This window comes from Flammeovirgaceae bacterium (assembly GCA_015180985.1).
Classification (GTDB): Bacteria; Bacteroidota; Bacteroidia; order Cytophagales; family Cyclobacteriaceae; genus UBA2336.
On the sequence record CP054185.1, the window covers coordinates 692,058 to 807,400 of the forward strand.

Consider the following 115,343-nt stretch of genomic DNA (forward strand, 5'->3'; position numbering starts at 1 on the left):
ACCAAACATCCATCTCAGCGATGATGCTCTCCACCACCTGGTCGCCCGTCATGAGTGAATACGCCTCCGCTTTCGGCCCGTTAACGGTAATGCTCAGCGCTTTATTTAAGGTGCTTCGCCCAACACCGGCATTCAGCATCATCGGGGCCTCCGTGCTGCCGATAACCGCGGCCACATCTTCGCCCCAGAAGTTGCGTTTAAACTCAATAAGGATCCGCATACTGGCTTCCATGCCGATGCGGCTCAGGGCGGTTAATTTTGAAGCCGGCAAGCCGGGTGAAAAAGCAATATCGCCCGCTTTGAGGATCGATACGGGTACAGTTACAATCAGTTTATTTACGGTCTCGCTTCCGCCACTGTGCGTTATTTCAATTACATCGCCAGCATAGTTTACCGACTGCACAATTGTATTGAATTTAATACCGGACACCACCCGGCTGTAAACCGAAAGGAGTGTATCCTGCATTGGGTTGTTTCGTAAGGTCAACTCAACACCATCATGCTCAACTAATGAAAGGCCATTAGCCAGCGCATGGGCACCAATACGACCATGGGATGAGCCATACGGTATTCCAAGCCATGAATTAACAAGTCCTTGCATACTGGCAACAACACCAGCGTTGGTTGCTGCCTGCTCCACACTAAGCCCCGCCCCTCCGGTAAAAGTTGAGAAGTTATCTCTGAAGGTCTTTGCCGTGACGAAATCAGAATTTAATAAAGCCTCCGCTTCAGTTTTAACAACATTATCCAGCACATACCGGTCGGCACTCAGGGTTCTGAAATTAACCGTGGGTACCTTCCGGATTTTCAGAATCTCTCCCCATTTTGAATTGGATCCATTAACCCGATCGGCACCCAGTTCAAACGGAAAATCTGAATACGGGTAATTGTTCGGAAAGAAAATCAGTGAATCGCTGGGTGCATCGGTGCGGTGCAAAGAGCACACCCTGCCGCCTACCCTGCCGGTGGCTTCAAAAATTTTTACTTTAACACCCTTCGATATCAGGATGTCGGCCGCAATCAGTCCGGCAGCACCGGCACCAATTATACCTACTACGCCATCGTAGTTTATCTCCGGGCCGGGGCTTTCCTTATCGCACGAACTAAGCCATGCCGGCAAAGTAAGGCCGGCTGTTACACCTAAACCAATCTGCTTCAGTGCTTTTCTGCGCTTCACGAGTACCTGATTTTCTGAAAGATAATAAAATATGCCATTTTGGGCCTTATGGATACGGTAAAGCGCGCTTTGGTAAAACGGGTTGCCCTTGTTGGCCCCGAATGCACCGGTAAAACTGCCCTTTCAAAAGCACTGGCCCGTCACTATCAAACCGTGTGGGTGCCGGAGTTTGCCCGTACCTATATTGAGGGGTTAACCAGGCCCTATCATCAGGGTGATTTATTTGTTATTGCACAAGCTCAACTTCAATCAGAAGAAAACCTGGCAAAGCAGGCCAACCGCGTATTGATTTGTGATACCAACCTTATTGTGATTAAAGTTTGGAGTGAGTTCAAGTATGGCGCATGTGATAATCGCATAACGCAATGGCTAACCAACCAGTATTACCACCACCATTTTCTTACCGATATTGATGTGCCCTGGGAGGCTGATCCGCAGCGCGAACACCCCGACAAACGCGAATATTTTCTTGAAGTTTACCGCAAGGAGTTGTTAAAACTGAATGTTCCGTTTACCAAACTTAGCGGAACCCTGAAGGAACGACTGCACACGGCAACCATGATCATTGATTCCCTCCTTTCAGATAAAGATTAGTGCTTTGGCAAAATCGGGGAAGCAGATTATCAGAAAAAATTCTACTTTCCATTCAAATACCTGAACCCATGAGTAACCGCAGAAACTTCCTGCAAAAAGCCCTCGGCTTTGCCGGGGCCTTTTCGCTGGCTCCACTGGCCGCAAAAGCTGTTGCCGAAGATGTAACGGATGCCTTGCAGTCGCTTAATAAACTTAGTCCGCTTGATGCGGCTTCGGATGAGGACCTGTGGGCGCGGATGGCACAAGCCTACACGGTATCGCCCAACATTATGAACCTGAACAATGGCGGAGTGAGCCCGCAGCCGAAAGTTGTGCAGGATGCCGTTGACCGTTACTACCACCTGAGCAACGAAGCCCCTACCTATTATATGTGGCAGATACTGGACAAAGGCCGTGAGCCACTGCGCAGAAAGTTAGCTGACCTGGCCGGCACATCACCCGAAGAACTGGCCATTAACCGCAATGCCACCGAGGCACTGGATACAGTAACCTGGGGTTTGACTTTAAATAAGGGTGATGAGATTGTGATGACCAAACAGGACTACCCCAACATGGTACAGGCTTGGAAACAAAAGGAAATGCGCGATGGCATTAAAATCAAATGGATCAGCTTTAACCTGCCAGTAGAAAATGACGAAACCTTCGTTAAGGAGTTTATTAACGCCACCACCGCCAAAACAAAAATCTGGCACATCACCCACATGATTAACTGGACAGGCCAGATCCTGCCCGTAAAAAAATTATGTGAAGAAGCGCGCAAACGTAACATCATTTCCATTGTAGATGGCGCCCATACCTTTGCCCACATGGATTTTAAACTACCCGACTTCAGTCCGGATTATTATGGCACCAGCCTGCATAAGTGGCTGAGCGCACCCTTCGGCACCGGCATGCTGTATGTAAAGAAGGAAAACATTGCAGGATTGTGGCCGCTCTTCCCCAACGATAAACCCACCGACAGCAACATCCGCAAATTTGAAACACTCGGTACCCGGTCGTTCGCACCCGAACAGGCCATCGGCCAGGCCATTGATTTTCATAACGCCATTGGCAGCAAACGCAAAGAAGAACGCCTGCGCTATTTAAAAAACTACTGGTGCGAAAAGGTAGTGAAAAACCCACGCGTTAAACTGCACATCTCTATGAAACCCGAATATGCCTGCGCGCTGGGCACCTTTTCGATTGACGGCATGGACCCGAATGATGTGGTGAGCAAACTCTTCAATGAGCACCAGATTCACACCACCGGTATTAAATGGGAAAACATCAGCTGTGTACGCGTTACACCCCACGTGTACACCACCACCCGCGATTTGGATCGGTTTGTTGACGCAGTGCTTAAGATTGCCTCCTCATGAAAATTTGGTTTGCCGCTTTGCTTTTTGTTTTTGCCTGCCAAACAGAAAAGCAAAAAGCAACTGAACTGGTGGTGCCGGGCCTGCTAAAACCCGTTGAACTATTTCGCGACTCGGCAGGCATCAACCATATTTTTGCTCAAAATGAACACGACCTTTTTTTTGCACAGGGCTATTGTGCGGCCAAAGACCGGCTCTTTCAGTTTGAGGTGTGGCGCAGGCAGGCTTCCGGAACGCTTTCCGAAATACTGGGTGAAGATGAGGCGCAGCGCGATATCGGTGCGCGCCTGTTTAAATACCGCGGTGATTTAGAGAAGGAGTTCAATCATTATCATCCTCGCGGAAAAGAAATTATTACCGCCTTTACCAACGGCATCAATGCATTCATAGCCGAAACTGAAAAAAATCCGGAGTTGCTGCCGACCGAATTCGGTTTGCTGGGAATTAAGCCCGGTTACTGGACGCCCGAGCTGGTAGTGTCGCGTCACCAGGGTTTGTTGGGAAATTTAACAGATGAACTGAATATTGCGAGGGCTGTGGCCCTGCTGGGGGTCGAAAAAGTAAAAGACCTGAAGGCCTTTGAGCCCGGTACGCCCCGGTTAACACTCGACCCGTCCATTGATGCATCCGGTTTGTTTGAACCTGTTATCGGGTTGTACGAAGCCTTTCGTAAACCTGTTTTATTTACACCAAACCATCTGGCCGAAGGTGCCTCATCCCACAATAAACAATTTCAACAAGTTGCAGGTACCGACAGACCCACTTTCACAGAACTTTTCACTGATCCTGACCGAACCATCGGCAGCAATAACTGGATTGTAAGCGGCAGCAAAACCACGACAGGCTTGCCCATGCTGGCCAACGACCCGCACCGGGCCGTTACCGTACCCTCGCTTCGCTACATCGTTCACTTAAACGCCCCAGGCTGGAATGTAGTGGGAGGCGGAGAGCCTACTATCCCCGGAGTTTCCATCGGCCACAATGCGTATGGCGCATGGGGTTTAACCGTGTTTAATATTGATGTTGAAGATTTGATGGTGTACGAACTTAATCCGAAAAACGAACTACAGTACCGGTATAAAGGCAACTGGGAAAATATGAAAGTGGTGCACGATACCATCCGTGTTAAAAATGCAAGCGATGTTTACGTTGCACACAAATACACCCGCCACGGTCCTGTTACCTTCATCGATAAAAAACGTAACAAAGCATACGCTGTACGATGTGCGTGGCTTGAGCCGGGAGGTGCACCGTACCTGGCCAGCCTGCGGATGAACACCGCCCAAACGTGGGAAGAATTTCGTGAAGCCTGTTCGTACAGCCACGTACCGGGCGAAAACATGATTTGGGCCGATAAAGCCGGCAACATCGGGTGGCAGGTGGTGGGCATCGCACCGGTGCGTAAAAACTGGGATGGCCTGGTGCCCGTACCGGGCGATGGCCGTTATGAGTGGGAAGGATTTTTGCCTATAAGAGAACTTCCTCATCTGTATAATCCGGAAAAAGGTTACTGGGCAACCGCTAATGAAAATTTAGTTCCGGCTGATTACCCTCACCGCCATGCAGTGGGCTGGGAATGGGCCGACAGCAGCCGCGCAAAACGCATTGAAGCCGTGTTATCGGAAAATAAAAAATTCAGCCAGGCTGATTTAGCACAATTGCAATTCGATTACTATTCCCTTCCGGCTAGCCGACTCACACCTTATTTGAAAGACATTTCATTTTCTGGTGCAAAAACCGACAGTTTAAAAAATCTGTTGTTGCGATGGAACTACATGCTGGACAAAAATTCAGTTGAAGCCGCAGTGTATATGGCCTGGGAAAAGAGGTTGATAGAAAAGGCGTATCCGCTTTTTGTGCCTGAAAAAGCCCGCCCGGTAATACGGGGCGTTTCACTTCGAAAAGTAATCCACTGGATAGCCGTTAACCGGCCGGAGTTGGGCACCAGAAGCACCTTTTTAAAAACTTGCTTTGAGGATGCCGTTCAACAGCTTACTGTAAAACTTGGCTCCAATACTAAAAACTGGCAGTACGGCCAGCCGGCCTACCATCACATACATATTAAACATCCGCTGAGCAATGCCCTGAGCGATTCGCTGCAGAAGATTTTCAACTGCGGGCCCTTACCGCGTGGCGGATCAGCCTCTACACCTAATGTAACCAGCAACAACGATAACCAAAGCCATGGGGCTACCTTCAGGATGGTGGCCGATGTTTCCGACTGGGATAATACAACATTTACGAATTCGCCCGGGCAAAGCGGTGATGTGCGCAGTGTATTTTATCGAAATCTTTTTGAAGGCTGGGCTAAGGATACGCATTTTAAGGTTTATTTTTCACGTGCTAAAATTGAGAGTAATGCACACGAAAAAAACCTGTTAACCCCCCATGCCCGTTGATCTTTGGCTTTTGAAAAAAACGCTGCCCCAACTCAGCGAAGCGTTACAAAAACAGTTTGCCTCCGAAGGAACCGCAACCGAACTGGAAAGCGGTGCCGAAATCCTGAAAGAAGGTCAGTTGGTTAAAATGATACCCATTGTACTTGATGGGCTGGTGAAAGTTTTTACCCGTTACGAAGACAAGGAGTTACTATTGTACTACATCAGGCCCCGCGAAAGTTGTGTGATGTCGTTTCTGGCCGGCATCAAAAATCAGCCCAGCCGGATTTTTGCGCTTGCCGAAGAGCGTACCACGTTACTACTCCTTCCTTCACAAAAGCTGGAGCGATGGATAAACGAATACCCGCAACTGAATAACCTGTTTTATGATCTATACAACAATCGCTACTCTGAATTAATAGACACACTGCACCAACTCATTTTTCAAAAGCTGGATGCCCGGTTGTATGACTACCTGGTTGAAAAAAGCCGGCTTAAGGACACGGCCTTCCTGGATATACGCCACCGCGAAATTGCCCAGGATTTGGGCACTTCGCGCGAGGTTATTACCCGCGTGCTTAAAAAACTCGAAAAAGAAGGAAAAATCAGGCAAACTCATCTGGGCATCCACCTGCTATGATTTTTATCAGCCGGTGACCAACGTCACCGGTTTTGCCAACATGCAAACCTAATTTTGATTTATCATTTCAGTTATGAAAAACAAGGCCCTGAAACTCATCGTGGTTTGTTTGATGTGCGTGGGCATTGTTTACCTGCTGGTTTGGATTTTTAAATAGAAAAACTAAAACCTCAATCGTTATGAAAAAGAACATGGGAAACGTTGATCGGATCATCCGGGTAATCCTGGCTGTGATTTTTGGCGTGCTGTATTTTACCGGAACGGTAAGCGGCACCCTGGGCCTGGTGTTGATTATTCTTGGCGCGGTATTCTTGCTGACCAGCTTGGTTAGCTTTTGCCCGCTCTACGCCATCGTGGGCCTGAGTACCTGCCCGACAAAAACAGCTTAAGTAGTTAGCGGGTTCTGGCTTGGTTAACGGTCAGAGTCCGCTTATCCTTTACTTTAATAGTCTTCGAACCACTGAAATGTTCGCAGCACGATGTGGTTTTTTTCCCTTCGGAGGTAATCCAGAAATGCCTGCGCCACCGGAGAATGTTTTTTACCCTTCAGCCAGATAAGACTCCAGGTGGTTTTGATAGGCAGCCCCTTTACCGGTATTATCTGGAGTTGGTGTTCATGCAGTTCATTTTTAATACCAATCAGGGGCATGATGGAATAACCCAGCCCGGCCAGCACCGCCTGTTTAACAGCTTCATTGGAAGTTAACTCCATTTTACGCACAACCGGAATATTGTTTCTGTTAATAAACGCTTCCATCGTTTGGCGCGTACCCGAGCCCTTTTCCCTGAAAATAAGCGGCAATTCGCGAAGCAGGTTTTTTGAATACGGTTCCTTCTTAAAAGCCCGCTCCATGTTACCGATCAGGTAAAGCTTGTTTTGCATCAGATCAATCCGATCAACCCGCAAAGATGTTGGCAGGATCGAAACCAATGAAAAGTCAACCTCGTTGTTTTCCAGGCTTTGAATCACCTGGCTTTTATTGGTTACATCGATGACTACTTCAACACCTCCGTGCTGCCGGGCAAATCCAGCAATGAAATGAGGCATTACGTATTTGCCGGTAGATACTACTGATATCCTCAGTTTACCGAATAACTGCCCCCGGTGTTCATACAACTTACCTTTGAGCAGGTTTACTTCTTCAAGAATGCGCGCTGCCGATTGAGCTACCTCCCGCCCGAAGTCGGTAACGTAAAGTTTACGCCCCACTACTTCGATCAGCGGCAAATCAAATTGATCCTGAAAATTTTTCAACTGGATGGATACAGCCGGCTGGGTAAGATGCAGGTCTTCTGAAGCCTTCGTTACGCTGCCGGCCTCAACCACTTTCAGAAAAATCTGAAGCTGATGCAATGTATAGTTCATAAGTATTATTTATGATTTTCATTTTAAAGTTAAATAAAAATATATGATTCTGATCTGCGATTTTCGCCCCGGATTTAACAAACAAACCAATGAACCGGATTACAATTGCCCGAGGTGATGGTATTGGACCTGAAATAATGGACGCTACGCTGGAGGTACTTATAGCCGCAGGTGCTCAACTGAAAATTGACGAGATTGAAGTGGGTGAAAAAGTTTACCTCTCAGGAAACTCCTCAGGCATTGCCCCCGAAGCCTGGGACATCATCCGTAAAAACAAAATTTTCCTTAAAGCGCCTATTACCACCCCACAGGGTGGAGGCTACAAAAGCCTGAACGTAACAACCCGGAAGTTTCTGGGGCTGTATGCCAACATCAGGCCATGCCGGAGTTTTCATCCCTTTATATCAACCAAGCACCCGGTAATGGATGTGGTTATTGTACGCGAAAACGAAGAAGATCTATACGCGGGCATTGAGCACCAGCAAACTGATGAAGTTGTACAGTGCCTGAAGCTCATCAGCCGGCCTGGTTGTGAGAAAATCATCCGGTATGCTTTTGAATTTGCCCTTCAGCAGGGAAGGAAAAAGGTAACCTGTTTTACCAAAGACAACATCATGAAGCAAACCGATGGCATGTTTCACAAAGTCTTTGATGAAATCGCCAAAGAATATCCTTCACTTGAAAACGAACATTGGATTGTAGACATAGGGGCAGCCAAGCTAGCCGATACACCGGAAGCCTTCGATGTGGTGGTTATGCCTAACCTTTACGGTGATGTGCTTTCTGATGTAGCCGCCCAGATTTCCGGTTCTGTCGGACTGGCCGGCTCAGCCAACATTGGGGAAGAATGCGCCATGTTCGAAGCCATTCATGGTTCAGCTCCACGCAGAGCCGGCCAGAATGTGGCCAACCCTTCAGGCCTGTTGCAGGGAGCCGTGATGATGCTCAATCACATCGGCCAGACGGATGTGGCAGAACAGGTGCAAAACGCCTGGCTCAAAACCATCGAAGATGGTATCCATACTTACGACATCTATTCGGAAGGAAGGAGTCGTAAAAAAGTTGGAACAAAAGAGTTTGCCCAGGCCATTATCAGCAACCTGGGTGAAAAGCCAAAAAGCCTGATGCCCGTTACATATGCCGGTAAAAAGGCGCTTCAGTTACCAAAGTACCAGCGGAAGGAACCGGCAAAGAAAGAATTGGTGGGTGTCGATTTGTTTGTTCACTGGGGCGGAACGGACCCAAATGAACTTGCCCGGAAATTACAAACCGTAAAATCTCAATCGGCTACACTTCAGCTAATAACAAATCGGGGAATAAAAGTGTACCCGAATGGATTTCCGGAGACATTCTGTACAGACCATTGGCGATGCCGGTTCATGCCTGCTGGCGGAAACGCCATTAAACCAACCGAAATAATTGAGCTGCTTCAAAGAGCGGTGCAAACAGGCGTTGATGTTGTGAAAACCGAAAACCTATACCACTTCGATGGAAAACCTGCATTCTCACTCGGCCAGGGACAATAAAAATTTAAATGATAGAACCATGATAAAATCAAGCATACTTCCGGCATTAGTAGTTGTTATAAGTGCAGTAATCTATTACTCCGATAATCCTATTATCTCACACCTGACATCCGCCCTGGTAATCATTGCTTCTGCCTTAATCATTCGCCACAAAACCAATTTCAAATCATGAAAAATACAGTTACACCAACCATTGCTTCGGTAAAACTTATTGATGGATTATTCAGCTCTCATGAAGCACAGGAAGTGCTGCTTGATTTAGTTAACAGTAAAATACATTTTCATGAGTTAAAAAACTTCAGCTCGCTAGAGCGCATTGGAAGGCCCGACCCTGTAGCGATTCAACGACTTCCGGAACTACGTGAAGAACGCAAAAGCATTATGGCGCTTACCGAGTATGCTGAAAAAAACAAGTGTACCCTGAAAATAACATCAGCGATAAGAATTGAACTTATTGAAGAGGGACGTTAGTCCGTTTATGGGCCAGACTTTTTGGATTGCTACCAAACACCAAAAAGAAGCCGTTATTGAACCCGTGCTGGCCAAAGAGCTTAACGTTACATGCAAAAAAATTTCCGGCTTTGATACCGATGCATTCGGTACTTTTTGTGGTACCGTTGCGCGAACAAAAACGCCTCTGGAAACAGCCCGGCTAAAAGCCAACGAAGGAGCACGATGTGTAAATGCACGTTACGTGATTTCCAGCGAAGGTTCATTCGGTCCTCATCCGCTTTACCCGATGATTGCCTGTGATGTTGAACTGCTTCTGCTATTGGATCGTGCAGAGGGGCATGAGTGGCACGTTACCCGAAGCAGTGTTAACACCAATTTTGGCAGTCAGCAGGTTGAAAATGAAAATCAGCTGGTTGCATTTGCCCGGTTAGCCCAATTTCCCGGGCATGGTTTAATGCTTCGCACCAAAAGTGAAATCAATAACACAATAGTAAAAGGGATAAGCACCTGGGCTCAGCTCAAACTTACTTATCGCAGGCTAAAATCAACCGGTGAAAACATCTTTGTCGAAACTGACATGCGGGCCATGTTTAACCCTACTCGTATGCGTTTAATCGGCCATGCCGCACGCGACCTGGCGTCTTTACTGCTTCGGGCTTGTCCTGCTTGTAGTTTTCCTGGTTTCGGTGTAACCGATATGATACCTGGCCTGGCCTGCAGGCAGTGTGGCTTAGCAACCCGGTCTGTAAAATCGCATATATACACATGCCAATCCTGCGGCTTCCTTCAGGAAGACAAATTTCCTTATGGCAAACAAAATGAAGAACCCCTGTATTGCTTTTTCTGCAATCCTTAACCCATGAATGTTCAACTACTCCTCGAAAACCTTACCAATCCGGCCCTTCTTTTTTTTGTGTTGGGCATCCTGGCGGTAACCTTTCGCAGCGACCTGCAAATTCCTCCAAACTCTTCCAAGTTTATCTCGCTTTACCTGCTCTTTTCCATTGGCTTTAAAGGAGGACAGGAATTGGCCCATGAGTCGTTTTCGTTTGAAATTGTCTGGTCAATTCTGTTCGGCTTAGCGGCCTCCTTTTTAATACCGGTGTACACTTATTTTATCTTGCGTAACCGGTTTTCAGTTTATGATTCGGGAGCAATTGCGGCCGCTTATGGTTCAATAAGCGCAGTTACTTTTGTTACCGCAACAACGTACCTGGAAGCACACCAATTAACCTTACAAGGTCACATGGTTGCTGTTATGGCGCTGATGGAAGCGCCTGCAATCATTAGCGGGCTTTTATTAATTAATTTCTTTTCCGGTAACGGGTATCAGCAATTCAGCAAACGAAAAGCAGTTTGCCATTCACTCACCAATGGCAGCGTGTTCTTAATTATTGGCAGCCTGGTCATCGGATTGCTGGCTAGCGAAGAGCAGGCACAGGGAATCAAGCCCTTCACAACGGATATCTTCAAAGGATTTCTAGCCATCTTCCTGCTGGACATGGGTATTGAAAGCGGGCGAAATCTTAAATCGCTCTTTTCTTTTGGCTGGTTTCCGATACTCTTTTCGGTGTTCATCCCCCTCATTAACGGTTGTTTATTTGCCTACCTGAGCGGCTTTATAACCCCCGATGTATCCAACCGGTTTATTTTCGCCATACTTACGGCAAGTGCATCTTACATAGCTGTTCCTGCCGCCATGAAAGTGAGTGTACCACAGGCCAACCCCGGACTTTATCTGCCTATGGCGCTGGCGATAACTTTCCCTATCAACATCACCATCGGTATGCCGCTTTATTATGCCATCGTCAACCAATGAATTACTTATCGCGGTAATCCAATGCAGGCTTTCGATCACCAATCAGCGCTGAGTATTTAAAATCAGGGCCTATGCGCTTTTGATAATCTTCCTTCGCTTTTTGGATTTGCGTACCGTCATTCAATAAATCAATACCGGTCAGGGCCAGTGTTTTTGCGGCCACCATCATTCCTTTAATCCCGATATCGACACCACCGCAAGCCACCGCCTGCCAGCTGTGGGCCGGCACACCGGGTACCCAGGTGGCTGTTACCAGGCCAACGGTAGGCACCACGTAACTTACATCGCCTACATCGGTAGAGCCGCCACTACCTTGCGCGTCTGTTTTAAAAGGATCAACCGTTGAAGCTGTTGATAATGCCGGGCTGGTGCCGATAAGTGATTGCTGAATTTTTTTTCCAAACTCCAATTCTTCGGGCGTATAGGTAACACCGCCCACCGTTGTAAGGTTAGCATGCATCAGGCGAGCCAGTGGTTCGTTGGGGAGTAAATCATAAACGCCTCCGATAATTTCGTACTCCACACGTGTTTCAGTGCCCATGGCTGCTGCATCAGCAATTTTTTTAATCCGATCAAAAATGCCGGCCAGTACATCGCGTTTAGGATGACGGGCATAGTAATACACTTCGGCAAAATCGGGTACTACGTTGGGCGCTTCGCCACCGGCTGTAATGATGTAGTGGATTCGGGTATCAGAAGGGATATGTTCTCTCATCATGTTAACCATGTAATTCATGGCTTCTACCGCATCAAGTGCAGACCGGCCGCGCTCAGGGGCACCGGCCGCATGAGCGGAGGTACCATGAAACCTGAACTTGGCCGAAACATTGGCCAGCGAAGTTGACGGGTTGGCGGCATTGCGGTTGCCCGGATGCCAGTGCATCACAACATCCACGCCATCAAAGAATTTTTCGCGTACCATGTACACTTTACCGGCACCGCCTTCTTCGGCCGGGGTGCCATACACTTTAATGGTTCCTTTTAACCCGGTTTGCATCATAGTTTCTTTCATCTCAATGGCAGCCGCAACCGAAGCAACACCAAACAGGTGATGGCCGCAGGCATGCCCGGCTGCGCGTGAGGGATCGGCCTTTTTTTCAGGAACTGCTTCCTGCGAAAGGCCCGGCAGCGCATCAAATTCAGCAAGAATACCAATTACCGGTTTACCTGATCCATAAGTAGCAACAAAAGCTGTTGGTATGCCAGCCACACCGGCTTCAACGGTAAAACCGTTTTTAGTCAACAACTCCTGCAACTGGGCTGTGCTTTTGTATTCTTTATACCCCACTTCTGAATACTTCCAGATGTTTAATGCAGCCTGCTTATAGGTATCATATTGTTTGTCGATACGGGCCATGGCCAACTTTTTAACCGCAGGCAAATCCTTTGACTTTATTGCGGTTTGGGCCCAGGTATAAACTGAAACAAAAGAAACTAAAAGAAGAAGTACTTGCTTTTTCATGACAATGGGGTTTAGGGTAACGTCAGGTGCCTTCTATTTAATACAGGAATAGAAAATAGTCAAGCTCTTTGAGGTAAGTAAATCAGGCTGAAAACCAGTTTGGAAACGACCAAACCATGTACCCATAGGCGGCAAACCGAACCACCCGCGAAATGCTAATGAGCAAAAACTGCTTAAACGGAAGGTTTACGCTGCCGGCCAGCATGCAGGTTGCTGAATAGGGTATCGGTGTTATGGCGGCCACTATTACCAGAAAGGCGCCATAGCGTTTTAGTTGGGCATCATATTGCATCAGATACCGGACGTGCAATTTTTTATAAGCGGTTGTTTTCGAAAAGTTGCTTCCTATCAGGTAGCCAATTACTCCGGCTAAATAGGAAATAACGGTAAGGATAATAAGATTAATTACAAACTGTAACAACGAAACTTTGTGTAGTATCCACACCAACATAAAAAATTCCGGAGGCACCAGGCCAAACAACACTTCAGAAGCAAAAAATACCAGAAAAAGAATAATTGGCTTATCCTGCAGTGCGTCAATATCTTTATGAAAAGTGGTTTGAATATATTCTTCAGCCAGAATGAAGACAGTAATAATTACAGCAAACCAGAGTAACCCGCGCAACAGGTTTTTTAATAAAAAGCCCGATTTGGTTTCTTCCTGTTGCATGCCGGCTGTTTAACTGATTATTGGAAAGCGTTTAAACGGTTTGCTCTCATCAAACAATTTACGGTAGGTAGCATGCCGTTTAACCACATGAGGGGTAACTTGTTCAGCCACGCGTATCATTTTGGGGTTAAAATCGCCAATCCAGTTCATTTCGTATTGTTCATACGGAAACGACCCGGAGTGAGCCATCCGCCTGAACGATTCAATAATGGCACCATCAACACCTTTACCCTGGTGTTCGGGCACAACGCCAAACAAAATTCCAAATGCTTTTTTATTTATGCCTGTTTTTTGATACCAAAGAAATTTAAGCTTAGCCGGTAGATTAAATTTTCCATTCAGGTATTTAAATATCTGGTTAAGTTCTGGTAGTGAAATAAAAAATACTACAGGTTCCTTACGGTAATAACCAAACCAAATCAATCGCTTATCCAAAACCGGTTTCATTTGCTTTACCAGGGCCAGGGCCTGCGTTTCAGTCAACTCGGGTATTTCGCCCCGCTTTGCCCATGCGCGGTTGTACACATGTCTGATCTCCACGGCAAGTTTCGTAACATCAATTTTATCCGGATGACCAAAGGTATACTCCTTGTCCTGAAATATACGCTCAGCCTTTTCAAGGAGTCGTGAATCCAGCGGGCCTTGTATGGGGCGTCCAAACGTAAGTTGGTAAAAATATACCCGGAAGCCATAGCGTTCAAACAACTCCCGGTAATATGGAAAATTGTAGTTGCACTGGTAATTAGGCTCCCGATCAAACCCCTCAACCAACAAGCCCCACCACCTGTCGCGGCTGCCGAAGTTAATGGGCCCATCCATGGCTTCCATGCCACGCGAGGCCAGCCAGTTTTTACAGGCATCGAATAATGTATTGGCGGCCTGCTGATTGTTAACGCACTCAAAAAAACCCATTCCGCCCGTTGGCTGGTCATTTCCTTTATGAACAGTTTTGTTATTCACAAAAGCGGCTACCCGGCCGATAGTTTGGTTTCCTTCGCGTAAAATCCATCGGATACACTCGCCATGCTGAAAAGTTTTGTTTACAGATTTATTGAATACACCTTCCACATCTTTATCCAACGGCCTAATCCAGCGGGGCTCATTTTTGTATATGCTTACCGGAAGAAGCAAAAACTCCCTGGCCAGTTCAGGTGTATTTACCTCAAGGAGATTCATGATTTCTTGTTTGCAAATTGAAAGAAGGAGCCTGCCCCCTGGTCGGCCCGGGCGTTGGGCAACTTAATGGTAAATGTAGTGCCAAATCCTACTTTACTGGAAACAGCAATTTTACCGCCCAGTTTTTCAACGGCATTTTTAACAATATACAATCCGATACCGGAGCCATCCGACCGCTCGGTTGCCCGGTAAAACATATCAAATATTTTATCCTGGTCTTCCTCGCTGATACCAATTCCATTATCAGCAAAAACAATGGTTGCCTCGGCCGGTGTAATTTCAACAGCAACATGCACCATCGCTTTAGCGGTTTGCGGCTGCCTGTATTTTATTGCGTTGGAAATGAGGTTACGGAAGATTTCTGATATTCGCCATGGGTCGCTGTAAAATTCCTGCTCCGACACACGGGTGGTTAATTCAACTTCGTTGGCCCCGGGCAGGTAACTCAAATCAGCAAAGGTCTTTGCGATGATTGATTTGAGATCGATTTTGCTGATACTCACCACCATTTTCAGGTTTTTGCTGTGGCTCAGCACATCGCTGATGAAATGATCCAGATCGTGTACTTTCTTTTCAATAACCTGAAAATAGGTCCGGAGATCATCGGTATTGCCGGGTAATTTTGAAAGGTTTATCAATCCCAGAATTGACGATAACGGAGCCCGCAAATCGTGCGAAACTTTATACACAAAATTATCCAGTTCGGTATTTCGGGTTTTTAGTTCTTCTTCGATCTTCTTTCGCTCGGAGATATCCACATAAACGCCATAAATACCGATAGCCTTATCGTCAAGTGTAACCGGAACACCATACAGGATAACATCCACCAGCCTGCCGGATTTATGCTTGCGGGTGGTTTCAACACTTATCAGGTTATTCGATGCAATCAGGTTGTTCAGATCAATGCCTTCGTTTTGAAGTTTTTCAGGAACAATAAAATCGTTCAGGTTCTTGCCCCGCAACTCGATTAGTTCATAACCAAACATTTCGTTAAAGCCGCGGTTCACCAACAGTACTTTGCCGTTAACATCCAGCATCACTACGGCCAGTGGCACGGTATTGAATAACTTCGTAAACAGGGCCTCATTTTTTTTCAACCGCTCTTCTTCCTGCCACTTACGCTCAGTTATATCAAGGATGAAGCCCTGATACTGTAACTCATCCAATGGGGCAGGGAGGCCTGTACGGATTTCTATCCAGCGAATGGTATTCTTTACCTGAATTCGTCCTATCCAACTCCATGGGCTTTTGTTTTGAAGCGCATCTGCAATGGTTGATTTAAAATTTTCGAGGTCGCCTGAAAAGATCACGCTTTCGCATGATGAATAGGTATCAAGCAATTCACCAGGCTTTACACCCAAAACTGCCTCGCAGTTATCCGTTAGCGACAACAATCTTGCCGAACCATCCGCACAGACGGCACATGTAAAAAATACAGCCGGAAAACCGGGAGAAAGTTCCTGCATGAAGAACCTGTGGTTAGGTTTAGTTAAACGTTATCAGGAGAGGGCAGATTAATTTTTTCAGGGGTGCAATATAGATTTTACCGTTTATTCTGCAAGTAAAAGCCAACGGCAAGCGAATAAAATTCTGAAAGTTTTACCCCAACAAGTCAAAAACTTCAAACCGATAATGTTCTTAAAATAGAGCCCGGCTTGGTCAGGAGGCCTTCAACGCTTCGGCACCGCCAACAATTTCGAGGATTTCTTTTGTAATAGCAGCCTGGCGGGTACGGTTGTAGCTTAGCCGAAGTTCTTTCAGAATCTCACCGGCATTTTCTGTGGCCTTATCCATGGCCGTCATGCGCGCACCGTTTTCAGCCGCGTTAGAGTCCAGTACGGATTTAAACAACTGGACCTTCAGTGATTTGGGTATAAGGCCTTCAAGTACTTGGGTGTTGTTGGGCTGGTAAATATAATCCGTTGTTTGGGTTGATGTTGAAGCCTGCTGAACCACCGGAAGGTACTGCTCGGTACGGAGAATTTGTGTAGCTACATTCTTGAATTCGTTGTACACAATTTCAATCTTATCGTATTTACCCGAACGAAAAGTGGCCATCAGGTAATCGGCAATACCCGAAACCGATTCGAACGACAGATGGCTAAACAGTCCGGCATAGTCATTCACCACACGGTATTTGCGCTTGGTGAAATATTCATTGGCCTTTTTACCTATAGGCAATATGCTTACCCCGCCTTGCTTAAACTGTGCAGCATACTTTTCTTCAATTACACGCTGAACGCCCTTGTAAACATTGGTATTAAAGGAACCGCACAGCCCGCGATCAGAACTGATGGCAACTATGAGCACATTGCTTTCAGGCCGTGCCTTGCTATACCAGTTATCGGTTGGTTCATTGGTTTGGGCAGCAGAAAGATTTTGAAGAATAACCGAAAGCTTCTGAGCAAACGGGCGCATCTGTAAAATGCGATCCTGCGACTTGCGGAGTTTCGCAGCAGCCACCATTTTCATGGCTTTGGTGATCTGCTGGGTAGAGACCACCGAACTGATGCGTGTTTTAACTTCTTTTAAGCTGGGCATGTTCTTTCTGAAATCAAAAAAGCCTGATTAATATTTAGCAGCCAGTTCCAGGGCGGTTTTTTTAATCGTTTCCAAATCCGAATCCTCCAGCTTACCGGCACGCAGGTTATTCAGTACACTGCGGTAACTGGAGCGCATCAGATCAAGGAATTCCTTTTCAAACTGGCGCACCTTATTTACCGGCACCTTGTCCAGATAGCCGCGGGTGGAGGCTGCAATAATAGCTACCTGCTCTTCAACCGGAACAGGCGCATACTGATCCTGCTTCAGGACTTCGGTGTTTCGTCTTCCGCGCTCGATGGTCAACTTCGTGGCGGCATCTAAATCAGAACCGAATTTTGCGAAGGCTTCCAGCTCGCGGAACTGCGCCTGGTCAAGCTTAAGCGTACCGGCTACTTTTTTCATGGATTTGATCTGGGCAGCACCCCCTACGCGCGACACCGAAATACCTACGTTAATAGCCGGACGGATACCCGAGTTGAACAAGTTGGTTTCCAGGAATATCTGCCCATCGGTAATGGAAATCACGTTGGTGGGAATGTAAGCCGAAACGTCACCCGCCTGGGTTTCGATAATGGGCAAAGCGGTTAACGATCCTCCTCCTTTTACCTTTGATTTCAGAGACGGGGGCAGGTCATTCATATTTTTGGCTACACTGTCGTCATTAATGATTTTGGCAGCACGCTCAAGCAGGCGTGAGTGCAGGTAAAAAATATCGCCCGGGTATGCTTCGCGTCCCGGTGGTCGTCTTAACAGCAACGACACTTCGCGGTAAGCAACTGCCTGCTTGGAGAGGTCATCGTAAATTACCAATGCGGGGCGGCCCGTATCGCGGAAATATTCACCAATTGCCGCACCGGTAAATGGTGCAAAGAACTGCATCGGTGCCGGATCGGAAGCTGTGGCTGATACAATAATGGTGTACGGAAGTGCACCGGCTTTTTCCAGAGCAGCAGCCACCTGGGCAACCGTTGAGCCCTTTTGACCGATGGCAACATAAATGCAATACACCGGTTTACCCTGTTCATAAAATTCTTTCTGATTAATAATGGTGTCAATCGCTACAGCGGTTTTGCCGGTTTGCCGATCTCCGATGATAAGCTCGCGTTGGCCACGGCCAATCGGAATCATAGAGTCGATGGCTTTAATACCGGTTTGCAGCGGTTCATTTACCGGCTGACGGTAAATTACACCGGGGGCTTTTCGCTCCATGGGCATTTCGAACAATTCGCCTTTCAGCGGGCCTTTGCCATCTACGGGCTCACCAAGGGTATCCACTACGCGGCTCAGCATGCCATCGCCAACCAGTACCGAAGCAATTTTTCCGGTTCGCTTAACCGTATCGCCTTCGTGTACGCCTTTCGAATCGCCAAACAATACGGCTCCTACATTGTCTTCTTCCAGGTTGAGCACCATGGCGCGGAGGCCATTTTCAAATTCGAGCAATTCACCTGACTGGGCCTGAGTTAGCCCATAAATGCGGGCCACGCCATCACCCACGGTAAGTACCGTGCCCACTTCTTCCAGTTGCGCATCGGTGCGTGCCTGTGCGAGTTGTTCGCGTAATATTGCTGATACTTCTTCAGGTCTGATTTCTGCCATATCAATTAGCTTATTCGTTCAACTTTCAATAACTAAAATTCCTTTATATAGGGATTCTGACTAAACTCTCTTTGCAATGCCTTTAACTGGTTATGGATAGAGGCATCAATCTGCTTATCGTCAACCGTAAGCACAAATCCTCCAATCATTTCCTTGTCCACCTTCTCAACCACTTCAACTTTTTTCTTGTCGCTTATTTTCTTTACGATGGCTTCAAATTCTTCGCGTAACTTTTTATCAAGAGGTACAGCAGTGGCTACCGTTGCCTGCACAATGCCCCTGTATTCGTTGTAGGCATTATGGAATTGTCGGGCAATTTCAGGCAGCAAAGGTTCGCGGTTTTTACGGGTAATAATGTCAAAAATCGCGAGGGTTAATTTGTGTACTTTACCTTTAAAAACCGTGTCCAGAATTTCTTTCTTTTTATCGTGCTTAATAACCGGGTTGCGCAGCATTAGGGTAAAAGCCCGGTTGCGTTCGCATACCTGGTTGAACAGTATCATGTCGTTATGTACTTCATCCAATGCATGCTGGTCAACGGCCAGGTGGAGCAGTGATTTTACGTAGCGATATGCAACCCGTGAGTCGGCCATGGTTAGTTAATCTTCAAATCTTTCAGGTAACTTTCTACCAGTTCCTTTTGCGTTTTATCATCGGCCAGGTTTTTCTTCATCAGCTTTTCGGCTATTTGAAGCGAGAACAGGGCCACCTGGATCTTCACGTCTTTTAATGCAGCCTGTTTTTCAATCTGGATGGCCTGTCGGGCATCATCAATAATTTTGTCGGCCGACTTTTTGGCTTCCATTTGTGCCTCTTCTTTCAGTCGGTTTGATGCTTCGCGGGCTTCTTTTAAAATCTTATCGCGTTCTTCGCGGGCTTCTTTTAATAACTTTTCGTTATCTGCCTTAAGCTGGCTCATTTCTGCCCGTGCTTTATCAGCCGTGTCGAGGGCGTTTTGAATTGAAGTTTCCCGCTCTTTTAATGAATTAAGAATGGGCTTCCACGCCAGTTTAGACAAGAGAATGAACAGCAGAATGAATACAATGGCCTGCCACAGTATTAATCCGGTTCCGGGAGTTAAAAGATCCATAGTATTGGTTATGCGTTGTTTTAAATTAAAAACGAAGAGGAGTTCCCGGCCTATTGCCGGATAAACTCCTCAACGGTTAGCCTAATGCCACCATCAGGCAAATAACCAGTGCAAACAGGGCAGCCACTTCAATGAGGGCGGCAATTACCAGCATTGCACCTTGAATTTTGCCGGAAGCTTCCGGCTGGCGGGCCATACCTTCCATCGCTGAGCCACCAATGCGGCCGATACCAATGCCAGCGCCAATCGCTGCCAGCCCGGCACCAATGCCAGCGCCCATGATTGCAAAACTCATGTCTAACAAAAGTGATAATAACATAGTGTTAAGTATTTATGTGAAACAACCCCGGCATTTTGCCGGGGATACCTTTAAATCTGTTAATGATGTTCATGCTCGGCTGTGGCCATTCCGATGTACAGCGAGGTGAACAGGGTAAATACATACGCCTGAATTCCCGCCACCAGCAATTCAATCAGGTTAATAAACAACACCATCAGTGTGGATGCCAGTCCAACGTAAATGCTGCCGAAGATGAACGTTAAACATATTAAACTCAAAATAACAATGTGCCCGGCCGTAATCGCCACGAATAAACGAATGGTGAGTGAAAACGGCTTGGTAAATAAGCCGATGATCTCAACGGGCAGAATAACAATACGAAGCGGAAGCGGTACACCGGGGGTCCAGAAAATGTGTCCCCAATAACTTTTGTTTCCGCTAACATTGGTGATGATGAACGTAAACACGGCAAGCGTAAGCGTAACCGCAATGTTGCCGGTCATGTTTCCTGCTCCGGGTAAAAGTCCCAACAGGTTGCCAAATAAGATGAAGAAGAAAAGCGTTAACAGATAAGGCAGGTACTTTTCGTAATGATGCCCGATGTTGGGCTTAACTATCTCATCCCGAACAAATACAATAATGGGTTCAAAAAACGACTGGATGCCGGACGGAGCTTTGCCTGAATTTTTTTGATACCGACCAGCCACCGTTAAAAAGACCAGCACCAGGAGCGCAGCATTGATAAACAACATGGCCACATTCTTGGTAATGGAGATGTCAAACACTGCTTTTCCTGTATCAGCCCGGTAAATGTGGTTATGCTCAAGCTTATACCCATTATATTCTACCACGTTGTGATGTTCATCATAAAAATTCCGCGATGAAAAAATATCCAAACCTTTCTCCTGCGAATACACAATTATTGGCAAATAAAGTGTGCCGTAGTGCCCGTCCCAGAAATGCCAGATGTGATCATCCATAACGTGATGGAGTATTACTTCACTGGCATTAAAAGCTTTTGTGCTGTCGGCCGGTTCAGCAGCCCGTGCTTCCCGCAAAAAGCCAAAAATCACAAGAGCTAAGAGTGTTGAAAATCGGGTGCTTTTTAAGAGAAAAACGCTCATTGGAAGGTGCTGACGGGGTTTTAAAATCCGACCGCAAAGGTAAAAATTAACGCTTCAGAATGAAATTTTTTATAGGTTTTTTGGCCTCGTAGCGGAGGTTCTTATTGATTCACTTTCCGGTACAGAAATGCTACCTCAGCAATCGTAAAAAGCAGGTAAACAATCATAAAAAAAACAACATTGGGGGTTGCACCATCCCGGTTTCGGGATATGACAAAAATCATGAATACGGCATAGGCCACCAGTTTAATGGCCATCGTAAGTAAATAAAACTGAACGAAGGATTCGGGACGCTCCTCTTTTGTATGAACCAGGTAATAAAACAAGCCAGCCGTACTGATGAACAGGAAGAACATAATATGGTAAAGGTGCGATGGCCAAACAGCTACTATTTGACTGTACACCAGGATGACGCCCGAGGAAATCAATACCAGCGTCAGTAAAAAGGAAGCCACCAATCTCACGAATTCAGGGATCGATACACCTGGTATAACATACCGGCCAGTGCCAGCACTCCGAATAACAACATAAAAACCGGAAAAGAAAATCTAAGATAGCTATCAAGCTTATAACCGAGCCACCCAAATACACCAATTGTTAAAAGCAACTGAAGGGCCAGCCCGCTGTATCGCAGGTAGGCGTTAAACGGATTTGGCTTCTTCGGTTCGGGTAAAGGTTCGTGTTGTCCCGATTCCATTCGTATCACCAATCTTAATTTCCTTTATGGTCGCACCCATTTTGCAAGAGCCGTTAAAGACTGCTCCGGGTTCAACAACCAATTTGCCTGTAATAATATCGCCATTAATTACTGCGGTTGCTTTCAATACAAGCAATTCGGCAATTTCAATTCTTCCTTTTACCTCACCCTCAATGTCGGCATTCTGGGCAGTAATGTTACCATGCACCTGCGAGGAATTTCCCAGGGCAACTTTTGATTTTGATTTAATGTGGCCGTTTACTTTGCCTTCGATACGAATATTGCCGTAGGTTTCAATGTTCCCTTCCAGATAGGTGCCTTTACCAATTGTGTTGCTTGAATTGCTGATCTCTTCAGCGGCACGTTTTTCTTCTTTTGATGCAAACATGTTTTTGTTGTTAAAACGTTACAAATTCTTCCGGATTAAGCGGGTTGCCATTGTACCACAACTCAAAATGAAGATGCGGACCGTTGGTTAACTCACCGCTGTTGCCAACTATAGAGATAATTTCGCCTGCATTAACAAAGGTACCAACTTTTTTATATAATTCGGCATTGTGCTTATAAACCGAAATCAGGCTGCCCTTATGCTGTATCATCATTACATAACCGGAGTCTTGTGTCCACGAAGCAAACACCACTGTTCCATCAGCAATGTTTTTAACCGGTTCATTGGTTTTGGTAACAATGTCCACGCCATAATGGCCCCGCTTCAGGTCAAACCGGTCGGAGACAAAGCCGGCAATCGGAGAGAAGAAAAATGTCTCCTGTAATTCACGGTATTTCGCGCTGGTAAATGTAATCAGGGCCAGATCGGATTTTTCAAAATCCTTTCTGAACTGTGAGTCGGCCGGAGCCAGTTTTAATTCAGTAGGTTTAATTACAGGTTTGCCATCAACCTTTAAAATCTCAGCCGCACTTTTAAAGTCTGATGTATCACCGCGAAGCACACGTTGAAAGTTGAGGATAAACTGCTCTTTCCGATCAACTTCCATCGAAAGAGAGTCAACCTTACCGGCCAGGTTAACCAGTTCACGATTCAACACCATCTGTTCAAAGCGCGGATCAAACCATTTAGCCAACAGGGTTTGAGCAAGGAACAGACTCACCACAAAAACGGTAGCAAACATTACGCCCAAAAAAAAGATTACCTTCGAGTAAGTAAAGCCAAAACTGGTCTTTTCGGCAAAGTTCTCCTCGTTGCGGATAATGAGTTGGTACCGGTTAGTTAGCCAGTTGGATAATGTCTTTTTCTGCTTCAAAAGGCGAATTTTAGCCGACAAAGTTAGATATTCCGAACGATTTAAATATGGAAAGCATCTTTTTTACGTTTCTAAAGGAACCGATAACGTTTTGAAAATCAGGCTTTCATACTTCCTGCCGGCCCTCCTGTTGTTGGCGGCCTGCTCGTCCGAATCAAACACCTGGATTAGCCGGGCATTTCACAACACTACCGCTCATTATAATGGTTACTATTATGCGCTCGAAGAAGTAACCAAAGTTGAGCAGGCCATTCAGCGCAACCACCGGGACGACTATAACCAAATTCTTTGGTTATTCCCGAGACTTGATTCAACGTTTGCTAAAAGTTACGACAAGTCCATCCAGGAAGCCGTTAAGATGGCTTCCATCGCCATTCAGCGCCATCCCAACAGCAAATGGGTTGATGATGCCTATATACTGGTAGGAAAAGCGAGACTATACAGTTTTGACTGGGGCAATGCCATCCAGACGTTTAAGTATGTGAACAATCCGAAAGTTACCAAAGACATTCACACGCGCCACCGGGCATTGATTTATTTAATCCGCACCTTTACCGAGCACAAGGAGTACAATAATGCCGAAGCGGTTTTTGATTACCTGCAAAAAGAACCTTTGAATAGAGTCAACAAGAAAAATTTCCTGCTTGAAAAAGCTTATTACTACCAGGTGCGAAACGACCTGGATAAAATGATTCGCAGTCTCTCTGAAGCGGTACCCCTTTTAACCAAAAAAGATAAGCCCGGAAGAATTTATTTCATCATTGGCCAGGTATACCAAACTCTCGGGTTCGAGGCCGAGGCATACAATTATTACCGTGAGTGTATTTCAACGAATCCGGAGTACGAAGTGGATTTTTACGCCCGCCTCTACATGGCCCAGGTAGCAGAAATCTCGAAAGCCCGTAATGTAGCCAACGCCCGTAAATCGTTTAGAAAATTGCTTAAGGATAGTAAAAACAAGGAGTTCCGCGATAAAATTTATTATGAAATAGGTGTATTCGAAGAAAAGCAGAACAATATTACTGAAGCCATTACTAGTTACAATCAGGCCATCCGCCTTGGCAATAATAAACTGGTGGACGGAGAGGCTTATCTGCGGCTGGGTGAGTTATATTATGATACACTTAAAAAATACGAACTCGCCCAGGCCTATTACGACAGTGCCGTATCGAGTATATCGGCACAACGACCCGACTATGGTTCCATTAAGCAGCGGCAGGAAGTACTCAGCGAGTTTGTCACGCATCTGAAAACAATTTCCTGGCAAGACAGCCTGCTGCTACTATCCGGCATGGATACTTCGGCAATTCGGTTACTTGTTAAGCAAGCTGTTGAAATTACTAAGCCGGTTGAAACGGGGAAAAGTAAAAAACGGAAACGGGAACGAACCGACATTACACAAAACCTTCCGGCTAATGAAAATTCCGGCCCTCCGCAAACCGGTGATTGGTATTTCGGAAATCCTTCGGCTGTAGGGTTAGGTCAGATTGAATTTGTACGAATTTGGGGAAAGATACCCCTGGAAGACAATTGGAGAAGATCGGAGCGGGCCATTCCACCTTCCGAACGCCTTAATCCGGTGGTTACCGGCAATGTGGCAGATACAGAAAAGATTAAACCCGAAAGCAAACAAAATCCGGCCGAAGAAGCCTACCAAGCACTGTTGAAACAATTACCTTTTACTAACGAGCAGAAAAAAGAATCCCTAAGCAAAATTGAGGAAGCCTATTTTGCCCTCGGCAATATTTATTACTTCAGGCTGAATGAAAAAAATAATGCCATAGTTTCATTTGAAAAATTACTCGAGCGCTTTCCACAAACTCTTCATAAACCGGAAGCACTATACCAACTTTACCTTATCCATAAGGATACCGATCCGAAACGCGCGGAAACATTCGCATCCAGCTTAATTGCCGAGTATCCCGAAAGTGCTTTTGCCCGTATTCTTGTTAATCCGGATTACCTCCTTGAATCAAGCCTTACGGCCGATAAGCAAAAAGCTATCTATAAGGAAGCGTATGAACACTTCCTGGCCGGTAACTACGCTGCATCCACCGAACTGCTCAACCAGGCACTTAATCTCGAAACCACCCCCTTTACGCCTCAAGTGGTTTTGCTAAGAACACTTATTACGGGTAAAACCGAATCCCTTTCGGTTTATCAGTTTCAACTGGAAGAACTCATTAAGGGCTATCCGGACACTGAACAGGCAGCTTATGCTAAAACCTTATTGTCTGCCTCACGGGAGTTTCAGACGAAAAATGAGAAAGCAAAAGGCATTGAGTATAATCGTTCATTTGAGCAACCCCATTATTTCATTATAGTCTTTACTACTACCGAGAAAATAGAAGCCGCTGCGGTGGAAGCGCTTAGTGCATTTAATGCCTTATATTTTAACGATCTTAATCTTAAAGTGAGCAACCTTATATTAAATGAGGAATATACCCTTACGATGGTGTCTGACCTGCCCCGCATAAGCAGCGCGCTGGAGTATTACAAAACATTCACCGAAAAACTTCAATCACTTACCGGGCTTAAAAACCGTAAATTCAATAGCTTTGTAATTACCAAAGACAATTTCAATATCTTTTATCGTACCAAAGGCCTTGATGAGTACCTTCGATTCTTTGAAAAAAACTATCGTACAGAAAACCCGTAACCTGCTGGCCGTTGAGCGGCCATGGATTAAACGGACCATCAAGATTATCTGGGTTGGTTTCTTTTGTGTTATCCTGCTTTTCCCGGTATTCATTTACACGGTAAGTATCGATCTGTTTGGTTTATATGGCGGCATGCCCAGCCTTAAAGCCATTGAAAATCCTGAGAATGATCTGTCATCTGAACTAATCTCTGCCGATGGGGTTTCATTAGGTCGGTATTTTCGGTACAACCGTAGTCAGGTGAATTATGATGAGCTTTCGAAGGACCTTGTTACTACATTGATTCTTTCGGAGGACCACCGGTTTTATCAACACTCCGGTATGGACTTTATTGCTTACATGCGGGTGCTCTGGGGGCTCATTACACTAAACCCAAAGGGCGGAGGCAGCACCATTACCCAGCAATTAGCTAAAAACCTTTACACGATGAACCCCGACATGAGCCTGGATGGTAAAATCGCCCGGCTTGGACGCTATCCGAAACGGCTCATCCAAAAAACAAAAGAATGGATTATCTCATACTACCTGGAGAAAAATTTCACCAAAGAAGAAATTATTGCCATGTACCTTAATACCACTTCGTTCGGCAGTAATGCGTATGGCATCCGGGTGGCAGCCGAAACCTATTTTAACAAACCGCCCGACAGCCTGAACCTGCAGGAATCAGCCGTGCTGGTGGGTATGCTGCAGGCTATAACCAAATTCAGTCCTGTCTATAATCCCGAAAACTCGCTGAAAAAAAGAAATGAAGTACTTTACAAACTCGTTACACACGGTTACCTGACGCGCGAGGCGTATGACTCGATAAAGCAATTACCCATTGAATTAAAGTACAAAGTACAAAATCAAAATGAAGGACTTGCCACCTACTTCCGAAACGTAATCCGTACCGACTTAATGAACTGGTGCCGCGAACACGGTTACGACTTATGGGAATCGGGGTTGAAAATTTACACCACAATTGATAGCCGAATGCAGCTTTACGCTGAACAGGCCCTCACCGAACATATGCAATACCAGCAGCAGTTGTTCGATGAGCATTGGAAGGGCCGTAATCCCTGGATTGACGATGAGTGGAAAGAGATAAAGGGCTTTTTGCAATCGCGGATAAAACAAACCGATACGTACAAAAACCTGGTAGCACGATATGGCGAAAACTCCGATTCGGTAAAAATCATGCTGAATCTGAAGAAGCCCATGACCATTTTTACATGGAAAGGCGAGCGCGACACAGTATTCAGCTCGATGGACTCACTCAATTACTACAAGCGCTTTCTGCATGCCGGTTTGGTTTCGATGGACGCCAACACCGGGGCCATTAAAGCGTGGGTGGGCGGCATCAACCACAAATACTTTAAGTACGACCACGTGCGGCAGGGCAAACGCCAGCCCGGCTCAACATTTAAACCATTCGTTTATGGCGCAGCATTGGAAATAGGCTATCACCCCTGTTTTGAGTTATATGATATTTCACCCAGTTTCACCGTATCGGGCACAACCTGGTATCCACCCAACTCTGACGGGAAATTCGGTAGCGGTGAAAAAATGAACCTGCGGCAGGCTATGGCTCGCTCTGTTAACTCCATTACCGCACAAATTCTGCAAAAAGTGCATCCTGAAAACGTTGTAAAGTTTGCCCACCGCGTGGGCATCACCAGCCCGTTAGACCCTGTGCCTTCATTATGTCTTGGTGTCAGCGATGTTTCGCTTTATGAACTGGTGGGGGCCTACGGTACGTTTGTTAACAGCGGAATTTATACTGAACCGTATTACATTACCCGTATTGAAGATAAAAACGGAAACGTCATTGAAAATTTTGTTCCTAAAACACGCGAAGCCATAAGTGAACAAACTGCCTATAAAATGGTTTACATGTTAAGGGGTGGTGTTGAAGAAACCGGTGGTACCTCGGGCGGGTTAGGTTACGATCTTAAAGAAGAAAATGAAATTGGCGGTAAAACCGGAACAACCAACAATGCGTCTGATGGGTGGTACATAGGCGTAACCCACAACCTGGTTACCGGAGTATGGGTGGGTGGTGATGAACGGAGCATCCATTACCGCAACTGGGATATGGGGCAAGGATCCCGCACAGCCCGCCCCATTTGGGAAAAGTTCATGCGTAAAATCTATCTCGACCCCTCCCTTGAATATAAAAAGGGTAAATTCAAGCAACCCAAAACCGGCCTCGATGTAACCCTCAACTGCGATCAGTACATGGTACCGGCCGACTCCATTCCGGTTGATGAAAAGCCCTGGGACGATTTCAATTAGCTGCGTTTATGAGCCGTGGCGACCTTAAAAGCTACGCACACCTGTTACCTGAAAATCCGGGAGTTTATCGGTTTTACAATACCGCCAACCAACTTATCTATGTAGGTAAGGCCAAAAATCTGAAGAAGCGGGTATTAAGCTACTTTGGGGCCAAACAAAATCTAAGCCGGAAAACGCTAAAGCTCGTTCATGAAACCAGCCGGATTGAGTATACAGTTGCCGAAAGTGAATTTGATGCGCTGTTGTTAGAGAATAACCTGATTAAACAATTCCAACCCCGCTATAACATTTTACTTAAAGACGATAAAACCTACCCTTACCTGTGCATTCTTAAAGAACGGTTCCCTCGCATTATCTCAACACGCAAATACATACCAGGCCAAGGCGACTATTTCGGTCCGTATTCCAGTGTTGTGGCCATGAAAAATGTGCTGGAACTAATTCGCAAACTGTATACTATACGAACCTGCAACCTGCAATTAACAGATAGCAATATCAAGCGAAAGAAATTTAAGGTCTGTCTGGAGTATCATATCGGCAATTGCAAAGGGCCTTGCGAAGGTTTACAACCGGAGAAAGATTACGACCTCGACATCGAACATGCCCGCTATATATTGAAGGGAAACATTACTCTTGTTAAAACCATTTTTGAGCAGGAAATGCAGGCGGCAGCTGATCGATTGGATTTCGAACGTGCACAGTATTACAAGGAAAGGCTTAATACCCTCGAAAAATTTCAAAGTAAATCGTTGGTTGTTAACAAGGCCTTAACCGATATTGACGTAATCACAGTAACAGGTACCGAAAAATATGCCTATATCAACTACCTGCTAATCAAGGAAGGCGCGATTGTCTACTCCCGGTCCGTTGAAATACAAAAAAAGCTTGGTGAACAAAATGAGGAGTTGCTAAGCCTGGCGCTTGTTGAACTACGGCAACAGGCCAACAGCAATAATACAGAAATACTTAGTAACCTGCCGGTACACACACTAGCAAATAACCTGAATAACACCGTACCTAAAATAGGCGACAAACGAAAACTGATTGCGCTCTCATTAAAAAATGCATTGGAACTTAAACGCGAAAAGGATTTGCTGCGTGCCGAACGGCCCACCAGAAAAAATCCGGCACTTGACGCCTTACGTAACGAACTTCAATTAAATACCCTACCCATAACCATTGAGTGCTTTGATAACAGCAACCTGCAGGGCACTAATCCGGTAGCTTCTATGGTTTGCTTTGTTAACGGCAAACCCGATAAAAAAAATTACCGGCATTATAATATCAAAACCGTTACAGGTCCTGACGATTTCGCTTCAATGAAAGAAGTGGTAGGCAGACGCTACCGGAAATTGATGGACGAACAATGCCCAATGCCTGACCTTATCCTGGTGGATGGCGGAAAAGGGCAGTTATCGAGTGCCTGCGAAGCGCTGAAAGAGCTTAACCTGTATGGCAAGGTGGCCATTGCCGGCATTGCCAAAAGGCTGGAAGAAATTTACCTGCCGGAAGATTCGGTGCCGTTGCTCCTCAGCAAAAAATCGCCCGGATTAAAACTTATCCAGCAAATACGAAATGAGGCCCACCGCTTTGCAGTAACCTTTCACCGGCAAAAACGAAGCAAAGCCAATTTACAAACAACCCTTCACGATATAGCCGGTATAGGCCGAACCACCATCGAAAAACTGCTCAGGCATTTTAAATCTGTTCGGAAGATCAGGGAAGCATCTTTTAAGGAACTTGAGCAGGTTATCGGAAAAAGTAAAGCAAAGCTTGTTATTGATTCCAATAAAAAAGCCCCTGCCGGATAGCAGAGGCTTTGCTATACTGTTGCGGATTAATCAGAACTCCCAAAGGTTGTGTTCCTTCTCCATGAGCATCATTTCGGCCCACTCGCGCGCCCACACACTCTCGTAGTACGGTCGTCCGTTTGCCCGGTACACATCCTCAATGGTCTGGTCATCCGGGTTTTCAATTTTATCAATAGTTCCTTTAAATAGCCTTAATAAAAACGCATCGGCAAAGTTCTTGTTTTCAGCGGTATTCTGGCGGTTAAACCATACAGCCTTTGCCGGGTTGTTCCGGAAAACCTTTTCCAAATCTTTGTACTTAAACCACCCTAACGATTTAAATGTTCCGGTATTCAAATCAAACGCCTCGAGCTTAATAGCCTGGATGTCGTAATACAAACGTGATCTGCGCTTATCAAATATAACGTCCTCCATGAGGGTAAGCATATAAATATCACGGGGTAACACTGTTACCGGCTTACCACGTTGCGTAAGTACCCACTCGCCATTTGGGGCAGTACTTGGGTTTATACCGGTGTTATTATCAATTGCCGATTCATAATTTTTACCATTGAATGAAACGGCATCGCTCAGGTAATAGGTCATTGCCGGATCCCAGGCTTGCAGTGTTTCGCCTTGTGTAATAACCATTTTCGATTCAAAATCCTCTTTGGTCATTACCGAAGTAAGCGAATCGCTGTTATACACAGCCGGAATCTCACCGCTCCGTACCGCGTCAATAATCAATTTCGAGATTTCACCATTATTAGAGAAGAAACCCTTGTTCTGCTTCTCCTTCATATCAATCTTTCGCCATACGCGCAGTTTGTACAGGTGTTCATAACGCGGTATCGGATCGATGGAATTCGGGTTATACTGGGGTAGTTCTACTTGAGCATACATACCCAGGGGCACACATGCGGCAAGCAGTAACACGATCCCATTCTTCAACATGTTCATAGTCGTTATTATTGTACTGGAATATTGATAATATCACTACCACCTACGGCAACCGGTTCGGGGTTCCCTTTGTAGGTCATTCGCACCACGTTCTTTGGTTCAACCAAAATCCTGTCGCCCGGCCGCATAATGGCCCGCCACGCACCTAAATCAACCAATTCGCTTGTGGCCGTCATTTCCTGAACGCGTTGGGTACCACGCGCCAGAATAACCGACATGTTGCGTATCCGGTAGTTAGCATCTCTGGGAACCTCGTTTTTAAAGTTCTCATCAGCTTCGGCATTTATCCGAAGACCCGCAATTTGTCCGGCTGTTACACCATTTTTTAAGTCAATATCGCGGCCGTTGTTATCCTTTGCCACAATCCTTGGGCGTGGTACATTCTTAACGGCAAATTCTTCATTACCGATAAACGTACCGGAATTGTTTACAGCAACCGTAACTTTTCGCTGATTTGGTATAATAGTAACCTGACCGATTTTTTCACCACGTATAATTTCTGCGCCTGTCGCAGAAAATGAAGGGTTATAATCCGTACCCAGAGCAGGCACTTCAATATTTACCAGGTTACCACAGCCCATGTATAGGGTAGGGGCCACACCGGTAGTTACCCGGATGGTGGGTTTTGCAACTATATATTCGATGGTTTGCGGATAAACCTGATCGTTCAACTTTATCTCCGCCTTGAATGACTGCTTGGATTGACCTTTGGCATCATAATTTCCTCCGCGGGCAGTAAACTTAACTTTACCCATTTTAATGCCTGTTACCGGGTCAACAGCAACCGGAATGGAGGTGCCATTGTAAAACATCTCGGGGCTCAGTGCCGATGAAGATGCTGAAATAAACATATCGGCTTCATATGTAGCACCGGCAGCAACAACTGACGATTTGGGCCGAACCATCGGGATGACCGTTTCAAAACGCACCGTGGCTGCACCGGCTTCTTCGGCCAGTTTGCGCAAAGCTGCCGACTCGTATTCCAGTACTTCAGACTGAATTTGTGTTACTGAAGCAAGCGCTGCAATGACCGGGGTATTCTCGAAGGTAAACGTGAGGAAGTCCTTTCGAATATGGTCAGGGTCGTTGGCAAATTCTGGTATATCTTTAGGAGCCCTGGCCAACGTACCAAATTTCTCACCGGTTAGTTCATTCAGTTGCTTTACGTAATCGTTAAGTTTGGTTTCGAAATCTCTACCCCAAGGTGACTTTTTATCAATCATCATGGTAGCCACTGCCGAACCATGGTTATTGATCACTTTTTCGTCAACCTTGTCAGAACCGGAAACCTCTAACATTTTCTTTTTAAGTGTTTCAATCCAAGCCGAAGTTGCGGTGGTCAGTTCCCTTACCTTTTGCGCACGCTCAACAGCACTCTTAATTTTCGCTACTTCACTTTTTCCCCCTTCTTCAATAATTTTATTTAACTGCTGTTGGTTGGATTTTTCGGTATCATCAATAAGTTGATTAAGCGTTCCATTAATAATGGCGAACTTTTCCAACACTGCATTGCTCACCTGAAGGGCCAGAAGCGCGGTTAGTACCAGATACATCATACCGATCATCTTCTGCCGGGGGGTTTCTTTTTTACCTGCCATTTGTTGTGATGTTTAAATAATTGAAAACTTAAACCCTGATTATAGAACAGTACTCCATTATCCCTGGCCTCCGCCTTTCATGGCGGTAAGCATACTTCCGTACACTTTATTCAAAGCAGTCAAGTTATCGGTAAGCTTACCAAGTTCACTGGTAAACTTGGCTGTATTCTCTCCTACTTTGGTTAGCCCTTGCATTGCTCCGGTAAGGCTATCGTAAAACTTATTCATGTTCTTCACATGGCTATCGGCATCTTTCAGTTCCATTTCATAAACCGAATTCAAAGCAGCCAGGTTTTTAGTCACTTTTTGTACCTGCGAGTGGTACTCTCCGGCATCTTTTGAGGCATTGGCCATAGAACCAACAGCCTCAATAGCAGTTTTGTACGAGGCATTCATGTCTGACAACGCTTTTGATGCGGTCTTCACGTTGGTTGCATACTCATTAGTTGCCACTGCTGCATTGGACAGGTTGTTCATCTGCTTGGCTGATTCAGCAAGGTTTGTTAAGCCTTTGCCCAGGTTATCCAGCAAGTTCTGGTCAACCTTGGCGGTTTTCAACATTTCGTCAATTTTAAGAAGCGGTGACTCCGTAGAATGACCGGGTTTGCGAACAGTGGGCGAGGTTACCGCGGGTTCATAATCCTCAGCAAGTTCAGGATATACCTTTGTCCAGTCTGTTTCTTTTGCAGGTGGTTCAAATGCACTTAAAAAGAAGATGGCAGCCTCTGTTAACAGGCCAACCATCAGCATTTGGTCGGCCCCGGTAAGGTGCAAAATTTTAAACAGCGCACCAACAATTACAACTGCCGCACCAATACCATAAACTTTTGGCATTATGGTTTTAAAGAGTAGCTCAGCAAATCCGCCTTTTTTCTTGCTCATTGTAGTATGGGTTTAAGTGTTTGTCTTTTTGGATATGGGTTAAAGATAACGAGAGTTTCGGTTTGTTAAAATTCCCTGCCTGACGACCGCCCCAGGTGCGTAAGTGCACACCGGAATCCGATGTAGGCGCGGGTTGAATCTTTAAATTCGTATGTTCTTGTACCGGTTTCCAGGTAATAAGCCACATCTTTCCACGATCCTCCGCGTACAACTTTCTTGGGAGCAATTTTGGCATTGTACCTCGAATCTTCCGGGTTGGTTCTTGGGTCAATAAACTGGGGGTTTAAATCCCATACAGTAGGAACTGAAGCCGGGTTGAAGTCATCCAAACACCACTCGCTTACGTTACCGGCCATATCGTAAAGTCCGTAATCATTCGGGAAATATGCCCTTACCGGTGAGGTGTAAGCAAAGCCGTCATCGTAAAAATTACCGCGGCCCGGTTTGAAGTTAGCCAGCATACAGCCTTTTGAATTGCGGATGTACGGGTTACCCCAAGGGTATTTAGCCATATCACGACCGCCCCGGGCCGCATATTCCCACTCGGCTTCGGAAGGCAGACGGAAACTGGGCATCGGGAACTCGCCAACGCTCTTGCGGTAATCGTTCCAGTACGCAGTGCGCCAGTTGGCAAAGAATACGGCTGCATCCCAGTTAATGCCCACTACCGGGTAATCATCGTAGCCAGGATGCCAGTAATAATAGTCTTGAATCGGGTCGCCCATATGATGGGCGAAGTCACGAACCCAAACGGTAGTATCCGGATAGTATTTTTGTTTAAATGTTTCCTGATCAACTGTTTCGAAGCCTTCGATGCTTCCGTTCTCAACCAGGTGATAATTGGTAAACTGCCGGTATTCATTGTTGGTTATCTCGGTATCGTCCATAAAGAACGAACCAATAGTAACCTGTTTGTTATAATTGATTTGTGTTGATGCCGGATCCTCATCGGCCTGACCCATATGAAAGGTTCCTGCCGGAATTGGCACCATACCGAAGGGCCTGGTCATTACCCAACCTTGCCTGCCGGCAACACCCACAAGTTCGCCACCATCTCCACCTTTACCTCCGCCCAGTCCTAACAGACCACAAGCGCTGGCCGCCAGCCCGAGAAGAACAATCGCATATTTTGATGAAGCCGCCTTATCCATAGTACTCATTCAGTTTGCTTTTTTTGAGTTTCGAAAATACCGCTTAAAGTCTTATTTTTTGAAACAATTGATTACCAAATTCTATAAAATCTGCTTAAAACCAAAATAATTTACTGTCAATGCCTGTACCGGGGGGTTCTTACAACCTTTTTACCTACCCCCACACTTACCGGCAACTGGTAGGTTAGCATGAACTCATGCGAAAAATTTTCTTTCGCTGCCCTGTCTTTCACTACAAAATCAATTGAATAACCAATTCTTAGCGATTTATCCTTTAAAAAGCTATACCCCAGCAACAGGTTGGCGGCCTCTCCCGATCGGAACGCTAATCCGCCCCACATCGTATTGCGCAGGGTAGCTAATACGGCCAGGTCCATCGAAAATTCGTTAAAGTCGGTTTTTATCAGGATGGTTGGATTAATCTGCAGGTCGAAATTCACATCGTAAAAATAACCACCGGTAATATTCATATGGTTTTCCAGGGCATTGCGCTGGCTGACACCAAAATCAAACTCTGACTTAAGCAGGTGATTCATACCAATGGCAGCGAAGTATTTTTCACTGCGATATAAAATGCCAACGCCCAGATCCGGGCGTATCTGCGATTCCCTGCCGGTGCGAGGTATATAGGTGCCACTGATTGGATCGTAAATTGTCAGCAATGGATCGTTTGGTTGAATAGCCCGGTACTTATCAAAATCCAGCGTTTGAGAGTACATGCCCAGCTTAATCCCAAAACTAAGTTTGTTCTCGCGGATGCCCAGGTGGTAGGCATACATGGCCTGAATTTCGAGGTTGTTTTGCGGGCCGAGTTTATCATTCAAAACATAGGCGCCAAAACCACTTTTGAGTTTGTATATCGGTGAGTTAAATGATAAAATCTGGCTGGTGGGCGCAGTGCCATCGCCAAATGAAGATTCGTAGCCGAGCCACTGGCTGCGGTGAATGATTGTTGCTTCCGTTACGCCATCCACCCCAGCTGCCGCAGGAGTGAGGTAAAGCGTATTAAACATGAATTGAGTAAAGTGGGCATCTTGCTGGGCGGACGCGGTTCCGGCAAAGATTAGCAGAAGGCAAAAAGTGGTATTAAGACCTTTCTTAAGCATGATGCACAAAAATGCAGGATTTAAAGTAAACGCTTTTTTGGCATACTTTCAACCGCCAGGTAATTAAAGTGTAATAAAAAACATCACTTTGTAAAATCCAATGTATGAAGGGGTTATTTAGCCCCATTAACCTGCTTGATGTACAGTTCAATGGCCCCGGTCATAGAGGGTGCGTTTGGAAGGGGGGCCTCAATATCCAAAATGAGTCCGGCATCCTGAACGGCCCGGGCCGTTGCAGGACCAAACGCTGCAATACGGGTATTATTTTGCTTAAAGTCGGGGAAGTTGGCAAATAAAGAGGATATACCGGACGGGCTGAAAAAAGCGAGGATATCATAATACACCTCTTTCAGGTCTGACAGATCGCTGGCCACCGTCTGGTACATGATGGCTTCGGTAAAGTTGAAACCGTTTTCACGTAAAAAGTCGGGGATATCGTTCTTCCGGATATCAGAACACGGAAAGAGGTACTTTTCGTTTTTGTGTTTTTTAAGGATTTCGAGCAGATCCTGGGCGGTTTTAAGACCAGTAAAGATTTTGCGCTTTCGTATCACAATATACTTCTGCAAGTAGTTGGAGGTTTGATCAGAAATACAGAAGTATTTCATGTCAGCCGGCATTTCAATCTTAAGTTCGTTGCAAATGTGAAAGAAATGATCAACTGCGTGACGGCTGGTAAAAATTATTGCAGTGTGATTCAGAATATCTACTTTCTGCTTTCTGAACTCTTTTACAGGTACAGGCTCAACCTGAATGAACGGCCTGAAATCAATTTTCAGATTGAATTTTTCGGCCAGCTTAAAATAGGGCGAATTCGGATCTGTGGGGGCCTCTTGCGTAACCAGAATGCTTTTTACTTTACGCATCCTGTCGTTTACTTTTTCGCTCATATCAACACGTAACAGGGTCACCTACTTATAAACCTTGATAAGGATGAGAAAGGGTATTATTTCAGTGGCACAAATGTACAAAAATAAATGAATCACGCTGTGGCCGGCCTTATTCACCAGTTTAAAAAATATCAAGGCAATCCACCCCAGCAACAGCACGTGCACAACCTTAACTGTCATTGGTGTGTTAAAAAAATGTGAACCGGTTATGAAGTATTGAACCACCATTATAACCATTAGCAAACCAAATACAAAAAACAGGTAACGGACAAAATTGAAGAACTGAAAACCAGTTAACTCCTTTATATTAAACAGCACGGAAAATACCAAAATAAAAAAGGCTTTACTAAACAACAGAACCAGCAATGCCCCGCTGGCCAATAGCCAATTGAGTACCCAAACAGAAAACTGATCGGGATAAGCCAATCTTTGGTTTACTTCCACAGGCATCTGCACTAAGATGAAGGAGATTAATAAAGCCGCGTATAAATAGGCAAGCATGTTAGTGGTATTCCACATGCGGTTAAACATGGGATGATCCTCACTTTCGCGAAACGAAAAAAATGTTGCTGCTGTAAGGTAATCGGCTACCAGTTTTGGATTATACCTGAACATTATCAATAGAAAAAGAAACAATAACACGGTTGCCACTATCATAAAATTATGTAAGCCGTTGTCATGCCAAACAACGGCTGCGTTTGACTCCGCCTCTGGAATTTTTATTTCTGATATCAGTTGTGTTACCAAATCGGATTGAATACGAGGCTCCTGGTAAATGGCTATGAACAACTGGCCGGCCACGGCACGTTTGGCAAGACTGTCAACCGGAAATCGTACGTTTTCTTCGCGGTCGACCACAAGTGTATTGTTAAGAAAGACAGCAAACGGTTTTGCACTAAACAGTACCAGGTAATCCCCGATGAATTTGGAAGGATCAATTTCAAAATAGATTGTTGTTACAGCTTCCCCCTTGTACGCAGTAAAACGACCTGCTGAATAAATGAGCCACTCCTCTTTCAGGTTGTTCTTCACCACCTGGTGCTGCCCCATTACCGGTGGTATTACCAGGTGAACAATAAGTACTATCCTGAAAAGTATTTTCAGCATCCTGCAATTTGGCGGCTAAATTAACCAACACTTCATAAACCTGTATTTTTGCCAAACGATTTACCATGGCGGGCATTTACATCCACATACCCTTTTGCCGGCAGGCTTGCCATTACTGCGACTTTCACTTTTCAACCAACAGGCAGATCGAGCCCGACATGATTGCAGCCTTTGAAAAGGAGATGGAACTCCGCAGCGATTATATTGGTAACGAAGTGATTGACACGATTTATCTTGGCGGTGGAACCCCCTCCATACTAAGCCCCCAATCGCTTGAACGCATTTTCAACAAGATTAACCACCTCTTTACGGTGACATCAGTTGCTGAAATTACCCTGGAGGCTAACCCGGACGATCTGACAAAAGAAAAGTTGTTGTTGTTTAAAAATGTTGGAATCAACAGGCTTAGCCTGGGCGTGCAAACATTTGATGATTCCCTGCTTCGTTACCTTAATCGTGCACACAACGGCACGCAAGCCCAAGCCGGCTTTGAACAAGCGCGCGCTGCCGGCTTTTCCAATATCAGTGTTGACCTGATGTACGCTATCCCCGGTCAAACGATAAACGGTTTTAATGCAGATTTAGAAAAACTGCTCGTTTTACAACCCGAACACATTTCGGCTTATTGTTTAACCATTGAAGAGCGTACAGCTTTCGGGCATTGGCTAAAAACCAACTCGCTGCAACCGGTGGCTGACGAACAGGCAGCCGATTACTTGCAACTTTTAATGGAGGTTGTTGAAGCCACCGGCTATGAACAATATGAAATTTCAAATTTTGCCAAACCCGGTTATTATTCGCAGCACAACAGCAACTACTGGAAACAGGTGAGCTACCTGGGTATCGGGCCGGGGGCGCATTCTTACAACGGCACCAGCCGGCAAGCCAACATTGCAAACAATTACCGGTATGTAAAATCTATTTTGGCCGGTGAAATTCCGGCCCAAACAGAATACCTGACACGGGAAGAAAAAATTAACGAATACATTCTTACCACGCTGCGCACCCGGTGGGGACTGGATACGGCAAAACTCAAAGCAGATTTTGATTTTGACCTTATTCAAAAAAACAAGGCTCTGCTAACCCGCTTATTAGATGACCACCTTGCCGAATTAACCAATGGAGTCATTCAACTAACCCGTTCGGGTAAACTGCTTGCCGATAAGATAGCCGCTGATTTTTTTGAAGTGTCTTCGTAAGCTGAATCCAGTTGGTATCCGATTAGTATCAGCTCAAATAACTTTTGTAATTTACATGCTGTTATGTCAAAAACTTCGGAAGAAAAGCGGGTGTATATGCTCCTGAAAAGCGTTATCTTTCATTACCACGGGTTGGATGAAGAGGAACGCAAAGACCTGGAAAAAACAGCCCTTGAACTTGATGCCCAGGAAGAATACAAATGGGCTACCGAATTTGTTGCACAGGATTACCTGACCGCTTTTGAGCGCGCCCGCGATTTTTTAAACGACACCATAGCCGATTACCCCAAGGAAAAACGCGTGGAACTGATTAACATGGTTTGGCAGGCCAATAACCTGAAGGGCTACGTTACCGAAATGGAAGCAACCGCCATGCTAAAACTGGCTAAAGACTGGAACGTGCAGAAGGAATTGATTGAACTGGTATTAAAGTAGAGTCTACAAACTCATCATATCCTTAAACTTGGCGGCCTGCCTGCGGCTAACTTCAACCTTATCGCCTCCTTTTAGTTTCACCATCAGGCCGCCATTAAACCAGGGCTCAATGCCCTCTACCCAACTCAGGTTAATTATGTGTTTGCGGCTGGCCCTGAAAAATGCCCGGTCATCCAGTTTTTCATCCAATGCATTAAGCGATTTATGGATCATCGGGCGGTTGGTATCGAAATACACTTTAATATAGTTGCCGTCTGATTCGAATAAGCGAATGTTGGCCAGGCTTACAAACCAGCAGCGATCGCCATCTTTCACAAACACCTGGTCGTTTAAGCCCAGTTTTTTATCGGCTGCAACCTGCTCGGCTGTGCGCCTGCTTCGCTCTTTCTCAGCAATTTTTGAAACAGTCTCAGCCAGCCTTTCAGGCTGAATGGGCTTTAGCAGGTAATCGAGGGCGTTTACTTCAAACGCTTTTAACGCAAACTCATCATACGCGGTAGTAAATACCACCAGGGGAACCGAATCGAGTTCTTCCAAAAGCTGAAAGCCCGTTTTATCGGGCATCTGAATATCCAGGAAGAGCAGATCGGGATTATGTTCGTTTATCAGATGCGTGGCCTCATCGGCATTGGCAGCCTCCCCCACGACTTCGATGGACGGATGCGCCTCCAGTAATTTCATTAACTCTTTCCGCGCCAGGCGCTCATCGTCTACAATCAATGCTTTCATTGTTCTGTAATTTGAGGAATAACTATTTCCGTAAGCACAAAATTATTCATTTCATTCACAATCCTAAAAGAAGCCTCATCGCCATATAACAGGCGTAAGCGGTGTATGGTATTTTGTAAGCCAACCCCGGAGTTGCTTCGCCTGACCCCGTTAAGCAAATGCCCGCTGTTGCGGATCTGTATTTTAAGTTTTCCGTGATCAACAAGCGTTCTTACCTGCACTACACCACCGGCTTTAAGTTTTGACACCCCGTGTTTTACACCATTCTCTACCAGGGTTTGTATCATAAAAGGAGGAACGAGATACTGGTAGGAATCAGGATGAATATCGAACTCAGTCTTTAACCGTTCTTCGAAGCGAATGCTCTCAAGGCTCAGGTAATCGCGTACAATTTTCAACTCATCGCCAAACCGGGTCAGTCCTTTTTTATCGAAGGTAAGTGAGTTTCGCAAAATGTTGGACAGCTGATTAATAGCCAGTTTTGATTTTTCGGGATTCTCATCGACCAACGCCCGGATGCTGTTCAACGCATTAAAAATAAAGTGGGGGTTGAGTTGGGCTTTCAGGTTATTCAATTCGCTCTCAATCCGGGTGGCTTCGTATTTAAGCGACTTGTTGTAGCGCTCAACATAATGATAAGTGAAATAAAATACCGACCAGAGGAATAACAAAAAGATGTAAAAGGCGGCATAGCCCAGAATCTGGTCGAGCTGAAAAGCCTGCGATCGGACGCCCACAATATTTAGCCAATAGGCAACGGGTATTCGCAAAAAATATATGCCGATACCCAGCACCGCCACACTAACAACCACACGGGGTATCATGGCCGGAACAGGCAAACTAAGCCACTTCCACCGGTTAAGAACATATCTGAAAAAATGAGTTACCAAAAGGCATATCGCGGCCTCGCCCACAAAGAAAATAATCCTGCGGCTGCTGATGGTTTGTTGTGACTGCATACTGAAAAAAATGATCTGCAGCAGCGCATATACCGTCCATGTGCTTAGTTGGAGTATCCAGTAAAGCCTTCGCTTGTTATCAACCATGCGCTGCAAAATTACGCATTTGCCGGGTTGCTCTTAGTTCATTACATGAGCGGTAAGCTTAAAAGAATTTGTAGCGGAGGAGGTAGAAGAACAGAATGGCTGTAGCAACGATCAGCAACCAGGCGAGAATTACCAGCAGCTTTTTAACCCGTTCCAGACGGGGTTCATTGGTTAATGCATTCACTATAAATGCCGATCCGGCAAGAGCATAAAGCCAGAACTCCAGGTAATCGCTGATATAAAGTTGGTACAATCCAAAAGCGATAAAAATGCTGCCAAATAAATATTGCCGGATGTGTGCGTTCATAATGGTAAGCAAAGAAAGATAAAATCAGGTTAATTCAGGTTTTAAAAAACGCCCGGTGTAACTGGCCGGGTTTTGCGAAACCTCCTCCGGTGTCCCTGACGCCACAATGCGTCCGCCCTTTTCACCGCCTTCGGGGCCAAGGTCTATTATATAATCGGCTGATTTGATTACATCCATATTATGCTCAATAACCAGCACGGTATTTCCTTTATCAACCAGTTTTTGCAATACATCCAACAGGTGCGAAATATCCTGGAAGTGCAAACCGGTCGTGGGTTCGTCTAAAATGTACAGTGTTTTGCCGGTGTCGCGCTTGGATAGTTCTGTTGCCAGTTTAACCCGCTGGGCTTCTCCTCCCGATAAGGTGGTGGCATGCTGACCTAGGGATATGTATTCGAGACCTACTTCGCCAAGGGTTTGGATCTTGCGCAGGATTTTCGGCTGGTTTTCAAAAAACGGTATGGCTTCTTCCACCGTCATGTCGAGTACACCGCTGATGGACTTTCCCTTAAACCGCACTTCCAGCGTTTCGCGGTTGTAACGTTTGCCTTTACAGGTCTCGCAATGCACGTACACATCGGGCAGAAATTCCATTTCAATTAACCGGAGGCCGGCACCTTCGCATGTTTCGCAACGGCCACCTTTAACATTAAAGGAAAACCGACCGGGTTTGTAGCCCCTGATTTTTGCTTCGGGCAACTGTGCGAATAAATCGCGGATGTCGGTGAACACGCCCGTATAGGTTGCCGGATTTGAGCGTGGTGTTCGGCCAATAGGCGATTGATCAACTTCTATTACCTTATCAATGAACTCAAGTCCCTCAATTTTTTTATAAGCAAGCGGCTCGGTACGTGAATTAAACAAGTGTTTGTTTAAAATCGGAAACAGGGTTTCATGAATCAATGTTGATTTACCGCTGCCGGAAACCCCCGTGATGCAGGTAAATGTTCCCAGCGGAAGATTAAGGGTAACCTTTTTAAGGTTATTGCCTGAAGCTTCATTCAGCACCAATTTTTTTCCATTGCCTTTGCGTCTTTCCCTCCGGTAATCAATGCAAATTTCCCCTTTTAAATACTTCGCGGTAGTACTGGCGCTCTTTAAAAAAGAAACCGGATCGCCTTCAGCTACAACCTGGCCGCCATGCCGGCCGGCACCCGGACCGATATCAATAATATAGTCCGCTTCCATCATCATTTCCTTATCGTGCTCAACTACTACTACGGTATTACCCAGGTCGCGCAGGTCTTTCAGCGCCTTAATCAGCTTAACATTATCGCGGGCATGCAGGCCGATACTGGGTTCGTCCAGTATGTACATCACACCCACCAGTTGCGTGCCGATTTGTGTAGCCAGCCTGATGCGCTGCGCTTCACCACCACTGAGGGTGCGCAGCGGCCGGTTAAGGTGCAGGTAATCAAGGCCCACATCCAATAAAAAGCCGATGCGTTTTTTGATCTCTTTTAAGATCTCGGCAGCAATTATTTTTTGTTTGTCGTTGAGCCGGTTTTCCAACCCGGTGAACCATTGCTTCAGGCTAACGATATCCAGTTCGGCAAGCTCAGCAATATTTTTCCCGTCAATTTTAAAATGAAGCGACTCTTTTTTTAATCGCGCACCATTGCAGTCAGGGCAGGTTTTGATTAGGGTAAAGTCCTCCACCCAGCGTTTTACATTTTCGGTTCCTTCATCGCGCTGCTTTTGGAGAAAATTCACGATGCCTTCAAAACGGGTGTTCCATTCCGTACCGGGGTATTTTACCGAGGGCACGGCCACCGGCACATCATCGCCATATAACAGAATTTTCAGTACATCCGCTGGTATTTCCTTAATGGGCGTGGTGAGCGAACATTTGTATCGCTTTAGTATGGCTTCAATTTTTTTAAAGATCCAGATGTCGCGGTACTCGCCCAGCGGCAGTATGCCGCCCCGGCTTATACTCAGCCGTTTATCGGGTATTACCGAGTCTTCGGTAATTTCTTCAATCTGCCCAAGCCCGTTACACACCGGGCATGCACCATACGGTGAGTTGAATGAGAATGTGTTGGGTGCGGGCTCATCATACGAGAGTCCTGTAACGGGGTCCATCAGAAACCTGGAGAAGTGGTGTACCTTTCCGGTTTCTTCCAGCACCATAAGTACACCTTTCCCCTCCTTAAGTGCTTTGTTGATGGACTGGCCGATCCGAAATCGTTCCTTCGCATCGGCCACAATCCTATCAATTACAATCTCAATGTCGTGGATCTTGTACCGGTCAACCTGCATCTTGGCAACAAGCTCTTTAACCTCGCCATCTACGCGCACTTTGGTGTAACCTTGCTTTCTGATTTGCACAAACAATTCGCGGTAATGGCCTTTTCTTCCTTTAACTACCGGAGCCAGCAGGGTGAGTTTCTTCCCTTTAAAATTCTGCAACACGGCATCCAGAATCTGATCTTCCGATTGCCGGACCATTCTTTCGCCCGTCAGATACGAAAAGGCCTCGGCCGTGCGCGCATAGAGCAGGCGCATAAAGTCGTAAATCTCGGTAACAGTACCTACCGTGGAGCGCGGATTGCGGGAGGTGGTTTTTTGTTCGATGGAAATAACCGGGCTTAGGCCGTTAATTTTATCCACATCGGGCCGCTCCAGGTTGCCGATGAAACTGCGGGCATAGGCCGAAAAACTTTCCATGTACCTGCGCTGCCCTTCGGCATAAATGGTATCGAACGCCAGCGATGATTTGCCGCTGCCGCTGATGCCCGTTACCACTACCAGTTTGTTTCGCGGGAAGGTTACCGAAATATTTTTAAGGTTGTGCTCGCGGGCTCCGATTACCTCAACCTGTTCGAAACCGGCTGTCTCAACTTGTTCCTTCTTTGCTGCAGGGGTGGCCATAGCACAAACTACAAAGGTGTGTGGCTAATTGTTCTCAGGCAACAGAAAAAATAGTTAGGCGCTGCCTGATGCAGCATCAGGGAACATCTTTACCGGTAACTGCTTTGAGCATGGCAAACCAATCCTGCCGATCAACTTTAATATGGATGGCACCAGCCCCCTCTTTAACGCGATCAGGATTGGTTGTACCAAGAATGGGGAAAATGTTGGCCGGATGGCGCAGTAACCAGGCTAACAGCAATTGGCTAACCGTGCAGTTGTAGTTCGAGGCAAAACCTTCCAGTTTCATTTCAATAGTTTCGGCCTGGCCGGATGCGGTGAAATACTTGCCTCCCCCCAGGGGCGACCAGGCCAAGGGCGAAACCCGGTGTTTGATTAATGCATCTACTGTGCCATCAACCATCTTAACAGGGTTGAATAATGAAATCTCAACCTGGTTGGTAACGAGCCGAACGGGAACATATGCCTGAAGCATTTCGAACTGTGCTGCACTGAAATTGGAAACACCAAACCATAGTACTTTGCCCTGGTCCTTTAGTAACCGGAATGCCTCTGCCACCTCTTCCGGGTGCATTAGTGGATCAGGGCGGTGGATGAGCAGGAGATCAAGCCGATCAGTCGAAAGATTTTTCAATGAATTCTCAACCGATCGGAGTATATGTTCCTTCGATGTATCGTAATGTTTAACGCGATGCTCCGGGCGTGCAGCCGAAACCAGTTTTATGCCGCATTTGGTTATGAGTTCCATGCGGTTGCGTAATGAAGGATTCCCTCTCAGGATTTTTCCGAAGCGTTCTTCATTGGCATAATCGCCATAAATATCGGCATGGTCGAAGGAAGAGATACCCGCATCGAGGGCCGTGTAAATAAGGCGTTCAATTTCCGTTGTTTCCAACTTCCAGCGCCAGGCCCCGGCAACAATCCTTGATAAAGCAGGACCTCCGGCTGATAAATCTGCTTTCATGGTAAGCAAATTAATCAAAGAATCGGTGCCGATATGCCCATCGTTAAAAGGGGTTGGCTAAAACGTTTGCAATCCTGATACTTCTGCTAACTTGGCAAAAATTTTCATCGCTATGCAAGCCGATATCCTTGACTTTGTTAAGAAAAGAAATCCGAACGAACCTGAATTTATTCAAGCCGCAGAAGAAGTAATCCTGTCGGTTTTACCGGTACTGGAAAAACACCCCGAGTTTCGCAAACTAAAAATACTGGAACGTATGCTGGAGCCGGAGCGCCTTATCTCCTTCCGAGTAACGTGGCTGGATGATAAAGGTGAAGTGCAACTGAACCGCGGGTACCGCGTACAAATGAACAGCGCCATCGGGCCGTATAAAGGCGGACTTCGTTTTCATCCTTCCGTTACGCCCAGTGTGCTCAAGTTTTTAGCTTTCGAACAGATTTTTAAAAACGCACTCACCGGCATTCCGATGGGTGGCGGCAAAGGCGGCTCGGATTTCGATCCGAAAGGAAAGAGCGAAAATGAAATTATGAAATTCTGCCAGGCCTTTATGAGCGAGCTTACCCGCCACATCGGGCATCGGCTGGATGTGCCTGCAGGCGATATTGGTGTGGGTGGCCGCGAAGTGGGCTACATGTTTGGCGCTTACAAGAAAATCAAAAATGAATTTACCGGTGTGTTCACCGGCAAGGGCATCGGCTGGGGCGGCAGTCTCATCCGTACGGAAGCAACCGGTTACGGCCTGATTTACTTTGCCGAAAACATGCTGCACACGAAAAACGAATCCATCAAAGGAAAAACCTGTTTGGTATCAGGTTCTGGTAACGTAGCACAATACGCCATCGAAAAAATAATTCAACTCGGAGGCAAACCCGTTACTGCCTCCGACTCCGATGGGTTCATCTACGATGCTGAAGGCATAACACTGGCCAAACTGGAGTTCATCAAGGATCTGAAAAACAACAGGCGCGGCCGCATTAAAGAATATGCTGAAAAATATAAAGGCGTTGTTTATACACCCATTGATGCCAAAGCCAACAGTAATCCGCTTTGGAGCATTAAAGCGGATTGTGCATTTCCGTGCGCTACCCAAAATGAGGTAAACGGCAACGATGCCAAAAACCTGGTAAAGAACGGAGTTAAACTGGTTGGCGAAGGGGCCAACATGCCCGTGACCATCGAAGGCATCAACGTGCTGATTGATAATGGCATTATGTATTCACCCGGCAAAGCAAGTAATGCGGGTGGTGTGGCTACTTCCGGGTTGGAGATGACCCAAAACTACATGGGCAGCAACTGGACGCGCGAAGAAGTAGATGCCAGACTGCAGGGCATTATGAAAAACATTCACGATACCTGCCTGGCCGCAGCCAACGAGTACGGCAAGCCGGGCAATTATATGGTGGGTGCTAACATTGCCGGTTTCTTAAAAGTGGCCAATGCCATGAAGGCGCAAGGCGTGCTGTAACTTGCCGGAAAAATTCCCATTAAAAAGTCCGTACGTTGTGCGGACTTTTATATTTATAAGATTCTGCCCTTTTACCAATCAATCAGTACATTATGCTGGTAACCACAACAAACAATATTGAAGGCAAAAAGATAACGCAATACTATGGCCTGGTTTCGGGTGAGACCATTATCGGAGCTAACCTGGTAAAGGATTTCTTTGCCGGCATTACCGATATTGTTGGCGGCCGCTCGGGCGCTTACGAACGCGTGTTGAAAGAAGCTAAAGAGAGTGCGCTGGCCGAAATGGTACAACAGGCACAGGCCAAAGGTGCCAATGCGGTAATCGGGGTTGACCTGGATTACGAAACGGTTGGATCCGGCTCCAGCATGCTGATGGTTACCGCCTGCGGTACGGCCGTACGGTTTGAATAGTAATTAATTCTTTCTGCGATAAAAAACCAGGTGCGGTATGTGGCCGTCAACTTCCTCGCTTAAGGTGTAATACCCATTACCCTTAATGCTGAATGTGATCCCCTCACCGCGTGCCTCGGGTGCGTATGGAAGCACTTCGGGTGTTCGCTTTAGAGCATCCGCAATTGTTTCGTTCGGATTGCGCTTCCAGTAATAAACCGAGCTGTAGTCTTTAATCAGAATTTCGGAACCATCAGGCGAAATATCCCCGCCCACAACCTGGTTGAAGTACCGCGGATGGTAGCCCTTCACCTCGCCCAGCCGGTTAAAGTCAAGTTCAGGTGCCGCCAATTCGGCAGTAATAACCTCCGTTGTTGATTGCGGAAAAGGCAGGCGGTACAGGTTTACGCGCTTTTCGCGTTTTGAAAGGATGTACAAATCGCGCGTACGCGGATCAATCAATACTGTTTCTGCATCACGGTTGCCATCGGGGTAAATAAATTTTATCGAATCGATCTGTGTGAGGGTAGTATCGGATCCTTTAAAAACAGGTTCCTCAATCCGGTATATGTATTTGAATTCATACCGCGCATCGTTATCTCCGATTTCACCAATATAAACACAGGTTTTTGTGGAGTCCGGCCCAGGTCCTACAGCCATATCTTCCCAGTCGCGGTTTTTTATGCCAGCCAGATTTACGACCATCATGGTCCGTCCCAGTGAGTCAATCAAAAAAATGCGCGCCTTGTCGCCACTGTCGTTGTGCGTCCACAACATACCGGGGTTAACGGTGCTGGCCGCGATACCCGAAGCTTCATTGATGGCCCTGTCGGCCAGTTGACCCAGGCTGACACCCGGTTCAAAAAGTTGTTCATTAATCGGGGTGGCTGGTGGGGTGCTGCAACTCCCAAGCAAAACAACCGGCAAAAGAATAGCTGGTAATCTCATCCGTTTAAAAAATGCGATGCGAATATAACCACGATGTCGTCCAAGTCAAGCCGGAATCAGTATGACCGGGTTACGATCTATTTTGGTAGGTTTGCAGCCATGCTGAATGATGACCTTCAACCGGATGAAAATGAAGACGAACTCTTGTTCGAGCACCACCGCATAGTGGCCGATCCGGGTCAAAGTTTGTTGCGCATTGACAAATTTCTGAACGACCGGCTGCCCAACATTACGCGCACCAAAATCCAGAAGGGCATTGACGAAGGCTTTGTTACTGTTAACGGCAAACCGGTAAAGTCAAACTACAAAGTACATCCCAGCGATGTGATCGTGATTTCTTTGCCCGAACCCCCGCGCGATACGGACATCACTCCTGAAAACATTCCGCTAAACATAGTATTTGAAGACGACCATCTGCTGGTAATTAACAAACCGGCCGGCATGGTAGTGCACCCCGCCTACCAGAACTGGAGCGGAACATTAGTAAATGCACTGGCCTATCATTTCAAAAACCTGCCGCAGCTTCCGGGGAACGAAGGAAAGCCCGGCCTGGTTCACCGCATCGACAAAGATACTTCGGGCTTGCTGGTCATTGCCAAGTCGGAGCCGGTGATGACGGCACTGGCCAAACAGTTTTTTGATCACACCATCGAACGCACGTACCGGGCGCTGGTGTGGGGTGAGCCTAATCCCGCGGAAGGAACTATTGCAGTAAACGTAGGCCGCAGCCTCAAAGACAGGCGGGTGATTGCCGCTTTCCCGGAAGGCGACTTTGGTAAACACGCTGTTACCCACTATAAAACACTGAAGCCGCTGCGCTATGTTTCGCTGGTTGAATGCCGGTTGGAAACCGGCCGTACCCACCAGATTCGCGCGCACATGAAATACATCGGCCACCCGCTTTTCAATGATGCCACCTATGGCGGTGACCAGGTGGTGAAAGGAACGGTGTTTACCAAATACAAACAGTTTGTTCAGAATTGTTTTAAGCTGATGCCGCGCCAGGCCCTGCATGCAAAAACATTAGGCTTTGTTCATCCCGTTACCGGAAAGAAGATGACCTTCGATTCGGATTTGCCGGACGATTTCAAATCGGTGCTGGAGAAATGGGAAAAGTATGTGCAGCATAACTAAATGATTATCATTAATTCTTTTTGTTATTCTGAGCGAAGCGAAGAATCTTTCATTATTGAACAAACTTAAGAGATTCTTCGGTCGTTCCGCCCTCAGAATGGCAAGTCAGGGTTTTGCTATGCGGAGTTCGATCCATGATCGGTTAAGCACCTCCGACCAAAACAAGAACTCATTGAAAAAAAGTGTCAGCAGTTTGCCGTAATCACTTCACAAATCATCAAATAGCTTTTTTTGTTATTCTGAGCGAAGCGAAGAATCTTTCATTACTGAATAAACCAAAAGATTCTTCCCTCAGAATAGTACGTTAGGAATTCTTCTGTTTGTAGATCGTTCCATAACTGATTAAAGTCAAACAAGGGCCCATTAAGTGCAGCAGATTGGGTGATCACTTTCACAGATCATCAGGTGGTTCCTTTGTTATTCTGAGCGGAGCGAAGAATCTTTAAAAAGACGGAGAGAGATAAGATTCAAAAGAAGTGAAGAATAACCTGCCCGGCACCGGTAAAATGCCAGCGAAAACAAAACCCGGCTGGCGTCAGGCCCGGGATTTCAGGCTCCGATCCGTTTTCAGCGCCTGCCGAATCTCCTTCATCGCTTCGCGTTTAAAGCGCTTGTACTGCATCTCATCGCGTGAAGTTACCAGCATGTTCTTGATGTAGGCCAGCACCTTCTCCGTTTGCGATTGGTCCAATGCATTGAGCGATTCCAGGATCTGCAGCTTTTGTGTGGCTGTGGTCATGGTTGTAGTGGTTGATACTGTAAAGATAACGTTTATGCCTCAAAAAAGTTTGCTGTAACCTATTGATAATGAAAAAGTAACGGTCGGTTAACCGACAATCGGAGCCCCAAAAAGCCTTTTCAGCACCAGTAAACCGTTGGCTTAACCGCGTTGTAATATCTACTTCACGTATCTTTAATTCATGAAAAAAACGTTCCAATCCAAAAGCACCCTCAGCGTACATGCCGGCTCACCGGGCGATACCCAATTTGGCGGTTTGGTAACTCCGTTGTTTCCGGCCGCGGCCTACGATTACCACGGGGGCGTGCGGTACCCGCGCTATTTCAACACGCCCAATCACCGGGCAGCAGCCGAAAAAATAGCTGCGCTTGAAAACACCGAAGATGCGTTGGTATTCAGCTCGGGCATGGCCGCCATTTTCACGGCTATCATGGCGCAGGTAAAAGCCGGTGATCACCTGGTTTTTCAAAACGACTTGTATGGCGGAACGCACCACGCTGTAGTGAACGAACTGAATCGCTATGGCATAGAATACACCATGGTGGATGCAAGTGATTTAAGAAACATCGAAAAGGCTATCCGCAAAAATACGCGCGCCATTTATGTGGAAACACCCTCCAACCCGTTGCTTAAAATTACCGACCTGGCCGGTGTGGTTCGCATAGCCAGAAAACACAAACTCACTACCCTTATTGATAACACCTTTGCCTCTCCGGTAAATCAGAATCCGGCCGACCTGGGTATTGATATTGTGCTGCACAGCGGTACCAAGTACATTGGCGGCCACAGCGACCTGATGTGCGGAGTGGTGGCTGCATCAAAAAAGTTTATTGATCCCATCAAACAAAGCGCCCTGCACTTTGGCGGCAATGCCGATGCCAACACCTGCTGGCTGGTGGAGCGCAGTTTAAAAACCATTGTGCTGCGCGTGCGCCAGCAAAATGAAAATGCCATGCAACTGGCCGAATGGCTGAGCGCCAATAAAAAAATTGCCAGGGTCTTCTATCCGGGATTAAAGAAGCACCCCGGTCATGCCATTGCCGGAAAGCAGATGCCCGGAGGCTTTGGCGGCATGCTTTCGTTTGAAGTGAAAGGTGATGCCGATAAATTTATTTCAAAACTAGAATTGATAAAACCCGCGGTTAGTTTAGGCGGGGTTGAATCATCCATTAACCAGCCGCACAAAACATCGCACGCCAAACTCACACCGGCCGAGCGGAAGAAAGTGGGTATTTCTGATAAGCTGGTGCGGCTCTCAGTTGGGATTGAGGATGTGGAGGATATTGTTAGGGATATAAACTCGGCTATTTAATTAATCAGTTTTTTGAAAAAGCTTAACTTGGTATAAAATTGAACTATGAAAAAGGAAAAGGCATTGGAGGCTGTCAATGAGTTGCCGCAAGAATTTGACCTGGAAGATCTAATTGAAAAACTTGTTTTTATGGAGAAAGTTGAAGAAGGGTTAAAACAACTTGAGGATGGAAAAACGGTGGATCAAGCAAAGGTTAAGGAAATGGTAAAGAAATGGTGAAAGTTGTTTGGACCGAATTAGCCGTTGCCGATTTAAAATCAATTCACGAATACATATCAAAGGATTCAAAATTATACGCGGACAGGTACATAAATAAACTAATTTATAGAACTAACCAATTAGAGAAGTATCCTCAATCGGGGAGAATAGTCCCCGAGTTTGGGAAAGAAGATATACGGGAGTTAGTTGAAGGTAACTATAGGATTATTTATAGAATTGGTACTGACCTTGTTGGAATAGTGCGTGTACATCATTCAGCAAGATTACTAACGGATTTCTAAAAACCTTGTGATCTTGTGCTGGATTAGACACTGCCTAATTAAGTGTGTAAGTGCTGGGTAACGACTAAGCAACTGCGTAAAGGTTTTATATTTTGCATCTGCCTTCGAAGATAGTTAAAAATTGATTTACGATTAGTGGCCAGTTTCTCACGGGCAAGGTCCATTTTTTGGTGATCTCCCGTAAAGCCAGGTACACCGCTTTCACCACCGCCTGGTCGTCAGGGAACGAAAGTTTGTTGTTGGTATACTTGCGGATTTTTCCGTTGAGATTTTCGATAATGTTCGTGGTATAGATCAGCGTTCGGATTTCGATCGGATAATCGAAGAAGTGCGTGAGGTTATCCCAATTCGTTTTCCACGACTTGATAGCATGCGGATATTTTTTGCCCCATGTTACTTCAAGCTGCTCTAAGGCTTGAGCAGCCAGCTCTTTGTTTGGTGCTCCGTAAACAGTCTTCAAATCGGCTACAAATTGTTTCTTGTCTTTCCAGACAACGTAGCGAAGCGCATTTCTGATCTGATGAACTACACAAATCTGGGTTACCGATTGGGTAAACACGCTGGTGATTGCATCGGTGAAGCCCTTCAGATTATCGGTGCTGGTGATGAGAATATCTTCCACGCCACGGCTTTTTAAATCAGTAAGTACACTTATCCAGAATGAAGCACTTTCGCTTTCACCCAGCCACATGCCCAATACTTCCTTAAACCCCTGAGCATTAAGGCCTACGGCCAGGTAAATGGTTTTGTTGATCACCTTCCCATTCTGCCGGACTTTGAATACGATCCCATCCATCCACACCACAAAGTACACCGATGAAAGAGGCCTGCTTTGCCACTCCGTTACCAACGTATGTACCCGCGAGGTAACGTTGGAAATAGTGGCATCCGAAACATTCACACCATAGATTTCCCGGATTTGTATTTCAATGTCGCGTACGCTCATACCCCGGGCATATAAGGAGATGATAATTTCTTCGATGCCTTCTACGAACCGGCTGCGCTTGGGAACCAGGACGGGCTCAAACGTGCTGTTCCGATCCCGAGGTACTTCTATCTGTAGTTCACCTCGCGTGGTCTTGATGGTCTTACGGGTTTTTCCGTTCCGTGAGTTCCCGGAGTTAATCCCTTCTGGTGAATGTTTGGCATAGCCCAAATGGCCATCGAGTTCACCTTCCAGCATTTGCTCCATGCCCTTTTTGAAAAGTTCATCGATAAAGCTGTTGAGGTCTTTCGAATTCTTAAATTGCTTGAGAAACTCAGGGGTGAGCATCTCTTTGAGTAGTGGGTGTTGTTCTTGATTTTCCATGGTAACTGTGTTTAAAGTTAAGTCTTTAAATGCAACCGATTCGGCTGAAAGTGGTACATTCCACATCCCCTTTCAGCAAGGCCGAATCGGGCCTTTACACAGTTGCTTAGTCGTTACCCTGGATTATGATCCGTGATTCTCAAAAAAACCAGGTACTCCAACTGATGTACTGATACAGGCGTATTGATAAACTCCTTGTTGGAGAAGAACGCCAACAAGGAGTAAGATATTTTTAATGTTACCCCGCCAGTGCCCTCACAATGCCCAGCGCCTTGTCCAGTTCCTGCTCGTTGTTATAAATGTGCGTGCAGTGGCGCACACCAAATTCATCGCCCTGCGAACGGGGGCGCATGCGGGCGCGGTTCCAGAATTCATCCTGGAGTTTTGCCCCTGTGAGGCCGGCCGCGTTGTACACGGTAATGCCTGCGCACATGGTTTCATCAACCGGTGAGAAGATTTTTACCTTCGGCATCCTGCGCAACCCATCGCGCAGGTAGTTGCCTAAAAACTTAATGCGATCGTATACGCGCTGCGGACCGATTTCGTTGTGAAAATCCAGCGCGGCATCCATGCCAATCATCACCGAATAGTTTCCCGTACCCCGTTGTGTAAACCGGAAGCCCTCATCCTCGTGGTTGTTCCACTGGTAGCTGCTCACAGTAGTCCACAACGATTTGAGCAGTTCGGGCCGCACCCACATAAAGCCCGTGCCGGGCGGTGCGCCAATCCATTTATGAAAGCAACCCACGTACGCATCGCAGCCGATATCGGCCACATCTACTTTAATTTGCCCGATGGTCTGCGCGCCATCCAGTACGGTGATGATTCCTTTGGCTCTTGCCTCCGCGCAAATCTCTTTTACAGGAAGGATGGCCCCGCTGCCGGTAATCATGTGCGAGAGCATAAGCACTTTCGTTTCGAGAGCGAGGGCTTTGCGAATGATGGACAGTACTTCATCGCTGTTTCGGATCGGTTTGGGTAATGCCACTTCACGGTATTTAATGCCCTCGCGCTTTTCGCGCACAATCCACGAGCTTCGGCCGCCTCCGTGCTCCTGGTTGCTGGTGAGCACTTCATCGCCCGGTTTAAGTTCAAGCCCCATGGCGATGTAGCTCATGGCGCTGGTTACATTGTCGGTTAAAGCGATGCTGGCGGCATCGACATTGATAAGTTGCGCAATTTTTTTCCGGATGTCCGGCATCGGGTAGTACCCGCTTATCCAGCCGATGTCAACCTTGTAATCCCAGTCGGCCACATCGGTGGCCAGTTTTTCAAAATGCTCAGCCACTTTTTGCACAACTACCTTCGGCATGGCGCCTACCGTGCCCGTGTTGAAGAACACTTTGTCTTTCGACAGCATAAAGGCATCACGGATTTTTTTCCAGTAGTCGGGGTCGTTGACATCGGGGAGTTTCGGGGCGGGTTCACCGAATGCATTCATCACCGGCAACGCCAGCGAGGAAAGGGCGAGTGATTTGAGGACGGTTCTGCGGGTGCTCATGTCTGAAATTTTTACACCCCCTGTCCCCCCTTGAGGGGGGACACAGGGGGGTGTTACTATTCTACTTCTACAATCATCTCTACCTCAACGGCAATGTTGGAAGGCAGGGCGTTCATACCCACGGCCGAACGCGCATGCATACCTTTGGGGCCGAACACGGCCACCATCAGATCGGAAAAGCCGTTGATAACCTTAGGCTGGTCAGTAAATCCTTCGGTGCAGTTTACCATGCCCAGTACTTTTACAATGCGTTTTACTTTTTTCAGGTCACCGATTTCGGCTTTCAGGGTGGAGAGCATCGCAATGCCTACCTGCCGGGCGGCCATGTAGCCTTCTTCCACCGAAAGATCCTTTCCTACCTTGCCCTGGATGTTGGTGCCATCGGGTTTGGTGGGTCCGTGACCGGCCAGAAAGACCAGGTTACCTGTACGCACCGCGCGCACATAGTTGGCCATGGGAGCCGGGGGTGTGAATAATTCGATTTTCATTTCCTTGAGTTTGGCCTCCGGATCCTGCGCCAACATCATTAAGGGTGAGATGAGCAGAAGTAGTAAAAGAAGTGGCTTCATGGTATTGCAATTAAGTTTTACAGATTCATTAAGTTGGTGCTGACACAGCGCTGTCAGCCTTATAAACTTAGTTTCTTCTGTTAACATCAACAACTATGCCTGTAAAAGAAAAAAAACGGTGTGCCTGGTGCCTTAAATCCGAAGAATACATCAATTACCACGATACCGAATGGGGGGTACCTGTACATGACGACCGGAAACACTTTGAGTTCCTGATTCTTGAAGGGGCGCAAGCGGGATTAAGCTGGTCAACCATTTTGAAAAAGCGGGAAGGCTACCGAAAGGCTTTTGCTGATTTCGATCCGCAGAAAGTGGCCCGCTATACCGAAAAGAAACTGGAAAAAATTCTGCTTGACCCGGGCATCGTTCGGAACCGGCTCAAAGTATTTGCCGCGGTAAACAATGCCAAACGCTTTCTGGAGGTACAAAAAGAGTTCGGCAGTTTTGATGCCTACATCTGGCAATTTGTTAACCACAAGCCCATCGTAAACAAATGGAAGACATTAAAACAGGTACCGGCAACCACGAAGGAATCGGATGCGCTGAGTAAAGACCTCATTAATCGCGGGTTCAAGTTTGTGGGCAGCACGGTAATGTATGCACACATGCAGGCCTGCGGACTGGTGAACGACCACCTGGTGGATTGTCTTCGTTACCGGGAAGTGCAACAGTAAACGGTCGGATTAAAAGCCAAGGTTATAACCTACGCTGAAGAGAACCGGTATTACAAATTGATTCGTTGCCTTTGCATAATTTACAAATTCCTTATCACGAAAGGGAATTAAAAAGGCTAATGAGGTATAATTCTTTTGGCGATACTTGCCGGTAAGTTTAACCCCCATTCCAACGGAATAGCCATAGTATGTTTTCTCATCTTCGCCCCCTACAATTACTGCATTGTACCCATACATAGCCGTAATAAAGGCGGTTGTGGTTTTCCGGGGAGTAAATTTGATATCGAATCCAACATTGTAGCCCAGTCCCTCAAGGTTATAACCCAGCCCGACAAAAAGGCCAACCGGTTTGGCTGTTAGCAGCGATAACTTTGTTCCAAAGCCGCCATATTCCAGGCCCACACCAAATCCAAAGCTACCATTCGAGGTATATTCGGTGTATTCCTTTGGCGCTTCTATCGGGGCAAGCCGTTTTTTCTTCAGATAAACCGCAATACCATTCGACCGTAATGTATACAAGGAAACAGAATCCGGTTCATCCTCCCAAAACGAAATTGAGCGGATTACTTTCAGTGAATAGGTTGATGTCTGGGTAAAGAGCTGAAGATCGGTAACCTTGGTTACAACAACATTTGCCTTTAGCTCATTATCGAACCGAACGGTGGCCGGCTGGGCCTTCAGAACCAGACAGCCAAAAAGTGCAATATTAATGAGTAAAAAACGCACAGCACCAAGATACTCAATGTTGCTATGTAATTCACACTATTTTCTGGGAAACTTCTGATCGGCATTGGCGGCCAGCCACGCAAAAGCGGCCGTCATTACCGCATTGTGTTTCATGTCGCTCTCCACGGCTTTGTCGTACAGGTCCATGCTGGTGTGGTGTGTGCGCGTGCCGTACTCAATCGGATCCTGGATGAACTGAAACCCGGGCAACCCAATCGCATCGAATGATAAGTGATCGGTACCTCCTGTATTCCTCAGCGTTAACGTAGATGCTCCGAGCTTTTCAAATGGCTTAAGCCATTCGCGGAAAACAGGCCGCGCACCTTCATTACCCTGCATGTACACGCCCCGGTATTTGCCTGAGCCGTTATCCATATTAAAGTACACCGAAAATTTTTCGGCTGCAGGCGTAAGCCGGATGGAATCATAAGGGAAACTCCGGTCGAGGCGCTCGCCATAAACGCGCTTTACATACGATCGAGAACCGAGCAGGCCCTGCTCTTCGCCTCCCCACAAACCAATGCGGATGGTTCTGCGCGGACTAACACCCAGTGATTTAATGATACGCATGGCTTCCATCATCACAGCCGACCCGCAGGCATTGTCGGTAGTACCGGTGCCGCTGTGCCACGAGTCGAGGTGCGCGCCAATCATCACCACTTCATCTTTCAAATCGGTGCCCGGTATTTCTGCAATCACGTTAAAGCCCTGCTCAGCCGGGTAAAATTCTGTTTCAAGTGTCAGTTCCAGTTTTACAGGAAGCCCCTGCTGAATCTGGCGCACCATGCGGTTATAATGTTCGGCAGCCACCACAACCTGCGGTAAAATTTTAGGTGCATTGGCGCTGCGCGAAGACAACCTGCCCTCGAAGGGCGTTTCGGGCGGATAGGGAACGGTAGCGGCTGCCGCCATTACGGTTCCATCTTCAAGCCTGAAATTCGGACTCGCTTCAATGATGGCCACAGCGCCCTCTTTCATACACAAATCCCACTTTAGCCACGCCAGGCGTTGCGGCTCGGTGGGCGCCTGAAACCTGCGTCCGGTGAATGATTCGGTAGCGCCTGAGTTGGCAAGTTCCAGTAAATCTTTTTCATCCAGTCTCCGGGCATCCGGCTCAAAGCCCGGCTTTACCGGTGTGGGTAAACTGAACATTACAATCTTGCCCTTCAGTTTTCCTTTATACTTTTCAATATCACTTTCATTTTTAATGTCGAGGTAAACGGCATCGGTGGCGATGGTGCCTTTTATTCCGGGCGACCAGGCCTTGGGGTACGCGATGACCGGAAAGTAAACCGGTGAGGTTGCCGACAGGCTGAATTTTTTCAACTGCCAGCCGCGGCCAAACTCCTCTCCCCAGTAATCGAAGTGAACGTTCTGCAGTCCCCACGATTGCAAGGTTGCTTTGGCATAGTCGGCCGCCTTCTTGTAGCCGGGCGAATTGGTGAGCCGCGGACCGTGTACATCGGTGAGCATACCCAGGATACTCATTACCTGTGAACGGTTAAAGCCTTCGTCTTTGATTTTTGGAATCAGCGTGGTGTCGGCTTTCTGAGAAAGTGCAGCAAACGAAACCAGCAATAGAAGCAATAATGATGATTTCATGGATAAAATTTTTTGAAAAATAGAAAATGGAGAGATTTTACTGATACCGCTTATGTAAAGATCAATTAACCCGGTAATAATTAATCGTATCAACAGGCTGGTTGTTATCGTAAATGATTTGCCGGATACTCAGCAGCCCCGAATTATTGAAGAAACAATCCAGGAATGAAAAATTCTGGTTGAGTGCGCTTGTCAACCTTACTCCGGCCACATACTCAAATGGCACCCCATTGATTTCAAATACAGGCTGGCAAAATCTGAATGGTTCATCACTGACACAAATCAGTTCCCGCGAATCATCAAACGAAAGGGCCAGTTCTGTACGAAGCAGGCTCCCTGAACCTGACAGCAGGTATTCAAGTGCATCAGCAGTAATAACTTTCAGTACGAATGATCCGTCCTTCAGTTTATTGGGCGTTGATTTAAGCGGTGCAGCCACCAAAACAGGAAAAACTGAATCAGGTCCGGCCGTGCTGAAACGGGTTATTTCCAGTTCGAGAGTCTCATAATAGTAACAACACTCTACACAACCGGCATCTTCCATCGCCAGCTTAATAATTTCGAACTGTTTACTTACGGTTACGGGGAATTGTTCGCCTTCATCGTTTTCAAACTGGATTACCTGACTGTCGGTGTAAGGCAGTAAATGCTTCTGCGTAACTTCAAGCCGGTACGATTTATCTTCGGGCGTTTTCCAGCAACAGCCCGAAAAGTAAACGAGCATACTCAGCGCGGCCAGGTTAAGGAATAATACAGGAATTGTTTTGAACCACTTCATAGCCGTGTTGCCAATCCGTGCAACCGATTAGTTCTTTTTCTTCTTCAGTAAATTCTGGATAGCCTTCACGCCCTCATCCACTGCTTTCTTTTTCGGGTCTTCCGGTTTGGCGATGCTGTCCTTTTTGGCGCTATCGGATTTAGGCTGGTTTTTATTAAGCAACCCCGATACCAGTTCGTTGGCTTTTTTCTCGGCTTCCTGGGTAACGGCTGTGGTTACAGCTTGCTGCACCTGTTGTTTCTGCTCCGTCATCAGCAGTTTGGGCTGGGGATTCAGGAAGGATCCACCCAAACCGATATTGAGCGGGATCATCGCATTCGGATCGGTTTTGCCACCCGTGTACTGGCTGACAAAACTGTTAAACTGCGTGCCCAGTTTACCGGCCGGAACATCCATTTTCAGGGCATAATCAATTGAACCATCAATACCGGTACTCCCGGCAACCGTGGTTTTGTAATTGCCAAACTTTACCTCAAACGGTTTTACACTTAGCCGTCCGTTCTTTATTGAGGCCGACATGAGTACATCTTTCATCGTTACCTCATTGGTGTTATCCAGCTTGGTGAGCGAGGTGATACCCGAAACAAGTTTGGATTCCTTTAACGCAGCTTGAGCAATTTTCACCAGGCCATCGCCATTAACCGTTTTCAGGTTGGGCATCATGTTTTGTAACAATTCACCGCTGATTTTGAAATCGGTAGAGAAGTTGCCGTTAACCAGGCCGGCCACCGGTGCATAGCTGCGCACCAGCGAGAAGGAAGCGGCCGATTGGGCAATGGAGAGATTTTCAATCTTCAGGCCAAAATCGTACTTGGGGTGGGCCAGGTCGGTGGGGTTGTACGTTCCGTTTACGGTAAAGGCCCCGCCCAGCATGTTAAAGGATAGTCCGCTCAGGTTGGCGATGCCGTCTTTTACGATAATATCTCCAGCCGCATTGGTAATGGTAAAGTCCATCATGCGTACAGTGCGGATGTTTGATTTTAACAGGAAGTCAATATTTTTTGGTATCGCTAGTACACCGTATGAAGTCGTATCGGCTGTTGTCGTTTCCTCTCCTGTATCCGTCATGAATTCATTCAGGTCGAGCAGGTTTGAACCGAACGTCATGCTGCCTTTGAGTAATTCATTTTTACCGAACAGGTAGCCGATGTAATTTGATACGGCCCCGGAAACATTGAAATCACTGCGGCCGATGGTACCGGTAACCTGCTTCATCTCAATCTTCTTCGGATCGAAGGCCATTTCAGCCTGCGAAAGTGTTACGGCATAGGGCAGATCGTTTGAGGTGTATTTGAAATCTTTCAACGAAGCGCTGCCACTGGTAGGAAGTTTATCGTAACGCTCGGCCTCCAGGTCACTCATTTTTCCTTTGGTCTGCAGGTCGGCCTTTACTTTTCCGGCAAGGGTCATGCCTTCGAGCGGAAAAATCTTTGTAATCTTTTCAAGGTCGATACCGCCATTGGCTTTTACATCCCAGGTGTAGTCTTCCAGGTTTTGGATTAACAGATCGGCTGTGAATTTTTCATTATCCATAACCATGGCGAAGTTTTTAACCGCGATGGTGGTTTCGGCCATTTTGCCGGAATTGTTTTTTATGCCGGCACTGAAAGCCATGTCCTGCAGCGGCAGGGGAAACTCCGATGACTTGACGTACCCGTTTGCCAGCGACATGGCCGCATCAATGGAGGGTATGGTTTTTTTCAGGCTGTCGTAAACACCTTTTGCTGTAAGGTTAATGGCGTAGTTTCCTTTCAGGTCAAGCCCCTGCACAGGGAACATCTTACTCACTTCGGCCAGGTTTAGTTTTGCCTGCAGGTTGGCATCAACCTGAGTAGGATAAAGTTTGCTGATGAGGGCGCGGGCATCGAATGGATTAGATCCGAAATCCATGTGAAATTTCTTTACATCAATCACCGTGTTATCGATCACACCGTCTTTATTGTCCACCAGCATGTCGAGATTAATGTTGTTAATGGGTGTGGGCAGATCGGGGTATTTAAACATGGCATCGGTTACCTTGAGGTTTACATTGAACGCGGGCATCTGCTTTTCACTGTAAATTCCTTTTACAAAACCATCAAAGGCCAGTTCCCCATCTGTCTGGATATTTTTAAAACTTTCGGAATACATGCCGGGAACCAGTGAGAGCAAACTTTTGAAGGTGTTTTCGGGGCTTTTAAATGAAATGTCCATGTCGAAATTATCGTCATTCATTTTCAGCCAGCCGTCAAAACTCATGGCGAAGTCGTTAATCTTTGCCGCATTTTCTTTAAAGGTGTATTTGGTGTACTCTTCACTTATCGAAATAACGGCATCAATCTGGGCACGCTTGTTGGCCAGGTACATGTCACCGGCATAGCCAACATTAACCGTATCCACCACGGTTGAAGTTTTCAGGTCAAACGAAGCCTGTGAAAAATCACCGCTTCCTTTGTGATTCATGTTTTTGAGTTCAAGTAAAAACGGAATGGACTTATCGTCATACACCACATCGCCCTCAACCACCTGCCAGTGATCAATGCCAAATGAAAATTCACCTGCCTCTTCGGAGGTTGCAGTCGTATCGCCCGCAGGAATAGCAATGTCGTAATTGGCGCGGCCGTCTTCCAATACACGCACGTTAATAATGGGCCGGATTAATGAAATGCCCTTAATCCTGAGTTTATCGCCAAACAGAATATCTTTCAGGTTTACTTCAACTTCCAGCTTTTCCGTAGCAAACAACACTTCACCGGCAAAGGGTTCGCGGTTGATCACGCCAAAATCACGCATTTCAACCGTGATGTTGGGGAAATTACGGAACAGGGTGAGGCTGAACTTATCGGCATCAAATACCACATCGGCATTCACCGATTTGGCCAGCTCACGGTCGATGGCCGCTTTGATGTCATCTTTAAAAACAATCGGCAAAACGAAAGCAGCGGCAACCAACACAACCACAAAAATCAACAATCCGATGGCAATCTTCTTGAACATATTCTTTAAGGTTTAACAGGACTGTAAAAGTACGAAACCGGCCGCGTAAATGCCGGTTAAGTTTCGGTCAAATCGGGTGCCGGCTTACATCCAACGAATAAGCCAATCCATTATTTTTTTTGCCCGATTGGTATAGGGTGGGTAAAAAAGTTGAACAGAAGTAAAACCGCTTCGCTGCCGTAATACAGGTTTTTCATTTGAGAATGCCAAAAAGCCGTAATACCCGTGCGATTTACCGATGCCGCTGTTGTTTACCCCGCCAAAAGGCAGGTTAGGATGAAGAAAGTGAATGGCACAATCGTTTATGCAGGCTGCGCCTGATGAGGTATTGGCCAGTATTTCACGCTGTTCTTTCTTGTTGGTACCAAAAATATACAGGGCCAGCGGCTTGGGTTTTTGATTGATAAACCGGACGGCCTCATTGATTGTTTGATACGCAACAACGGGCAGCACCGGTCCGAAAATTTCTTCTTCAAGTACCCGCGAATGTTCCGGAACCTGCGAGAGAATAACCGGATGGATGAGCCGCGCAACTGCATCAACCGGCCCGCTCATTTCAACCCGGGCGCCTTTATTTATAGCGTCCTGAACAAGTTCATGGACACGGTTAAAATGCTTTTCATTAACGATGCGGGCATAGTAAGGCGACTTTTCGATGGAACCATCAACAGCAAAACGTTTTAACGTTTCCTCACACAATGCGGTAACGAAATTTTGCACGACCGATTCGTGCACCAGTACATAGTCAGGGGCAATACAGGTTTGGCCGTTATTGATAAACTTGGCCACAGCAATCCTGCGGGCTGCATCGCGCAACCGGACTGAAGGCGTTACAATAACAGGCGATTTGCCACCTAATTCAAGTGTAACTGAAGTAAGGTGTTTAGCCGCAGCCTGCATTACTACCTTACCAATGGCCGGGCTGCCGGTAAAAAAAATATGGTCAAATGGTAGCCCCAGTAATTGCTGCGACACCCCTACACCACCTTCGAAAACAGCAACAACCGATTCGTCAAACAGATCAGAGCAAAGTTTGGCAACGACAGCCGATGTAGCTGGAGTGAGTTCGGACGGTTTAATAATGGCGCTGTTGCCGGCCGCCAGCGCAGAAACTAACGGGCCGATGGACAGATTGAACGGGTAATTCCAGGGAGCGATGATGAGGCAAACGCCTTTCGGTTCATATACAATGGCCGACCGTGTGCCCAGCATGGTTACCGGTGCATCAACTTTTACCGGCTTTGTCCAGCGATCCAGGTTGGTCAGGGCATGGTCAATCTCAGTGAGTACAGCAAAAATTTCAGTGGCATCGGTTTCAACTTCAGGTTTTCTGAAGTCGGCATAAATGGCCTGTTGTATAAGCCTGCGGTTCGTTTTAATCCAGCCGGCAAGCGCCTTCAACCGCTTTTTGCGCATCGAAATTGATTCGGTACGCAATACCCAGACTGATTGCTTTTGCCGGTTGAAAATCTCGTTAATCCTATCTGTGGCTGTGAAATCGCCAATAGCAGCTCTCATAAAGCGAAAGTTGGCGAATTCTGCGAACCTCCCAAATGTTAATTAAATGTTACGTTATGCTTTGATTTTATTAATCTATAATTAATTTTGTTAACATTAGCTTAACATTTAGATAACAATGAGGGGGTTGGGCTTGGTTTTAATGTTGATTTGGGCCTTTGGCGGATGGTCGAAACCGATTAATCCGGCAACAGAGCGTTATTTAGCTACTTTTTTGGCAACCAGCGGAAATGCAGGTGATCATGAGCAGTTCATCCGTCACCTGAATTACTTACAGGGAAAGCACCATAAATTCCGTTCGGAATCAGCGTTTGTACGGCACATTTTTACAAGCACGCATAGAAAATTTTTAAAGCATTTCAATGCACAAGCCACCTTCGGCCTGTTGTTTAAGGACGGCTCCTACAATTGCCTTACCGGCACAATCCTTTACTCGTTAATTCTTTCCGATTTCAATATCCGTCATCAGGTAATTGAAACCAACTACCACATTTTCATTTTAGTCAATACAGAAGTTGGTGAGCTTTTGCTGGAGGCCACTGACCCGATAAACGGGCTTGTAATCGGGGCTGACGAAATTTCAAAGCGAATGCGGGCCTATAAAGCCACTGCGCCAACATTGACCACTGCGGCAGATGACTACATGCACTATGATTTTTCATTTGACTTGTTTGACACGGTAACCATTGAGGAGTTGGCGGGCTTGCTCTATTATAACCTGGCGATTGAAGCGTACAACAAGCAAAACCTGGCACAAGCCGTTTTCTATCTGAACGAATCCATTAGCCGGTATTCATCACCGAGGATTGAAGAAATGGCCAGGCTGTTGCTGATAACCGTGCATGAAAGTAACCTGAACGCCAGCGAAAAATCGAGATTCAAAAAGGCGCTTCAGGCGATCCGTTACAAGGCTTTACCTGTTGTAGCCAGCCTGGAACCCTGAATCAATTTTGTAAAATGCGCACCTCTACCCTGCGATTAAGTCTGCGGGCCTCCGGTGTATTATCATGCGAAAGCGGCATGGTGCCGCCAAAGGCTTTCGTTTTTACACGCTCCTTTGAGATTCCCTTTTTTACCAGGTACTCCTTTACTTCATCTACGCGTTGCTGAGAAAGTTTTTGATTTTTTGCCGGATCTCCTGCATAATCGGTGTGCCCTTCTAACTGAATGACCATGCTTTTGTGTTCATTCATCATAGCCACCAGCAGGTCAAGTTCCTGGTAAGATGACGGATCAATTTTGGATTTGGCCTGCTCAAATATCAGGTTGTCCAACCGCATTACGGTTCCGGCCGAGTGCTTTTTGCTGACGTTGCCGGTGGTGTGGTGCAGTTCAATGTCTTTCACAATTTTACCATCGGTTGCTTCGGCCGGGTCAATCATATACTTAGCTGAAGCATAACCGGTAGCTTCAACCGTAATGGAGTACCGCTCGCCATCAAAGAGCGGAAAACTAAACGTGCTGTTGTTGATAACTCCCATGCGGTTGCCGTAGGGCAAACTCTGGTAGGTTATACGTGCCACCAACGGCTCTTTTGTATCGGCATTAAGCACCCGGCCGGAAGCAACTACCGTATTTTCTTCCTGAGCCAACAGGCCTGTTGAACTGAAACAGGAAAGAAGAATAACAATCCATCTTGCTTTCATGGCTTATGCGGTTATAGTTTAATGATTTTAAACTCAACCCTGCGGTTCTTTCTGCGGGTTTCGCGGTTGGTATTTTCAACAGCCGGTTTGGTTTCGCCAAAAAACTGAACAGCTACCCGCGAAGCCTCAATACCTTTGCTGATAAGGTACTTCTGTACCGACTTAGCCCTGCGTTCGGATAGCCCCAAATTGTATTGTTCATCTCCGATGTCGCAGGTATGCCCGTCAATTTCAACCTGCATGGCCGGCCGCTCTTTCATTAACGATACAAGCCTGTCCAGTTCAGGGAAGGATTCCGGTTTTAACGTTGCCTTATCAAAATCAAAGAAAATGTTGTTCAGCGTAATGGTTGCATTTTCATCAATGCGGGCTACCCGTATGGGTTGCAGGTTGAAGTCTTTATTCTGGATAACCATGTCTGAAGTAATGTTCCGTAAATCCAGGTTCTGGCTTTCGGAAATATGATCTTTGGCCTCTGCGCGGATGCCATACAAATGGCCGGCCGGCAATTTAATCTCATACTCACCGGTTTCGGGATTGGATTGCGCAATGCCTAACTCGGTTCCATCGGGCAGGCGCTCATAAATAATTTTAGCGCCAATGGGCTTTCCGGTTTCACCGTCAACCAGTTTACCCTTTACAGTAACCCAGGGTTCAGGACTGCGCATGATGGGTAACTTTACTCTAAAAATATCGGTGTTGGTTTCGGTTACGCCACGGGAATAATATGCATATTCACTTTCGGCCGGGATATTGAAAAACAAATCTTCCAGCGGTGAGTTTATTTCCGGGCCGAGGTTCTCGGGTTCTGACCAATTGGTCCACGTGTCATCCAACCGTTTTGAAACATAAATATCCGTACCACCATAACCGCTGAAGCCGTTGGAAGAGAAATACAGCGTCTTATCATCTGCAGCGAGAAAAGGGGCCGACTCTTCCCCTGCCGAATTGACCACCTTGCCCAGGTTAAGCGGCTCAGTCCACACGCTGTCGTCTTTCATAAATGAAACATACAAATCGCGATCGCCCTGAGAGTCTTCACGCTCAACAGACATAATCAACGTCTTCCGGTTATTAGTAAGAAAGTAGTTGGCTTTCTCGTTGAAGTTGTAATCGTTGGTAATGTTCAGTGGTACGGGTTCTGTCCACCGGCCGCCTACGTTGGAACTTACCGAAACACCGGCCAGCATTTTTCCTTTTGGTAAATATTTGTTACCTAATAACATTACTGCCGTGCGGCCATCGGGTGTAACTGAATTTATAGAGTTAACAAAATTGGGGTGCTCGTTATTAAACTGCGGGCCCATGTTTTTGGCCAGTTGCCACTTGCCGTCTTCGCCCAGTTCCGAATACCAGATGTCTTCCTTATCATTCACTCCCCCGATATTCTCCGGGTGATTCCTCCGGCTGAAGTATAAGGTCTTTCCATCAGGCGACAGGATAGGATTCAGTTCGGCATACTCACTGTTTACTTTTTCATCCAGTTGCTCAATAATGATTCCGGATGCCAAAAGCGAGGGCTTTGGAATAAAAGCGATGATTGGATAGTTTGAGTCGCTGATGGCCACCGCATCAATTCCGTAATAATCCGGTACAGCCGCTCCATCAAACTCCAGTTTAACTGCAGCCACCTTGTATGGGGTTTTCTCGACAAACAGATTCAGCATGCGGCCCTTCAGGGGTACAGCCTGCGGATTAAGTGTGCTTACTTCATATTCCTTTCCGCTTTCATCATACAATAATACCTTAAAGAGGGCGCTGGGATTGTGCGACTCAGCGATGGCGATTTGTTGAATGTTAATGGGATTGTCAAAGCCCAGTTTCAAAAACTCTTTCCGGTTGGGTTTGTCCGGTGCCCATGCGTTGGGGTTTTGTCCTCCGGCCGGCAACACGTTGGGTTTACCCAGCGCCTGCTGGGCCGAATACTGAACCGGGGTCAGTTCTGATGAAAAGCCCATAACCTTAGAGGCCCACTGTACAACCTGGGCAGGGGCATGAACAAACACTATAAGTGAGAGAAGAAGGGGGAGTAAAATTTTCTTCATGAATGCTGTGGCGGGTTTATTTTGAGGTTTAAACATAGCTAAATTTTAAAAAACCTCCGAAAAGGTACATGAATTAACCGCCTGCCCCCGGTTGTAGCCATGTATAAAAAGTTCGAATAATTAACCCTATAGGGCATGTTATTCGAATACATGCTTATTAAAAAGCAAAAATCCTACATGTAGCATTACGCCCAGGCGGTTTTCTTTATCATCATAATAGTTCAGGCTAAGGCTAACCGGGCCTATGGGCGAGTGGTACACCGGCCCGGTGGTGGCTGCAAAAAATACTTTGGTCAGTTCGCTGTCGATTACCGCTTCCTGATTGGCCCCTTGCCGGATGTACTCAATAGGCTTGAAGAGGTATCCATCCAATCGCCAGTCCAGTGTTCGGGGCTTGATAATTATAGCATGGCGCAAACCAAAAGCCAGGTAATTAAATGCCCTGAAGTTTTCGAGTATTACCGTGCGACTATCCTGCAGGGGCAAAAATGCCGGTGCATTAACAACGGTACCAAAGTAATTCCGAAACACGGGTTGATTGGAGAAAACTGCCTCAACATAATACCCCGGCCGGAACCACCCCTTACTATAAAACTGCTGAGCTGTTACCCGTAGTTGAAACCACTGAAGGTTTCGGTTTGGGCTGTTTTGAATGGACGGGTCAGCGGTGGTGCCGGCAATGTACTTTTCAGTTACATTAACATACGCAAGCGCAAGTGAGAATGCGCTGCCGGCCGATGCATACTGTTTTCTGTCAAGCGTGCTGGACGTAAACTGAAATCCTGTTTTATAACCCGCCAGATCAAGCTTATCAAGTGTATCGGTACTGTTAAATGACTTATAATTGGAATACCGGTCCTCGTTATTGAAGCCGGTAAAAGTAACATTGCTTTTAATTGTCCGCCCGATGGGCCAACCCAGGTTTAACGTGGCCTGGCGATCGAACCGGTTCAGCACGGTGGGTGAGGTTTTCTTCAGTAAATCATTGCTCTCAAGATAATCGTATCCGTTGTACATCACTTCGGGCTGTACGTAAAACCGACCAAAGAAGGGGAAATCAAGACGTGCACTGGCCAGCACCGATTGATAGAAACTGCCGGTTTGAAACGCGGTATAAAAATGACTCAATGCCCGGTTAAAATAAAAATAGTTTAAACCAAGATAAATGTTGCTTACGTTTCGGGTAGCCAGCACTCCGCCAAAATCAACCCTGAAATTTTTTTGTGGTCTCCGGGTTAGGTGCAATCGATAAAGGGAGCCAGAGGTGTCATAAGAAATACTTGGATAGATATTGTTAAAATAAGATTCCGATACCAACTTAAAATAACCTTGTTTAATTTCCGACAGGCTTAGCGGATGATTTTCGGGTTTGTCATTAAAGATCCTCCGAATATATTTTCGTTGCTTGGAATTACATGAATGAAATAAGAGCGGGCCGAAGCGTAGTGGAATTTTCTGTATGTGAAATGCTTCACGCGCTTGCGTTAGTTCCTGCACGCTGCGCTGCACCAGAATTCGTGATTTTATTTCGGGTAACATGCGCAGTGTTTGCCGGTACCCACTGTCAATCAGCGCCCGGGCCTTATCAAAGTCAAAAGAGGTGTAGCCTTTCACGTCAGGCTCAATGTAAATACCCATGCTATCCAGGTCGGCCGGATCGGAATTATCGAGCAACATGTACAATAATGAACGGGCAATAAGTTTCTCATCTTCACTGGCAGGATACTCTTTATAAATTTTTGACGACACATTGCTGCCGATAATCACATCGGGATGAAACTCCTGGCTGGCCACATCCACGGGAAAATTATTGTAAATGCCCCCATCGAACAGGTACTTTCCATCCACCCGGATGGGCGTATAGAAAAAAGGCACCGTTTGTGTTGCCCGTAAGGCATCAGCCAGCGATCCGCGTTTAAGAATTACCTGACTTTGCGTAAATACTTCGGCTGCTACCGCCCGAAACGGAACCAATAAGCTATCAAAATTTTCACGGGCAGCTGCCGAGGCCTGCGCCAGTTTTTCCTGCAACATAAAGTTTAACGAAACATCACTGGCAATACTGGCATTTAGCTGAAATGCCAGGGCCGAATCGAGCGACAGGTTCAGGGTAACAAAATCGGGTGAGTTGTCCTGACTGTAGTAATGGTAGTTATAACCGCGCTCCGGCAACCCGCGTATCCATCGTAAAAAATCATCAGACAAAACCAGCTTCTCGATTTCTTCCGGGCTGTAACCGGCCGCATAAAAGCCACCTACAATGCCCCCCATGGACGTGCCCACGACATAATCAATTGGAACGTTATGCTCTTCTAAGGCTTTTAATACACCAATGTGGGCAATGCCCTTTGCCGCACCGCCACTTAACACTAAGCCTACTTTTTGCGCAAAAGCGACCTGGGTAATCAAAAAGCCCATTACCAATCCGATAAGCTGTGTGTGCCGGCTCATGTTGTAAACATATACGAAAACCTGCACCGTAAAGTGCGCAAAAATTTAATTTTTTGGGATTATAGTGCCGAAGCCAGAATTACCTGGCTGGCCGATGGAATTGCCTGTAACCGAATCATGATCTTGGTTTTAACTTCATCAAACTGTACACGATTGACAGCCTGAATGGGTTGTGACGGGGGAAGTTCTACCTTCAGGGCATCAACCTGCTTGCCGTTTTTCCAGAACCGATAGCACAGATGCGGACCGGTAGCCAGGCCGGTGCTGCCTACATTGCCTATCCATTGTGCCTGTTTAACGCGCACCCCGCGCTGAATACCGGGAGCAATTTTCGACATGTGCAGGTATTGTGTAGTGTACGTGCTGTTGTGCCTGATTTTAACGTAGTTGCCGTTATTGGAAGTGTACCCGGCTTCTTCAACAATACCATCGCCAACCGAACGAATGGGCGTACCGGTTGGAGCTGCAAAGTCGGTGCCCAGGTGTGGTCGGTTTACTTTAAGCACCGGATGGAACCGCTTACCCGAATAACGCGAGCTGATGCGCGTAAATTCAATGGGATACTTGAGAAGCGCTTTACGTAAACTGTTTCCGCTCTCATCGAAGTAATTAAGCCCTTCGCCCTGATCAAAAGGAATGGCGTAGTAAGGGTTATTGGAATGATTAAAATAAATGCCGCTGATTTTCTGGATAGCTATCGGCCTGCCTTCAACCTGAAGTTCTTCGTAAATGAGTTTGAACTCATCGCCACGCTGCAGCCGCTGAAAATCAACCTGCCAGGCAAAAATATCAACAAACCTGTTGGTAAGTTCATAGGAGATGCCCAGTTGAGCTATGGTGTGGAATAACGTTGTTCCAATTACTCCGCTGATTTCTTTTTCAATTACCTGCACCTCGCGCTGGCAAACATCTACCCAAAGCGATTCATCAAACCTAAATACGATGTAATCCACCGGATTGGGTTCGTATATAAATGCTTTAGGTGTACGTAACGAATCGGCTGAACAGATAAATGTGTACTTCTTATCGGGGGCTACTTTACGTACATCAAAAACCGATCGCGGAAGCGATGCCATTTGGTTAATCAGTGCGGCCGGCACGTTAAACTGTCGCCACAAATCAGACAGAAATTGATTTGGCTTGATCTTATCCTCAATAACCAGGTTATTATCTATGGGTACCCCGTATCGGGTAACCGGAGCATTCGGGATGCTCACAGGAAAATATACAGCGGCAGGTTGTGCTTCTGATTGCTCAGGTGGATTGACGCTAAACAATCCAAGCATCAGGAAGCCGCAAATTGACCCGACAATTACTTTCTGCATTTCCGTGAACTTAGTTCAGCAGTTGTTTAAAAAATACCGGACAAGTTTAAAAAATGAGTTGTGTAAAGATAAACCTTTTTTGAAATGGTTTAGGATAAAGTCCGGCTGCCTACTTGTATAACTCGGCAAACTTCTTCTTGCCACTGTCAAGAAAGGCAGCAAACTTTTCCACGCTGCGATCGTAGCCATACGGCCAGGCCAGCACACGTTCATCTTTACCCACCAGCACATAAAACGGCTGGGCGTTATTATCAAGGTTGGTTATCTGCAGGTCGGCATTTTTCTTGCCGATGGTTTTCTTCACTTTGTTATCGTACGAAGAGGTTATCCATTCGCTTTCGGGAAGCGGGGTTTTGTCATCCACGTAAAGGGCCACAATCACGTAATCATTTTTCAGCCGTTCAAGCACCAGCGGGTCGCTCCACACCACGGCTTCCATTTCCCGGCAGTTGGTGCAGCCATGACCGGTAAAGTCAATAAACAACGGTTTGTTTTGCTGTCGCGCACAGTTGAGGGCCTGTTCGTAATCGAAATAACCTTGTAGTCCGTGCGGAAGGTGCAAAAAGTCGGCATACTTGGGTGCATCGCAAATTTCATTGGCGCGCGTGCTGCGCGTCATGGCTACCAGGTCAAAATCGTGTGTGTGCTGCGGGGGCAGGTAACCTGCCAGGGCCTTAAGTGGCGCGCCCCACAAGCCGGGTACCAGGTAAATAACAAACGAGAAAACCAGCGTGGCCAATAACAACCGTGGTACAGAAATCCTCTCAACGGGGCTATCGTGCGGCATGCGGATTTTGCCGAGCAGGTAAAATCCAAGCAGTGAGAAAATGACAATCCACAAGGCAATATTCGTATCGCGATCGAGCAGCCCCCAATGGTAGGCCTGATCGGCTATGCTGAAAAATTTCAGTGCAAGGGCAAGTTCAAGAAAGCCCAGCACAACTTTTACTGCGTTCAGCCAGCCACCCGATTTTGGCAGGCCTTTCATCCACTCCGGGAAAATGGCGAACAGGGTAAACGGAATGGCAAACGCCAGCGAATAGGAAAACATGGCCAGGATCGGTTTTAAAATCTGCCCACCGGCCGCCAGCACCACTACATTGCCAACAATGGGTATGGTGCACGAAAAAGAAACCAGCACGAGGGTGGCTGCCATAAAGAAAATTCCGGCCAGGCCGCCCTTTTCTGCTTTTTGATCGGCCTTGTTTACCAACTGGTGTGGTGCAGTGATTTCGAACAGACCAAGAAAGGAAAGTGCAAACACAATAAAGATGACAAACACAAAAAGGTTTGGGGCCCAGTGTGTAGCCAGCGCGTTAAGTCCTTCTGCGCCCAACAGCACGGCAAAGAGTGTTCCGGCCAATGTGTAAATGGTAATTATGGAGGTACCAAAAATGATGGCATTGCGAATGCCTTCTTTCTTCGATTGGTTGTCGCGCAGAAAAAATGTTACCGTCATCGGCACCATCGGGAATACACAGGGAGTGATCAACGAAATAAGCCCCAGTACAAAAGCAAATACCAGGTATCCGAAGAACGATTCATTGTTCAGGCTATCGGTTCCATCCAGAATGGATTTATCCAATACCGGCCCTTTAACTCCGCTATAGGTTATTTGTGGTTGCACGGTGGTACCTGTTGTTTCATCAGGTTGAGGTTCGGGTTTGTCGGATAGTGTTTCATGTTGTTGTATTTCAATTTCCTTACCGGAAACAGTTATTCCGGTAAACTCAAAATCACTTTCAAACGGAATACACTTACCATCTACTTCAGTGCAGGTTTGCCCTTCAATAATACCGGCCAGTTTCAGCTTTGCAGTTAAAACTTTTATCCGTTGCCTGAATTCGCCCGTGTTCTTAAAAATCTTTACATCGCAGCCGAAGATTTCATCGTGCTTGGCAATGGGGTTAATGGCCTTCAGGTTGCCCACCAGTTCAAATGAATTGTTCTTCTCAAACGTAACGGTGGTGAGCATCGGCCCGCAATCGGGGTCAAAGTCGTTGGCATACACATACCAGTTTTTGTCGGTTGTTACCGTAAAAATCAGGTCCAGTTCTTCACCGGTTTTTACGGAATTTTTCTCAGACCGCCACGACCACGTAACCGGTTTAAGAATTTGTGCCTGAAGCACAGAAACGGAGCCAAGGATCAGGACTATCAGTATTCTGCCAGCCATAATAAAATTTCAAATACAAAGCATAACGTTAAGTTCGGTAAAAAAGTTGACGGCTACGCACGGGCATAGTGTTTATAAAAGGCGATGATGGTTTCAATGCCGAGCATAAAATTCGTTACCCCGTAATGCTCGTTGGGCGAGTGAATGGCGTCCGAATCGAGGCCGAAGCCCATGAGCACGGTATCAAGGCCGAGTTCCTTTTTAAACAAAGCAACAATCGGAATGCTGCCGCCATCGCGAGTGGGTATAGGGCGCTTGCCCCATACCTCTTCAAATGCAGTGCTGGCTGCTTTAAATGCTTTTGAATCCGTTGGTGTTACGGCAGCCTGCCCGCCATGCAGGGGTGTTACTTTTACTTTTACCGATTTAGGTGCAATCGACAAAAAATGCTTTGTAAACAATTCGGTGATTTCGTGATTCTCCTGGTTAGGAACCAGCCGCATAGAAATTTTAGCAAAAGCTTTTGAGGGAAGCACCGTCTTTGCGCCTTCACCGGTATAACCACCCCAGATGCCGTTTACATCCAGCGTTGGCCTGATGCCGGTGCGCTCCAGTGTGGTGTAGCCTTCTTCGCCCTGCACCTCATCGATGGCCAACTCTTTCTTGTATTGATTCAGATCAAATGGTGCTCTGTTCAATGCTTCCCTGTCAGCCGCACTGAGTTCAACTACCTTATCGTAAAAGCCGGGAATGGTAATACGGCCGTTCTCATCGTGCAGCGAAGCAATCATTTTCGCCAGCACGTTGATGGGGTTGGCTACTGCGCCACCGTACACCCCCGAATGCAAGTCACGGTTCGGGCCGGTTACTTCCACCTCTACATAGCTGAGCCCGCGCAGGCCCACGGTAATTGAAGGATGATCCAATGATAGAATGGCCGTATCTGAAATCAGAATAACATCGGCTTTCAGTTTTGATTTATTTTCCTTAATAAAAGTTGCCAGGTTTTCGGAGCCCACTTCCTCCTCACCTTCTACCATAAACTTCACATTGCAAGGCAGCGTATTGTGCTTCATCATGGCTTCAAACGCTTTTACGTGCATGTACACCTGGCCTTTGTCATCGCACGCCCCGCGGGCGTAAATCTTATCGTCTTTGATTACCGGTTCGAAAGGCGGTGACGTCCACAGGTTAAGCGGGTCGGGTGGCTGAACATCGTAATGGCCGTACACCAGCACGGTGGGTAATGATTGATTGATGATTTTTTCGGCATACACAATCGGGTGGCCGCTGGTTTCACACAATTCAATTTTATCAGCCCCGGCCATTGTGAGTTTTTCCTTCAGGAATTCTGCAGCTTTACGAACATCATTTTTGTGTTTACTGTCGGCACTCACCGAAGGAATGCGAAGCCAGTCGAACAACTCATCGAGGTAGCGCTGTTTATTGGATTGGATGTATTCTCTGACCATGAAATAACTGGTTTTAGGTAAGGCGTGAAATTAGTGGTTATATTTAATTGAATCAGGCGATCTCGTAAATTAGTTAGGATGCGTTGAGGGGTCAGCCTTGAAATACTTTCCAAGCAGCTTCTCGTCAGTCGTAAAACGCTCACATAAGGTGTCGATCTTGCTGTATTCGGTACTGTTTGCGGCGCGAAATACCTCATACGCTGACTTACTCTTCCACCTATCAATAGTCAAATATTCAAGCGGGTTATCGGCAGACTTCAGTAAATCAGTGCCCATGTATTTATTTGTTGATTTCCGGAAAAATTTCGCCCATTCGCCATCTGCTGCATACCACTTGAGAAACTCATCGAGAAAGTCAGGGTTGATTGTATAACGCCAAATGATCCGGTACATAACACTGATCTTGCTGAAGTGACCCAAATTAACCACTCATCAGAATCCATCGTCCTCTTCCTTTTTCTCCTGCTTCTTTTTGGCAGTGCCGGCACTCAGGCTATAGGGAACGTCAATTCCGTAGTAGTCTTTCCGGAACCGGTTAATAAATGCCAGCGTTTCTTCTTCGGTGCCGGGAATGAAAATCATCTCGCCCACTTTGGCTTTGCCCGAATTGGTACGCTTGGAGACGGTGGTGTTGAATACGTCATTTGATGAATACATGAGCAGCCGGTTGTCTTCGTACCCGAAGTAATACCATGAATCAGGCGAGGCTTTGATAAACACATTGAACACCGGTGAGCCGTCTTCGTTTTTCTTTACTTCCATAAAACCTTCAAAACTTCCGTTGATGTCGGTTCGGTTGATGTTGGAAAGGCCCAGGCTGCCCTCGCTGTAAAAGGCTTTGTGTTTAGGCGACCACTTGAAATTAATGTTGGCAAATGTAAGCGGTTTGGCTGTTTCGGGCAGCGTAGCCAGCGATACATAGCCTTGTGTGCTTCGCTTTTCATAGTCGCGCGCAACGCGTTCGCCCACGATATCGGCAATTTTGTATAGTAGATCGGTGCGGTCGCCCAGTCCTTCTTCCACCGATTCGTTCTTAACGACCGCGGCAATGTCGGCAGCCATGGCATCAACCGCAGCCGGGGCAACCGGGGTATTGATAATGACCATCGCGTTCATCTGGATTTCATTGTTTTGCATGTTGCCCTGCCCTATGGCGGTTGCTTTAACGTTGAAATCTTTGCTGCCGCTAAACAGGTTTACCGGTCCTTCAAAGCGCACCAGCTGGGTCTCATCATTATAGGCAAATACTTTACCGCTCAGTTTATTGCCGGCCGCCTTTTCCCTGTCTTCAATCTTATACTCCTTGCTGGCAACATCGTAAAACAAGGTGCCGCTGGGCAGAAAGAAGTCTTCGTCCTCATCGCGCTTTTCGTTTAAGAATGAAATATAGAGGTTGTTATCAAAGGCTGAGAGGTGCAGCCCGGCCGAAACCCTGCGGCCATCTTCGGTAAGGGCATTATCAAAATCAATCAACACTTCGGTTTCTTCACCGGATTGTTCGTAGCGGATCCAGGTGTTGTAGCCTTTAATGTTTTTAATATCCAGTTTAACCGAGCCGCTCAGTTGTAATGCGGGGCGCGTGGCATACATGGTCATATCGCCCTTGTAAAACATGCCGGCTCCCAGCACCAGGTGCATTTGTTCGGTTACGGAGCCGGTGGCTACGGTTTGCATGGAGGCCGTTGAATTTTTCCGGGGGGTTCGCTTGGAGGAAACAACTTCAGTTACCGGTTCAAGCCTGAAGTCGGTCATTTTAATGGCGAAGGTGTCTTTCAGGAAGTTAACATACTGATAGGTTGCATGACCACTAAATTCCTTTCTTGAAACAATATCTACTACACCATCGGTTAAGCGGTGATAACCGTTTAGTGTGTCTAACACGATCACGGTGTTTTTCAGTGTACCAATGCGGGCATCTTCAAGAACGAGCACCTCGTTGTTCTCGGGGGTGATTTTGGCATCAGCAACAATAATATACGGGATGCCACTTACTTTGAGTTGTTGTGTTTTCAAATCATACTCTGCCTTTTCGGCCATGAAATTGAGTGAGTCCAGTTCTTTGCGGGTAGTGTAGAAGTACGAGTTCTCCAGCGGCACATTGGGGCTTTTGGTCATGGAGATTTTCTGGGTGGTTAAATCCCAGCGCGCATTCGGAATAGAGGTTTTGAACTGAGCATACGGAAAGTTGATAGCGGCCTCACCTTCAATCTCCGGGCTGATGTCGGCATAGTTCTGGGCCAGGTTAAACTTTATCCGTACATCCGTACCGTCAATCAACGGCTTGGAAGGATCGGCCGATTTAGCGCGGAAACGCGAATGCCTCGCGCCAAAATCTTTTGCCGAAAAACTCATCTCGCGCGAGAGCAACTCCGACCCGCGGGTTTCCAGTTTTCCCGCAGCAGTAACCCCAGTGCGCGAAACGGTTAAAATTCCGTTCAGTTGTGCGGTTGAATCATAAAGATTAAATGGCACCGACTGATTTTTCAGCCGCATCTGGTCGCGCTTCGGGTACCACTTCATCTGAAAATCGGGTAAGGATGCCTGCGGAAAGTTTACAGCACCGATTTGCTTTTCATCCAGGCGTGCGCGCTGACCTTTGGCAATAACGCTATCAGGATAAAACACAAAATCAGGCGACTTGACCGTAGCGGCCAGGTAGGTGATGGTTCCGGTTGAGCGGATACCCCGGTTATCGAGTGTAATAACGCCTTCAAATTTTCCATCACCTTTGTATAGTTGATACCCTCCGCGCGGAACGATGTGTTCAAACCCCAGCGATTTATCGGGCATGGTATGCAACTTCTCTTTGAAACTTGGAAACATGCCGCTGGAAACAAAGGTACCCTCAAAATTAATGGAGGTCGGATCGGCATCGTTCAGGCTGTCCAGTTTAAACGGAGGCACCACAAAAAATACAGACCGGTCGTACACGCCATTGAGCACTTCGGGCCTGTCAAAATAAATCACACCACCCGTGGTGGCATCCAGCCTGGGGTAATTGGGTATTTTTTTCTTGCCCGATTTATTATCGGGCCGGCTGATGTACAGGGTGCCCGATGATTTCGAAATATCGCCCAGTCCGCCCTCGGCTGCCGCGGTGGAGTCAGCACCTACCATCGAGTTGTTGATTTTTCTGCGCACCAGCTGGCCACGTGCATTTTTTTCCATCGCATAAAAATTGATGGAGTCAATCTTATTCAGGTTAATAAAAAAGCTGTCGTACTTGAGTGTAAAATCCTTGCCCGTTATTTCAAAGTTCCCGGCTGTAATGGTGCCGTCAAACTTGATGTCGCGGTTCTGAAGCACGGTAATCACGCTGCTATCGGGTTTGATTACCACATTCAGTGAATCGCTCAAACTGAATTCTTCCACACCCCGCACCACCAGGTTGCGGTTTTTAAAACTCAGTGTTGCGTTGGCGTGTACGGGCTTTTTCAAATCGGCCATTACATACGAGCCCATAACCGAATGGATCTTCATGTTGTCGTAATCTACTTCGCCTTTGTGTGCCAGGTATTGTGTAATGGCCTTTTCTTTTACGATAGCCAGATCCTTTTCGGGCCAGTATTCAATCAATCCTTTAATAGCCAGAAACTCGAGTGCTTTCTGTGCATCAAAAATTTTAATGCCGTAAACCTGGGCCAGGTCTCCGCTGTGTACTTCACGCGTGTTAAAGTCGATACAATATTTAGCTACAACGGCCAGCGGATGAAAATTGAATCCGGAACCATGCAATTGATGAAAGTCTTCGGGATCATAGTAATCGCGCGATTCCAAAATCAAGGGTACCGTAGAACGCCCGCCAACAGTGGAGATGTCCAGGCTATCGGCCTTCAAATTCCAGCGAATAAGGTTGGCCGAAAAATCCAGGCCGAAAAACGATGCTGTGAATGGAGTATTTTTTAACGGGCCCTTTTCGCTTGTGATAACGACCGTGTTCTTTGGAAAGTTATAGTACATCTGCACCGAGTGGTGTGCCAGTGAATCGTTTTGCTGGTAAATGGTAAAGGTCGTACGGTCGGAGGTTACCGTTGAATCCGTAAATACAAACGCACGCGATTTTGCCTGGAATTGCTTGCTGCCCAGGCTGTCGAGTACATCCAGGGTAGCATACTCATTATTTACGTTGGTGCTCTTTATACGTGTTCCGTGCAACGAAAATCCACCACGGTATTTCATGCGCTCGTTGCCAAAGCCCTGTATGGCCAGCGTGTTCTCGTACGAGGTAAACTGAGGCCACGAAGATGGTGTGCCCGGTTTACGCGGCTGCGACTTAAACTCAAACTTGCCGTAAATCAATCCAGGTGTTTTACCGGTGTAATTAAACTTTACCAGGTCGGCTTTTAATTCGGGTTTGTTAACTCTGAAATTATACACCGTAAAATCGCAGTACACCGAATCCGCACTCAATCCGGCTGACGTCCAGTTAAATTTTCCCTCCTCGCCTACAAACAGGTTATCAGTTAGCGAAAAAACTCCTTTTGTATTACTCAGCCAAACAGAATCAGCCGGTGTGATAAAATTCAACGACACCCGGTTAAACCGAATTACCGGTCCTTCAACCACCGGCTGCGGTGCAGGGGTCATCCAGTATGGTTCAACCACTTGCGGCAGGGTGTCCACGGGTTCATCCTGCCAGTCATCCCAGTTGGTCTCTTCAACTGCTGTGGTATCTGCCGGTGGAGGAATGTATTCCATGTATTCAAACCGGTAGTCATCATCACGGGCATACAGCCGGTATGTTTTATCGTAATACAAGGCATGATGGAGGAAGAACTGCTTTGATGAAGACAGAAACTTCAGCGTCTTATCCGGCTTGTAATTTTCAACAACTTTATCAACCACATTCAAAAACTGGTTCAGCGTGGCCATATCAGCGCCTTCAACGCTAACTGCATTAACAATGCAGCCGAAATAATCAACAAAATGCGGGCGCAGTTTATACCCCTTGCGTTTCATCCGGTAAAACTGGTTTTGAATGCGAAACTGCTGATCCTGGCCAAGGTTATTCCAGGCTGTAGTAAGGCCCCCGCCAATAACCATGGCTTCGGTATTACGGGTATTTTCCAGTACAACGCGGATGCTGTCAGGGAAGCTGGTAAAGGTTACCGGCTTATTGCGGTTTTGCGCCAGCACACCCGTTACCAAAAAGAGCAGGGAATATTGAAAAAACGCTTTCACACCGGTAAAAACTCCTGAAATTCGGAAATTATCGCCTCAAGCCCAAACTACCTTTGCCCTTACCGGGCCAGCAACAAACTTGCCCAGTTATCGCGCACATCGGTTTGTACATGCTGTAACGCATAACGAAGCGCTTCCGTGAGTAAATCGGGAATATCTTTTTCATAAAAGCCGCTGAGCAGCAACCGGCCGCCCGGCTTAAGGTAAGCCACATACTGATGCAGTTCTTCTAACAGGATGTTCTTGTTGATGTTGGCAAGGATGATGTCAAAATCACCTTCGAAGGTTAGATCACTCAGCTTACCCTGGCGAATGGAAATGTTCGGACAACCATTTAAATCTGCATTTTCTTTACTGTTCAGAATGCTCCACTCGTCAATATCAATTGCCTCTACCCGGCTTGCTCCGAGTTTCGATGCCAGGATGGCCAATACACCCGTTCCGGTGCCGGCATCCATAACAACTTTGTTTGTATGATCCATTTCAAGCTGAGATTTGATCATCAGGTAGGTAGTCTGATGATGCCCTGTACCAAACGACATTTTGGGGGTGATAATGATCTCGTATGGATATGTCTTTTCCGGTTGATGAAACGAGGCCCGAATGAGGCACTTGTTTTCAACAAGAATAGGTTCATAGCTCTTTTCCCATTCTTCATTCCAGTTTTTCTTTTCAACGCGGTCCAGGTAAAAGACAACCGGTGTTATACCTGAATACTTTTCTTTAACTTCCTGAAGCTTGTCCTTCGTATATTGATTTTTTTCTACGTATGCCTCAAATCCCCTTTCGGTTTCCATAAAGGTATCAAAGCCTGCTTCGGCCACTTCGGCCATGAGTATTTCTGAAAACTCAGGTGAACAAACAACCTGCAGGCGGGTGTAGTACATGCTCCGATCAGTTGGACCCTGCTCTGATGATGTCAACAAACTCGCTGGGCTTAAGCGAGGCCCCGCCAACCAGTCCGCCATCTACATCTGTGCTGGCGAACAGTTCTTTGGCATTTGCGGCATTCACGCTTCCTCCATATAAAATAGAAATACTTTCGGCTGTTTCCTTTCCATAGCGGCCTGCAATGTGTTTGCGGATAACGGCATGCATTTCCTGGGCTTGTTGTGCGGTGGCGGTTTTGCCGGTACCAATGGCCCATACAGGCTCATAGGCGATTATAATTTTTTTTATTCCTTCAGCAGGCAGGTGAAACAATCCTTCTTCAATCTGCGATTTTACCAAATCGTTTTGTTTGTTGTCTTCGCGTACAATCAACGGTTCGCCACAACAAAAAATCGGGGTGAGGTTGTTGGCCAGGGCGGCATCAACTTTCTGTGCCAGTACCGCGCCTTCTTCGCCAAAATATTGCCTGCGCTCGCTATGCCCCAGTATAACATATTTAATGCCCATAGATTTCAACATAGGAGCAGAAACTTCGCCAGTGTAGGCACCCCATTGATGCTCGCTGCAATTTTGCGCGCCCACCGAAAACCGGGCATCATGCTTTGTCAGGTTGACAACCTCGGCCAGATACGGAAACGGAGGGCAAAAAATTACGCGGGGTAACTCCGCGCCCGGCTGTTGAAAGGCCGCTAATACCTCAGTAGCCAGTTGACCGGCCTCTTGGTAGGTTTTGTTCATCTTCCAGTTTCCGGCTACAATTTTTTGTCGCATGGTTATGGGATTGGAGTCATCAAAGATAAATAAAGTGCAGTGGAGCCTGCCTTATTTTTTTACCGGTTTATACTTCGACTCTTTAAACAACTTGTCGGCATTGCTTAACTGCATCAATTGCTGCAGCGTAGTTTCAGGGTGCGCCTTCATGTAACTGTTCACAATCTCCCAACCCACCCATTGGCCAATACGGCCCGGGCACTTGTCGCCTACCTCCAGGGTCTTTGGCCGATCACCCAGATAGCGCTGTTTAACAAGGTGGCTGGTTTCATACAACACCTGATCCTCAATGAGCCGCAGCCATATCAAATCATGATTGGCGCGGGCTCCCTTCATTTCCTCCTGCGAGTACCAGATAAAAATGCTGTCCGGAACGCAAGGCAACATGTGTTTGGCAAAATAAAACGACTTGCCATAGGCAATCATGTCGGCTAAAACGGTTTTATCAGATGGATCCGTAGCATTGTATTGAGCGCTTATCCCATTGAGCAGCATCACCGAGGGTACAATGTTTTGTGGGGTGTATTGCTGTAAAAGGTATTCGTACATGTTGGGCCGGTAGCGGGCGCCCTTACCCAGATAAAAATCCAGCCCAATTATGATCAGCGAATCGGTTACCACCATATCGGTATCCAGGCCGCTGATGGCTGTTATCACCTTAGGAACTTTTGCTTCGGGGTAATAGTAAAGCAGGTTGGTGTAGGCTTGATTTAATTCTTTTTTAAGTTCCTGTTCATCACCAAACACTCGCCTTACTTCAAGCAACAGTGTATCAAGATAGGGATTGGTAAACCTGCGGTACAGTTCATTGATAAACACCGAATCATTCGGATAATCACTTCTGTGAAAAAAATAATCGCGCAATACCGGGTAGCGGGTTAATATATTCACCAGTTCTGTTTTTGAGGTGATGGCCGGCAGTGAATCGGAAAGCGACAAAAATTGAACCGATACCTGCTTTTCAGGGGCCGGGATGAAGGCACATTTCTCTTCATCACTACCGCAACCGAATACCAGAAGCGCTGCAACCACAACCAAATACCACGATACTTTTTGCATAATTATCAAACGAGTCGCGCAAATATACATTGCAACCGCCAGCAATAGTTACTACATTCCTGAACCAAACCCCTAAACCAAAAACATGGCTACATCTCCGCTGCACCATTTTCTGGCTTGGGAAGCCTCCCAACCCGATGCCATTTTTCTACGGCAACCGTTTAACCGCCAATGGAAAACCTGGAGTTACCGGCAGGCCGGTGCAGAGATTCGGAAAATTGCGGGCGCCCTCGAAGCGCTTCCTCCAAAATCCAAAGTGGCCATCCTTTCTAAAAACTGTGCACACTGGATTATGGCCGACCTCGCCATTATGATGGCCGGACACATCTCCGTTCCTATTTACCCGACACTGAGTGCCGATGCCATCCGCCCGATACTGGAGCACAGCGAATCGGCCGCCATCGTTATCGGCAAGCTGGATGACTACAAAAATCAACAGGCCGGCATCCCGGCATCGCTTATGCGGATAAGCCTGGAGGTTTATGGACACCAGGAAGGAAAAAGCTGGGAGAAAATAATCGCAACCGGTATGCCCATAAAAAATCCGGCCACCCCGCAACCCGATGATCTGATGACTATCATCTACACCTCAGGCACTACAGGAAAACCAAAAGGAGTAATGCACACGGTCGGAAATTTCAACATCGTGCTGGGCATTGTAAAGCAAATTCTTCCGCAATTGCCTGACGGCCTGCGCATGTTTTCATACCTGCCGCTGAGCCATGTGGCCGAACGGCTGGGCATTGAACTGCTGGGCATTTATAAAGGAGCTACCATTTCATTTGCCGAGACGCTGGATACGTTTGCACAGGACCTTAAAGACACGCAACCGGCCATATTCTTTGCTGTGCCCCGGATATGGACCAAGATCCAGGAAAAAATTCTTGCCAAAATTCCGCAGAAAAAACTCGATTGGCTGCTTTCTATTCCGTTAATCAGCACGCTGCTGAAGAACAAATTGAAAAAAGAACTAGGCCTGGCCAAGGCTATTTACATCTGCTCGGGTGCGGCCCCGCTGTCCGTTCCGATCATGAACTGGTTTCAAACGCTTGGCATCACTATCTATCAGAACTACGGCATGACGGAAGATTGTGTGCTTTCGCACTTTAACCTTATCGGCCAAAACAGAGTGGGCACCGTAGGCAAACCCCTGCCGGGTGCTGAAACAAAAATTTCATCCGAAGGCGAGTTGCGCATCCGCAGCAAAGCCCTGATGAAAGGCTACTACAAAGAGCCGGGGCTTACAGCCGAAGTTTTTGATGAAGAAGGCTACCTGAAAACGGGCGACATGGCCGAGTATGATGCAGACGGTTACCTGAAAATTACCGGACGGGTAAAGGATCAATTCAAAACCGACAAAGGAAAATACATATCGCCAGCGCCCATCGAACTGATGCTTTCAAAAAACACCGATATTGAACAGGTGTGTGTTGTCGGCATGGGCGTGCCCCAGCCGATGGCACTTGTTGTACTTTCAGCTTCAGCGAAAACTAAAAGCAAGGAAGCTATAATTGCAAGCCTGAGTCAAACGATTGCCGAGGTGAATAAAAAAGTTGAAGCCTACGAAAAACTGGAAACAGCCGTGATCATGAAAACCGACTGGACAGTAGATAACGGATTGCTAACGCCCACGCTCAAGGTAAAACGAAATGAAGTAGAAAAGATTCACCTGCCTAACTATCCGAAGTGGTTCCACCAGGAAGGCCTGGTGGTGTGGGAGTGATGAAGATCATTGAGGCGCTCTGATTTTGATCAGACGTAAACTCCGGGCTCCTGGGTATTTTGAAGTCGAACAAACTACCGGAGCCATGAAGAAGAACACGCCCGTAAGCACCATCATGACAAAAAATGTTTTCACAGTTCAGTTGGACGATAAACTGGCCGATGTGCACGAACTGGTGCGCAAACAGCACATCCGCCATGTGCCGGTATTGCATGGAAAACAGTTGGTGGGCATCATCAGCAAAACCGACCTGAACAGGCTTACCTTCAGCAGTTTGTTTGCCGGTGAAGGCGATGCGGATGAAGCGGTGTTCGAAATGCTAAACATCTCGCAGGTGATGTCGCACAAGCCGCGCGTAGTGAAAGAAACCGACAGTATTAAGCGGGTTGCCGAAATTCTCTCCACCGAGGAATTTCACGCCCTGCCTGTAGTAGATAAAAAAGACGAAAGCAAACTGGTGGGCATTGTTACCACCACCGATGTGATAAAGTTTATGCTGGAAGAACTGATGTAAAAAATCGGTCTGCTTACTTCAGCCGTGCTTTAAAAAACTCTACCGTATTTTTAAAAGCATCTTCAGCAAATTCTTTATTGTGCTTCGGGTTGCTGGGGTTAGCAAAAGCGTGGTCGGCCTCATAGGCTTTTATCGTCAGGTTCTTTCCGGCTGCCTTCATATTCGCTTCGAACTTATCCATCACCGCTTCGTTAATCCACTGGTCCTGCGTAGGCCAGATGTTAAGCACATCGCAGTTCAGTGTTTTAAGCCTGTCCACATTTTCTTCCGGCATGCCATAGTACATTACACATGCTGCCGCCTGGGGCCCTGCGGTTAATGCAGCCTGCAGCGACTGCCCTCCGCCAAAGCACCAGCCTACCGTTCCGATTTTTGCATTTCTGCCGGCATAGGCCAGGGCGCCCTGCACAATGGCGTTACCCCGATCTTGCTTAAACGCTCCCATTAACTTGCCGGCTTCTTCACGTTTGTCGGTAACCTTGCCATCATACATATCAATGGCCAGTACATTTACATTACCCAATGCATTATAAAGTTGCTCCGCTTCGCGTTTGATGTGGTCGTTCAGGCCCCACCACTCCTGGAAAACAAAAATCCAGTTGTTTGTTTTTTTCTTTGCTTCCAGCAGGTAGCCGTTAGCATCGGGGCCGCTGGCGGTTTTAAACGTGACCATCTTGCCCACCTGGCTTTGGTGCGTATACGGCAGCGGATCAGCATGGGCCATATTGAATTCCTTGTTTGAAGCAAACAACGCAAATTTCTCGGTGGCCGGAGTATGGCAAATGGTGATGCCATCCTGGGCCAGGGCAGCAATGGTGCACAACAAAATAACTGCAGGTAAATAAATTTTTTTCATATCAGCAGGTTTTAATCTTTCCATTGTCCGCGAAGGATGCGATCATACGTTATAAAATCTGTATTCACCGGTTCATACCCTTTTTGCCTCATCAGCAACGCCACTTGCCCCCGATGATAGGATGAATGATTAACCAGGTGAATCATAATAGCTTCTACGTTGTTGGTGTACGGCTCTCCCTTGTAATTCAGGTAACTCAACTCCTCATTAAAGGTATCGTGTTCGGCTACAAATTGCAACCATTGTTTACAGGCCGATTCACTCATAGCGGTAATCTCTTCCAGTGAATAGGCTCCCCACAATTTTACTGCGGGCGCAGGCCAATGCTTTACCCGGTGCAGCCACAGCAGTTGTGCAGCCACCACATGACCCATGATTTCAAGAATTTTTGAATCCGATACCTGCTGCACTTTGAGTGCCTTCAGCACACGGCTGTTCGCCCATTCGTTGTATTGATACAGTTTTAAAAAATAGGGTTTCATCAACAGGTGCTTCAAAAGTAACAAGAGAAACTGAAAAAAAGAGGTCCTCTGCAATTCATGTGTCCTGTAAAGATGTTACTTTACCTGCCGAAACAATGAGTCTTTCAGATCTTTATAAAGAAATAACAACACAACTGGAAGCGCGTGGAATTCCGTATATGGTTTCGGGCAGCATTGCCCTGCTGGCGTACAGCACTGCCCGAGTAACCCGCGATATTGATGTAGTGATTGAACTGGATGCCGCTTCCCTCGATTTGTTTTGTGAAATATTCAAGGATAATTTTTTTATCCATCGGCCATCAATAGAAGAAGAAGTACAAAGGCGTGGAATGTTTAACGTTATTGATAACCGTTCCGGGTTTAAAATTGACTTCGTTCTTAAGAAGAACTCTCCGTACCGGAAGACAGAATTTGAAAGAAGGGTCAGAAAAAAGCTTTTCGGACATGAGGCCTGGATCGTTTCTGCGGAAGACCTGATTCTTTCTAAACTTATTTGGATTCAGGATATTCAGAGTGACCGCCACCTGGAAGATCTGCGAAATCTGCTGGAGAATCCGGTTGACCATAAGTATCTCCGGTACTGGTTAATGGAATTGCAACTTAATACCTTTGGGGTATTATGACCGACACACCCGATCATATCCGAAAAAAACAAAAGGAACGCTGGCTTTCATTTTCTGATGCCGAGCGGTTCAGATTGGGTTTTGAAATGATTGATGAAGTAAACGAACAAATCAAATCAAGAATAAGGGAGCAAAATCCTGATTTTACTGATCGTGAAGTTACCGCAGAGTTTGTGAGACAACTGTATAAAGAAGAATTGCCTGCCGCTTACCTGGCTGAGGTGCTAACGTGGATTCGCGCCCAGTCAGTCAGCCACACTTAAAGCAGAAATTTTTCCTTATCCAATATCCACCCGGTTATGCTTAGCCGCTCACGGGTAGCCGGCAGCACTTCGTGTTCAATACGGTCGCTGCGAAAACAAACAAGCCGGCCGGCAACAGGCAACACATCGCGGGTGCGGCCGGGCAGGTACATCCGCAATTCGCCTCCATGCTCAGGCTTCCAATCGGTATTTAAGTAGCAGATAACCGAAAGTTTCCTGTGATCGTCCTGCTTAAACTGGTCGAGGTGGCGTTTGTAAAACGTACCGGCCGGGTAAAAAGTAAAATGAACTTCGTAATCTTTAAGACTCAGAAAAAGATTCCGGTTAAGGTACCGGATTAGTTCATCCAGTCGCTGCAGGTAAACTTTTGCGGCTTCCTGCGCAGTGGTTTTATCAATCCATTGGATGTAATCGCCCCGGATTTCCTCCTTTACCTGTACCTGTTTGCTGATGCCGGCTTTTTTAAATGTTTCTCTCGATTGAAACTCAGGCAGACCTAGAATAGCATCCACTTCATTTTGGCTTAAAAATTGGTCGGCAATGGCAAATTCCTGTTCGGCCAAACCGGTTGCAATACTGTCGAAGAGGAGATTCATGTAACAAAGTTAGCACGAGATTGTCTATACTTACGCCAATGGCAATGAAGCGTAAAATCACCAACACCCCCCTTGTTCCCCCCTCGAGGGGGTATAGGGAAGTGTATCTATTACTATTATTATTCTTTCTTTTTCTTGCCTCCTGCAGCCCAAAGGAAAAAGTAGAGTTGCGCAGAATAAAAGATGTTGTTGTTGAAGTTAACACCGAGCCGCTGCTCCGGGCCAATGCGGTACTGTACAATCCCAACAAAATCAGCATGACGTTACGCAAAATTGATATGGAGGTTTTTGTAGATGGTAAGAAGGCGGCATTGATTGATCAGAAACTGAAAACAAAGGTTCCGGCAAAAGCTGAGTTTACCGTACCGCTTGAGGTAAAACTTAATCTGAAAGAATTAGGCTTTTTCGATACCGTATTGGCTGTGCTGGGCGGGAAGAAGATGAAAATCCGGTATAAAGGCTCTATCCGGTTTACCTACAAAAGTGTGCCGGTAACTATTCCAGTTGATTACCAGGATGAAATCCGGGTGCGTATCTGAACGCAAATCCGTACCTTCATCACTTCGAGTTGCATGAAAGATTTACCTTCAGACCATTCGAAACAGGTTGAATTGCTTCTTCAGAAAATTGAAGAACTTACTCAGAGTCAGCGCCACCTGCTCACCATCGCTTCACACGATGTAAAGTCGCCATTTAACCGCATGCATGCTTTGTTGCAACTGCTGCAAATGAATGTAACAAACTTAACCGATGAGCAGAGGAACTACCTCGAAAAAATGCACATCGTTATTGCCGATGGCATGGCCATGATCCGCAACCTGATTGATTACCGCAACCTGGAATATCAGGGCCTTAAACTGATGCCGGCCCCTTTTAGCCTTCGCGAATTTATCCATACCTCGCTAAAGGCAATTGATGGTGTGGCACGCAAGAAGCAACTTACACTTATAGCGAGCACGGTTGACGATTGCGAATTGCACACCGACCGTCACTGCCTGCAGCGTGCGTTTGATAATTTACTCTCCAATGCAATTAAATTTTCCTTTCCGGGAAAGTCGGTACATGTTCAGGCTGCTGTTTCCGGTAACCATGCCTTGATTGAAGTAGCTGATGAGGCGCGTGGATTTCTGCCCAATGAACGTGCTTCGCTGTTTAAAAAATTCAGCCGGTTTTCCAACCGCCCGACCGGAGGGGAAAGCAGTACAGGCCTTGGCCTGTACATTACGCAAGCCATGATGCAAAAAATAAGAGGAGGTGTGGAGTGTCAGACAACCGAAGGTATAGGCTCCGTGTTCCGGTTAACGTTTCCGACACGATTGCCGTCCTGAGCCACACGTAGGACCAATTATCCGAGTCAACAAATTAAATGATGCTTCGCTGAACTCAGCATAACAAAAAAAGATTGTCGTCCTGAGCCACGCGAAGGACCTCCTTATCTGGGTCACATAACAAGAGATGCTTCGCTAATCGCTCAGCATAACAAATAAACAGATTGTCTTCCATAGCCACACCCAAGCGGGGCGAAGGACCTCTTTACCAACGTTCTAAAAATCTTTTACTTAGTAAGCCATTAATTAATGAACCACCGCTTCTACACCTATATTACAACCAACCCATCTAAAAGGGTTCTCTATATCGGCATGACAAATCAGTTGGATCAACGGATTATTGAGCATTACCTGAACAGAGGAAACCCTGAAACTTTTGCCGGAAAATATTATTGCTATTGCCTGATCTATTGGGAAGATTTTCAATGGGTTCACGATGCCATTGCAAGAGAAAAGGAACTTAAGGGGTGGACCCGGAAAAAGAAATTAAACCTGATTCGAAAAAGTAATCCCAACCTGAATTTTTTGAATAAAAGCATTATGCCTGATTGGCCACCAAAAAATGCACAATCTCGTTCAGCACCGAGGAAGAAAAATTAATGTATGGAACAAAAGATGCTTCGCTGAACTCAGCACAACAAAAAAACAGATTGTCTTCCGGAGCCACGCCAGAAGCGGGCGAAGGACCTCTTATCCGAACCAACAAACAAAAGATGCTTCGTCACGCCTTCAACGTGGCTCGGCATAGCAAAAAACTTAGTTGACCCGAGCAAAACGAAGAAACTTTGTTAAAATCAAAAAAATTTGTTGTCCTGAGCCACGCATAAGCGGGGCGAAGGACCTCTTATCCAGGTCATAAACAAAAGATGCTTCGCTAATCGCTCAGCATAACAAATAAAGTTTGCCGTCCTGAGCCACGCCCAAAGCGGGGCGAAGGACCTCCTTATCTGGGTCACATAACAAGAGATGCTTCACTACGTTCAGCATAACAAATAAACAGCAAGCCAACAAATTAAGAGATGCTTCGCTCTCGCTCAGCATAACAAATAAGATTGTCGTCCTGAGCCACGCCTAAGCATGGCGAAGGACCTCTTATCCTGGTCATAAAACAAGAAGATGCTTCGCTAATCGCTCAGCATAACAAGTAAAAAATAGCTTTAATTGAAGAGGTAATAATCTTCATCCTTGCCCTCGAGGATGGCTTTGATGGATTCAATCACGCTGTCATCTTTAATAACGTAATCACGAACCCCCTTCCGGATAAAACTCAGCACCAGGTTGCCATCGTCAATAGCGCTCATCATGATGAGTTTGTTCTGATCTTTCATCTTGGCTTTAATGGCCTCGTAAAAATCAATGCCGGTTTTTCCGGGCAGTTTGTAATCCACAATAAAGGCATCCGGTAACGGGCCGCCATTCATCGCCTTCAGACACTCTTCGGCCGACTTGAAACTCTTTATTTTGAGGTTCGGATCCTGCGCAAGCGCCCGCTGAATGAACTCAGCGTAAATCTCATCGTCTTCGATGATGTGAATGGTCATAGGTAACAGGCCAACTAAATTCTGACGTGCAATATAATAAAGAATCGTTTGGCTGACATCGCTAAAAAAATCAAAAATTTGATTGATTTCATGTAAAAATCCGGGTTTTTAATTGCCGATGGAAGTAAATTCCTCCCGCAAAAATCAACACCATGAAAAAAATCACTGCGTTTATTACTGTGTTGCTGTTGCTTAGCATCCGCTGCACAACACCTACAGAAAATACAGCCAAACTGAAATTCTCCGTTTCCTTCACAGCCGAAATGAGCGACCAGGCGCAGGACGGCCGGCTGCTGCTTATGCTGGCCAATAACGACAAGTCGGAACCGCGCCACCAGATTGTTGACGGTCTCTCCACACAACTCGTATTCGGAATTGATGTGGAAGGCATGAAGCCCGGTGATGAAATTACAATTGATGCAACCGCCTTTGGCTACCCGATACAAAGTTTAAACGATGTACCGGCCGGTGAGTATTACGTGCAGGCGCTGCTTAACCGCTACGAAACCTTTACGCTGAAAACCGGGCACACGGTAAAACTCCCGCCCGACCAGGGCGAAGGCCAACAGTGGAACAGCAAGCCCGGCAATTTTTACAGCACACCGGTTAAAGTTTCGGTTGATCCGTCAAAGAAAGAAACAATCCGCGTGGTAATGGACCAGAAAATACCACCCGTTACCGAGCCGAAAGACACGAAGTACGTTCGCCACATAAAAATTCAAAGTAAAATGCTCACGGAGTTTTGGGGGAGACCCATGTTTCTGGGCGCCCACGTGCTGGTACCCGAAGGTTTTGATGATCATCCGGAGGCGCGGTATCCGCTCATGATTTATCACGGCCATTTTCCGAGCGACTTTGGCGGCTTCAGCGAAACTCCGCCCGACCCGAACATGGACACCACCGATTACAGCACCCGGTTTAACATTTACGGCTACCGGAAAATACAGGCACAGGAAGCATACAACTTTTACAAACAGTGGACGAGCAAAAACTTTCCGCGCTTTCTCATTATCGAAATACAACATGCCAATCCCTACTACGATGACTCGTATGCCGTGAACTCAGCCAACCTGGGGCCGTATGGCGATGCCATTATGTACGAGCTTATCCCAGAAATTGAAAAACAATTCCGCGGCATCGGACAGGGCTGGGCCCGTTTTACCTACGGAGGTTCAACCGGTGGCTGGGAAGCGCTGGCCGTGCAGCTGTTCTACCCCGATGAACTGAACGGATGTTTTGCCGCCTGCCCCGACCCCATCGACTTCCGCGCCTACTGCCTGGTGGATATTTATAAAGACAAGAATGCCTATTACTACGAAAGCGATTTTAAGAAACTGGAACGCCCCGGTTTCCGCAATTACCTCGGCCAGATTACAGCCACCCTGCGCGAGATGAACCACCGCGAACTGGCCCTCGGCACCAAATCACGCTCAGGCCAGCAGTGGGACATCTGGGAGGCCGTGTACTCACCGCAGGGTGAAGACGGCTACCCCAAGCGCCTGTGGGATAAAGTTACAGGTGAAATTAACCACACCGTGGCTGAATACTGGCGTGAGCACTATGACCTGCGGCACATCCTGCAACGCGACTGGGCCACCCTCGGTCCGAAGGTGCAGGGCAAAATTCATATCTACTGTGGCGACATGGATAATTATTACCTGAACAATGCCGTGTACCTGATGGAAGAGTTTTTGAAGAAAACAAAAAATCCGTTTTACGGTGGCGAAGTTGATTATGGCGACCGGGCCGAGCATTGCTGGAATGGCGACCACAACAATCCCAACTACATTTCACGGCTGCGCTACAACACCATGTATTTACCTAAAATATTGAAGCGCATTGAAACCAGTGCGCCCAAAGGAGCGGATTTGAAGAGCTGGAGGTATTGAAGAACTTACGGGTTCATCCCAAACAAACTAGTGGTTACCAGAATCATTGCGGCCACCAGTATGCCTATGACCAGGAATACAGTTCTGCGCAAATTGAGGGCTTTCATTGTGTGTACGCCTTATAGACTGCCAATATGAGCAAAGAGTTGAATGGCTCGCAAATTTTTGTTGCGAATCGTTGGACTGTCGTGACGAACTGTCGTTAACAGGTGATGAGTCAGGGCAGAATTTCTCACAACAAGGTTTGTTCCTTTAATCATCCAAATGACAGGTAAGGATTGACGAATTAAGTCATAAATTCATCCTATGGATGTGCATTGAATTTTTACCCTCATAACTTATGATTGATTTTAATTATGTTTTTATTATCAGCGACCAACCCCAAACTTATCCTAAGCGCGGTAATAGAACTGATTTAATTCTCGATTTATCTAACACGAAGAATCGAACGCAAATACATCATTGTTTAAGCGATAACTGTAACTTTACTTTTGTAATAGACGAAACATGAAAGAAGGCCAAAAACTCTGGACGCGTGAAGATCTGATCCTAACGATTAACCTTTACTGCAAACTCCCCTTTGGTAAACTTCACAGCAGAAATCCTGATGTGATTGAGTTAGCAAACCTGATTCATCGTACACCCGGTTCGGTCGCTTTTAAACTTGTGAACTTTGCAAGTCTTGATCCGCAACTTAAAGCAAGAGGCATTAAAGGTGCTTCGAACGTAAGTAATTTAGATAAAGAGATTTGGAATGAGTTCTTCAACAATTGGGATAACCTGTTTATAGAGAGTGAAAATCTATATGCAAAGAAGAAAAAAATCACTGTTGACCGATTATACGAAATTGACTTAACTGATTTGCCGAAAAGTGGCGAAGAAAAAGAGAGAATGGTTAAAGTAAGAACGAATCAAATTGTGTTTCGAACATTAGTAATGACCAATTATGATTTTAGTTGCTGCATCACGGGCATCAATCAACCTGAATTACTGATTGCAAGTCACATTAAGCCTTGGAGTCAGGATACCACTAACAGGTTAAATCCTAAAAATGGATTATCGCTGAACGCACTTCACGATAAAGCTTTCGATAACGGACTCATTACCATTACTGAAGACTATAAAGTAAAAGTGTCCTCAATTTTGCTGAAGAAAGAATCAACCAAAAGCATCAAACAAAACTTTATACAGTTTCATAATAAGCAGATTACACTACCAAAAAAGTTTATGCCCGATCCAGAATTTTTGAAACATCACAATCATGAGTACTTCAAGAAATAACCTAAAATTCAATTACAAATACCGCGATACAGGTAACTATAAAGTGTTTGGTAATGTGATTTTTACTAATCCTGATGAATACTCTCTTGAACTCGTTGAGAGTAAACTAAGAGCTTCTTTAATCGATTCTGAATTCTTTGACCCTAATGATTGGAAACTACCTCGTTTAAAATTTGATGACTGGGTTCCTGATTTGGACCAGACATGGAATGAATATGAAAGTGTTGAGTACACTTTAAAACTTCCAACACAAGAAAGATAAAATAAGTGAATTTATAGAGTTTATTGACAGGCTGCCTCGATATGAACAAAGTCACAATATTTAAATATGCTTGATGTAAAATAAGTTAACCGGTCTGCTGGCCTAGCTAATTTTTATATTTTGTCTTTAACAAAGATGATTGATAAAAAAATTGCCGTTCTTATAGGGAAAGCTATAAGAGAAGGAAAATATCTAAACATTACTTATAAAAATAAGAGTGGAGAGATCACGCCATTCTGGATTAGCATACAAGACATTAATGCAAATGATGAGCTGTATGTACATATGTTTAATGTCACAAAGGACGAACCACTTTTAAATAAAAAAATATTTATCTCAGGAATTCAGTCAGCTGAAATTCTGAAATTTTCACACTATGAAGTCCCTGAAGAACTAATAAGAAAACTGGAGGAGGATAAGAGTTTGCAGATCTATGATTTTCACAGGTATGACAATAACATTTTGAATTATTACCTCGAATGCTACAAAGCAAATAGAGACCCCTTTCTGCACAAAACCTATCTTATTCAAGGCTTAGATCTCCCAGAATTACAAAAGAAAGCTCCCTATTCATTAACGGATACACAACTAAAGCAAATAGTTAGGGAGATCTACAACAATGAATTTAATTCCTTCAATGACTATGATTTGGCTTTATGTGAGTTTTCTATTGACTTATTCTCGAGAGGCAAATTTGTAGTGGCTTTCAGAAAGCTAACGTTTGACCCTGTTCAAAAAACGCTACATCTTGGCAGCAAATCAGAATTTAACCCCAATTTCTACATACAAGGGATTAAGCATACGCTTTCTTACTACACAGATTTAAGTCCGGCTGATTTTGAAGCAATGTATGCCAACAATAAGGCTGAAACCATTGAGCTGTTGAAAGGTAATTTTAAGATGGGTGAGCTGCCTAATACAAGACCTGAAGTAGTTGTTTTGGGGTATACTCAGGTTGACATTGCTCGAATTTATGACAACATAAATTCAGATCACAAGAACAATGAAGTACAGATTCCTATAAAAGCATTTTTTCAAAACCCCTCACTGCTGGACAGAAAGAATAGAAAAGAGCCCCACATTGTTTTGTATGATAATCAGGTAAACATCGACCAGCTCCGTACGGTCTACAATGCCCTAAAATACCCGATCACGTACGTGCAAGGCCCACCCGGCACAGGTAAAACCCAAACACTGTTAAATATCATTGTGAATTGCCTGGCCAATGGCAAAAAACTTCTGATTTCGTCTAATAACAATGTGCCAATAGATGGCATAAAGGAGAAATTGTATTTAGGCGAGTATCGTGGAAAAAAAATATTACTTCCCGTAATCAGGTTGGGTAATAACGAATATGTAGCAAAGGCATTAAGAATCATAAAAGCCTTGTATGCATTTGAAACAAAGGACGTACCTAAGGAGGAGCTGTTAATTAATTTGAAAGAGAAGTCGAAAGAGAATAATAAGTTATTGCTAAGCAGGTTAAAACAGTATGAGGATCGGCTTGACGTAAAACAAAACCTCGAATTCGTAAATGGATTATTGTCAAAAGAGCAAAACCACCTGCTGGAAAAGGAAAAGAATAAACTAGAGGAAAAACTTGCTCAGCTACCAGATATTACCAATGAGGACTTAAAAAACATCTATGAAGTAATCAAGGGCAATCATCAATTGCTTCAATTCTTTTACTTCGAATCATTGCGTTGCATTAAGCGATTAAAAACCAAGGATTACGCTCCACTTATTGAAATCCTGAATAATGAAGATGAGCAAGCCCAAATAAAAGAATTTAATAAGTGGATCGCTGATGATGATAATCTGGAGAAATTCACAAAAGGGTAACGACTAAGCAACTGTGTAAAGGCCCGATTCGGCCTTGCTGAAAGGGGATGTGGAATGTACCACTTTCAGCCGAATCGGTTGCATTTAAAGACTTAACTTTAAACACAGTTACCATGGAAAATCAAGAACAACACCCACTACTCAAAGAGATGCTCACCCCTGAGTTTCTCAAGCAATTTAAGAATTCGAAAGACCTCAACAGCTTTATCGATGAACTTTTCAAAAAGGGCATGGAGCAAATGCTGGAAGGTGAACTCGATGGCCATTTGGGCTATGCCAAACATTCACCAGAAGGGATTAACTCCGGGAACTCACGGAACGGAAAAACCCGTAAGACCATCAAGACCACGCGAGGTGAACTACAGATAGAAGTACCTCGGGATCGGAACAGCACGTTTGAGCCCGTCCTGGTTCCCAAGCGCAGCCGGTTCGTAGAAGGCATCGAAGAAATTATCATCTCCTTATATGCCCGGGGTATGAGCGTACGCGACATTGAAATACAAATCCGGGAAATCTATGGTGTGAATGTTTCGGATGCCACTATTTCCAACGTTACCTCGCGGGTACATACGTTGGTAACGGAGTGGCAAAGCAGGCCTCTTTCATCGGTGTACTTTGTGGTGTGGATGGATGGGATCGTATTCAAAGTCCGGCAGAATGGGAAGGTGATCAACAAAACCATTTACCTGGCCGTAGGCCTTAATGCTCAGGGGTTTAAGGAAGTATTGGGCATGTGGCTGGGTGAAAGCGAAAGTGCTTCATTCTGGATAAGTGTACTTACTGATTTAAAAAGCCGTGGCGTGGAAGATATTCTCATCACCAGCACCGATAATCTGAAGGGCTTCACCGATGCAATCACCAGCGTGTTTACCCAATCGGTAACCCAGATTTGTGTAGTTCATCAGATCAGAAATGCGCTTCGCTACGTTGTCTGGAAAGACAAGAAACAATTTGTAGCCGATTTGAAGACTGTTTACGGAGCACCAAACAAAGAGCTGGCTGCTCAAGCCTTAGAGCAGCTTGAAGTAACATGGGGCAAAAAATATCCGCATGCTATCAAGTCGTGGAAAACGAATTGGGATAACCTCACGCACTTCTTCGATTATCCGATCGAAATCCGAACGCTGATCTATACCACGAACATTATCGAAAATCTCAACGGAAAAATCCGCAAGTATACCAACAACAAACTTTCGTTCCCTGACGACCAGGCGGTGGTGAAAGCGGTGTACCTGGCTTTACGGGAGATCACCAAAAAATGGACCTTGCCCGTGAGAAACTGGCCACTAATCGTAAATCAATTTTTAACTATCTTCGAAGGCAGATGCAAAATATAAAACCTTTACGCAGTTGCTTAGTCGTTACCCAGCACTTACACACTTAATTAGGCAGTGTCCACAAAAGTTTTTCCTGTTATTCTTACCACCAATCTATCCAGCCGTAAACTGGGTAAAAAGTATAAGTTTGATTTACTCGCCATTGACGAAGCCGGTCAATGTGATGTAGCAACAAGTCTTATCCCAATTTCAAAGTGTAAGAATATCGTGCTAATAGGTGACACCAATCAACTAAAACCCATTGTTCTTTTCGAGGAAACCAGAAATGAAGAGTTGATGAAACAGTTCGCTGTAAGTGAGCCATATGACTACTTCCATAATTCCATTCTTTCAACCTACAAGCGAATCGACAACATATCGAGAGATATTTTATTGAGCTATCATTATCGCTGTGGTAAAAAGATAATCAACTTTTCTAACATGCGGTTTTATGAGAACAAGTTGAATCTTTCAATGCTTAGTAATATCGGAGAGGTGCGACTGGTTGATGTGAATAATGTAAATCATAAGCTAAAGAATTCCACACTGGAAGAGGCACAGGGTATAGTCAACTACATTAAAGAAAATAAACTATCCGATGCATTTATTATTACTCCATTCCGAAACCAAGAAGATGCTTTAAATCACTTGTTGCAAGCAGCAAAAGAAAAGGGTGAAATTGATCCCTCCGTAAGTTGTGGCACAATTCATAAAGTTCAGGGACAGGAAAATAAGACTATTATTATATCAACATCTATTTCAAGAGATACAACACCTCGTACCTATGATTGGGTAAAGAACAACAGTCAGTTAATTAACGTAGGGGTTACCAGGGCGCAAGAGAAATTAATTGTATTTACAGATAAAAAAGCTATCGAAAGTTTATCCAGAAAAGATGATGACTTATATGCGCTAATTGAATATGTGCAACAAAATGGAACTACACAGGTCTCTCAAAGCACGGTAAACAAGTTCACCATTGGTTTCTCAAATAATTCAGTATTCGAAGATGAATTCTATAAAACGATGAGTCATTACTGTTCGATTCAGGGATCGAGATTTAAAAGAAATGTAAAACTAACAGACCTGTTTCCAGAAGAGATCAATAATCCAGCTTTAAATAAACGAGAGTTTGATGGTGTTATCTATGTGGGTAAAGTACCTCAGATAGTATTTGAGATCAATGGTGCTGATCATTACCACAATAGAAAACGGATGGAGTCTGATAAACTTAAAGGTCAATTGATTAATAGCAAAAATCTCAAATTGATTCTAATCCCAAATCAATATGTTAAGCACTATGAATATATACGAGAGTTAATGAATAAAATCAAAGGGGGTACTTATCAAAAAACTTTGTTTGAAGTCTGATTTTTCACTACTCCTTTTACATTTGGTGCATTTTTTAACCCGTAAAAATCAACCCTCATGTACAACGCCCTATCGCCCACCTGCTGTTTAAACCTTATTACAGTGAAAACGAACACAGCGGCCAGACTGGGTTAGCTTCAAGCGGCATACAGACAAGCGGCAGTGGGTCTATCCAAAATACCCCACCCCTCTCGCCATCAGCCCGGCCAGCAGCGGGATAATGAACAGCAGCACCAACTCCAGCCGCAGCATCCAGATAACGGAGGCGGGCACCATCACTTCTTCCTGCGGATTTCCTTTGCGGTTTTTTAAAAAGAAAACTGTAGGGTAGATGGACAGCAGACCAATGGTGATGAACAGGGTGAGTTTGATATGAAAAATCCAGTTTTTGGTATATACCACCGCGGGCTTGCCCACACCGCCCAGCCAAAGGGTTAGTCCGGCAATAAGCAGCACTACAGCCGCCACGCCATACACGGCATCAATTTTTGCCAGCCGGCTTAGTTCGCAGCGGGTAAGCGTTTTCTTCAACAACAAATGCTCGGAGGCCAGCGCTGCCACAATGGTAAAAATACTGATGAAGTGTATGTAGCGAAGGAAGAGTTCGGTGGTCATATCGTTTGCTTTTTCAAAAGTACAACTCTTAACGGGTTAGCCACGAAGCCACTCCAAAACAAACTTTCCGCATCAGCCGGTAGTGTGGCTTGTCTTTAACCAGGCGGTTGTGAAATCCCTCTTTCCATTTCTCCTTGAAACTGACCTGCATCAACTTTTCTTCTGCCTGGCTTATCGTTAACTGAATTTTTTCAGGCTCGTTGACATCAACTTTTTCCAATGCATCAAGAAACCGGTTGTAAAAAGAGTCGCGCATCATGCGTTGCTGTTGATGATCCTTTGTGATCTTCCGGGGCGGCCGAACAAAGGCCGGGTTCAGGTTAATCTCCCACAGTTGCAATTTACCGTTAACCAAAGCGTAATCAGCCCGGCCATAGGTAATGCCGGCTTGCGCGAAAATGGTTTTCAACCAGGCTTCATGAGGATTCGTTTGCATATACGTTTCCACTTCGGCCCTACGGCTTCGCATCAGGTCATCATTCGCGTCAACCATCGATTTCACCTTCCACGAACGGCTGAAGTTGAGGTATCGCGGCATTACCCTGTCGCCCAATACAAAGGCGGAATATTTTGAATAGATCCCATTATCATCCGCCACATCGAGGTACTCAATAATCAGCAATTGGTTGGTTCTGTATCCGAGCAGATTCAGCTTTCGAAGCTCGTGTTTTATTTCATCGGTACTGTACAATAACGTGGTTAGCGGGCCGGTATGCCGATCGGCCTCACGGATAAACACGGGATACCGGAGGTACCCCAACGGTCCATCGGCACGGGTAACGTCAAAACTGTTGACTCCCGATGCCGCCATTCTTTTTAGCAAGTCGTACCGGAGCAAAACCTTTTCAGGATTGTTGAGCAACCTGAGATGAGGGTACCTGCTGTAAAGTTGGTTGTAAATCTGCTTTGCAACCTCACGCTGTTCACCATTCAGAAAGTCAATGTCTGAAAAGATAAAACTACCCGCCCGTAAATCCCGCAGTTGTCCGATTTGTTCCCACGGAATAATGCGTATCCGATCGGCAAAAATTTTTCCGCGTGAGCGCAGGAAATTCCGGATAGGAAAGCTGTTGCGCGTAGTAACCAGAAAGTAAATCATAACCGGGTAGATTCAACAGTTACCGATTGAGTTGCTGCAGGGGTTGCTGTTCCCCGAAGCATAACTGACGTTACCGTGCCAATTTCCGTCACATTCAGCACCGTTTTGAATACATCCGGAATAGCATCCACGGCTTTTAAGACCATCACCCCTTCCAGCGGAATGCCTGCGGCAAGAAACACGGGCAAGCTGTACACTTTGCCCATCTGGGGCAACCCCGGACTGCCAAAGCTTGTAATCATCATTAAACCAAGGAACATGAGCAGGTTTGGCCACTCCACGGGTAAGCCATACAAGCGCGAAAGCAGGAAAAACGAAAACGGATTGGCTACCATGAGGTTGATGCGAAAAAAAGAAACAAACAGGGGCACCGCCATACCGGTTATCTTTTCCTCGCCTGTAAACTTTGTTGTGCTCACCAGCAGTGCCGGAAGTGATGCCAGGGATGAACTGGTGCTTGCAGCCAACAGCTGTGACGGAAGCATTGCATGCGCAAAATGGCGTACCGGAGTTGAGCCGAAGAGCAGCACAACCACATACATCAGCGCTGTAACTACCACCAACACGGCACAAACACCTGCCACATAAAATCCAACCGTACCCGCCAGTTGCAGTCCGTTTTGACTGGTAATCACAAATGCAATACAACCGACTGAAAGGGGCAATGTCTGGAACAGGATTTTCAACCAGTTAAACAATTTTTTTACAGCACGGGTCAACCGGTCAATAACCGGGTAGCGGAAACCTTTTCCAATGCGACTCAAAATTATCGCACCAACAATTGAACACAGGATAGCAGGTATAATAAAACGCGTAAGCAATTGTTGCGTCTCTGCCATTACCGACAGAATCCTGAAAGAAACCGTGTTATGAAGCGCAGTGGTTGATGCAAATGCGGTAGAAGGCAGACCCCGACTCAGAAAATAACTTAGTCCAACCGATACCACCGCACCTGAACCCAATAACAGAATATGAACAATCAATCCGCGCACAGCCAGTTTTCCAAACAGGCTTGCCTGGAGCAGTGTTAAAAAGCTGATAATCAGATTACCAGCCACCAGCGGTATCGCCAGTACAAGCAAAACCAGTATCCAGCTTCTTGAAAAGACTTCCGCGCTCAGAAACAGAAATTCAGTCAGAGGGGTACTTTCCGAATACAATCCGGCAGTAATTCCAATCGTCAGACCAAGCAATGATCCAATCGAAATCCAGTGTGAGGGTTTAGGCATTTTCACACCCGGGTTGTAGTTGACGAAACCACGAGTTCAAGTTTATTCGATCGGGTAACCAACGAAGCGATGGTCATCCCTTCGGTAACATTAAGCATTGTTTTAAACATATCGGGAATAACGTCAATGGCCTTGGTAAGTACAATCATTTCGAGCGGAACACCCAGTGCCAGAAACACCGGCATTGTCGCCAGTTTACCACCACTCGGCAAGCCAGGACTGCCAAAACTCAGTATCAAAATAAGACCAAGAAAAAGCAGCGTGGATACCCCATCAGTCGGGATAGCATATAATGCAGTAAAAAACACATACGAAAAAACAGATGTGATTGCCCTGTTCAACCGGAACACGGAAACTGAAAATGGAATAACCAACCTGGATACCGATGGAGGAATGCCTGCCCCCTGTTCGGCACTCGTTAGCAAGGCAGGCATGGTGGCCAGTGATGACCTTGTGCTGGCCGCAACGAGTTGTGCTGGAAACAACGCTCGGGCAAAAACTCCGAACGATACTGCACCGAAACTTCTGGCAATCAGGTAAAGAACCAGGGTGAACGCCATCAGCATCCCGATGAGTGCCAACACATACTGGCCCATTATTCCCGCCAACGTGTATCCATGCCTTGCCGTAAGCGCGAATGATAAAGTGAGTGCAGCAACCGGCAGGAGAAGCAGCAATCCATTCATTGCCGTTGTTGCTCTTTCAGAGAGATTGTGTACACGCTCAAGCCAACGATCACGTTTGAGTTTGTAAAACCGGGTGATGATCAACGCGGTTACTGCGAATGCAAGAAGTGCGGGAAGTATGATCCGGGCGAGTGATGTTTGTACGACATCCGTCCAGATAATGAGTTGATGAACTGCCCCAGTCCCATCCGTTGTTAAATCCGGGCCATCTGTGTGCAAAAGCAACGTAAAACCGTACGTTATGTAGTTGGTAATGGCGTAACCTACCGACAGAGTAAAGCACATGCCCAACAGCATGATCAGTACATGAAATACCAAGGCATGCCATCCTATCTTTCCGGCAAGCCTTCCACCGGACATGGATGAAACAATACTGAAGAGATACGCACCTACCAACGGAATAGCCACCGTGATCAACAAGGTGAGCCACACCTTACCGGTTAATTCCGCCCAGAAAATAATGTCATTCCAGTTTTTCTGATGCTCACTCACCAGCCAGCCCGATACGAATCCGGTAATGAGTGCAAGCATTGCAATTAACGCACTGTTGAATGAACCTTTGTTTGTAATTACCGCCATTCCGGTCAAAAATGAAATTTAGCAAACGTCTTTCAGCAGCGCTGTACCGGTTATCAATAATTTTCGTTAGTTAGCAATTCATGCACCAGCCCATTCAGCTACACTTTACCACCGGCAACACCTGGGTACTTAATTTTTGCCTGGCGGTAATTATGTTTGGCGTTGCCCTTCAATTAAAAACCGATGATTTTAAACGGTTAAGCAAAACACCCCGCACCGCCATGGCCGGCCTGGTGGCACAGTTCTTGGCTCTGCCTGCCATAACCTACCTGCTGGTACTTGTTATTAACCCCTCGCCCGCCATGGCACTTGGGCTTATTCTGGTTTCGGTATGTCCGGGCGGAAATATTTCCAATTTTATGTCGAGCCTGGCAGGCGGTAACGTTGCGCTTTCGGTGGGCCTTACGGCAGCCGGTTCGTTTCTTTCAGTTTTTTTAACACCGCTCAACCTGCAATGGTGGGGCAGTTTATATGCACCGGCTTCTGCGCTGCTGCGCGAGGTAGAAGTGAGTTTCTCCGAAGTGTTCATCACCATTTTTCTGATTGCCGGTATTCCGCTGATGTTCGGCATGCTCATTAATCACCGGTATCCGCTGGCGGCAAAAAAAATCAGCCGGTGGCTCAAGCCTGTGTCTGTTCTGCTGTTCATCGGGTTTGTTGTTGTGGCGTTTGCACAAAACACCGATGTCTTTCTTAATTATATTCACCTGATTTTTTTTGTTGTGCTTGTTCACAATGCGCTGGCGTTCACCACCGGCTACTGGGTTGCAAAAATCGGGCGGGCCGGTTATACCGATCAGCGCACCATTGCCATCGAAACCGGCATTCAGAATTCCGGGCTTGGCCTGGTGCTGATCTTTTCCTTTTTCAATGGCCTGGGCGAAATGGCGCTGGTGGCCGGCTGGTGGGGCATCTGGCACATTGTATCAGGCCTGGGCCTGTCGTATTATTGGTCGCGCAACCCGGCTCCGGCTGTATGAACAAACTATTGTATTACTTCCTCCGGATTTATGTATGGTGTGCCTTACACATCTACTTTAAAAAAATTATTGCACGCCAAACCGAAAACATCCCCCGCAAAGGGCCTGTGCTGTTTCTGGCAAATCACCAAAACGCCTTGCTGGATGCCCTGGTAATAGCGGTTACTGCTCCGCGCTACTGTTATTTCATTGCCCGGGCCGATGTTTTTAAAAACAGCATCGCTGCCCGCCTGCTTAGCCTGATTAATATGCGGCCCGTGTACCGCCTGCGCGATGGCATAAAATCCATACCCAATAACAAATATACATTTACATGGGCCAGCAGCGTATTGTTACGAAATGAATGCCTGTTATTTTTCCCCGAAGGCAATCACAGTTTGTTGCGAAGAGTGCGACCGCTGAGCAAAGGCTTTACCCGCATTGTAGGTGAAGCGCTGGTGAACAACCCCTCATTGGATTTACAAATTATCCCGGTGGGCATTAACTACACCAACCATACCGGGTTCAGGGGCTCAGTAAGTATTTATTATGGCAAGCCGGTCGGGGCCAGCCTGTTCAAAAACAACCTGCTCCCGCTTCGTGATGCAGTGGAAGAAAAATTAAAATCATTAACCACGCATGTTGAGGATGAAGCAACCTACCATAAAGTAATCGGCAAGCTGGAACAAACTTTACCCGACTACCTCGATCCAATCGAAACCAATCGCAGGATCAGGCTGATTGAAGAGGGCCTGCCGGTGGATACAGCCGTTGTAAAGAGGTCTTCAAAATCACCCTTCCGGTATATGTTGTACCCGCTCTACTGGCTGTGCCTGCTGGTTAATGTTATACCCTTGCTTCTGTGGAAGTGGCTGAAGAAAAAAATAACCGATCCGGTTTTTACCGGCACCATCCGGTTTGCCGTAGGCATTACGGTAGTGCCGGCAACATACATGACTGAAATTTTAACTATAGGCGCATACTCCTTTTCAGGAGGTTTTGCTTTGGGTGTCTTTTGTTTGTTGTCGTTGCCACTCGGGTTTTACCTCAAGAAACAAATTGCTTAGGTAGCAAAAAAGATTCATATCTTCGAATAGCCTTGCCATGATGAAACCATTTACCCTGCCCGCGCTCAGCATTGTAATGCTATCCTCCTGCGCCACCCTTACTGATTCTCCCAAGTATCAGTTAAGCAACGGCCATTACGATTTCCGCCAACAAGGCAATAAATACACAAAGGTGTTTGTTGAGGTTACCGATGACTCGGTGAAAATCTACCCGAGCAATGGCGAAACCATCAGCATCATTCCTTCAAAAGATGAATTTTTCAGAACGAAAAATTTTGATCTGGATGTTACCACCATTGGTTTCCGGTACCGGCCGGCCACACAAAACCTGCCGCGTCAGCTCAATGCCAACTTCAACGGCAACTTGTATTTTGGTTACCGGATTGATCGCTTCCAGATTGATTTTTTGGAGACACCTGCCGGTATTAAAAAAATACATCGCCACCGCGCCTTTACCATTGGCGCTTTCGGTGGAATGGGCTCAACGTTTGTAAGTCCGTGGACAACCAACAACCAAACAACCGATGAATATGATGGTTTTATTCTATCGCGCGGGTTTGCTGCCATGGCCGGCATCAACAACTTAACGGTAGGTGTTGCCCTGGGTTGGGATTACCTCACCGATCGCGATCAAGATGTTTGGATTTACCAGAACAAACCGTGGCTTGGTTTGATGATTGGGCTGAACATTAACTGAAATTTTAAGCTGATACCTTCTTCCTGTAAAACGTATCGCACGCAAAATGGCCGGTGTTGCCGCACGGGCCCGGGATTTTTTCAAACCCGTTTCTCTCATACAGTTTCATCGCCTGCTTCATGGTGTTAAAGGTTTCGAGGTAGCAGTATTTAAAACCAATGGCCGTTGCTGCTTCCAGGCATTTGTCCAGAACCCGTTGGCCCAATCCTTTGCCCCGGCCTTCGGGTAAAAAATACATCTTCTTCAACTCGCAGGTGTCTTCATCACCCTGCTCCAGCGGGGCCACACCTCCGCCACCCAATATTTTTCCGTTTTCTTCACAAACAAAATAGGCGCAGCGAGGTCGGTTATATGCACCATACATATCATCCACCTCCTTGTCATGAATGGCAAAGCCTTTTCCGCTGGCGCCAAACTCCGGCATCACCGTACGGATGATGGCAGCCACCTGCGCGTTGTCTTCCTTTCTTATAGGCCTGATGGTCATTCGTGTAAATGCCGGTCTGTCGGTGCCAATTTAGTTTAACTTGGCAGCAAAACTAAATTCCTATGCGCCTGGCCTTTTATTTTTTTCTGCTTGCTGCAACAGCAACCGCTCAGCAACTCACTGAACTTACCGTTGAAAAAATCATGCGCGACCCGAAATGGATAGGCACCGCGCCATCGAACATCCGCTGGTCGCACGACAGCAAAACGGTGTACTTCAACTGGAACCCCGAAAAAGCACCGGGCGATTCACTTTATAAAATCACGCTCACCAACCGGGTGCCCCAAAAAGTTACGAAGGCCGAACGGCTGGCACTGCCTTCGGGCAACGGCACGTACAACAAAGCCTTTACAAAATTCGCCTATGAAAAAAATGGGGACATTTATTTGCTGGATGTACCCACCGGCCGAACGATACAGATTACCAATACATCGGGTCGCGAAAGCAATCCGTATTTTTCGGGTGATGAGAAACGCATCGTCTTTACTTACGAACAAAACCTGTATGGCTGGGAAATAACCACCGGCAATGTAACCCAATTCACCGATTTCAGGCGCGGCAAAAAGCCCGGCACACCACCGGCCAGCGACCAGGAAAAATGGCTGAAAAACGACCAACTTGCCTACATCCGGGTATTGCGCGAACGCAAGGAAAATCGGGATGCCGCTCAGAAAAAACAAAAAATTGAAGAGCCCAAACGCCCCAAAGAAATTTACCTGGACGACCGCACACTGAGCCAGTCTCGGCTAAGCCCCGATGGCAACTTTGTAACTTTTGTGCTCACTAAAAATGCTTCAGTAAAAACAGCCATTGTTCCGAATTATGTAACCGAATCGGGATTTACGGAAGACATCAACACCCGCACCAAAGTAGGCGCCCCGTTAAGCACGTCCGAGTTATTTGTTTACGATGTGAAGCGCGATACCGTGCTGCAGGTTAAAACCGATGAGGTGCCCGGCATTTTTGATCAGCCGGCTTACCTGAAGAGCACTTCAAAAAAAGACGATGGCAAGGAGAAAAAGCCGCAACCCCGTCCGGTAACATTTTTTGGTCCGATCTGGTCGGCCGATGGTGCCTTTGCCGTAATGCAGTTGCGCGCTGCCGACAACAAAGACCGGTGGATTATGCTGCTCAACCCGGCAACGCAAAAGCTTACGTTGCTCGATCGCCAGCACGATGACGCCTGGATTGGCGGCCCGGGTACCGGAGGTTTCGGGGGTGCAGGCATCGGGTGGCTGGCCGATAACAAGAGCGTGTGGTTTCATTCGGAAGAATCGGGTTATTCGCACCTGTATGTAGTGGATGTAACCACCGGCAAAAAGCAGGCGTTAACAGCAGGCACTTATGAGGTGCAGTCGGCCCAGCTTTCGCGCGATAAAAAATACTTCTATATCATCACCAACGAAGTGCATCCCGGTGAAAAACATTTTTACCGGTTGCCGGTAACGGGCGGCAAGGCCGAACGGCTCACCACTATGACGGGCGCCCACGAAGTTGAACTGTCACCGGATGAGAAGATGATTGCCTTTCGCTACTCGTACAGCAATAAGCCGTGGGAACTATTTGTACAGGAGAATAAAGTTGGTTCAAAGCCTCAGCAAATCACCAACTCGGTAACCGATGAATTCAAATCGTACCCGTGGCGCGACCCGGTGGTAACCACATTCAGGGCGCGCGATGGCGCCCAGGTATACACCCGTTTGTACAAACCGGCCAAGCCCAATGGCGCTGCCGTAATTTTTGTACATGGTGCCGGCTACCTGCAAAACGCACACAAGTGGTGGAGCAGCTACTTCCGCGAATACATGTTCCACAACCTGCTGGCCGATAAGGGATATACCGTGCTCGATATGGACTACCGCGCCAGCGCAGGCTATGGGCGCGACTGGCGCACCGGCATTTACCAGTTTATGGGCGGAAAGGATTTAACCGACCATGTGGATGGCGCGGCCTGGCTGGTAAATGAACACGGTATTGATCCGAAACGGATCGGCATTTATGGCGGATCGTACGGTGGATTCATTACGCTGATGGGCATGTTTACAACGCCCGAGGTATTTGCTGCCGGAGCGGCATTGCGCCCGGTTACCGATTGGGCGCATTACAATCATCCGTACACATCAAATATTCTTAATCTCCCCTATACCGATAGCCTGGCCTACGCGAAGAGTTCGCCCATCTACCATGCCGAAGGATTAAAAGGCGCCTTGCTGATTTGTCATGGCATGATTGATGTGAACGTGCACTTTCAGGATGTGGTACGCTTATCACAACGGCTTATTGAACTTGGAAAAGATAACTGGGAACTGGCCGTGTATCCGTTAGAGGACCACGGCTTTGTTGAACCCAGCAGCTGGACTGACGAGTACAAGCGGATTTTAAAATTGTTTGAAGAGAACCTGAAGTAGCCGCTCAAAAATTACTTCGAAACTACCGGCAACACTAACCGCGAAGAGAAATTCATTTCGTGAAATATTTTTTGCTGAGCCGGTTGAAGATTCTTCTCACTGGCTATTTCCGTTCCGGTACCAGGGTTTGGATCATAATGTGGCGCCTTGCTGCTGGTAATCTGCAAGCGGATTCGATGGCCTTTCTTAAAAACATTGGCGGTATATAAGGAGCCGATTCTGATTGGATAAACTTTTCCCGGTTCCATCAATTCCTGTTTATCGAATCCGTTACGGTAGCGCATGCGCAGATAACCGGCATCCAGTCCGGATAAATTAATCGAACGACCATCGGGATATACATCGCACAAGGTTATGGAAAAATCGGTGTCGCGGGCCGATGAACTTACAAACAACTCAGCAATAACTTCACCTACCACTTCAAGATCTTCCGTTAACGGATCGGATGTATACACAAGTACATCCTTGCGCGATTCTATTTCACGTTGATCATATGGGTACGACTTCTCGTACGATTTATCCCACAATGGATTTGCCGGGTCAAAAACGTAGGCATCACTTTTTTCTTTTCCGGGCACTGACAGGCTCAACCGGCCATCTGACTTATCTGCTCCTGCATTGCCCTGGCTGTGCAAATAAAAAGCAACCGGTTTCACTCCGGGCAAGGGCCACTGTTGTTCATGACGCCACTTATTTTCACCCATTACAAAAATATTCACGGGCGCTAATGCATCCCCGGAGTGTTTGTCTTTCAACGTTATGTCATACCACTCCAGCAGCGCCTGGTTGTAATCGAAACCGGCTGAGGGACCGAAATCAATTTCTCCAAAACGAGTTTTGCGGGTTGTAACGGTGGTGTGATTCCACGGTCCTAAGATGAGTTTGGTGTGTTCACGGGCTGCCTTTGCTTCGCTTTCTTTCATGATTTTATTGTATGCCCGTATAGCTCCCTCCGGCCCATAGGCAGCATCATACCAACCGCTGAGTAAAAAGACCGGGGCCTGAATTTTTTTGAAGTCATTCTGAATCTCCACAAACGACCACCACGCAGAGGAATCCGGGTGAGCCAGCCATTCATAATACTCCGGTGCATATTTTTTCAGTAAAGGCAATTCCATCAGCGGTCGGTAGCCATACCACTTTTGCTTACCCTTTTGCCACTCTTCTTCGGCAACATCATCGCTCCATGTTCCCGATGTATCGTTAGCCCGCTGGCGTTTGTCGGGAATAATTAACGTTGTAAACCAATCAAGCCAGGGAAACGAGAACGCACCACCATAGTAAAAAAAATGATGGCTGCCGATGGGTGTCATTTCCGGTGCGGCCGCTTTCAACGAGGGTGGCGCCTGCGAAAGCGCCTGCCACTGCACAATACCCGGGTAAGAGCCGCCATACGTACCCACCTTGCCGTTACAAAATTCATATCGGGCAGCCCACTCAATCACATCATAACCGTCCTGCTTTTCATTTTTATAAGCTACAAATTCTCCTTCGCTCGAATACCTGCCTCTAACATCCACCAGGAAAACAACATAGCCGTGCTTAGCCGCCTTTAACGGAAATTCGGCATAGCCATCATAATTCTGAGCTCCGTAAGGCGTCCGGTAAACAATGGCCGGGAATCTTTCATTTTGATCAGGCCGGTAAACAATGGCACCCAGTTTAACGCCATCGCGCATGGGTACCTGTATTTGCTCGCGGACCACATTAAATGTGTGTTGAGCGCTTATTGAATTTACTGCCAGAAAAAATAAAAGAACTATATATCGCACGATTAAATATGGGATTCGTTGAGTTGGTAATGCCGGGTAAAAATAAGGAAGGACTCCTCCCGGAATCCCTCCATCATCAGAATATTTATTGCTTCAGTATTTAATTCGTTATAACAGCCGGGATATTAAATTCCTTATACTGTTTGTTGTAATTAGCAATGTCGGTGCTGATTAGCCGGTTCATTTGTTCTTTATAGGCGCTCCACTGCTTTTCCAAATCCGTAAACCGATCGCGGGCGCCTTGGGTTACCCGCGGGTCGTGGGTATCCGCTACGGCACGTACGGCAAAGAATTCGGTGTTGAGCTTGCTCGGAAAATTGATTACATCCTGAAAGTTTTTCTGTTTGGTTTGCACTACGTTCTCCTCCCATTTGTCAATTTTTTTAATCAATTCCTTTCCGGATGTTACCACATCTTTTGCTTCGGCACGGTCTTTCAGCAGGTCGTTGTAGTTTTCAATCTGCTTTTTCACTTTGCGCATGGTGTTAACAGCCGCACTGATTTCGGCCAGGCGGGCTTCAACCTGCTCCATAAACTGTTGCTGTGCAGCCCAATCAGCCGGAGAAACTTTCAGGTTGGGGTCCTGCGTAATTTCAAAATCAACTTCCGATGTTTCTCCTTTGTAGGTAATCCGCGCCTTGTACTTTCCGGGTGCCACACGGTGGCCGCGGTAATCGCCATACACATAGGCGTTATCAATAGCCGGCAGCGTTTCGGTTCTGAAATCCCACGCAAACCGGTTTACACCGGCTTCTGAAGGTATAACTGCCGGTTCGGGCGGTCCTCCGGGAAAACGTTTAAAGTTCTCATCCTTTTTGTTGGTAAAACTTCTGATCTTTTTACCACCCGCATCCAGTATCTCCAGCCGGACGGTATTTGTATCGGCCTTCTCTTTCAGGTAGTAATCCAGCACCACACCGTCCATCGGGTTCATGCCCAGGCCGGGAATATTGCCCATCCATTCCGGAATGGTGATAGCCGGATACCGTACCGTAGGCTTCGGCTGGTAGAGTTTTACTGCACTGCTTCCAAAATTTCCTTTCGCTTGCTGAATCGCGCTGAGGTCGTCCAGAATCCAGAACGAACGGCCCGCAGTGGAAGCAACAAGATCATTTCCCTGAATAATCAAATCGGTTACGGGAACAACCGGCAGATTAAGTTGCAACTTGTTCCAGTTCGCTCCGCCATTAAACGAAACATAAAAGCCGCGCTCAGCGCCTGCATACAGCAGGTCTTTAACTTTTTTGTCCTCGCGTATCACTTTAATGAAATCATCGGCATCCACACCGGTGCTGATTTTCGTCCACGACTTACCGTAGTCGGTGGTTTTGTACGTCATGTTGGAATAGTCGTTGAACTTGTAGCGCGATGCCGAAATGTAGGCCGTTGCTTTATCGTGTGGTGAAACTTCTATGGAATGAATCATGCACTCCGGTAAACCGGCAGGCGTAATGTTCTGCCAACTCGCTCCTCCGTCTTTGCTAATATGTACCAGGCCGCAGTCGCTGCCGGCATACAGCACGCCTTTTTCATGTACGGATTCAATGAGGTAGTAAATGGTATTATAGTTCTCTCCGCCCGCTCCTTCATTTGTAATAGGTCCGCCTCCCTGTTGCTGTTTGGTGGTATCGTTTCGGGTAAGGTCGGGGCTAATCACCTGCCAGTTTATTCCTCCGTTGGTCGTTTTAAACACCACGTTGGATGCGTGGTAAATTGTAGTCGGATCGTGCGGAGAGGCAATTAACGGAGCATTCCAGTTAAACCGGTATTTCATGTCTTTGGCGCGGTAGGCCAGGTTGGTGGACGGATACTGCATAATATCCTTGCGCTCGTTGGTGCGTGTATCAAGTACATCAATATTGCCCTGGTAGCAGCCGCCATACATCAGCACCGGGTTGTTCGGGTCGAAGGCGATGTAAGCGCTTTCGCAGCCGGGTCCTTCAAACCAGTCCTGCCCGGTAATGCCAAAACTGTTGTTCCGGCTTTTGATGACCATCGAGGTATTATCCTGCTGCCCGCCATAAACCCGGAACGGAAAAAGATTATCAACGTTTACGCGGTAAAATTGTGCAGTTGGCTGATTGTTTAATGGCGACCAGCTTCTGCCTCCGTTAAAGGTTACTTCGCCTCCGCCATCGTCACCCAAAATCATATTCTGGTTGTTGTTGGGGTTAATCCAAAGGTCATGCGTATCGCCATGGCCCACGCGAACATTCTGAAAGGTTCTTCCGCCATCAATGGATTTCATCATCGGTGCATTAAGTACATACACCACATCGGCATTTTGCGGATCGGCAAACACTTCCATGTAATACCACGAGCGTGAAGTAATGTTCTGATCGCTGGAAAGGTGATTCCATTTTTTTCCTCCATCATCCGACCGGTACAATCCGTCTTTACCCTTTTCTGCTTCCACAATGGCATATACCCGGTTTGGATTGGCCGGTGAAACCGAAACCCCGATTTTACCCATCAGTTTGGGCAGGCCTTCATTGATCTTCGTCCACGTATCACCCCCATCGGTTGATTTCCAGATGGAACATCCTGCTCCACCGCTTTCTACCTTCCAGGGGTACCTGCGGTGTTGCCAGGTGGCGGCATACAGAATGCGCGGATTGGTTTTATCCATAGACAGCGATGAAGCGCCTGTGTTCTCATCCACATACAATACTTTTTTCCAGGTGGCACCACCATCGGTTGACTTGTAAATTCCCCGGTCGGAACCAGGCCCGTGCACGGGGCCTTGCGCAGCTACGTAAACAATATCCGGATTGGTGGGATGAATAACCACATCGGAGATGTGGCGCGTTTTTTCCAAACCCATGTTCTTCCAGGTTTTTCCTCCGTCAACCGATTTATACACACCGTCACCATACGATGTCATTACACCCCGCACGGCATGTTCGCCCATGCCCACGTAAATCACATTCGGGTCGGCCTCGCTTACCGCGATGTCGCCTACCGAACCGGTTTTGAAAAAACCATCCGAAATGTTTCGCCATTCAATACCTGCATCCGTTGTCTTCCAGAGACCACCGCCCGTGTAACCGGTGTAGTAAACCTGGTCATTCCCTACCACACCCGAAACGGCATTGGAGCGGCCGCCCCGGAACGGCCCGATGTTGCGCCACTTCAGGCCTTTGTATAAATCGGCATTGAACGCAGGTGCCGGAACTGCAGCTGATGGTTTTGATTTCTGCGCAATGGATACCGGTGGCAACACGAATAATGTGCACACCAATAGGGTAAAAATTCTTTTCATATGGTTGGATTTAGAGGCGGAGAAGTACGGAATTTTTTTCCGGTTCGCCAATTATCTTTTACCCTTGCTATCAAAAGATGATCAGCGGTTTTTTAACTCCTTCATGGCGTTGGAAAAAGCCGTTTTGATGACATGCCCGTTTTGATGATGCTGATTCTTTACCACCCATTTTCCGTTAATGATAGTACCCAGGTTGCGGCTTGAATCGGACGTGTACAGAATTGACGGTAAAAGATTGTCCTTTGAAGTGTCGGCAAAGAGATGGCTGCCGGCATTGATAACCAGCGCATCAAGCGGCTGGCCAACTTCAAAATGCCCGGATGTGTTGCAGCCCATAGCCAGCCGGCCCCGCATGACCGACTCTGAAATAAAATAATGAGCCGCGTTACCGCTTACCGTATTGCGCTTGTTGGTAACCAGGCGCTGGCGGTAGTCAATCATCCGGAATTCTTCAAACGGGTTTAACCCGATGTGGCTGTCGGTGCCGATGCACCAATGCCCGCCCAGGTTTACATACTCCTTCATCCTGAAAATGCCATCGCCCAGGTTACCTTCGGTTGACGGGCACAACACTACATTGGCTTTTGACGCTGCTAATCGTTTTAATTCATCATCATTCAAATGCGTGGAGTGCACGAGGTTGAACCGCTCATTTACCGGCAGGTTATCGAGCACCCATTGCATGGGGCGCTTGTTGCAGAAGGCGAGGCAATCTTCAACTTCCTTTTTTTGTTCAGCGACATGCAGGTGAAACGGAATGGTTGATGGTCCTTGCTGATGGGTTTTGATAATATCATTCAGATCAACTGCCCGTAACGAGTGTACACTAAAGCCCAGTGAAGCATGCTGAAAATCTTTTATCGCAGCAGCACTGTCATCCAACAAATGAAAATAATCATCAATTGTTTTCGAGATAAACCGCCTCTGCCGTGGCTGTGGCTCCAGTCCGAACCCGCCCTTCTGATAAAAAACCGGAATGAGCGTTATTTTGATTCCGGCTGCTAAAGCGGCTTCTACCATCCGTTCGCCCATCTCGGCCAGGTTCGCATACGGTTTTCCGCTTTTATCATGATGGAGATAATGAAACTCGGCTACATGCGTGTACCCCTGCCTTACCATTTCAGCATAAAGCATGGCGGCAATAGCCTGGGCCTGTTCCGGATTGACCAGCAGCGCACATTTGTACATTTCTTCGCGCCAGGTCCAGAAGTCGTCATCCGTTCCTGTGGGATGGTTCTCGGCAAGGCCGGCCATAGCATATTGAAAGGCGTGCGAATGAGCATTCTGAAATCCGGGTAGGGCCAAACCATTAACCGCTTCAATGGCTACCGGAGTTTGCGGTGGTTCGGATGACAGGTAAAAAACACAGCCGGACTGATCCACACCCACATAAGCGGGACTAATCCAGCCGGAGGATTGGAGGAGGGCGTTGAAGCGGAAGAATTTACCCTCACCCCCACCCCTCTCCCTTGGGAGAGGGGTGCCCGAAGGGCGGGGTGAGGGCCCTACCCGCTCTTTCAACTTCTCTGCAATCTTTTCCAAAACCTTCTCTGTTTGACTAATTACTTCCTCATTCGAAAACCGTATTACCTCAATTCCAAAATTATTCAAATAGGCGGTGCGTTCTTCATCATACTTTACCTGTTTCATCTTGCGATGAACAGGCCCATCAACCTCTACACCAAGTCTGCCTGCTTCGCAGTAAAAATCAAGAATGTACTTCTGAATAGGCTGTTGCCTCCGGAACTTAAACCCATTTAAATTCCTGCTTCTTAAAAAATTCCAAAGGATTTTCTCTGCTTCAGTAGACTCTCTTCGCAACTGCCGTGCATTTGCCAGCAACCCATCGGGCACCTTTTCCCGCGGCCATTGCCACTTCTGATAATCCTTGCTCATCTTACCTGCTCAACTGCTCAGCTAATGCAGCCAATGTTTTCAATAGTATCCTCTTGATCCGGTTTGCCCTCGATTCATCGTAATGCTTCTCGGTATCATCCATGTAATTTACCTTACTCATCTCCAGTTGCAGGGCATGCTGGTCATCGGCAGGCTTACCGAAAAACCGTGTAATGTAACCACCTTTAAACGGGTAATTATGACTAACAGAGTAGCCGTTGCCCTCCAGGTTTTTAATGGCTGTTTCAATCAGCCCGGGTGAGGCGGAAGTGCCATCGGCATCACCCAGAATCAAATCGGGAAATTTTTCTTTGTGAATGGTGGGCACATGCTGACGAATGGAGTGGCAATCCCACAGCAGCACGTTTCCGAATTCTTGTTTCAGGTTATTGAGTAATTCCTGAAGTTTATTGTGA

At 46.5% G+C, this 115,343-nt stretch carries 102 protein-coding genes and 1 pseudogene (2 of these 103 cut by a window edge); 40 read left to right on the forward strand and 63 right to left on the reverse strand.

Annotation, left to right across the window (positions count from 1 at the left end; genetic code table 11):
• On the reverse strand, positions 1 to 1,177 hold the 5' portion of the coding sequence (locus HRU69_03350) for an FAD-dependent oxidoreductase (protein QOI96580.1). The gene continues 293 nt to the left of window position 1, outside the view; the window shows 1,177 of its 1,470 coding nt (coding positions 1-1,177); it begins with the start codon at positions 1,175 to 1,177; its stop codon lies beyond the left edge, outside the window.
• Positions 1,178 to 1,225: 48 nt separating this feature from the next.
• Between HRU69_03350 and HRU69_03355 the strand changes: the two genes are divergently transcribed.
• The 5 genes from HRU69_03355 to HRU69_03375 all read left to right on the forward strand — a co-directional run bounded on the left by HRU69_03355 (position 1,226) and on the right by HRU69_03375 (position 6,533).
• A complete protein-coding gene (locus tag HRU69_03355) occupies positions 1,226 to 1,771 on the forward strand; it encodes an ATP-binding protein (protein QOI96581.1) in 546 nt (181 codons plus the stop codon).
• A gap of 68 nt (positions 1,772 to 1,839) precedes the next feature.
• Entirely contained in the window at positions 1,840 to 3,129 is a 1,290-nt protein-coding gene (locus HRU69_03360) for an aminotransferase class V-fold PLP-dependent enzyme (protein QOI96582.1), read from the forward strand.
• On the forward strand, positions 3,126 to 5,525 hold the full coding sequence (locus HRU69_03365; GenBank protein QOI96583.1) for a penicillin acylase family protein: 2,400 nt from the start codon (positions 3,126 to 3,128) through the stop codon (positions 5,523 to 5,525). The genes HRU69_03360 and HRU69_03365 overlap by 4 nt, the downstream gene beginning before the upstream one ends.
• Positions 5,515 to 6,144 (forward strand): Crp/Fnr family transcriptional regulator, encoded by a 630-nt coding sequence (locus tag HRU69_03370; GenBank protein QOI96584.1) that lies wholly within the window; start codon positions 5,515 to 5,517, stop codon positions 6,142 to 6,144. Before HRU69_03365 ends, HRU69_03370 begins: the two co-directional genes overlap by 11 nt.
• 179 nt (positions 6,145 to 6,323) lie before the next feature.
• Entirely contained in the window at positions 6,324 to 6,533 is a 210-nt protein-coding gene (locus HRU69_03375) for a DUF2892 domain-containing protein (GenBank protein QOI96585.1), read from the forward strand.
• A 53-nt stretch (positions 6,534 to 6,586) separates the two neighbouring features.
• On the opposite strand, the gene HRU69_03380 is transcribed toward HRU69_03375, so the two are convergent.
• Entirely contained in the window at positions 6,587 to 7,510 is a 924-nt protein-coding gene (locus HRU69_03380; protein ID QOI96586.1) for a LysR family transcriptional regulator, read from the reverse strand.
• A gap of 89 nt (positions 7,511 to 7,599) precedes the next feature.
• On the opposite strand from HRU69_03380, the gene HRU69_03385 reads away from it, so the two are divergent.
• Genes HRU69_03385 through HRU69_03405 form a run of 5 tightly spaced genes read left to right on the forward strand, consistent with a single transcriptional unit; the run spans position 7,600 to position 11,308 of the window.
• A complete protein-coding gene (locus tag HRU69_03385) occupies positions 7,600 to 9,036 on the forward strand; it encodes an NADP-dependent isocitrate dehydrogenase (GenBank protein ID QOI96587.1) in 1,437 nt (478 codons plus the stop codon).
• A 19-nt stretch (positions 9,037 to 9,055) separates the two neighbouring features.
• Entirely contained in the window at positions 9,056 to 9,208 is a 153-nt protein-coding gene (locus tag HRU69_03390) for a hypothetical protein (GenBank protein ID QOI96588.1), read from the forward strand.
• Entirely contained in the window at positions 9,205 to 9,507 is a 303-nt protein-coding gene (locus tag HRU69_03395) for a hypothetical protein (protein ID QOI96589.1), read from the forward strand. Before HRU69_03390 ends, HRU69_03395 begins: the two co-directional genes overlap by 4 nt.
• 7 nt (positions 9,508 to 9,514) lie before the next feature.
• Positions 9,515 to 10,345 (forward strand): hypothetical protein, encoded by an 831-nt coding sequence (locus HRU69_03400; protein ID QOI96590.1) that lies wholly within the window; start codon positions 9,515 to 9,517, stop codon positions 10,343 to 10,345.
• A 3-nt stretch (positions 10,346 to 10,348) separates the two neighbouring features.
• Entirely contained in the window at positions 10,349 to 11,308 is a 960-nt protein-coding gene (locus tag HRU69_03405) for a sodium-dependent bicarbonate transport family permease (GenBank protein ID QOI96591.1), read from the forward strand.
• Position 11,309: 1 nt separating this feature from the next.
• Here the strand turns inward: HRU69_03405 and HRU69_03410 are convergent, their stop codons facing one another.
• The 14 genes from HRU69_03410 to HRU69_03475 all read right to left on the reverse strand — a co-directional run bounded on the left by HRU69_03410 (position 11,310) and on the right by HRU69_03475 (position 23,212).
• Positions 11,310 to 12,770: an amidohydrolase gene (locus HRU69_03410; GenBank protein QOI96592.1), complete on the reverse strand. Its 1,461-nt coding sequence runs from the start codon at positions 12,768 to 12,770 to the stop codon at positions 11,310 to 11,312.
• Positions 12,771 to 12,852: 82 nt separating this feature from the next.
• Complete coding sequence (locus HRU69_03415) at positions 12,853 to 13,440, reverse strand: VTT domain-containing protein (protein ID QOI96593.1); 588 nt, start codon at positions 13,438 to 13,440, stop codon at positions 12,853 to 12,855.
• A 9-nt stretch (positions 13,441 to 13,449) separates the two neighbouring features.
• Positions 13,450 to 14,616, reverse strand: coding sequence for a hypothetical protein (locus HRU69_03420; protein QOI96594.1), 1,167 nt, complete (start codon positions 14,614 to 14,616; stop codon positions 13,450 to 13,452).
• Positions 14,613 to 16,082 (reverse strand): PAS domain S-box protein, encoded by a 1,470-nt coding sequence (locus HRU69_03425; GenBank protein QOI96595.1) that lies wholly within the window; start codon positions 16,080 to 16,082, stop codon positions 14,613 to 14,615. Before HRU69_03425 ends, HRU69_03420 begins: the two co-directional genes overlap by 4 nt.
• 193 nt (positions 16,083 to 16,275) lie before the next feature.
• Positions 16,276 to 17,157, reverse strand: coding sequence for an ATP synthase F1 subunit gamma (gene atpG, locus HRU69_03430; protein ID QOI96596.1), 882 nt, complete (start codon positions 17,155 to 17,157; stop codon positions 16,276 to 16,278).
• 27 nt (positions 17,158 to 17,184) lie between these two features.
• Positions 17,185 to 18,759 (reverse strand): F0F1 ATP synthase subunit alpha, encoded by a 1,575-nt coding sequence (locus HRU69_03435; GenBank protein ID QOI96597.1) that lies wholly within the window; start codon positions 18,757 to 18,759, stop codon positions 17,185 to 17,187.
• 32 nt (positions 18,760 to 18,791) lie between these two features.
• Complete coding sequence (gene atpH, locus HRU69_03440) at positions 18,792 to 19,352, reverse strand: ATP synthase F1 subunit delta (protein ID QOI96598.1); 561 nt, start codon at positions 19,350 to 19,352, stop codon at positions 18,792 to 18,794.
• Between the two features lie 2 nt (positions 19,353 to 19,354).
• On the reverse strand, positions 19,355 to 19,849 hold the full coding sequence (locus HRU69_03445; GenBank protein ID QOI96599.1) for a F0F1 ATP synthase subunit B: 495 nt from the start codon (positions 19,847 to 19,849) through the stop codon (positions 19,355 to 19,357).
• A gap of 76 nt (positions 19,850 to 19,925) precedes the next feature.
• Entirely contained in the window at positions 19,926 to 20,168 is a 243-nt protein-coding gene (atpE, locus tag HRU69_03450; GenBank protein ID QOI96600.1) for an ATP synthase F0 subunit C, read from the reverse strand.
• A 59-nt stretch (positions 20,169 to 20,227) separates the two neighbouring features.
• On the reverse strand, positions 20,228 to 21,253 hold the full coding sequence (gene atpB / locus HRU69_03455; protein ID QOI96601.1) for a F0F1 ATP synthase subunit A: 1,026 nt from the start codon (positions 21,251 to 21,253) through the stop codon (positions 20,228 to 20,230).
• Positions 21,254 to 21,354: 101 nt separating this feature from the next.
• Complete coding sequence (locus HRU69_03460; GenBank protein QOI96602.1) at positions 21,355 to 21,708, reverse strand: hypothetical protein; 354 nt, start codon at positions 21,706 to 21,708, stop codon at positions 21,355 to 21,357.
• 5 nt (positions 21,709 to 21,713) lie between these two features.
• Positions 21,714 to 21,950 carry an AtpZ/AtpI family protein gene (locus HRU69_03465; GenBank protein ID QOI96603.1) on the reverse strand — a complete coding sequence of 79 codons (237 nt, stop codon included), beginning with the start codon at positions 21,948 to 21,950 and terminating at the stop codon, positions 21,714 to 21,716.
• On the reverse strand, positions 21,895 to 22,338 hold the full coding sequence (locus HRU69_03470; GenBank protein QOI96604.1) for a polymer-forming cytoskeletal protein: 444 nt from the start codon (positions 22,336 to 22,338) through the stop codon (positions 21,895 to 21,897). The genes HRU69_03465 and HRU69_03470 overlap by 56 nt, the downstream gene beginning before the upstream one ends.
• 10 nt (positions 22,339 to 22,348) lie before the next feature.
• Positions 22,349 to 23,212 carry a M23 family metallopeptidase gene (locus HRU69_03475; protein ID QOI96605.1) on the reverse strand — a complete coding sequence of 288 codons (864 nt, stop codon included), beginning with the start codon at positions 23,210 to 23,212 and terminating at the stop codon, positions 22,349 to 22,351.
• A 91-nt stretch (positions 23,213 to 23,303) separates the two neighbouring features.
• Between HRU69_03475 and HRU69_03480 the strand changes: the two genes are divergently transcribed.
• The 3 genes from HRU69_03480 to HRU69_03490 are packed head-to-tail and all read left to right on the forward strand — an operon-like array spanning position 23,304 to position 29,957.
• Complete coding sequence (locus tag HRU69_03480; GenBank protein QOI96606.1) at positions 23,304 to 25,871, forward strand: tetratricopeptide repeat protein; 2,568 nt, start codon at positions 23,304 to 23,306, stop codon at positions 25,869 to 25,871.
• On the forward strand, positions 25,822 to 28,146 hold the full coding sequence (locus HRU69_03485; protein ID QOI96607.1) for a transglycosylase domain-containing protein: 2,325 nt from the start codon (positions 25,822 to 25,824) through the stop codon (positions 28,144 to 28,146). Before HRU69_03480 ends, HRU69_03485 begins: the two co-directional genes overlap by 50 nt.
• Positions 28,147 to 28,154: 8 nt before the next feature.
• Positions 28,155 to 29,957 (forward strand): excinuclease ABC subunit C, encoded by a 1,803-nt coding sequence (locus HRU69_03490; GenBank protein ID QOI96608.1) that lies wholly within the window; start codon positions 28,155 to 28,157, stop codon positions 29,955 to 29,957.
• A gap of 30 nt (positions 29,958 to 29,987) precedes the next feature.
• Here HRU69_03490 and gldN read toward each other — a convergent pair whose 3' ends face one another.
• From gldN to HRU69_03525, 7 genes are all read right to left on the reverse strand, one after another.
• Complete coding sequence (gene gldN, locus HRU69_03495; protein ID QOI96609.1) at positions 29,988 to 30,896, reverse strand: gliding motility protein GldN; 909 nt, start codon at positions 30,894 to 30,896, stop codon at positions 29,988 to 29,990.
• An 8-nt stretch (positions 30,897 to 30,904) separates the two neighbouring features.
• Entirely contained in the window at positions 30,905 to 32,494 is a 1,590-nt protein-coding gene (gene gldM / locus HRU69_03500; GenBank protein ID QOI96610.1) for a gliding motility protein GldM, read from the reverse strand.
• 57 nt (positions 32,495 to 32,551) lie between these two features.
• The gene (gene gldL / locus HRU69_03505; GenBank protein QOI96611.1) at positions 32,552 to 33,376 is read right to left on the reverse strand and encodes a gliding motility protein GldL; all 825 of its coding nucleotides are present in this window, start codon (positions 33,374 to 33,376) and stop codon (positions 32,552 to 32,554) included.
• Between the two features lie 65 nt (positions 33,377 to 33,441).
• Positions 33,442 to 34,527 (reverse strand): SUMF1/EgtB/PvdO family nonheme iron enzyme, encoded by a 1,086-nt coding sequence (locus HRU69_03510; GenBank protein ID QOI96612.1) that lies wholly within the window; start codon positions 34,525 to 34,527, stop codon positions 33,442 to 33,444.
• 116 nt (positions 34,528 to 34,643) lie between these two features.
• Positions 34,644 to 35,633, reverse strand: coding sequence for a type IX secretion system membrane protein PorP/SprF (locus HRU69_03515; protein ID QOI96613.1), 990 nt, complete (start codon positions 35,631 to 35,633; stop codon positions 34,644 to 34,646).
• A 113-nt stretch (positions 35,634 to 35,746) separates the two neighbouring features.
• On the reverse strand, positions 35,747 to 36,523 hold the full coding sequence (locus tag HRU69_03520) for a uroporphyrinogen-III synthase (GenBank protein ID QOI96614.1): 777 nt from the start codon (positions 36,521 to 36,523) through the stop codon (positions 35,747 to 35,749).
• A 21-nt stretch (positions 36,524 to 36,544) separates the two neighbouring features.
• Positions 36,545 to 37,630: a DUF4271 domain-containing protein gene (locus tag HRU69_03525; GenBank protein QOI96615.1), complete on the reverse strand. Its 1,086-nt coding sequence runs from the start codon at positions 37,628 to 37,630 to the stop codon at positions 36,545 to 36,547.
• A gap of 65 nt (positions 37,631 to 37,695) precedes the next feature.
• Here HRU69_03525 and hemW point away from each other — a divergent pair, with 65 nt between their 5' ends.
• Both hemW and HRU69_03535 read left to right on the forward strand, forming a co-directional pair.
• Entirely contained in the window at positions 37,696 to 38,829 is a 1,134-nt protein-coding gene (gene hemW, locus HRU69_03530) for a radical SAM family heme chaperone HemW (GenBank protein ID QOI96616.1), read from the forward strand.
• 63 nt (positions 38,830 to 38,892) lie between these two features.
• On the forward strand, positions 38,893 to 39,264 hold the full coding sequence (locus HRU69_03535; protein ID QOI96617.1) for a hypothetical protein: 372 nt from the start codon (positions 38,893 to 38,895) through the stop codon (positions 39,262 to 39,264).
• Between the two features lie 3 nt (positions 39,265 to 39,267).
• On the opposite strand, the gene HRU69_03540 is transcribed toward HRU69_03535, so the two are convergent.
• The 5 genes from HRU69_03540 to HRU69_03560 form a co-directional block, all read right to left on the reverse strand.
• A complete protein-coding gene (locus HRU69_03540) occupies positions 39,268 to 39,993 on the reverse strand; it encodes a response regulator (protein ID QOI96618.1) in 726 nt (241 codons plus the stop codon).
• Entirely contained in the window at positions 39,990 to 40,952 is a 963-nt protein-coding gene (locus HRU69_03545) for a histidine kinase (GenBank protein QOI98811.1), read from the reverse strand. The genes HRU69_03540 and HRU69_03545 overlap by 4 nt, the downstream gene beginning before the upstream one ends.
• Positions 40,953 to 41,097: 145 nt before the next feature.
• Positions 41,098 to 41,346 carry a hypothetical protein gene (locus HRU69_03550; GenBank protein ID QOI96619.1) on the reverse strand — a complete coding sequence of 83 codons (249 nt, stop codon included), beginning with the start codon at positions 41,344 to 41,346 and terminating at the stop codon, positions 41,098 to 41,100.
• Positions 41,347 to 41,370: 24 nt separating this feature from the next.
• Positions 41,371 to 44,220, reverse strand: coding sequence for an excinuclease ABC subunit UvrA (uvrA, locus tag HRU69_03555; protein QOI96620.1), 2,850 nt, complete (start codon positions 44,218 to 44,220; stop codon positions 41,371 to 41,373).
• 76 nt (positions 44,221 to 44,296) lie between these two features.
• Positions 44,297 to 45,184 carry an aldo/keto reductase gene (locus HRU69_03560; GenBank protein ID QOI96621.1) on the reverse strand — a complete coding sequence of 296 codons (888 nt, stop codon included), beginning with the start codon at positions 45,182 to 45,184 and terminating at the stop codon, positions 44,297 to 44,299.
• Positions 45,185 to 45,296: 112 nt separating this feature from the next.
• On the opposite strand from HRU69_03560, the gene gdhA reads away from it, so the two are divergent.
• Complete coding sequence (gene gdhA / locus HRU69_03565) at positions 45,297 to 46,649, forward strand: NADP-specific glutamate dehydrogenase (protein ID QOI96622.1); 1,353 nt, start codon at positions 45,297 to 45,299, stop codon at positions 46,647 to 46,649.
• 92 nt (positions 46,650 to 46,741) lie between these two features.
• Positions 46,742 to 47,062: a YbjQ family protein gene (locus HRU69_03570; GenBank protein ID QOI96623.1), complete on the forward strand. Its 321-nt coding sequence runs from the start codon at positions 46,742 to 46,744 to the stop codon at positions 47,060 to 47,062.
• Positions 47,063 to 47,065: 3 nt separating this feature from the next.
• Here the strand turns inward: HRU69_03570 and HRU69_03575 are convergent, their stop codons facing one another.
• Entirely contained in the window at positions 47,066 to 47,989 is a 924-nt protein-coding gene (locus HRU69_03575; protein QOI96624.1) for a hypothetical protein, read from the reverse strand.
• A gap of 99 nt (positions 47,990 to 48,088) precedes the next feature.
• Between HRU69_03575 and HRU69_03580 the strand changes: the two genes are divergently transcribed.
• Positions 48,089 to 49,123, forward strand: a complete 1,035-nt coding sequence (locus HRU69_03580; protein QOI98812.1) for an RluA family pseudouridine synthase — start codon at positions 48,089 to 48,091, stop codon at positions 49,121 to 49,123.
• A gap of 535 nt (positions 49,124 to 49,658) precedes the next feature.
• Here the strand turns inward: HRU69_03580 and HRU69_03585 are convergent.
• On the reverse strand, positions 49,659 to 49,862 hold the full coding sequence (locus HRU69_03585; GenBank protein ID QOI96625.1) for a hypothetical protein: 204 nt from the start codon (positions 49,860 to 49,862) through the stop codon (positions 49,659 to 49,661).
• Between the two features lie 181 nt (positions 49,863 to 50,043).
• Between HRU69_03585 and HRU69_03590 the strand changes: the two genes are divergently transcribed.
• Genes HRU69_03590 through HRU69_03600 form a run of 3 tightly spaced genes read left to right on the forward strand, consistent with a single transcriptional unit; the run spans position 50,044 to position 51,674 of the window.
• On the forward strand, positions 50,044 to 51,174 hold the full coding sequence (locus HRU69_03590) for a PLP-dependent transferase (protein ID QOI96626.1): 1,131 nt from the start codon (positions 50,044 to 50,046) through the stop codon (positions 51,172 to 51,174).
• A 45-nt stretch (positions 51,175 to 51,219) separates the two neighbouring features.
• Positions 51,220 to 51,393, forward strand: coding sequence for a hypothetical protein (locus HRU69_03595; GenBank protein QOI96627.1), 174 nt, complete (start codon positions 51,220 to 51,222; stop codon positions 51,391 to 51,393).
• The gene (locus tag HRU69_03600; protein ID QOI96628.1) at positions 51,387 to 51,674 is read left to right on the forward strand and encodes a type II toxin-antitoxin system RelE/ParE family toxin; all 288 of its coding nucleotides are present in this window, start codon (positions 51,387 to 51,389) and stop codon (positions 51,672 to 51,674) included. Before HRU69_03595 ends, HRU69_03600 begins: the two co-directional genes overlap by 7 nt.
• 85 nt (positions 51,675 to 51,759) lie before the next feature.
• Here the strand turns inward: HRU69_03600 and HRU69_03605 are convergent, their stop codons facing one another.
• From HRU69_03605 to HRU69_03615, 3 genes are all read right to left on the reverse strand, one after another.
• Positions 51,760 to 52,947, reverse strand: a complete 1,188-nt coding sequence (locus tag HRU69_03605; protein ID QOI98813.1) for an IS256 family transposase — start codon at positions 52,945 to 52,947, stop codon at positions 51,760 to 51,762.
• Positions 52,948 to 53,221: 274 nt separating this feature from the next.
• The gene (locus tag HRU69_03610; protein QOI96629.1) at positions 53,222 to 54,484 is read right to left on the reverse strand and encodes an aminotransferase class V-fold PLP-dependent enzyme; all 1,263 of its coding nucleotides are present in this window, start codon (positions 54,482 to 54,484) and stop codon (positions 53,222 to 53,224) included.
• Between the two features lie 56 nt (positions 54,485 to 54,540).
• On the reverse strand, positions 54,541 to 55,053 hold the full coding sequence (locus HRU69_03615; protein ID QOI96630.1) for a RidA family protein: 513 nt from the start codon (positions 55,051 to 55,053) through the stop codon (positions 54,541 to 54,543).
• 95 nt (positions 55,054 to 55,148) lie between these two features.
• Here HRU69_03615 and HRU69_03620 point away from each other — a divergent pair, with 95 nt between their 5' ends.
• Positions 55,149 to 55,727 (forward strand): DNA-3-methyladenine glycosylase I, encoded by a 579-nt coding sequence (locus tag HRU69_03620; protein QOI96631.1) that lies wholly within the window; start codon positions 55,149 to 55,151, stop codon positions 55,725 to 55,727.
• Positions 55,728 to 55,736: 9 nt separating this feature from the next.
• On the opposite strand, the gene HRU69_03625 is transcribed toward HRU69_03620, so the two are convergent.
• The 5 genes from HRU69_03625 to HRU69_03645 all read right to left on the reverse strand — a co-directional run bounded on the left by HRU69_03625 (position 55,737) and on the right by HRU69_03645 (position 63,327).
• A complete protein-coding gene (locus HRU69_03625) occupies positions 55,737 to 56,453 on the reverse strand; it encodes a hypothetical protein (GenBank protein QOI96632.1) in 717 nt (238 codons plus the stop codon).
• Positions 56,454 to 56,489: 36 nt separating this feature from the next.
• The gene (locus HRU69_03630; protein ID QOI98814.1) at positions 56,490 to 58,064 is read right to left on the reverse strand and encodes a M20/M25/M40 family metallo-hydrolase; all 1,575 of its coding nucleotides are present in this window, start codon (positions 58,062 to 58,064) and stop codon (positions 56,490 to 56,492) included.
• 52 nt (positions 58,065 to 58,116) lie between these two features.
• A complete protein-coding gene (locus tag HRU69_03635) occupies positions 58,117 to 58,833 on the reverse strand; it encodes a hypothetical protein (protein QOI96633.1) in 717 nt (238 codons plus the stop codon).
• A 27-nt stretch (positions 58,834 to 58,860) separates the two neighbouring features.
• The gene (locus tag HRU69_03640) at positions 58,861 to 61,809 is read right to left on the reverse strand and encodes a hypothetical protein (GenBank protein ID QOI96634.1); all 2,949 of its coding nucleotides are present in this window, start codon (positions 61,807 to 61,809) and stop codon (positions 58,861 to 58,863) included.
• A gap of 84 nt (positions 61,810 to 61,893) precedes the next feature.
• On the reverse strand, positions 61,894 to 63,327 hold the full coding sequence (locus tag HRU69_03645) for an aldehyde dehydrogenase family protein (GenBank protein QOI96635.1): 1,434 nt from the start codon (positions 63,325 to 63,327) through the stop codon (positions 61,894 to 61,896).
• Positions 63,328 to 63,454: 127 nt separating this feature from the next.
• Here HRU69_03645 and HRU69_03650 point away from each other — a divergent pair, with 127 nt between their 5' ends.
• The gene (locus HRU69_03650; GenBank protein ID QOI96636.1) at positions 63,455 to 64,270 is read left to right on the forward strand and encodes a hypothetical protein; all 816 of its coding nucleotides are present in this window, start codon (positions 63,455 to 63,457) and stop codon (positions 64,268 to 64,270) included.
• A 1-nt stretch (position 64,271) separates the two neighbouring features.
• Here HRU69_03650 and HRU69_03655 read toward each other — a convergent pair whose 3' ends face one another.
• The 11 genes from HRU69_03655 to HRU69_03705 all read right to left on the reverse strand — a co-directional run bounded on the left by HRU69_03655 (position 64,272) and on the right by HRU69_03705 (position 82,284).
• Entirely contained in the window at positions 64,272 to 64,973 is a 702-nt protein-coding gene (locus tag HRU69_03655) for an OmpA family protein (GenBank protein QOI96637.1), read from the reverse strand.
• A gap of 11 nt (positions 64,974 to 64,984) precedes the next feature.
• A complete protein-coding gene (locus tag HRU69_03660; protein QOI96638.1) occupies positions 64,985 to 67,018 on the reverse strand; it encodes an OmpA family protein in 2,034 nt (677 codons plus the stop codon).
• Positions 67,019 to 67,156: 138 nt separating this feature from the next.
• A complete protein-coding gene (locus HRU69_03665) occupies positions 67,157 to 69,469 on the reverse strand; it encodes a patatin-like phospholipase family protein (protein ID QOI96639.1) in 2,313 nt (770 codons plus the stop codon).
• Between the two features lie 59 nt (positions 69,470 to 69,528).
• Positions 69,529 to 70,794 carry a peptidoglycan DD-metalloendopeptidase family protein gene (locus HRU69_03670; GenBank protein QOI96640.1) on the reverse strand — a complete coding sequence of 422 codons (1,266 nt, stop codon included), beginning with the start codon at positions 70,792 to 70,794 and terminating at the stop codon, positions 69,529 to 69,531.
• A gap of 109 nt (positions 70,795 to 70,903) precedes the next feature.
• A complete protein-coding gene (locus tag HRU69_03675) occupies positions 70,904 to 72,970 on the reverse strand; it encodes a thioredoxin family protein (GenBank protein ID QOI96641.1) in 2,067 nt (688 codons plus the stop codon).
• Between the two features lie 53 nt (positions 72,971 to 73,023).
• Positions 73,024 to 74,382 (reverse strand): dipeptidase, encoded by a 1,359-nt coding sequence (locus HRU69_03680; GenBank protein ID QOI96642.1) that lies wholly within the window; start codon positions 74,380 to 74,382, stop codon positions 73,024 to 73,026.
• A gap of 69 nt (positions 74,383 to 74,451) precedes the next feature.
• Entirely contained in the window at positions 74,452 to 74,775 is a 324-nt protein-coding gene (locus HRU69_03685) for a hypothetical protein (protein ID QOI96643.1), read from the reverse strand.
• A 39-nt stretch (positions 74,776 to 74,814) separates the two neighbouring features.
• Positions 74,815 to 79,563: a hypothetical protein gene (locus HRU69_03690; protein QOI96644.1), complete on the reverse strand. Its 4,749-nt coding sequence runs from the start codon at positions 79,561 to 79,563 to the stop codon at positions 74,815 to 74,817.
• Positions 79,564 to 79,622: 59 nt separating this feature from the next.
• Entirely contained in the window at positions 79,623 to 80,450 is an 828-nt protein-coding gene (prmA, locus tag HRU69_03695; GenBank protein ID QOI96645.1) for a 50S ribosomal protein L11 methyltransferase, read from the reverse strand.
• 7 nt (positions 80,451 to 80,457) lie between these two features.
• Entirely contained in the window at positions 80,458 to 81,225 is a 768-nt protein-coding gene (locus tag HRU69_03700) for a triose-phosphate isomerase (GenBank protein ID QOI96646.1), read from the reverse strand.
• A 51-nt stretch (positions 81,226 to 81,276) separates the two neighbouring features.
• On the reverse strand, positions 81,277 to 82,284 hold the full coding sequence (locus HRU69_03705; GenBank protein QOI96647.1) for a gliding motility lipoprotein GldB: 1,008 nt from the start codon (positions 82,282 to 82,284) through the stop codon (positions 81,277 to 81,279).
• 85 nt (positions 82,285 to 82,369) lie between these two features.
• Here HRU69_03705 and HRU69_03710 point away from each other — a divergent pair, with 85 nt between their 5' ends.
• The gene (locus HRU69_03710; GenBank protein ID QOI96648.1) at positions 82,370 to 84,007 is read left to right on the forward strand and encodes an AMP-binding protein; all 1,638 of its coding nucleotides are present in this window, start codon (positions 82,370 to 82,372) and stop codon (positions 84,005 to 84,007) included.
• Between the two features lie 85 nt (positions 84,008 to 84,092).
• Entirely contained in the window at positions 84,093 to 84,521 is a 429-nt protein-coding gene (locus HRU69_03715; protein QOI96649.1) for a CBS domain-containing protein, read from the forward strand.
• 13 nt (positions 84,522 to 84,534) lie between these two features.
• Here HRU69_03715 and HRU69_03720 read toward each other — a convergent pair whose 3' ends face one another.
• Positions 84,535 to 85,377: a dienelactone hydrolase family protein gene (locus tag HRU69_03720; protein QOI96650.1), complete on the reverse strand. Its 843-nt coding sequence runs from the start codon at positions 85,375 to 85,377 to the stop codon at positions 84,535 to 84,537.
• A gap of 11 nt (positions 85,378 to 85,388) precedes the next feature.
• Positions 85,389 to 85,859, reverse strand: a complete 471-nt coding sequence (locus HRU69_03725) for a hypothetical protein (GenBank protein QOI96651.1) — start codon at positions 85,857 to 85,859, stop codon at positions 85,389 to 85,391.
• Positions 85,860 to 85,954: 95 nt separating this feature from the next.
• Between HRU69_03725 and HRU69_03730 the strand changes: the two genes are divergently transcribed.
• Both HRU69_03730 and HRU69_03735 read left to right on the forward strand, forming a co-directional pair.
• On the forward strand, positions 85,955 to 86,482 hold the full coding sequence (locus HRU69_03730; protein QOI96652.1) for a nucleotidyl transferase AbiEii/AbiGii toxin family protein: 528 nt from the start codon (positions 85,955 to 85,957) through the stop codon (positions 86,480 to 86,482).
• The gene (locus tag HRU69_03735; GenBank protein QOI96653.1) at positions 86,479 to 86,745 is read left to right on the forward strand and encodes a hypothetical protein; all 267 of its coding nucleotides are present in this window, start codon (positions 86,479 to 86,481) and stop codon (positions 86,743 to 86,745) included. The genes HRU69_03730 and HRU69_03735 overlap by 4 nt, the downstream gene beginning before the upstream one ends.
• Here HRU69_03735 and HRU69_03740 read toward each other — a convergent pair.
• Positions 86,742 to 87,341, reverse strand: a complete 600-nt coding sequence (locus HRU69_03740) for a 2OG-Fe(II) oxygenase (GenBank protein QOI96654.1) — start codon at positions 87,339 to 87,341, stop codon at positions 86,742 to 86,744. The genes HRU69_03735 and HRU69_03740 overlap by 4 nt on opposite strands.
• A 44-nt stretch (positions 87,342 to 87,385) precedes the next feature.
• Between HRU69_03740 and HRU69_03745 the strand changes: the two genes are divergently transcribed.
• The 3 genes from HRU69_03745 (at position 87,386) to HRU69_03755 (ending at position 89,269) form a co-directional block, all read left to right on the forward strand.
• Positions 87,386 to 87,880 carry an LEA type 2 family protein gene (locus tag HRU69_03745; GenBank protein QOI96655.1) on the forward strand — a complete coding sequence of 165 codons (495 nt, stop codon included), beginning with the start codon at positions 87,386 to 87,388 and terminating at the stop codon, positions 87,878 to 87,880.
• A gap of 33 nt (positions 87,881 to 87,913) precedes the next feature.
• On the forward strand, positions 87,914 to 88,669 hold the full coding sequence (locus HRU69_03750; protein ID QOI96656.1) for a HAMP domain-containing histidine kinase: 756 nt from the start codon (positions 87,914 to 87,916) through the stop codon (positions 88,667 to 88,669).
• A 249-nt stretch (positions 88,670 to 88,918) separates the two neighbouring features.
• Complete coding sequence (locus tag HRU69_03755; protein QOI96657.1) at positions 88,919 to 89,269, forward strand: GIY-YIG nuclease family protein; 351 nt, start codon at positions 88,919 to 88,921, stop codon at positions 89,267 to 89,269.
• A gap of 557 nt (positions 89,270 to 89,826) precedes the next feature.
• On the opposite strand, the gene HRU69_03760 is transcribed toward HRU69_03755, so the two are convergent.
• Positions 89,827 to 90,210 (reverse strand): response regulator, encoded by a 384-nt coding sequence (locus HRU69_03760; protein ID QOI96658.1) that lies wholly within the window; start codon positions 90,208 to 90,210, stop codon positions 89,827 to 89,829.
• A gap of 152 nt (positions 90,211 to 90,362) precedes the next feature.
• On the opposite strand from HRU69_03760, the gene HRU69_03765 reads away from it, so the two are divergent.
• The 6 genes from HRU69_03765 to HRU69_03790 all read left to right on the forward strand — a co-directional run bounded on the left by HRU69_03765 (position 90,363) and on the right by HRU69_03790 (position 98,171).
• Entirely contained in the window at positions 90,363 to 92,099 is a 1,737-nt protein-coding gene (locus HRU69_03765) for a hypothetical protein (protein ID QOI96659.1), read from the forward strand.
• Between the two features lie 507 nt (positions 92,100 to 92,606).
• A complete protein-coding gene (locus HRU69_03770) occupies positions 92,607 to 93,380 on the forward strand; it encodes an HNH endonuclease (GenBank protein QOI96660.1) in 774 nt (257 codons plus the stop codon).
• Positions 93,361 to 93,642: a hypothetical protein gene (locus HRU69_03775; GenBank protein QOI96661.1), complete on the forward strand. Its 282-nt coding sequence runs from the start codon at positions 93,361 to 93,363 to the stop codon at positions 93,640 to 93,642. The genes HRU69_03770 and HRU69_03775 overlap by 20 nt, the downstream gene beginning before the upstream one ends.
• Positions 93,643 to 93,777: 135 nt before the next feature.
• Entirely contained in the window at positions 93,778 to 95,484 is a 1,707-nt protein-coding gene (locus tag HRU69_03780; protein QOI96662.1) for a hypothetical protein, read from the forward strand.
• A 149-nt stretch (positions 95,485 to 95,633) separates the two neighbouring features.
• Positions 95,634 to 96,821 (forward strand): IS256 family transposase, encoded by a 1,188-nt coding sequence (locus tag HRU69_03785; protein ID QOI98815.1) that lies wholly within the window; start codon positions 95,634 to 95,636, stop codon positions 96,819 to 96,821.
• A 54-nt stretch (positions 96,822 to 96,875) separates the two neighbouring features.
• Complete coding sequence (locus HRU69_03790) at positions 96,876 to 98,171, forward strand: hypothetical protein (protein ID QOI96663.1); 1,296 nt, start codon at positions 96,876 to 96,878, stop codon at positions 98,169 to 98,171.
• 168 nt (positions 98,172 to 98,339) lie between these two features.
• Here HRU69_03790 and HRU69_03795 read toward each other — a convergent pair whose 3' ends face one another.
• From HRU69_03795 to HRU69_03810, 4 genes are read right to left on the reverse strand one after another with little or no spacing between them, the layout of a single operon-like run.
• The gene (locus HRU69_03795; GenBank protein QOI96664.1) at positions 98,340 to 98,786 is read right to left on the reverse strand and encodes a DUF2214 family protein; all 447 of its coding nucleotides are present in this window, start codon (positions 98,784 to 98,786) and stop codon (positions 98,340 to 98,342) included.
• 28 nt (positions 98,787 to 98,814) lie between these two features.
• Positions 98,815 to 99,885 carry a hypothetical protein gene (locus HRU69_03800; GenBank protein ID QOI96665.1) on the reverse strand — a complete coding sequence of 357 codons (1,071 nt, stop codon included), beginning with the start codon at positions 99,883 to 99,885 and terminating at the stop codon, positions 98,815 to 98,817.
• Complete coding sequence (locus HRU69_03805; protein ID QOI96666.1) at positions 99,882 to 101,114, reverse strand: cation:dicarboxylase symporter family transporter; 1,233 nt, start codon at positions 101,112 to 101,114, stop codon at positions 99,882 to 99,884. Before HRU69_03805 ends, HRU69_03800 begins: the two co-directional genes overlap by 4 nt.
• A 2-nt stretch (positions 101,115 to 101,116) precedes the next feature.
• A complete protein-coding gene (locus HRU69_03810; GenBank protein ID QOI96667.1) occupies positions 101,117 to 102,379 on the reverse strand; it encodes a cation:dicarboxylase symporter family transporter in 1,263 nt (420 codons plus the stop codon).
• Between the two features lie 80 nt (positions 102,380 to 102,459).
• Here HRU69_03810 and HRU69_03815 point away from each other — a divergent pair, with 80 nt between their 5' ends.
• Genes HRU69_03815 through HRU69_03825 form a run of 3 tightly spaced genes read left to right on the forward strand, consistent with a single transcriptional unit; the run spans position 102,460 to position 105,102 of the window.
• Positions 102,460 to 103,359, forward strand: coding sequence for a bile acid:sodium symporter family protein (locus HRU69_03815; protein ID QOI96668.1), 900 nt, complete (start codon positions 102,460 to 102,462; stop codon positions 103,357 to 103,359).
• Positions 103,356 to 104,405, forward strand: coding sequence for a 1-acyl-sn-glycerol-3-phosphate acyltransferase (locus HRU69_03820; protein ID QOI96669.1), 1,050 nt, complete (start codon positions 103,356 to 103,358; stop codon positions 104,403 to 104,405). The genes HRU69_03815 and HRU69_03820 overlap by 4 nt, the downstream gene beginning before the upstream one ends.
• Before the next feature lie 37 nt (positions 104,406 to 104,442).
• The gene (locus HRU69_03825; GenBank protein ID QOI96670.1) at positions 104,443 to 105,102 is read left to right on the forward strand and encodes a hypothetical protein; all 660 of its coding nucleotides are present in this window, start codon (positions 104,443 to 104,445) and stop codon (positions 105,100 to 105,102) included.
• A 4-nt stretch (positions 105,103 to 105,106) separates the two neighbouring features.
• On the opposite strand, the gene HRU69_03830 is transcribed toward HRU69_03825, so the two are convergent.
• A complete protein-coding gene (locus HRU69_03830) occupies positions 105,107 to 105,589 on the reverse strand; it encodes a GNAT family N-acetyltransferase (GenBank protein QOI96671.1) in 483 nt (160 codons plus the stop codon).
• 62 nt (positions 105,590 to 105,651) lie between these two features.
• On the opposite strand from HRU69_03830, the gene HRU69_03835 reads away from it, so the two are divergent.
• On the forward strand, positions 105,652 to 107,997 hold the full coding sequence (locus HRU69_03835; GenBank protein QOI96672.1) for a prolyl oligopeptidase family serine peptidase: 2,346 nt from the start codon (positions 105,652 to 105,654) through the stop codon (positions 107,995 to 107,997).
• Positions 107,998 to 108,008: 11 nt separating this feature from the next.
• Here HRU69_03835 and HRU69_03840 read toward each other — a convergent pair whose 3' ends face one another.
• The 5 genes and pseudogenes from HRU69_03840 to HRU69_03860 all read right to left on the reverse strand — a co-directional run.
• Complete coding sequence (locus HRU69_03840) at positions 108,009 to 109,769, reverse strand: CocE/NonD family hydrolase (protein ID QOI96673.1); 1,761 nt, start codon at positions 109,767 to 109,769, stop codon at positions 108,009 to 108,011.
• A gap of 100 nt (positions 109,770 to 109,869) precedes the next feature.
• A complete protein-coding gene (locus HRU69_03845) occupies positions 109,870 to 113,031 on the reverse strand; it encodes a glycosyl hydrolase (protein ID QOI96674.1) in 3,162 nt (1,053 codons plus the stop codon).
• Positions 113,032 to 113,112: 81 nt separating this feature from the next.
• Positions 113,113 to 114,552, reverse strand: a complete 1,440-nt coding sequence (gene hutF / locus HRU69_03850) for a formimidoylglutamate deiminase (GenBank protein ID QOI98816.1) — start codon at positions 114,550 to 114,552, stop codon at positions 113,113 to 113,115.
• A pseudogene (locus tag HRU69_03855) lies at positions 114,517 to 114,927 on the reverse strand (endonuclease domain-containing protein). The gene hutF and the pseudogene HRU69_03855 overlap by 36 nt, the downstream one beginning before the upstream one ends.
• A 1-nt stretch (position 114,928) precedes the next feature.
• Positions 114,929 to 115,343 carry the 3' portion of an N-formylglutamate amidohydrolase gene (locus HRU69_03860; GenBank protein QOI96675.1) on the reverse strand. 389 nt of this gene lie beyond the right edge of the window, so only the last 415 of its 804 coding nucleotides appear in the window; its start codon lies beyond the right edge, outside the window; the stop codon is at positions 114,929 to 114,931.

Coding starts and splice junctions, on each gene's coding strand:
- atpH (QOI96598.1), bottom strand. CDS start 19,352: ATGGCCGACTCACGGGTTGCATATCGCTACGTAAAATCACTGCTCCAC.
- HRU69_03400 (QOI96590.1), top strand. CDS start 9,515: ATGGGCCAGACTTTTTGGATTGCTACCAAACACCAAAAAGAAGCCGTT.
- atpG (QOI96596.1), bottom strand. CDS start 17,157: ATGCCCAGCTTAAAAGAAGTTAAAACACGCATCAGTTCGGTGGTCTCT.
- HRU69_03735 (QOI96653.1), top strand. CDS start 86,479: ATGACCGACACACCCGATCATATCCGAAAAAAACAAAAGGAACGCTGG.
- HRU69_03575 (QOI96624.1), bottom strand. CDS start 47,989: ATGAGATTACCAGCTATTCTTTTGCCGGTTGTTTTGCTTGGGAGTTGC.
- HRU69_03750 (QOI96656.1), top strand. CDS start 87,914: ATGAAAGATTTACCTTCAGACCATTCGAAACAGGTTGAATTGCTTCTT.
- HRU69_03810 (QOI96667.1), bottom strand. CDS start 102,379: ATGGCGGTAATTACAAACAAAGGTTCATTCAACAGTGCGTTAATTGCA.
- HRU69_03800 (QOI96665.1), bottom strand. CDS start 99,885: ATGATTTACTTTCTGGTTACTACGCGCAACAGCTTTCCTATCCGGAAT.
- gldN (QOI96609.1), bottom strand. CDS start 30,896: ATGAACATGTTGAAGAATGGGATCGTGTTACTGCTTGCCGCATGTGTG.
- HRU69_03700 (QOI96646.1), bottom strand. CDS start 81,225: ATGCGACAAAAAATTGTAGCCGGAAACTGGAAGATGAACAAAACCTAC.
- HRU69_03590 (QOI96626.1), top strand. CDS start 50,044: ATGAAAAAAACGTTCCAATCCAAAAGCACCCTCAGCGTACATGCCGGC.
- HRU69_03760 (QOI96658.1), bottom strand. CDS start 90,210: ATGACCATTCACATCATCGAAGACGATGAGATTTACGCTGAGTTCATT.
- HRU69_03370 (QOI96584.1), top strand. CDS start 5,515: ATGCCCGTTGATCTTTGGCTTTTGAAAAAAACGCTGCCCCAACTCAGC.
- HRU69_03560 (QOI96621.1), bottom strand. CDS start 45,184: ATGAAAGCAGATTTATCAGCCGGAGGTCCTGCTTTATCAAGGATTGTT.
- HRU69_03615 (QOI96630.1), bottom strand. CDS start 55,053: ATGAAGCCACTTCTTTTACTACTTCTGCTCATCTCACCCTTAATGATG.
- HRU69_03660 (QOI96638.1), bottom strand. CDS start 67,018: ATGAAGAAAATTTTACTCCCCCTTCTTCTCTCACTTATAGTGTTTGTT.
- HRU69_03815 (QOI96668.1), top strand. CDS start 102,460: ATGCACCAGCCCATTCAGCTACACTTTACCACCGGCAACACCTGGGTA.
- HRU69_03365 (QOI96583.1), top strand. CDS start 3,126: ATGAAAATTTGGTTTGCCGCTTTGCTTTTTGTTTTTGCCTGCCAAACA.
- HRU69_03385 (QOI96587.1), top strand. CDS start 7,600: ATGAACCGGATTACAATTGCCCGAGGTGATGGTATTGGACCTGAAATA.
- HRU69_03515 (QOI96613.1), bottom strand. CDS start 35,633: ATGCTTAAGAAAGGTCTTAATACCACTTTTTGCCTTCTGCTAATCTTT.
- HRU69_03685 (QOI96643.1), bottom strand. CDS start 74,775: ATGTACCGGATCATTTGGCGTTATACAATCAACCCTGACTTTCTCGAT.
- HRU69_03835 (QOI96672.1), top strand. CDS start 105,652: ATGCGCCTGGCCTTTTATTTTTTTCTGCTTGCTGCAACAGCAACCGCT.
- HRU69_03485 (QOI96607.1), top strand. CDS start 25,822: ATGAGTACCTTCGATTCTTTGAAAAAAACTATCGTACAGAAAACCCGT.
- HRU69_03675 (QOI96641.1), bottom strand. CDS start 72,970: ATGGCTGGCAGAATACTGATAGTCCTGATCCTTGGCTCCGTTTCTGTG.
- HRU69_03435 (QOI96597.1), bottom strand. CDS start 18,759: ATGGCAGAAATCAGACCTGAAGAAGTATCAGCAATATTACGCGAACAA.
- HRU69_03635 (QOI96633.1), bottom strand. CDS start 58,833: ATGAAGTGGTTCAAAACAATTCCTGTATTATTCCTTAACCTGGCCGCG.
- HRU69_03410 (QOI96592.1), bottom strand. CDS start 12,770: ATGAAAAAGCAAGTACTTCTTCTTTTAGTTTCTTTTGTTTCAGTTTAT.
- HRU69_03395 (QOI96589.1), top strand. CDS start 9,205: ATGAAAAATACAGTTACACCAACCATTGCTTCGGTAAAACTTATTGAT.
- HRU69_03640 (QOI96634.1), bottom strand. CDS start 61,809: ATGTTCAAGAAGATTGCCATCGGATTGTTGATTTTTGTGGTTGTGTTG.
- uvrA (QOI96620.1), bottom strand. CDS start 44,220: ATGGCCACCCCTGCAGCAAAGAAGGAACAAGTTGAGACAGCCGGTTTC.
- hemW (QOI96616.1), top strand. CDS start 37,696: ATGGCGGGCATTTACATCCACATACCCTTTTGCCGGCAGGCTTGCCAT.
- HRU69_03360 (QOI96582.1), top strand. CDS start 1,840: ATGAGTAACCGCAGAAACTTCCTGCAAAAAGCCCTCGGCTTTGCCGGG.
- HRU69_03490 (QOI96608.1), top strand. CDS start 28,155: ATGAGCCGTGGCGACCTTAAAAGCTACGCACACCTGTTACCTGAAAAT.
- HRU69_03470 (QOI96604.1), bottom strand. CDS start 22,338: ATGTTTGCATCAAAAGAAGAAAAACGTGCCGCTGAAGAGATCAGCAAT.
- HRU69_03845 (QOI96674.1), bottom strand. CDS start 113,031: ATGAAAAGAATTTTTACCCTATTGGTGTGCACATTATTCGTGTTGCCA.
- gldL (QOI96611.1), bottom strand. CDS start 33,376: ATGAGCAAGAAAAAAGGCGGATTTGCTGAGCTACTCTTTAAAACCATA.
- HRU69_03580 (QOI98812.1), top strand. CDS start 48,089: ATGCTGAATGATGACCTTCAACCGGATGAAAATGAAGACGAACTCTTG.
- HRU69_03805 (QOI96666.1), bottom strand. CDS start 101,114: ATGCCTAAACCCTCACACTGGATTTCGATTGGATCATTGCTTGGTCTG.
- HRU69_03375 (QOI96585.1), top strand. CDS start 6,324: ATGAAAAAGAACATGGGAAACGTTGATCGGATCATCCGGGTAATCCTG.
- prmA (QOI96645.1), bottom strand. CDS start 80,450: ATGTACTACACCCGCCTGCAGGTTGTTTGTTCACCTGAGTTTTCAGAA.
- HRU69_03605 (QOI98813.1), bottom strand. CDS start 52,947: ATGCTCACCCCTGAGTTTCTCAAGCAATTTAAGAATTCGAAAGACCTC.
- HRU69_03755 (QOI96657.1), top strand. CDS start 88,919: ATGAACCACCGCTTCTACACCTATATTACAACCAACCCATCTAAAAGG.
- HRU69_03540 (QOI96618.1), bottom strand. CDS start 39,993: ATGAAAGCATTGATTGTAGACGATGAGCGCCTGGCGCGGAAAGAGTTA.
- HRU69_03520 (QOI96614.1), bottom strand. CDS start 36,523: ATGAGCGAAAAAGTAAACGACAGGATGCGTAAAGTAAAAAGCATTCTG.
- HRU69_03795 (QOI96664.1), bottom strand. CDS start 98,786: ATGACCACCGAACTCTTCCTTCGCTACATACACTTCATCAGTATTTTT.
- HRU69_03720 (QOI96650.1), bottom strand. CDS start 85,377: ATGAAAAAAATTTATTTACCTGCAGTTATTTTGTTGTGCACCATTGCT.
- HRU69_03420 (QOI96594.1), bottom strand. CDS start 14,616: ATGAATCTCCTTGAGGTAAATACACCTGAACTGGCCAGGGAGTTTTTG.
- HRU69_03655 (QOI96637.1), bottom strand. CDS start 64,973: ATGAAAGCAAGATGGATTGTTATTCTTCTTTCCTGTTTCAGTTCAACA.
- HRU69_03770 (QOI96660.1), top strand. CDS start 92,607: ATGAAAGAAGGCCAAAAACTCTGGACGCGTGAAGATCTGATCCTAACG.
- HRU69_03645 (QOI96635.1), bottom strand. CDS start 63,327: ATGAGAGCTGCTATTGGCGATTTCACAGCCACAGATAGGATTAACGAG.
- HRU69_03600 (QOI96628.1), top strand. CDS start 51,387: ATGGTGAAAGTTGTTTGGACCGAATTAGCCGTTGCCGATTTAAAATCA.
- HRU69_03380 (QOI96586.1), bottom strand. CDS start 7,510: ATGAACTATACATTGCATCAGCTTCAGATTTTTCTGAAAGTGGTTGAG.
- HRU69_03445 (QOI96599.1), bottom strand. CDS start 19,849: ATGGATCTTTTAACTCCCGGAACCGGATTAATACTGTGGCAGGCCATT.
- HRU69_03610 (QOI96629.1), bottom strand. CDS start 54,484: ATGAGCACCCGCAGAACCGTCCTCAAATCACTCGCCCTTTCCTCGCTG.
- HRU69_03825 (QOI96670.1), top strand. CDS start 104,443: ATGATGAAACCATTTACCCTGCCCGCGCTCAGCATTGTAATGCTATCC.
- HRU69_03570 (QOI96623.1), top strand. CDS start 46,742: ATGCTGGTAACCACAACAAACAATATTGAAGGCAAAAAGATAACGCAA.
- HRU69_03775 (QOI96661.1), top strand. CDS start 93,361: ATGAGTACTTCAAGAAATAACCTAAAATTCAATTACAAATACCGCGAT.
- HRU69_03465 (QOI96603.1), bottom strand. CDS start 21,950: ATGGAATCGGGACAACACGAACCTTTACCCGAACCGAAGAAGCCAAAT.
- atpB (QOI96601.1), bottom strand. CDS start 21,253: ATGAGCGTTTTTCTCTTAAAAAGCACCCGATTTTCAACACTCTTAGCT.
- HRU69_03740 (QOI96654.1), bottom strand. CDS start 87,341: ATGAATCTCCTCTTCGACAGTATTGCAACCGGTTTGGCCGAACAGGAA.
- HRU69_03595 (QOI96627.1), top strand. CDS start 51,220: ATGAAAAAGGAAAAGGCATTGGAGGCTGTCAATGAGTTGCCGCAAGAA.
- HRU69_03405 (QOI96591.1), top strand. CDS start 10,349: ATGAATGTTCAACTACTCCTCGAAAACCTTACCAATCCGGCCCTTCTT.
- HRU69_03510 (QOI96612.1), bottom strand. CDS start 34,527: ATGGATAAGGCGGCTTCATCAAAATATGCGATTGTTCTTCTCGGGCTG.
- HRU69_03525 (QOI96615.1), bottom strand. CDS start 37,630: ATGCTGAAAATACTTTTCAGGATAGTACTTATTGTTCACCTGGTAATA.
- HRU69_03730 (QOI96652.1), top strand. CDS start 85,955: ATGAGTCTTTCAGATCTTTATAAAGAAATAACAACACAACTGGAAGCG.
- HRU69_03725 (QOI96651.1), bottom strand. CDS start 85,859: ATGAAACCCTATTTTTTAAAACTGTATCAATACAACGAATGGGCGAAC.
- HRU69_03415 (QOI96593.1), bottom strand. CDS start 13,440: ATGCAACAGGAAGAAACCAAATCGGGCTTTTTATTAAAAAACCTGTTG.
- HRU69_03665 (QOI96639.1), bottom strand. CDS start 69,469: ATGAGCCGGCACACACAGCTTATCGGATTGGTAATGGGCTTTTTGATT.
- HRU69_03670 (QOI96640.1), bottom strand. CDS start 70,794: ATGCAGAAAGTAATTGTCGGGTCAATTTGCGGCTTCCTGATGCTTGGA.
- gdhA (QOI96622.1), top strand. CDS start 45,297: ATGCAAGCCGATATCCTTGACTTTGTTAAGAAAAGAAATCCGAACGAA.
- HRU69_03680 (QOI96642.1), bottom strand. CDS start 74,382: ATGGTCAGAGAATACATCCAATCCAATAAACAGCGCTACCTCGATGAG.
- HRU69_03545 (QOI98811.1), bottom strand. CDS start 40,952: ATGCAGTCACAACAAACCATCAGCAGCCGCAGGATTATTTTCTTTGTG.
- HRU69_03535 (QOI96617.1), top strand. CDS start 38,893: ATGTCAAAAACTTCGGAAGAAAAGCGGGTGTATATGCTCCTGAAAAGC.
- HRU69_03390 (QOI96588.1), top strand. CDS start 9,056: ATGATAAAATCAAGCATACTTCCGGCATTAGTAGTTGTTATAAGTGCA.
- HRU69_03355 (QOI96581.1), top strand. CDS start 1,226: ATGGATACGGTAAAGCGCGCTTTGGTAAAACGGGTTGCCCTTGTTGGC.
- HRU69_03765 (QOI96659.1), top strand. CDS start 90,363: ATGAAAAAAATCACTGCGTTTATTACTGTGTTGCTGTTGCTTAGCATC.
- atpE (QOI96600.1), bottom strand. CDS start 20,168: ATGTTATTATCACTTTTGTTAGACATGAGTTTTGCAATCATGGGCGCT.
- HRU69_03550 (QOI96619.1), bottom strand. CDS start 41,346: ATGAACGCACACATCCGGCAATATTTATTTGGCAGCATTTTTATCGCT.
- HRU69_03620 (QOI96631.1), top strand. CDS start 55,149: ATGCCTGTAAAAGAAAAAAAACGGTGTGCCTGGTGCCTTAAATCCGAA.
- HRU69_03830 (QOI96671.1), bottom strand. CDS start 105,589: ATGACCATCAGGCCTATAAGAAAGGAAGACAACGCGCAGGTGGCTGCC.
- HRU69_03705 (QOI96647.1), bottom strand. CDS start 82,284: ATGCAAAAAGTATCGTGGTATTTGGTTGTGGTTGCAGCGCTTCTGGTA.
- HRU69_03425 (QOI96595.1), bottom strand. CDS start 16,082: ATGCAGGAACTTTCTCCCGGTTTTCCGGCTGTATTTTTTACATGTGCC.
- HRU69_03715 (QOI96649.1), top strand. CDS start 84,093: ATGAAGAAGAACACGCCCGTAAGCACCATCATGACAAAAAATGTTTTC.
- gldM (QOI96610.1), bottom strand. CDS start 32,494: ATGGCAGGTAAAAAAGAAACCCCCCGGCAGAAGATGATCGGTATGATG.
- HRU69_03785 (QOI98815.1), top strand. CDS start 95,634: ATGCTCACCCCTGAGTTTCTCAAGCAATTTAAGAATTCGAAAGACCTC.
- HRU69_03745 (QOI96655.1), top strand. CDS start 87,386: ATGAAGCGTAAAATCACCAACACCCCCCTTGTTCCCCCCTCGAGGGGG.
- HRU69_03710 (QOI96648.1), top strand. CDS start 82,370: ATGGCTACATCTCCGCTGCACCATTTTCTGGCTTGGGAAGCCTCCCAA.
- HRU69_03585 (QOI96625.1), bottom strand. CDS start 49,862: ATGACCACAGCCACACAAAAGCTGCAGATCCTGGAATCGCTCAATGCA.
- HRU69_03780 (QOI96662.1), top strand. CDS start 93,778: ATGATTGATAAAAAAATTGCCGTTCTTATAGGGAAAGCTATAAGAGAA.
- HRU69_03820 (QOI96669.1), top strand. CDS start 103,356: ATGAACAAACTATTGTATTACTTCCTCCGGATTTATGTATGGTGTGCC.